The sequence below is a fragment of the Agrobacterium albertimagni AOL15 genome, from assembly GCF_000300855.1.
GTDB classification, from domain to species: Bacteria; Pseudomonadota; Alphaproteobacteria; order Rhizobiales; family Rhizobiaceae; genus Allorhizobium; species Allorhizobium albertimagni.
Genome location: NZ_ALJF01000010.1, coordinates 339,320 through 442,618, shown reverse-complemented (window position 1 = coordinate 442,618; position 103,299 = coordinate 339,320). Strand labels below are relative to the sequence as shown.

General features: G+C 62.4%; 106 protein-coding genes and 1 riboswitch. Of the genes, 45 read left to right on the top strand and 61 right to left on the bottom strand.

Features of this window, described 5'->3' with window-relative positions:
- Positions 1-2,740 (top strand): EAL domain-containing protein (locus tag QWE_RS13940; protein ID WP_006726787.1); only part of this gene is annotated, 2,740 nt, incomplete at its 5' end.
- 12 nt (positions 2,741-2,752) lie between these two features.
- Here the strand turns inward: QWE_RS13940 and QWE_RS13935 are convergent.
- Positions 2,753-3,388, bottom strand: a complete 636-nt coding sequence (locus QWE_RS13935) for a LysE family translocator (protein WP_006726786.1) — start codon at positions 3,386-3,388, stop codon at positions 2,753-2,755.
- Between the two features lie 178 nt (positions 3,389-3,566).
- On the opposite strand from QWE_RS13935, the gene QWE_RS13930 reads away from it, so the two are divergent.
- Together QWE_RS13930 and QWE_RS13925 are read left to right on the top strand one after the other, a co-directional pair.
- A complete protein-coding gene (locus QWE_RS13930; RefSeq protein WP_006726785.1) occupies positions 3,567-4,418 on the top strand; it encodes an AraC family transcriptional regulator in 852 nt (283 codons plus the stop codon).
- Positions 4,415-4,852, top strand: a complete 438-nt coding sequence (locus QWE_RS13925; protein ID WP_040300149.1) for a hypothetical protein — start codon at positions 4,415-4,417, stop codon at positions 4,850-4,852. Before QWE_RS13930 ends, QWE_RS13925 begins: the two co-directional genes overlap by 4 nt.
- A gap of 13 nt (positions 4,853-4,865) precedes the next feature.
- On the opposite strand, the gene QWE_RS13920 is transcribed toward QWE_RS13925, so the two are convergent.
- Positions 4,866-5,471 (bottom strand): YqgE/AlgH family protein, encoded by a 606-nt coding sequence (locus tag QWE_RS13920; RefSeq protein WP_006726783.1) that lies wholly within the window; start codon positions 5,469-5,471, stop codon positions 4,866-4,868.
- A 163-nt stretch (positions 5,472-5,634) separates the two neighbouring features.
- Between QWE_RS13920 and QWE_RS13915 the strand changes: the two genes are divergently transcribed.
- Both QWE_RS13915 and QWE_RS13910 read left to right on the top strand, forming a co-directional pair.
- Positions 5,635-6,507, top strand: coding sequence for a protein-disulfide reductase DsbD domain-containing protein (locus QWE_RS13915; protein WP_100220907.1), 873 nt, complete (start codon positions 5,635-5,637; stop codon positions 6,505-6,507).
- Between the two features lie 71 nt (positions 6,508-6,578).
- On the top strand, positions 6,579-7,070 hold the full coding sequence (locus QWE_RS13910) for a peroxiredoxin (RefSeq protein ID WP_006726781.1): 492 nt from the start codon (positions 6,579-6,581) through the stop codon (positions 7,068-7,070).
- A 67-nt stretch (positions 7,071-7,137) separates the two neighbouring features.
- Here QWE_RS13910 and QWE_RS13905 read toward each other — a convergent pair whose 3' ends face one another.
- From QWE_RS13905 to QWE_RS13885, 5 genes are all read right to left on the bottom strand, one after another.
- Positions 7,138-7,446 (bottom strand): Dabb family protein, encoded by a 309-nt coding sequence (locus QWE_RS13905; protein WP_006726780.1) that lies wholly within the window; start codon positions 7,444-7,446, stop codon positions 7,138-7,140.
- Positions 7,447-7,540: 94 nt separating this feature from the next.
- Positions 7,541-8,011, bottom strand: coding sequence for a ribonuclease HI (rnhA, locus tag QWE_RS13900; RefSeq protein WP_006726778.1), 471 nt, complete (start codon positions 8,009-8,011; stop codon positions 7,541-7,543).
- Positions 8,008-8,973, bottom strand: a complete 966-nt coding sequence (locus QWE_RS13895) for a homoserine kinase (protein WP_006726777.1) — start codon at positions 8,971-8,973, stop codon at positions 8,008-8,010. The genes rnhA and QWE_RS13895 overlap by 4 nt, the downstream gene beginning before the upstream one ends.
- A gap of 130 nt (positions 8,974-9,103) precedes the next feature.
- Positions 9,104-9,538: a type II toxin-antitoxin system HicB family antitoxin gene (locus QWE_RS13890; RefSeq protein WP_006726776.1), complete on the bottom strand. Its 435-nt coding sequence runs from the start codon at positions 9,536-9,538 to the stop codon at positions 9,104-9,106.
- 4 nt (positions 9,539-9,542) lie between these two features.
- Complete coding sequence (locus tag QWE_RS13885; protein ID WP_006726774.1) at positions 9,543-9,731, bottom strand: type II toxin-antitoxin system HicA family toxin; 189 nt, start codon at positions 9,729-9,731, stop codon at positions 9,543-9,545.
- 127 nt (positions 9,732-9,858) lie between these two features.
- Here QWE_RS13885 and QWE_RS13880 point away from each other — a divergent pair, with 127 nt between their 5' ends.
- Positions 9,859-11,559 (top strand): putative bifunctional diguanylate cyclase/phosphodiesterase, encoded by a 1,701-nt coding sequence (locus QWE_RS13880; protein WP_167539701.1) that lies wholly within the window; start codon positions 9,859-9,861, stop codon positions 11,557-11,559.
- A gap of 20 nt (positions 11,560-11,579) precedes the next feature.
- On the opposite strand, the gene QWE_RS13875 is transcribed toward QWE_RS13880, so the two are convergent.
- The 11 genes from QWE_RS13875 to coxB all read right to left on the bottom strand — a co-directional run bounded on the left by QWE_RS13875 (position 11,580) and on the right by coxB (position 20,038).
- The gene (locus QWE_RS13875) at positions 11,580-11,978 is read right to left on the bottom strand and encodes a DUF5333 family protein (protein WP_240532549.1); all 399 of its coding nucleotides are present in this window, start codon (positions 11,976-11,978) and stop codon (positions 11,580-11,582) included.
- Between the two features lie 44 nt (positions 11,979-12,022).
- Complete coding sequence (gene ispH, locus QWE_RS13870) at positions 12,023-13,021, bottom strand: 4-hydroxy-3-methylbut-2-enyl diphosphate reductase (protein WP_420804558.1); 999 nt, start codon at positions 13,019-13,021, stop codon at positions 12,023-12,025.
- A gap of 10 nt (positions 13,022-13,031) precedes the next feature.
- Complete coding sequence (locus tag QWE_RS13865) at positions 13,032-13,397, bottom strand: DUF1304 domain-containing protein (RefSeq protein WP_006726769.1); 366 nt, start codon at positions 13,395-13,397, stop codon at positions 13,032-13,034.
- Between the two features lie 72 nt (positions 13,398-13,469).
- Positions 13,470-14,213 (bottom strand): SURF1 family protein, encoded by a 744-nt coding sequence (locus tag QWE_RS13860; protein WP_052018195.1) that lies wholly within the window; start codon positions 14,211-14,213, stop codon positions 13,470-13,472.
- Between the two features lie 7 nt (positions 14,214-14,220).
- On the bottom strand, positions 14,221-14,604 hold the full coding sequence (locus QWE_RS13855; RefSeq protein WP_006726767.1) for a DUF983 domain-containing protein: 384 nt from the start codon (positions 14,602-14,604) through the stop codon (positions 14,221-14,223).
- 141 nt (positions 14,605-14,745) lie between these two features.
- The gene (locus QWE_RS13850; protein ID WP_006726766.1) at positions 14,746-15,621 is read right to left on the bottom strand and encodes a cytochrome c oxidase subunit 3; all 876 of its coding nucleotides are present in this window, start codon (positions 15,619-15,621) and stop codon (positions 14,746-14,748) included.
- Between the two features lie 55 nt (positions 15,622-15,676).
- A complete protein-coding gene (locus QWE_RS13845) occupies positions 15,677-16,285 on the bottom strand; it encodes a cytochrome c oxidase assembly protein (protein ID WP_006726765.1) in 609 nt (202 codons plus the stop codon).
- Between the two features lie 14 nt (positions 16,286-16,299).
- On the bottom strand, positions 16,300-16,434 hold the full coding sequence (locus QWE_RS25905; protein WP_006726764.1) for a hypothetical protein: 135 nt from the start codon (positions 16,432-16,434) through the stop codon (positions 16,300-16,302).
- Positions 16,434-17,390 (bottom strand): heme o synthase, encoded by a 957-nt coding sequence (locus QWE_RS13835; protein WP_006726763.1) that lies wholly within the window; start codon positions 17,388-17,390, stop codon positions 16,434-16,436. Before QWE_RS13835 ends, QWE_RS25905 begins: the two co-directional genes overlap by 1 nt.
- A 90-nt stretch (positions 17,391-17,480) precedes the next feature.
- Positions 17,481-19,139, bottom strand: coding sequence for a cytochrome c oxidase subunit I (gene ctaD / locus QWE_RS13830; protein ID WP_006726762.1), 1,659 nt, complete (start codon positions 19,137-19,139; stop codon positions 17,481-17,483).
- Between the two features lie 14 nt (positions 19,140-19,153).
- A complete protein-coding gene (gene coxB / locus QWE_RS13825) occupies positions 19,154-20,038 on the bottom strand; it encodes a cytochrome c oxidase subunit II (RefSeq protein WP_085942937.1) in 885 nt (294 codons plus the stop codon).
- 375 nt (positions 20,039-20,413) lie between these two features.
- Between coxB and QWE_RS13820 the strand changes: the two genes are divergently transcribed.
- From QWE_RS13820 to QWE_RS13810, 3 genes are all read left to right on the top strand, one after another.
- Positions 20,414-20,893, top strand: a complete 480-nt coding sequence (locus QWE_RS13820) for an invasion associated locus B family protein (RefSeq protein WP_371418469.1) — start codon at positions 20,414-20,416, stop codon at positions 20,891-20,893.
- Between the two features lie 110 nt (positions 20,894-21,003).
- Positions 21,004-22,419, top strand: a complete 1,416-nt coding sequence (gene tldD / locus QWE_RS13815; RefSeq protein ID WP_006726759.1) for a metalloprotease TldD — start codon at positions 21,004-21,006, stop codon at positions 22,417-22,419.
- The gene (locus QWE_RS13810; protein WP_006726758.1) at positions 22,416-22,877 is read left to right on the top strand and encodes a bleomycin resistance protein; all 462 of its coding nucleotides are present in this window, start codon (positions 22,416-22,418) and stop codon (positions 22,875-22,877) included. The genes tldD and QWE_RS13810 overlap by 4 nt, the downstream gene beginning before the upstream one ends.
- Position 22,878: 1 nt before the next feature.
- Here the strand turns inward: QWE_RS13810 and QWE_RS13805 are convergent, their stop codons facing one another.
- The 4 genes from QWE_RS13805 to soxR all read right to left on the bottom strand — a co-directional run bounded on the left by QWE_RS13805 (position 22,879) and on the right by soxR (position 25,625).
- Positions 22,879-23,292 (bottom strand): type II toxin-antitoxin system HicB family antitoxin, encoded by a 414-nt coding sequence (locus QWE_RS13805; RefSeq protein ID WP_006726757.1) that lies wholly within the window; start codon positions 23,290-23,292, stop codon positions 22,879-22,881.
- A 25-nt stretch (positions 23,293-23,317) separates the two neighbouring features.
- Positions 23,318-23,527, bottom strand: a complete 210-nt coding sequence (locus tag QWE_RS24745) for a type II toxin-antitoxin system HicA family toxin (protein ID WP_006726756.1) — start codon at positions 23,525-23,527, stop codon at positions 23,318-23,320.
- Positions 23,528-23,650: 123 nt separating this feature from the next.
- A complete protein-coding gene (locus QWE_RS13800; protein ID WP_006726755.1) occupies positions 23,651-24,967 on the bottom strand; it encodes a D-alanyl-D-alanine carboxypeptidase family protein in 1,317 nt (438 codons plus the stop codon).
- A 214-nt stretch (positions 24,968-25,181) separates the two neighbouring features.
- Positions 25,182-25,625, bottom strand: a complete 444-nt coding sequence (soxR, locus tag QWE_RS13795; RefSeq protein WP_006726754.1) for a redox-sensitive transcriptional activator SoxR — start codon at positions 25,623-25,625, stop codon at positions 25,182-25,184.
- A 79-nt stretch (positions 25,626-25,704) separates the two neighbouring features.
- Between soxR and QWE_RS13790 the strand changes: the two genes are divergently transcribed.
- Both QWE_RS13790 and QWE_RS13785 read left to right on the top strand, forming a co-directional pair.
- Positions 25,705-27,198, top strand: coding sequence for an MFS transporter (locus QWE_RS13790; protein ID WP_006726753.1), 1,494 nt, complete (start codon positions 25,705-25,707; stop codon positions 27,196-27,198).
- Between the two features lie 79 nt (positions 27,199-27,277).
- The gene (locus QWE_RS13785) at positions 27,278-28,324 is read left to right on the top strand and encodes a polysaccharide deacetylase family protein (RefSeq protein ID WP_040300145.1); all 1,047 of its coding nucleotides are present in this window, start codon (positions 27,278-27,280) and stop codon (positions 28,322-28,324) included.
- Between the two features lie 13 nt (positions 28,325-28,337).
- Here QWE_RS13785 and pdxH read toward each other — a convergent pair whose 3' ends face one another.
- Positions 28,338-28,958 (bottom strand): pyridoxamine 5'-phosphate oxidase, encoded by a 621-nt coding sequence (pdxH, locus tag QWE_RS13780; RefSeq protein ID WP_006726751.1) that lies wholly within the window; start codon positions 28,956-28,958, stop codon positions 28,338-28,340.
- A gap of 65 nt (positions 28,959-29,023) precedes the next feature.
- Here pdxH and QWE_RS13775 point away from each other — a divergent pair, with 65 nt between their 5' ends.
- Positions 29,024-29,479 carry an RT0821/Lpp0805 family surface protein gene (locus QWE_RS13775; RefSeq protein ID WP_040300245.1) on the top strand — a complete coding sequence of 152 codons (456 nt, stop codon included), beginning with the start codon at positions 29,024-29,026 and terminating at the stop codon, positions 29,477-29,479.
- Positions 29,480-29,703: 224 nt separating this feature from the next.
- Positions 29,704-30,975, top strand: coding sequence for a J domain-containing protein (locus tag QWE_RS13770; RefSeq protein ID WP_006726749.1), 1,272 nt, complete (start codon positions 29,704-29,706; stop codon positions 30,973-30,975).
- Positions 30,976-31,005: 30 nt separating this feature from the next.
- Here the strand turns inward: QWE_RS13770 and QWE_RS13765 are convergent, their stop codons facing one another.
- On the bottom strand, positions 31,006-31,791 hold the full coding sequence (locus QWE_RS13765; RefSeq protein ID WP_006726748.1) for a DUF2243 domain-containing protein: 786 nt from the start codon (positions 31,789-31,791) through the stop codon (positions 31,006-31,008).
- A 221-nt stretch (positions 31,792-32,012) separates the two neighbouring features.
- Between QWE_RS13765 and fabI the strand changes: the two genes are divergently transcribed.
- Positions 32,013-32,831, top strand: coding sequence for an enoyl-ACP reductase FabI (gene fabI / locus QWE_RS13760; RefSeq protein WP_006726747.1), 819 nt, complete (start codon positions 32,013-32,015; stop codon positions 32,829-32,831).
- A gap of 16 nt (positions 32,832-32,847) precedes the next feature.
- Entirely contained in the window at positions 32,848-33,438 is a 591-nt protein-coding gene (locus tag QWE_RS13755; protein ID WP_006726746.1) for a histidine phosphatase family protein, read from the top strand.
- 41 nt (positions 33,439-33,479) lie between these two features.
- Here the strand turns inward: QWE_RS13755 and QWE_RS13750 are convergent, their stop codons facing one another.
- On the bottom strand, positions 33,480-33,740 hold the full coding sequence (locus tag QWE_RS13750) for a DUF1344 domain-containing protein (RefSeq protein WP_006726745.1): 261 nt from the start codon (positions 33,738-33,740) through the stop codon (positions 33,480-33,482).
- Between the two features lie 290 nt (positions 33,741-34,030).
- Between QWE_RS13750 and QWE_RS13745 the strand changes: the two genes are divergently transcribed.
- The 3 genes from QWE_RS13745 to ribB all read left to right on the top strand — a co-directional run bounded on the left by QWE_RS13745 (position 34,031) and on the right by ribB (position 39,467).
- The gene (locus QWE_RS13745) at positions 34,031-37,084 is read left to right on the top strand and encodes a putative bifunctional diguanylate cyclase/phosphodiesterase (protein ID WP_006726744.1); all 3,054 of its coding nucleotides are present in this window, start codon (positions 34,031-34,033) and stop codon (positions 37,082-37,084) included.
- Between the two features lie 176 nt (positions 37,085-37,260).
- Positions 37,261-38,355 carry a chorismate synthase gene (gene aroC, locus QWE_RS13740; protein WP_006726743.1) on the top strand — a complete coding sequence of 365 codons (1,095 nt, stop codon included), beginning with the start codon at positions 37,261-37,263 and terminating at the stop codon, positions 38,353-38,355.
- Positions 38,356-38,366: 11 nt separating this feature from the next.
- Positions 38,367-39,467 carry a 3,4-dihydroxy-2-butanone-4-phosphate synthase gene (gene ribB, locus QWE_RS13735; protein WP_006726742.1) on the top strand — a complete coding sequence of 367 codons (1,101 nt, stop codon included), beginning with the start codon at positions 38,367-38,369 and terminating at the stop codon, positions 39,465-39,467.
- 453 nt (positions 39,468-39,920) lie between these two features.
- Here ribB and QWE_RS13730 read toward each other — a convergent pair whose 3' ends face one another.
- From QWE_RS13730 to QWE_RS13710, 5 genes are all read right to left on the bottom strand, one after another.
- Complete coding sequence (locus QWE_RS13730; protein WP_006726741.1) at positions 39,921-40,619, bottom strand: RES family NAD+ phosphorylase; 699 nt, start codon at positions 40,617-40,619, stop codon at positions 39,921-39,923.
- A 1-nt stretch (position 40,620) separates the two neighbouring features.
- Entirely contained in the window at positions 40,621-41,052 is a 432-nt protein-coding gene (locus QWE_RS13725; RefSeq protein WP_006726740.1) for an antitoxin Xre-like helix-turn-helix domain-containing protein, read from the bottom strand.
- 68 nt (positions 41,053-41,120) lie between these two features.
- Complete coding sequence (locus QWE_RS13720) at positions 41,121-42,986, bottom strand: autotransporter domain-containing protein (protein WP_167539699.1); 1,866 nt, start codon at positions 42,984-42,986, stop codon at positions 41,121-41,123.
- Positions 42,987-43,342: 356 nt separating this feature from the next.
- Positions 43,343-43,702: a GNAT family N-acetyltransferase gene (locus QWE_RS13715; protein ID WP_052018191.1), complete on the bottom strand. Its 360-nt coding sequence runs from the start codon at positions 43,700-43,702 to the stop codon at positions 43,343-43,345.
- Positions 43,703-43,793: 91 nt separating this feature from the next.
- A complete protein-coding gene (locus QWE_RS13710; RefSeq protein ID WP_006726737.1) occupies positions 43,794-44,981 on the bottom strand; it encodes a winged helix-turn-helix domain-containing protein in 1,188 nt (395 codons plus the stop codon).
- Positions 44,982-45,157: 176 nt separating this feature from the next.
- On the opposite strand from QWE_RS13710, the gene QWE_RS13705 reads away from it, so the two are divergent.
- The 6 genes from QWE_RS13705 to QWE_RS13685 all read left to right on the top strand — a co-directional run bounded on the left by QWE_RS13705 (position 45,158) and on the right by QWE_RS13685 (position 50,381).
- Positions 45,158-45,838 (top strand): energy-coupling factor ABC transporter ATP-binding protein, encoded by a 681-nt coding sequence (locus QWE_RS13705; protein WP_006726736.1) that lies wholly within the window; start codon positions 45,158-45,160, stop codon positions 45,836-45,838.
- Entirely contained in the window at positions 45,832-46,437 is a 606-nt protein-coding gene (locus QWE_RS13700; protein ID WP_006726735.1) for an energy-coupling factor transporter transmembrane component T family protein, read from the top strand. Before QWE_RS13705 ends, QWE_RS13700 begins: the two co-directional genes overlap by 7 nt.
- A 31-nt stretch (positions 46,438-46,468) precedes the next feature.
- Positions 46,469-47,032 carry a biotin transporter BioY gene (locus QWE_RS13695; RefSeq protein ID WP_006726734.1) on the top strand — a complete coding sequence of 188 codons (564 nt, stop codon included), beginning with the start codon at positions 46,469-46,471 and terminating at the stop codon, positions 47,030-47,032.
- A gap of 82 nt (positions 47,033-47,114) precedes the next feature.
- Positions 47,115-47,930 (top strand): DUF4424 family protein, encoded by an 816-nt coding sequence (locus QWE_RS13690; protein WP_006726733.1) that lies wholly within the window; start codon positions 47,115-47,117, stop codon positions 47,928-47,930.
- A complete protein-coding gene (locus tag QWE_RS25765; protein ID WP_240532544.1) occupies positions 47,828-48,139 on the top strand; it encodes a DUF4424 family protein in 312 nt (103 codons plus the stop codon). The genes QWE_RS13690 and QWE_RS25765 overlap by 103 nt, the downstream gene beginning before the upstream one ends.
- 226 nt (positions 48,140-48,365) lie before the next feature.
- The gene (locus QWE_RS13685) at positions 48,366-50,381 is read left to right on the top strand and encodes a HAMP domain-containing methyl-accepting chemotaxis protein (protein ID WP_040300241.1); all 2,016 of its coding nucleotides are present in this window, start codon (positions 48,366-48,368) and stop codon (positions 50,379-50,381) included.
- 94 nt (positions 50,382-50,475) lie between these two features.
- On the opposite strand, the gene QWE_RS13680 is transcribed toward QWE_RS13685, so the two are convergent.
- The 3 genes from QWE_RS13680 to QWE_RS13670 form a co-directional block, all read right to left on the bottom strand.
- Complete coding sequence (locus tag QWE_RS13680; RefSeq protein ID WP_006726730.1) at positions 50,476-50,733, bottom strand: DUF2188 domain-containing protein; 258 nt, start codon at positions 50,731-50,733, stop codon at positions 50,476-50,478.
- Positions 50,734-50,741: 8 nt separating this feature from the next.
- Complete coding sequence (locus tag QWE_RS13675) at positions 50,742-51,065, bottom strand: hypothetical protein (RefSeq protein ID WP_006726729.1); 324 nt, start codon at positions 51,063-51,065, stop codon at positions 50,742-50,744.
- A 154-nt stretch (positions 51,066-51,219) separates the two neighbouring features.
- The gene (locus QWE_RS13670) at positions 51,220-51,822 is read right to left on the bottom strand and encodes a superoxide dismutase (protein WP_006726728.1); all 603 of its coding nucleotides are present in this window, start codon (positions 51,820-51,822) and stop codon (positions 51,220-51,222) included.
- A gap of 194 nt (positions 51,823-52,016) precedes the next feature.
- On the opposite strand from QWE_RS13670, the gene QWE_RS13665 reads away from it, so the two are divergent.
- The gene (locus tag QWE_RS13665; RefSeq protein ID WP_040300239.1) at positions 52,017-52,346 is read left to right on the top strand and encodes a hypothetical protein; all 330 of its coding nucleotides are present in this window, start codon (positions 52,017-52,019) and stop codon (positions 52,344-52,346) included.
- Between the two features lie 3 nt (positions 52,347-52,349).
- On the opposite strand, the gene QWE_RS13660 is transcribed toward QWE_RS13665, so the two are convergent.
- The 8 genes from QWE_RS13660 to QWE_RS13625 all read right to left on the bottom strand — a co-directional run bounded on the left by QWE_RS13660 (position 52,350) and on the right by QWE_RS13625 (position 61,358).
- Positions 52,350-52,691 carry a YkgJ family cysteine cluster protein gene (locus QWE_RS13660; protein ID WP_006726726.1) on the bottom strand — a complete coding sequence of 114 codons (342 nt, stop codon included), beginning with the start codon at positions 52,689-52,691 and terminating at the stop codon, positions 52,350-52,352.
- Between the two features lie 4 nt (positions 52,692-52,695).
- Positions 52,696-53,880: an MFS transporter gene (locus QWE_RS13655; RefSeq protein ID WP_006726725.1), complete on the bottom strand. Its 1,185-nt coding sequence runs from the start codon at positions 53,878-53,880 to the stop codon at positions 52,696-52,698.
- Between the two features lie 312 nt (positions 53,881-54,192).
- Positions 54,193-56,112 carry a 1-deoxy-D-xylulose-5-phosphate synthase gene (dxs, locus tag QWE_RS13650; RefSeq protein WP_006726724.1) on the bottom strand — a complete coding sequence of 640 codons (1,920 nt, stop codon included), beginning with the start codon at positions 56,110-56,112 and terminating at the stop codon, positions 54,193-54,195.
- A gap of 89 nt (positions 56,113-56,201) precedes the next feature.
- Positions 56,202-57,128 (bottom strand): pirin family protein, encoded by a 927-nt coding sequence (locus tag QWE_RS13645; protein ID WP_006726723.1) that lies wholly within the window; start codon positions 57,126-57,128, stop codon positions 56,202-56,204.
- 91 nt (positions 57,129-57,219) lie between these two features.
- Positions 57,220-57,609 (bottom strand): DUF1850 domain-containing protein, encoded by a 390-nt coding sequence (locus tag QWE_RS13640; RefSeq protein WP_006726722.1) that lies wholly within the window; start codon positions 57,607-57,609, stop codon positions 57,220-57,222.
- Positions 57,606-59,723: a TRAP transporter permease gene (locus tag QWE_RS13635; protein ID WP_006726721.1), complete on the bottom strand. Its 2,118-nt coding sequence runs from the start codon at positions 59,721-59,723 to the stop codon at positions 57,606-57,608. Before QWE_RS13635 ends, QWE_RS13640 begins: the two co-directional genes overlap by 4 nt.
- A gap of 92 nt (positions 59,724-59,815) precedes the next feature.
- Positions 59,816-60,772 (bottom strand): TAXI family TRAP transporter solute-binding subunit, encoded by a 957-nt coding sequence (locus tag QWE_RS13630; RefSeq protein WP_006726720.1) that lies wholly within the window; start codon positions 60,770-60,772, stop codon positions 59,816-59,818.
- Positions 60,773-60,887: 115 nt separating this feature from the next.
- On the bottom strand, positions 60,888-61,358 hold the full coding sequence (locus QWE_RS13625) for an Lrp/AsnC family transcriptional regulator (RefSeq protein WP_006726719.1): 471 nt from the start codon (positions 61,356-61,358) through the stop codon (positions 60,888-60,890).
- Positions 61,359-61,539: 181 nt separating this feature from the next.
- Here QWE_RS13625 and QWE_RS13620 point away from each other — a divergent pair, with 181 nt between their 5' ends.
- The 7 genes from QWE_RS13620 (at position 61,540) to QWE_RS13590 (ending at position 68,055) form a co-directional block, all read left to right on the top strand.
- Complete coding sequence (locus QWE_RS13620; RefSeq protein WP_006726718.1) at positions 61,540-62,331, top strand: ABC transporter ATP-binding protein; 792 nt, start codon at positions 61,540-61,542, stop codon at positions 62,329-62,331.
- 41 nt (positions 62,332-62,372) lie between these two features.
- The gene (locus QWE_RS13615) at positions 62,373-63,143 is read left to right on the top strand and encodes a transporter substrate-binding domain-containing protein (RefSeq protein ID WP_006726717.1); all 771 of its coding nucleotides are present in this window, start codon (positions 62,373-62,375) and stop codon (positions 63,141-63,143) included.
- A 21-nt stretch (positions 63,144-63,164) separates the two neighbouring features.
- Positions 63,165-63,890 carry an ABC transporter permease gene (locus QWE_RS13610; protein ID WP_006726716.1) on the top strand — a complete coding sequence of 242 codons (726 nt, stop codon included), beginning with the start codon at positions 63,165-63,167 and terminating at the stop codon, positions 63,888-63,890.
- A 12-nt stretch (positions 63,891-63,902) separates the two neighbouring features.
- Positions 63,903-64,592 (top strand): ABC transporter permease, encoded by a 690-nt coding sequence (locus QWE_RS13605; RefSeq protein ID WP_006726715.1) that lies wholly within the window; start codon positions 63,903-63,905, stop codon positions 64,590-64,592.
- Positions 64,593-64,614: 22 nt separating this feature from the next.
- Positions 64,615-65,847 carry a trans-sulfuration enzyme family protein gene (locus QWE_RS13600; protein ID WP_006726714.1) on the top strand — a complete coding sequence of 411 codons (1,233 nt, stop codon included), beginning with the start codon at positions 64,615-64,617 and terminating at the stop codon, positions 65,845-65,847.
- A 23-nt stretch (positions 65,848-65,870) separates the two neighbouring features.
- Positions 65,871-66,782, top strand: a complete 912-nt coding sequence (locus QWE_RS13595) for a homocysteine S-methyltransferase family protein (protein WP_006726713.1) — start codon at positions 65,871-65,873, stop codon at positions 66,780-66,782.
- Positions 66,783-67,035: 253 nt separating this feature from the next.
- Complete coding sequence (locus QWE_RS13590) at positions 67,036-68,055, top strand: TerC family protein (protein ID WP_420804557.1); 1,020 nt, start codon at positions 67,036-67,038, stop codon at positions 68,053-68,055.
- 100 nt (positions 68,056-68,155) lie between these two features.
- Here QWE_RS13590 and QWE_RS13585 read toward each other — a convergent pair whose 3' ends face one another.
- Together QWE_RS13585 and QWE_RS13580 are read right to left on the bottom strand one after the other, a co-directional pair.
- On the bottom strand, positions 68,156-68,407 hold the full coding sequence (locus QWE_RS13585; protein WP_006726711.1) for an exodeoxyribonuclease VII small subunit: 252 nt from the start codon (positions 68,405-68,407) through the stop codon (positions 68,156-68,158).
- Positions 68,408-68,409: 2 nt separating this feature from the next.
- Positions 68,410-69,345: a histone deacetylase family protein gene (locus QWE_RS13580; RefSeq protein ID WP_006726710.1), complete on the bottom strand. Its 936-nt coding sequence runs from the start codon at positions 69,343-69,345 to the stop codon at positions 68,410-68,412.
- A gap of 179 nt (positions 69,346-69,524) precedes the next feature.
- Between QWE_RS13580 and QWE_RS13575 the strand changes: the two genes are divergently transcribed.
- From QWE_RS13575 to QWE_RS13560, 4 genes are all read left to right on the top strand, one after another.
- Positions 69,525-69,926 (top strand): acyl-CoA thioesterase, encoded by a 402-nt coding sequence (locus tag QWE_RS13575; protein ID WP_006726709.1) that lies wholly within the window; start codon positions 69,525-69,527, stop codon positions 69,924-69,926.
- Positions 69,927-70,240: 314 nt separating this feature from the next.
- Complete coding sequence (locus QWE_RS13570) at positions 70,241-71,077, top strand: TlyA family RNA methyltransferase (protein ID WP_006726708.1); 837 nt, start codon at positions 70,241-70,243, stop codon at positions 71,075-71,077.
- Entirely contained in the window at positions 71,074-72,330 is a 1,257-nt protein-coding gene (locus QWE_RS13565) for a class I SAM-dependent RNA methyltransferase (RefSeq protein WP_006726707.1), read from the top strand. The genes QWE_RS13570 and QWE_RS13565 overlap by 4 nt, the downstream gene beginning before the upstream one ends.
- 97 nt (positions 72,331-72,427) lie before the next feature.
- Positions 72,428-74,035, top strand: a complete 1,608-nt coding sequence (locus QWE_RS13560; RefSeq protein WP_006726706.1) for a peroxidase family protein — start codon at positions 72,428-72,430, stop codon at positions 74,033-74,035.
- Here the strand turns inward: QWE_RS13560 and QWE_RS13555 are convergent.
- The 4 genes from QWE_RS13555 to QWE_RS13540 all read right to left on the bottom strand — a co-directional run bounded on the left by QWE_RS13555 (position 74,029) and on the right by QWE_RS13540 (position 79,525).
- Positions 74,029-74,334, bottom strand: a complete 306-nt coding sequence (locus tag QWE_RS13555; RefSeq protein ID WP_006726705.1) for a hypothetical protein — start codon at positions 74,332-74,334, stop codon at positions 74,029-74,031. The two genes, QWE_RS13560 and QWE_RS13555, sit on opposite strands and share 7 nt — an antisense overlap.
- A 216-nt stretch (positions 74,335-74,550) precedes the next feature.
- Entirely contained in the window at positions 74,551-76,641 is a 2,091-nt protein-coding gene (gene mcpU, locus QWE_RS13550) for a methyl-accepting chemotaxis protein McpU (RefSeq protein WP_100220915.1), read from the bottom strand.
- 188 nt (positions 76,642-76,829) lie between these two features.
- Positions 76,830-77,591 carry a crotonase/enoyl-CoA hydratase family protein gene (locus QWE_RS13545; protein WP_006726703.1) on the bottom strand — a complete coding sequence of 254 codons (762 nt, stop codon included), beginning with the start codon at positions 77,589-77,591 and terminating at the stop codon, positions 76,830-76,832.
- A gap of 155 nt (positions 77,592-77,746) precedes the next feature.
- On the bottom strand, positions 77,747-79,525 hold the full coding sequence (locus QWE_RS13540; RefSeq protein ID WP_006726702.1) for an acyl-CoA dehydrogenase family protein: 1,779 nt from the start codon (positions 79,523-79,525) through the stop codon (positions 77,747-77,749).
- Between the two features lie 403 nt (positions 79,526-79,928).
- Here QWE_RS13540 and QWE_RS13535 point away from each other — a divergent pair, with 403 nt between their 5' ends.
- Positions 79,929-81,842 carry a PhoX family protein gene (locus tag QWE_RS13535; RefSeq protein WP_006726701.1) on the top strand — a complete coding sequence of 638 codons (1,914 nt, stop codon included), beginning with the start codon at positions 79,929-79,931 and terminating at the stop codon, positions 81,840-81,842.
- Between the two features lie 111 nt (positions 81,843-81,953).
- On the opposite strand, the gene minE is transcribed toward QWE_RS13535, so the two are convergent.
- From minE to QWE_RS13500, 7 genes are all read right to left on the bottom strand, one after another.
- Entirely contained in the window at positions 81,954-82,214 is a 261-nt protein-coding gene (gene minE / locus QWE_RS13530; RefSeq protein WP_006726700.1) for a cell division topological specificity factor MinE, read from the bottom strand.
- Positions 82,211-83,026 (bottom strand): septum site-determining protein MinD, encoded by an 816-nt coding sequence (minD, locus tag QWE_RS13525; RefSeq protein WP_006726699.1) that lies wholly within the window; start codon positions 83,024-83,026, stop codon positions 82,211-82,213. Before minD ends, minE begins: the two co-directional genes overlap by 4 nt.
- Before the next feature lie 29 nt (positions 83,027-83,055).
- Positions 83,056-83,826 (bottom strand): septum site-determining protein MinC, encoded by a 771-nt coding sequence (minC, locus tag QWE_RS13520; RefSeq protein ID WP_006726698.1) that lies wholly within the window; start codon positions 83,824-83,826, stop codon positions 83,056-83,058.
- Positions 83,827-84,013: 187 nt separating this feature from the next.
- A complete protein-coding gene (locus QWE_RS13515) occupies positions 84,014-84,496 on the bottom strand; it encodes a BA14K family protein (protein ID WP_006726697.1) in 483 nt (160 codons plus the stop codon).
- Between the two features lie 207 nt (positions 84,497-84,703).
- Positions 84,704-85,123: a BA14K family protein gene (locus QWE_RS13510; protein ID WP_006726696.1), complete on the bottom strand. Its 420-nt coding sequence runs from the start codon at positions 85,121-85,123 to the stop codon at positions 84,704-84,706.
- A gap of 226 nt (positions 85,124-85,349) precedes the next feature.
- The gene (locus QWE_RS13505) at positions 85,350-86,435 is read right to left on the bottom strand and encodes an FAD-binding oxidoreductase (protein WP_006726695.1); all 1,086 of its coding nucleotides are present in this window, start codon (positions 86,433-86,435) and stop codon (positions 85,350-85,352) included.
- A gap of 1 nt (position 86,436) precedes the next feature.
- Entirely contained in the window at positions 86,437-87,681 is a 1,245-nt protein-coding gene (locus tag QWE_RS13500; protein WP_006726694.1) for an aromatic ring-hydroxylating oxygenase subunit alpha, read from the bottom strand.
- Positions 87,682-87,784: 103 nt separating this feature from the next.
- A riboswitch (cobalamin riboswitch) is annotated at positions 87,785-87,987 on the bottom strand.
- Positions 87,988-88,290: 303 nt separating this feature from the next.
- Between QWE_RS13500 and QWE_RS13495 the strand changes: the two genes are divergently transcribed.
- The gene (locus QWE_RS13495) at positions 88,291-88,896 is read left to right on the top strand and encodes a DUF6656 family protein (protein ID WP_006726693.1); all 606 of its coding nucleotides are present in this window, start codon (positions 88,291-88,293) and stop codon (positions 88,894-88,896) included.
- Positions 88,897-88,912: 16 nt separating this feature from the next.
- Here the strand turns inward: QWE_RS13495 and QWE_RS13490 are convergent, their stop codons facing one another.
- Positions 88,913-89,992, bottom strand: coding sequence for a GGDEF domain-containing protein (locus tag QWE_RS13490; RefSeq protein WP_006726692.1), 1,080 nt, complete (start codon positions 89,990-89,992; stop codon positions 88,913-88,915).
- A gap of 216 nt (positions 89,993-90,208) precedes the next feature.
- On the opposite strand from QWE_RS13490, the gene QWE_RS13485 reads away from it, so the two are divergent.
- Genes QWE_RS13485 through QWE_RS13475 form a run of 3 tightly spaced genes read left to right on the top strand, consistent with a single transcriptional unit; the run spans position 90,209 to position 93,024 of the window.
- Positions 90,209-91,201 (top strand): L-threonylcarbamoyladenylate synthase, encoded by a 993-nt coding sequence (locus QWE_RS13485; RefSeq protein WP_006726691.1) that lies wholly within the window; start codon positions 90,209-90,211, stop codon positions 91,199-91,201.
- A 4-nt stretch (positions 91,202-91,205) separates the two neighbouring features.
- Positions 91,206-92,633 carry an FAD-binding oxidoreductase gene (locus QWE_RS13480; RefSeq protein WP_006726690.1) on the top strand — a complete coding sequence of 476 codons (1,428 nt, stop codon included), beginning with the start codon at positions 91,206-91,208 and terminating at the stop codon, positions 92,631-92,633.
- A gap of 4 nt (positions 92,634-92,637) precedes the next feature.
- On the top strand, positions 92,638-93,024 hold the full coding sequence (locus QWE_RS13475; protein ID WP_006726689.1) for a winged helix-turn-helix domain-containing protein: 387 nt from the start codon (positions 92,638-92,640) through the stop codon (positions 93,022-93,024).
- A 4-nt stretch (positions 93,025-93,028) separates the two neighbouring features.
- Here QWE_RS13475 and modC read toward each other — a convergent pair whose 3' ends face one another.
- The 4 genes from modC to QWE_RS13455 all read right to left on the bottom strand — a co-directional run bounded on the left by modC (position 93,029) and on the right by QWE_RS13455 (position 97,922).
- The gene (modC, locus tag QWE_RS13470) at positions 93,029-94,114 is read right to left on the bottom strand and encodes a molybdenum ABC transporter ATP-binding protein (protein ID WP_006726688.1); all 1,086 of its coding nucleotides are present in this window, start codon (positions 94,112-94,114) and stop codon (positions 93,029-93,031) included.
- Entirely contained in the window at positions 94,114-94,806 is a 693-nt protein-coding gene (gene modB, locus QWE_RS13465) for a molybdate ABC transporter permease subunit (protein WP_006726687.1), read from the bottom strand. Before modB ends, modC begins: the two co-directional genes overlap by 1 nt.
- Positions 94,807-94,845: 39 nt before the next feature.
- A complete protein-coding gene (gene modA / locus QWE_RS13460) occupies positions 94,846-95,643 on the bottom strand; it encodes a molybdate ABC transporter substrate-binding protein (protein ID WP_006726686.1) in 798 nt (265 codons plus the stop codon).
- 95 nt (positions 95,644-95,738) lie between these two features.
- The gene (locus QWE_RS13455) at positions 95,739-97,922 is read right to left on the bottom strand and encodes a DUF1217 domain-containing protein (RefSeq protein ID WP_006726685.1); all 2,184 of its coding nucleotides are present in this window, start codon (positions 97,920-97,922) and stop codon (positions 95,739-95,741) included.
- Between the two features lie 352 nt (positions 97,923-98,274).
- On the opposite strand from QWE_RS13455, the gene QWE_RS13450 reads away from it, so the two are divergent.
- Positions 98,275-98,841 carry a DUF6101 family protein gene (locus QWE_RS13450; protein ID WP_006726684.1) on the top strand — a complete coding sequence of 189 codons (567 nt, stop codon included), beginning with the start codon at positions 98,275-98,277 and terminating at the stop codon, positions 98,839-98,841.
- A 132-nt stretch (positions 98,842-98,973) separates the two neighbouring features.
- Here QWE_RS13450 and ubiA read toward each other — a convergent pair whose 3' ends face one another.
- Positions 98,974-99,927 carry a 4-hydroxybenzoate octaprenyltransferase gene (gene ubiA / locus QWE_RS13445; RefSeq protein ID WP_006726683.1) on the bottom strand — a complete coding sequence of 318 codons (954 nt, stop codon included), beginning with the start codon at positions 99,925-99,927 and terminating at the stop codon, positions 98,974-98,976.
- Positions 99,928-100,008: 81 nt separating this feature from the next.
- Complete coding sequence (locus QWE_RS13440; RefSeq protein WP_040300227.1) at positions 100,009-100,806, bottom strand: MipA/OmpV family protein; 798 nt, start codon at positions 100,804-100,806, stop codon at positions 100,009-100,011.
- 301 nt (positions 100,807-101,107) lie between these two features.
- Between QWE_RS13440 and QWE_RS13435 the strand changes: the two genes are divergently transcribed.
- The 3 genes from QWE_RS13435 (at position 101,108) to QWE_RS25900 (ending at position 103,225) form a co-directional block, all read left to right on the top strand.
- Entirely contained in the window at positions 101,108-101,992 is an 885-nt protein-coding gene (locus QWE_RS13435) for a branched-chain amino acid aminotransferase (protein ID WP_006726681.1), read from the top strand.
- 106 nt (positions 101,993-102,098) lie between these two features.
- Entirely contained in the window at positions 102,099-103,088 is a 990-nt protein-coding gene (locus QWE_RS13430) for an NAD(P)/FAD-dependent oxidoreductase (protein ID WP_240532543.1), read from the top strand.
- A gap of 14 nt (positions 103,089-103,102) precedes the next feature.
- Positions 103,103-103,225 carry a hypothetical protein gene (locus QWE_RS25900; RefSeq protein ID WP_276306994.1) on the top strand — a complete coding sequence of 41 codons (123 nt, stop codon included), beginning with the start codon at positions 103,103-103,105 and terminating at the stop codon, positions 103,223-103,225.
- The last annotated feature ends 74 nt before the right edge of the window (positions 103,226-103,299 follow it).

Here is a 103,299-nt window from a genome sequence, read left to right as displayed (position 1 = left end):
CACGAACCAGGGCGAGGCGTTCCAGGTGTCGACCGCAGCCGGTGCGGACGGCATTCGTCGGCGCATCGAGGTGCGTTCGAGCTCGCCGGAGCATCAGGGCGACTGGGCGGTCTTTGCGCTCGCCAATGTCTCGGAAGAACAGCTGGAGCGCGTCATCGTCGCACCGCATTTCCGCCTTTCCGGTTCCAGGATGTTCTGGCCGGATCTCGGTTCGCAGCGGATCATGGCGATCACGCCGTCGGAAGGCTTTGCGCTCGACCGCGTGCCGAGCCCCGATGCCGACGTCTTCCGCATCACGCTCAACCCGGGCACCGTGATCACCTTCGTCGCCGAACTTGCGACACCGGAATTGCCGCAGATCTATCTGTGGGAACCGGACGCCTACAAGGACACGGTCAACGCCTTCACCCTCTATCGCGGTATCGTGCTTGGCATTGCCGGCCTGCTGGCGGTCTTCCTCACCATCCTCTTCGTGGTCAAAGGCACCTCCATGCTACCGGCGGCTGCAGCGCTCGCCTGGGCGGTTCTCGCCTATATCTGCGTCGACTTCGGCTTCCTCGAGAAGCTGATCTCGCTCACCTCCTCCGACATCCGAATATGGCGTGCGGGGGCGGAAGTGGCGCTTGCCTCCTCGCTCGTCATCTTCCTCTTTACCTATCTCAATCTCAATCGCTGGCACGTGCATCTCGGCTATGCGACGCTCGCCTGGATGCTCGGGCTTATCGTGCTCTTCGGCGTGGCGATCTTCGACCCGTCGATTGCGGCCGGCATTGCGCGCGTTTCCTTCGCGCTGACGGGCGTCGTCGGTATCGGGCTGATCATCTATCTCGGCTTCAATCGATACGACCGCGCCGTGCTTCTGGTGCCGACCTGGGCCCTGATCCTGGTCTGGCTCTTCGCCGGCTGGCTGACCGTGACCGGCCAGCTCGACAATGACATCATCCAGCCGGCGCTCGGCGGTGGTCTGGTTCTCATCGTTCTCCTGATCGGCTTCACCGTCATGCAGCACGCCTTTGCCGGCGGCGCCTATCAGCAGGGCCTCTTCTCCGATCTCGAACGCCAGTCGCTGGCGCTCACCGGTTCCGGCGACACCGTCTGGGACTGGGACGTGGCGCGCGACCGCGTGGTGACGAGCCCTGACGTCTCGATACGACTTGGCCTCTCGCCCGGCACCATGCACGGCCCTGCCCGCAACTGGCTGCCGCGCCTGCATCCTGACGATCGCGACCGCTTCCGCGCGACGCTCGACGTGCTGCTCGAACACCGAAAGGGCCGCCTCAGCCACGAATTCCGAATTCGCGCCGAAGATGGGCATTTCCACTGGCTGAAGATCCGCGCCCGGCCGGTGCTCGGTTCGAACGGCGAGGTCATCCGCTGCGTCGGCACGATCATCGATGTCACCGAGCAGAAAAACTCGATCGACCGGCTGCTGGTTGATGCCATGCACGACAATCTGACGGGCCTGCCGAACCGTGAAGTCTTCCTCGATCGGCTCCAGGCGATCCTGTCGCTGGCTTCCACCTCCGACAGCGTGCGGCCGACTGTGCTTGCGATCGATATCGACCGTTACAAGCAGGTCAATGACGCGCTGGGGATCGCTGCCGGCGACAATATCCTGATTGCCATCACCCGCCGCCTGCGCCGGCTCCTGAAGCCTCAGGATACGCTGGCGCGGCTTTCCGGCGACGAATTCGGCCTCATCCTGGTGTCGGAAAAGGATCCGGCCAAGATCGCCGACTTTGCCGATGCCGTTTCCAAGGCGATCATGGTGCCACTCAACTTTGCCAATCGCGAGATCAGCCTGACGGCCTCGATCGGCCTTGTCTCCTGGGTCGATCAGCAGGAAAGTGCGGCAAGCCTGCTCGCCGATGCGGAGCTTGCCATGTACCGGGCGAAGCGCACCGGCGGCAACCGCGTCGAGCCCTTCCGCCCGGCTTTCCGCACCGTCAGCACCGACCGGCTCCAACTCGAAACGGATCTCCGCCGCGCCATCGAGCGCAAGGAGCTGTCGATGGCCTATCAGCCGATCGTCAAGCTCGCCAATGGCGAGATCGCCGGCTTCGAGGCGCTGATGCGCTGGGATCATCCAAAGCGCGGCAACATCTCGCCGACGGAATTCATTCCGATCGCGGAAATGTCCGACCTGATCGAGCCGCTCGGCATGTTTGCGCTGGAGCGCGCCTCCAGCGACCTGATGGAGTGGGAACGCCAGACCGGCGAGCTTCCGGTCTTCGTCTCGGTGAACCTCTCCTCGGCTCAGCTGATTTCGAGCGAGATCTATAACGACATCCGCGCCATGCTGGTGAAGACGCAGTGCGATCCGAAGCGGATCAAGCTGGAGCTGACCGAAAGCGTCGTGATGGAAAACCCGGAACAGGCGCGCCTGATGCTGGAAAAGCTGAAGGACACCGGCATCAGCCTGGCGCTCGACGATTTCGGCACCGGCTATTCGTCGCTCGCCTATCTCACCCGCTTCCCTTTCGACACGATCAAGCTCGACAAGGCGCTGGTCTGCGACCAGTCGGACAAGAAGTCCGTGCTCTTGCGCTCCGTCGTCTCGATGGCCCGCGGGCTCGACATGCAGGTCGTGGCCGAGGGCATCCAGACCGACCAGGATGCTGCCGACCTCGCCATGATGGGCTGCGACTACGGCCAGAGCTATCTGTTCGGCCCGCCGCTCGGCGCCGAGTCTGTGCTGAGGTTGTTGAAGGAACGGTTTCCGCTAATGAAGCGGGCGTGAGGCGCCGGGTCTTTATGTGCGCTGGAGGGCGACGTGAAGACCGAGACCGACCAGGATTGCGCCCCCTGCCCTTTGCAGATTGCGCTGTAGGGACGAGACCCGAGATAGGCGCGTGGTAATCGCGCCGGCTGCCAGCACGCAGACGATGTCAGCAACCGTGAACATGGCGTTGACGGCCGTGCCGAGGATCAGGAACTGCAGCCAGACTGGAAAGCCTGCCGTCGCATCGATGAACTGCGGCAGGAAGGCCAGGAAGAAGATCGCCGTCTTCGGATTGAGCACCTCGACCAGCATGCTTTCGAGGAAAGCACGGCCCGCTGATTTTGCGGGCGGCAGTGCGCCGCTCATGCCACCAGCCGCGCGGGCGGCACGGAACATGCGGACACCGAGATAGATCAGATAGGCAGCGCCTGCGAGCTTCACCGCGAGATAAAGCGTGGGAACCAGGTGGAAAAGGATGGACAAGCCTGCGGCGGCCGCCACCACATGCACATAACATCCAACATGAATGCCAAGCGTCGCCATCAGGCCCGCGCGGCGATCCGCAGCCAGCGTGCGGGCCGCGACGTAGAGCATGGCCGGCCCCGGGATGAAGGCGAAGACGGCCGTGGTGACGAAGAAAGCGAAGAGGATTTCGACGGCAGGCATGGGATGGGCCTCACTGTGATCCGGGCATGATGGCCAGACGCTCGGATCATTGACCTCTCAGGTGGAGAGATGCAAGCCTTGCAACCGGGGTCGTCTGCAGCATGGGCCAGTTCCGCAGGATTTGTTGGTCTGGATCGTGCAAGACTTCAGACAACCTCAAGCACACCAGAGAGTTCTCATGCATCGCCAGAAAGTTTATCACGACCGTCTCGATCGGGTCCTCGACTACATCTACACCCATCTGGACGGTGATCTCTCTTTCGACCGTCTGGCGGACGTCGCCTGCCTATCGCCCTACCACTGGAGCCGGATCTATTCGGCCATGCGCGGAGAGACGATTGTTGCAACGATCCGGCGGCTGAGGCTCCAGCGTGCGGCGGATCAACTCGCGAATTCCGATGCTGATATCCAGGCCATCACCCGGCGCGCCGGTTACAGCGCTGCCGACAGTTTCGGGCGGGCATTCAAGGAGACCTTCGGGACGAGCCCGACTGCTTACCGCGGGATGGGCTCGCATGCCGCGTTCAAGGCCGCGAACATGGCCAAAGACGGCAGTGGCTTTCCCGTGACGGTGGAAACCTTGCCGGAGCGGCGTTGCGCCGGGATCGATCACATCGGGTCCTACATGCAGATCGACCATGCCATGGGCAAGCTGTTTGCCGAACTTGTCCAGCGCCGTCTTCTCCCGGCGGAGCCAGCCATGATCGGCGTGTTTTTCGACGATCCCGATCTCGGGCCCGAGCACGCTATGCGTTCGCGTGCCTGCTTGCCGATACCCGATCCGGTTGCCATCGATGCGCCGCTGGTGGAGACCGTTCTGCGCGGCGGGTGCTATGCGAAGCTCAGCTACAAGGGCCCCTATGCCGACATGCGGGGTGCCTATCGCTGGCTGCTCGGCGTCTGGCTGCCCGCCTCCGGTTACGAGCCAGATGATGCTCCCATCTTCGAAGCCTATCTCAACGACCCGCGCAATACGCCGCAAGCGGAACTGCGTACCGACATTCACCTGCCTCTGAAAGCCGCACCATGACCGTGCCACCTGTGCCGGACGCCATTTACCGCGCACTCTCTCGCCACTCAGAAAACGGGCGGGAGCGTCTCCTGGACATCCGCCAAATGATCTTCACGATCGCGGCGGAGATCGGAGATGTCGGCTCACTGACGGAAACGCTTAAATGGGGCGAGCCCGCTTACTTGACCGAGGTCAGCCGAAGCGGAACCACCATTCGGCTGGGCGCCACCCGAGAGGCGCCCCATGAGAGTGCTCTGCTGTTCAACTGCAAGACAAGCCTCATCGGCATGTTTCGCACCGCATTTCCAGCAGATTTCAAATTCGAGGGAAACCGTGCGCTTGTGATCCCTGCCGACCGCGCAATGCCTCGCACGCCGTTGCTATTCTGCCTGACTGCAGCTCTGACCTATCACCAGCGGAAGAGCACAGGCTCTCGCCACCAGCGACACTAAAGGGGCCGGCCCATCAAGCGTGCCCGGCATCCATCGACAGCATCGCGGGATTGATGCCCATCAGCCCCAGGGCCCGGTCGTATTTGTTGTCGAGGCTACGGTCGAAGATCAGGCTTTCGGTGGCCGCGCAATGCAGCCAGCCGTTCTGGGCGATCTCCTCTTCCAGCTGCCCCGGGCCCCAGCCGGCATAGCCAAGCAGCATGGTGGCGTGGCGGGGACCGCGACCGTCCGAAATGGCGCGGACAATGTCGAGCGTGGCGGTGAGCGAGATGTCGTCGCTGACGGGGATCGAGCTGTCCGACAGATAGTCGTCGGAATGCAGCACGAAGCCGCGGTTCTGCTCGACCGGGCCGCCGCACTGGATGGGGAAATGGCGGGCGTGATCGGGCAGCATGATCGCATCGTTACGGTCGATCAGCTCCAGATGCAGAAGGAGATCGGCGAAGGTCACCGATTGCGAACGATTGATGATGAAGCCCATGGCGCCGGCATCGGAATGGGCGCAGATATAGACGACCGCACGGGCAAAATTGCCGTCGGGCATGCCCGGCATGGCAATCAGCAGCTGTCCATCCAGGAAGCCGCGTTCTCTCAGATCGGTTTTCGACGACAATGCCATGCCCGCCTCCTTGGTTCGCCTTGTCGGCAATCGGCTTCACGCGTGGTTCAGATGTGGTCTCCCATTCAAGATGGGCCAGAAGCGGGTTCCGATCAACCCAAAATGATGACCATGAAGCAAGCGTGACTGGCCAAGCCGACAACGATCTTCTAGAGCCGGAGACATGAGCCCCAGAATGAACTTCGCGATGTCTTGTTCCAATCTCTCAGTCATTTCCCGCGGCAGCCGCGCATGGATCGTTGCGGCGGCTATCGGCCTGCTCTCGCTCCTCCCCGCCACGCCGTCACTTGCGGCAAGCAGCAACTGGGCCCTGAACGAAGGCGGGCGTATGCGTCTGATCCTGCTTCCCCAGGAGGCAGACGGGACGAGACACGGCGCCCTGGTGATCGAGCCGAAGCCGGGCTGGATCACCTATTGGAAAGAGCCCGGCGATGTCGGCATTCCGCCCGCTATCACGCCGGCGCCGGGCGCCGCCTACACCGTGGAACGTGTCGGCTTTCCCGTGCCTAAGATTCTAACGAACGGCGACATGACCGATGTCGGCTATGACCATCCCGTGACCCTGCCGATCACCCTCAAGAACGCGCCCGATGACACCGGCGTGACGCTGAGTGCCTTTGTCGGGGTCTGCCAGAACATCTGCATTCCCTTCCAGGCCGATCTCAGCGTGCCGCCAGACACAGACGGCGTGGCCAATGCTGTCGAAACGGCGCTTGTCCGCGCTGCCCAGGCCCAGGTGCCGCCCGGCCCCTCGCCCGAGTTTCACGTCGTTGACCACCAACTCGGCGCAGACCACAGGGAACTCGTGGTCAGGCTCAAGATGCCTGCCGGCGCCGACAGTCCGCAGGCTTTTGTGAGCGGGCCGAGCGGCCATGTCTTCACCCATTCCGTCGCCTCCCGAGGCACAGGTGGCGAGACGGTTCTGACACTGCCGATCGGCAAGCTGCCGAAGAAATACAAGATCGCCGGCAAGCACTGGGGCATTCTCGTGGTCAGCGGCAACAGGGCCATGGAAACCACGCTTGCCTTTGATTGACCCATTCCTATATTCGCCTCGATTGCCATTCGGAGGGGTTCTGGATGGAGCAACCAAGCGAGGACGATTTCATGACCATTGCCATTGGCGACAAGCTGCCCCAGGCCACCTTCAAGGAAAAGACCGCCGACGGTCCGGTGGAGATCACCACGGAACAGCTGTTTGCGGGCAAGAAGGTCATCGTCTTCGCCGTACCAGGAGCCTTTACCCCTACCTGCACGCTGAACCACCTGCCGGGCTACCTGGAAAACCGTGATGCGCTGATGGCGCGCGGCGTCGACGACATCGCCGTCATCTCCGTCAATGACTGGCACGTGATGGGCGCCTGGGCGCAGCATTCGGGTGGCCAGGGCAAGATCCATTTCCTCGCCGACTGGGACGCCTCCTTCACCAAGGCGCTCGGCCTCGACATCGACCTGTCGGGCGGCGGGCTCGGCGTACGCTCGAAGCGCTATTCGATGCTGGTCGAGGACGGCGTTCTGAAGAGCCTCAATATCGAGGAGAACCCCGGCCAGGCGACGGTTTCCTCGGCTGCGACGATGATCGAGCAGCTCAGCGCCTGAGCTCTGATGATATTTTCCAAACGAGAAGAGGCCCGGGAAACCGGGCCTCTTCTCGTTTTCGTAAGCGTCAGTGCGCCAGATCGAAGACGAGTATGCCGGCCAGGCCGCCGTCGGTTGCGCCGACGATGCGTTCGCCGACTTCGACATGCTTCGGATGCTTCAGGTAATAGTCGCGGACCATCTCGTCCTCGAAGGTGACGATGAAGCCGTCATTGTAGCCGCTTGCCAGCCCTTCCGGCGAGACATTCGCCCCGGCCTTCACCTCCAGCATGCCCGGCACCACGTCCTTCAGATCGGCAATGGCCGCATAGATCGCCTGCTTCTCGGCCTCCTGGACGGCGGCCTTGAAGCGCAGGAACACGCAGTGCTGGATCATGGATGTCTCCCGTGATGGTGTTTTGACGGGAGCATAGGGGCAACGGGCGAAAGGGCAAGGGGATGAGGACGCGTCCTGCCCTTTTCCACTCAGCTCACTTCACCATCAGGGACTTGGGAAAGCCGCCCGATTTCTTGAAGGGCTCCATACCCTTGCGGGCCAGTTCATCGGCGCGTTCGTTTTCCGGGTGGCCGGCATGGCCCTTGACCCAGTGCCACTTGACCTTGTGGCGCTGGTTGGCGACGTCGAGCGCCTGCCAGAGTTCGCCGTTCTTCACCGGCTTCTTGTCGGCGGTCTTCCAGCCGTTCTTCTTCCAGCCGAAGATCCACTTGGAGATGCCGTCCATGACGTATTTGCTGTCGGTGTAAAGGTCGACTTCGCAGGCGTCTTTCAGCGCATTCAGTGCGGTGATCGTGGCCAGCAATTCCATCCGATTGTTGGTGGTGTCCGCCTCGCCGCCGGAAAGCTCCTTCTCGGTTTCGCCGTAGCGCAGCACCGCGCCCCAGCCCCCGGGGCCGGGATTTCCCGAGCAGGCGCCGTCTGTGTAGATCTCGACATGTTTCATGCAATCAGTCCGTATTCGGAGGCATTGGTGACCGCGCGGTGGAAGCGCAGCTTCTTCAGATATTCAAGCGGATCCTTCTTCACCACCAGGGCGCCGGCCGGCGTCGTCAGCCAGTCATAGAGGCGGGTCAGAAAGAAGCGCAAAGCAGAACCGCGGCAGAGGATCGGCAGGGCCTCGATCTCGGCGGCCGAGAGCGGGCGCACCGACTGGTAGCCCTCGATCATGGCCTTGCCCTTGGTGATGTTGTAGGCGCCGTCCTTTTCGAAGCACCAAGAATTCAGGCAGATCGAGAGGTCGTAGACCAGGAGGTCGTTGCAGGCGAAATAGAAATCGATCAGGCCCGACAGGGTGTCGCCGAGGAAGAAGACGTTATCCGGGAAGAGATCGGCATGGATGACGCCAGCGGGCAGGTCCTTCGGCCAATGGATGGAGAGGAAATCCAGCTCGGCGCCGATCTCGGCCTCCAGCCCCTCCTCCACTTCGTCGGCACGCGCCTCGGATTTCGCCCAGAGCACCTGCCAGCCTTCGAGCGACAGGGCATTTGGTCGCGTGAGTTCGAAGCCTTCGCCGGCGATATGCATCTTGGCAAGCGCAGCCCCCACCTCGCGGCAATGCTGCGCCTCGGGCTTTCTCAGCCACATGCCTTCGAGGAAGGATATGAGGGCGGCCGGACGGCCGGAGAGTTCTCCGAGCAGCTCGCCATCCTTGCGCGGCAATGGCAGCGGGCAGTTGAGACCGCGCTCGGAGAGATGATGCATCAGGCCGAGGAAGAACGGCAGGTCCGACTTTTCGACCCGCTTTTCGTAAAGCGTCAGGATCAACGGAAACTTCGAGGTGTGCAGCAGGAAGTTGGAGTTCTCCACGCCTTCGGCGATGCCCTTGTAGGAGAGCAGTTCGCCTGCCTCATACTGCGCCAGAAAGGCCTTGAGGTCGACTTCGTTGATATCGGTATAGACTGCCACAGCGTTGGTTCCGTGCCGCTTCGGGGATTGCCCCCGAGTCCTATAACGGGTGGGCTGCAGGTGCCAGCCCCGCAACGACATCGGGCACAGGAAATGGTGCTTGCAGGCGCGGCGGGCATGACTTCGATGGTCACGCAGAGAGCGCATAGCCCCTGATGTTGTTCGGATTGTCGTCGCTCATCATCTGACGCTCTGCCGCCCTGGCCAAGAAACCAGAGCGCGTCAGACCATGCGCCTCTGCATGGGCATCAATGGCACGCAGGAGGTCTTCGGCCAGAGTGATGTTGACGCGAACTGCCTTCTTCGCCGGGGTTCTCAGCGGGATGAGAACGGCCACGGCATCGCCATTTTCAGGATCAGACATGATCGCCTCGAGCGACGACGGCTCCGGAATGGCCTCACCATCCTCAATCATGCCTTCGACGTGGAATGCCAGAGCTTCCTCCGCCATGCGGCGTGCATCGTCCAGATCCGTACCCGCCGTGGCGACACCGGGAAAATCGGGAAAGGAGACGCCATAATCGCTGTCGGGATCCTTGTGGATCAGACCAATGAAATTCTGCATTAGCTCACCTCAGCTTCAATGAAGACTGCTTCTCAATATTTTTCAGGGTGCCGATTGGCAGATCTCTCTTCGGATGGGGAACAGTGACTCGGCCGGGCTTCTTGTCATGCTTGAATTGGACATGACTTCCCTTGGTGGACACTTCGTACCACCCGTCAGCTTTCAACGCGGCGATGACTGCTGAACTCCTCATGCCAAGAAATATACACACTCGATGCGCACTTTTCAAGGCGTCCGCCCTGTGCCGATTTTGCATCAGCACTTTACGAACTGCTAATGTCGATCCGATAGCATTTCTGAAACAACGCGGGACTGTTGCAATGAATCTCCCCACAACTGCTCGCATGGCACACGACTTTGCGGCGGCCATGAACCTCGCGCTCATCGTGGTCGACAGCCAAGGCGACATCCGCTTCGCCAATGCCGCCTTCTGCGCCATGTTCGGCTATGAAGCCGAGCAGGTTCATGGCCGGCAGATCACCATGATCATTCCCGAGCGCATGCGTGGCGCCCATACGGCGGGCATGGCCAATGCCGCGGCGGGCGCCAAGCCAGGGCTTGCGGGAAAGCCGGTGGAAGTGTCAGCGCTGAAGAGCGACGGAACGGAATTTCCGATCGAGATCACGCTCTCCATGTGGACGTCAGAGGACGGTTTCTGGGCCGGGGCAACCATTCGTGACATCTCCGAACGGCGCGAGCGTGATGCGCGGTTGATGCGCCTGGCCTCGCACGACACCTTGACCGGGCTGCACAACCGGCATGAATTCATGAGCGTTCTGGCTGAAAAGCTATCCTCGGGTGCGGCCTGCACGCTCCTGATGATGGATCTGGATGGCTTCAAGGACGTCAACGATACGCATGGCCATCTTGTCGGCGATAGCCTCCTGCAAGCGGTGGGTGTGCGGCTACCCTATCTGCTTGGCGAGAACGCGGTGATCGGACGCCTCGGCGGCGACGAGTTTGCGGTGCTCCTCCCTGACAGTGGTGATCCGCTCTTTGCACAAAGCGAGGCGGCGCGGATCCTCGAAGCATTCCGCAAGCCTTTCAGCCTCGGAGGTCTGGAGCTGGAACTGGGCGCGAGCATCGGGATTGCGCTTTCGCCCTCCCATGGCGGCGAAGCGGAAGAACTGCTGGCCTCGGCCGATTTCGCCCTCTACCGCGCCAAGGCGGCCGGTGGCCGAGCCTATCGCTTCTTCGAGACATCCATGCGCAACGAAAGCCAGGCCAAACGCGACATGCGCGACCGGCTGCGTCGCGCGCTGCAGAATGATGAACTCGAGATGTTCTACCAGCCGCAGGTCGACCTTGCGACACGCAGCGTGGTGGGCTTCGAAGCGCTGATCCGCTGGAACCATCCCGAGCTCGGCGTGCTTTTGCCGGGTGCCTTCCTGCCGTCTCTGGAGCAAAGCTCGCTTGCCTGCGACATCGGCTGGTGGACCATTGAAGAGGCGTGCCGGATGGCTGCGCTCGTCAATCGACCGGACGGCCGATACCGGATCGCCGTCAATCTCTTTCCGCAACAGTTCCGGTCGCCGCATCTGTGCGACCGCGTCGGAGAGGCGCTGGAACACCATCAGGTGGCGCCCGAGTGGCTGGAACTGGAGATCACCGAACAGGTCGCGCTGAACGATGCGGATGCAAGCGTGCAGGCCCTGAAGGCAATCCGCGACCTCGGCGTGTGTGTCGCCTTCGATGATTTCGGGACCGGATTTGCGTCCTTGAGTTCGCTGCAACGCTATCCGCTGACCACCCTCAAAATCGATCGCGGCTTCATCCGCGATATTCGCACGCGACCTTCGGATGCCGCGATCACCAAGGCGCTTGTCGCGATGAGCCGGGAGATGGGATTGCGCACGGTGGCCGAGGGCATAGAGGTCATTGCGCAAGAGAGCGTCTTGCGCGAGATCGGTTGCCAGGAAGGCCAAGGTTATCTCTATGGCCGCCCGATGCGTCTCATGGATGCCCTGGCATGCGTCGACCGGACCGGGGGCGCGAAGAAGATCCCGTCGACGGGGCGCTAACGCGAAACGCCTCGGTCGCCCTATTTGCTCCGGAGCTGCAGCAGTCGGCCGGTTCTGGTCTTGGCTGCAATCTGCTTCTTGCCGAAGGCGCAATAGGCACTCTTATCAGCGCGGTACAGGCCGTTCTGCTTCTCGAACCGATCGATAGCGTCCGCCAACCGGCCCTTGTCGATGCTGTCGGCGGATAGCCGCGCCTGTGAGCGGGCCAGTTGAGGGCGCGACCTGAGTTCAGCCATCAGGCCATCGAAGTTCATGGCGAGCTCCGGGCATTTCCGCTGCAGGAGGCGCGCCTTGCCGACCTCAAGCGTGTAGTCAAAGAAAGCTTCTTCGATGGCTGGACTGGCTGCAGGTTTCGGCGCTTCGGACGAAGTGGAACAAGCGGTGAGAGACAGAAGGCAAACGAGGCCAGACGAAACCATCTTTTTCAAAATCGATATCCTCAAATTTCAGGCTGCTGAGGCGGTCATCCATTGACCCAGGCCATATCCTCTCGGGTCAGTTCAACATCGCGCAATTCGCGGTTGACCAGGAAGTGTTCGTTTTCTTCCGCCGTGATCGCCAGCTCGACTTTGGCATCGAAGCGCTGGCGGAAGGCGTCGATGATTTCGTCGACGATGACTTCCGGGGCGGACGCGCCGGCGGAAATGCCGAGCGTTCCGATCTCGCCGATCTCGGACCAGTCGATCTCGGAGGCCCGCTGAACGAGCATCGAGCGGGTGGCCCCTGCCCTCAAGGCGACTTCGACGAGGCGCTTAGAATTCGACGAATTGGGTGCGCCGACGACGATGAAGAGGTCGCAGCCGGGAGCAGCCGCCTTCACCGCTTCCTGGCGGTTGGTGGTGGCGTAGCAGATACTGTCGGCCGAGGGCGCAGTCAGGTTCGGGAAGCGTTGCATCAGGCGGGCGATGACGCCGGCGGTGTCGTCCACGGAGAGCGTGGTCTGGGTGACGTAGCCGAGATTGTCCGGATCTGCCGGCTGGTAGGCATCGGCTTCTTCGACCGTCTCTACAAGGGAGACTGTACCTTCCGGAAGCTGGCCCATGGTGCCGATGACTTCGGGATGGCCGGCATGGCCGATCAGGATCACGTGGCGGCCGAGGCGCTGGTGACGCATGGCCTGCTTGTGGACCTTGGAGACCAGCGGACAGGTGGCATCGAGATAGAAGAGGTTGCGGCTTGCCGCGTCTTCCGGGACGGATTTTGGCACGCCATGGGCGGAGAAGACCACGGGCTGCTGGCGGTGCTCGGCAGGGATCTCGTCGAGTTCCTCGACAAAGATCGCCCCCTTGGCCTCGAGCCCTTCCACGACATAACGGTTGTGGACGATCTCGTGGCGGACATAGACCGGCGCCCCATAACGCTTAAGGGCGAGCACGACGATCTGGATCGCGCGATCGACGCCAGCGCAGAAGCCGCGCGGGCCGCAAAGCCTGATCGTCAGAGGGGGGCGGTTCATGTGCATGTTCATCGGGTCAGCCGGCAATCAGGACAGCAATAATGGCGATGGCTGCGGGAAGCGCCTGGATGACGAAAATCTTCCGCGAGGCCGTTGCACCCCCATATAGGCCGGCGACCAGCACACAGCCAAGGAAAAACAACTGAATTTGAAAACCAAGGGCAGTATCGGGATGCAGCAGCCCCCAGATCAGGCCGGCCGCAAGGAAGCCGTTGTAGAGGCCCTGATTGGCGGCCATGACCTTGGTCGCTTCGGCCTGTTCCGGTTTCATGCCGAAGGCGCGGCGACCGGTCGGTGTCGTCCAGAGAAACATCTCGAGGATCAGAATATAGATGTGTTCAAGCGCGACGAGCGCGACCAGTGTCGAAGCGAGATAGGACATGCATGTACCCCTTGGCGGCGATCGATCGGGACCGCACGGCCTTGCGTGTTTAGCCGAAAAGCTCTCTTCGGACTATCGGGTTTTGCGCCTGAACAGACCTGCGACCGCGACAGCCACGAGGGCAACTGCCAGGCCGTACCAGGTGATGACATATTGCATGTGGTTGTTGGGCAGGTCGATCTGCGTCACGCCACCTTTGGGCAGACCACCGGCGACCGGGGTCGAATCGGCATCGAGGAAGAAGGGCAGAACACGATCTGCCGGCAGGTCCACGGAGGCCGCCATGCGGCTCAGATCCTTCCAGTAGAAGATGTTCGCCGCTTCATCATTGTCTGGCACCAGCGAGGAGGGTTTTTCCGTCAGCTCTTCCCGGGCGAGGCCGGTGACCGTCTGAAGCCCTTCGATCTGCCCCTCACCGCGGCTGGCGGGATCCTTGCGGTCGTAAGGAACGAATCCGCGGTTGACCAGGAGATAGCGGCCATCCTCCAGTTGAAGCGGTGTGTAGACGTAGAAGCCCGACTGTCCGCCGAAGGTCGCCAGGAAATGGCGCTCCTTGTCATGCAGATATCGGCCAGCGACCGTGGCGTGGCGATAGTCGATCGCCTCGCCCTCGGCCATCAGGCGCTCCAAAGCCGCGACATCCAGGGGAGCGGCATTGCTGCGTTCCTGGATGTCGGCGAGCAGGCTTTCCTTCCAGTGCAGCCTGTTGACCTGCCAGGTGCCGAGCGAAAGCAGGATGACGAGCGCTACCGGCACCAGAACCAGTGCGGCCCAGAACCGCCAGGTGCGGCGCCCCTGTTGGTCTGCCTCGTTCAGCCGGGAATCAGCCACGGTCGATCACCCCTTGCGAGGCGTTGTGCTTGTATTGCAGGGCGATCAGCAGCGCCTTCAGGAAGCGCATGAGCCAAAGCGTCAGCGCCACGCCAAGCGGGGCAAAGACAAGGATGTGTAGCCACATGGAGGGCTGATAGGTCAGTTCCACCCAGACCGCGAACCCGACCACCAGGAGATCGGCCAGCAGGATGACGAAGATCGCCGGACCATCACCGGCATCGATCCAGGAGAGATCGAGGCCGCAGGAATTGCAGCGGGCCTTCGGCTTGGTGAAGCCGTCGAAGAGCTTGCCATTGCCGCAGCGGGGGCAGGATGCCGTCAGCGCCGCCTTGACCGGATCCACCGGCGGAAATTTCGCGTTGTCTTCGGTCATCAGCGCTCTCCTTGATACTGTCTCATGTCCCCGGCCAACCCTTAGAGCATGCAGTCGTTCCCGACGAGTGCCGGATCGTCGCACGGGCCGAAAACACGAAGGGCGGCTTTCGCCGCCCTTCTGGAACTTTCGTCACCCGGATCAGTGGGCGAGCGGCGCACCCCAGTCGCCCCAGATGTAGATGGCGAAGAAGAGGAACAACCAGACGACGTCGACGAAGTGCCAGTACCAGGCAGCGGCTTCGAAGCCGAAATGCTGCTGCGGGGTGAAGTGGCCAGCGAGCGCACGGAACAGGCAGACAATCAGGAAGATCGTGCCAACCAGAACGTGGAAGCCGTGGAAGCCGGTCGCCATGAAGAAGGTTGCGCCATAGATCGAGTTTTTGAAGTCGAAGGGCGAGACGGCGTATTCATAGGCCTGAACGAAGGAGAACAGGACGCCGAGCAGCACGGTCAAGAGCAGGCCGTAGACGAGGCCCTTCCGATCGTTGTGCAGCATGGCATGGTGCGCCCAGGTCACGCAGGTGCCCGAGAGCAGCAGGATGACGGTGTTGTAGAGCGGCAGGTGCCAGGGATCGACGACCTCAATGCCGACAGGCGGCCACTGACCACCGGTGAACTCGACGCGGCTGGCCTGGATCGCTTCGTTGGCGAAGAGGCTGGCATCGAAGAAGGCCCAGAACCAGGCGACGAAGAACATCACTTCGGAAGCGATGAACATGATCATGCCGTAGCGCAGGTGCAGCGACACGACGCGGGTGTGATGGCCTTCGTGGGCTTCCTTGATGGTGTCTGCCCACCAGGCGAACATGGTGAAAAGCACGATCGCGAGGCCGATATAGAACAGCCACGGATTGGCCCAATCCACGCCGAAGAGGTTCAGCGAACCGCCGTTGAGGTAGCGCATGTAGCCGACGCCACCGAAGGTGAGGACGAAGGCGCCGATCGAGGCCAGGAGCGGCCAGGGGCTCGGATCGATGATGTGGTAGTCGTGGTTCTTCTGGTGCGCTTCGGCCATTTCAGCAATCCCCGAATGTCAATTTCATTACGAGTTCCGGCGAACCGGAGCCCTCTCACAGTTTCGGCTGTTCCTCGCCCTCACCGACCGACAATGCGGCCACCGGCTCCTGATCATCGCGCGGATAGAAGGTGTAGGACAGGGTAATCGTTCCGATGCCCTTTGTCTCCTCCGCCTCGACGATGGCGGGGTCGACAAAGAAGACGACCGGCATTTCCAGTGTTTCGCCCGGCTGCAACGTGGTCTTCGTGAAGCAGAAGCACTGGACCTTGTTGAAGTAGGCGCCGGCTTCGCCGGGCGTCACGTTGAAGATCGCCTCGCCGGTGACCGGATGGGGCGAATTGTTCGTCGCGGTATAGGTGATCTGCACGGTTTCGCCGATCTTCGGCGTCACCTTCTTGTCGACCGCCTTGAAATCCCAGTTGAGGCCGGGAGAGGCATTGGCGTCGAAGGTGACGTTGATCGTGCGGTCGAGCACGACATCCGACATCTGTTCGACGCGCTGTGTCGTGCCGCCATAGCCGGTGACCTGGCAGAAGAGCTGGTAGAGCGGAACGGCAGCATAGGCCATGCCGATCATGCCACCGACGAACACGACGCAAGCGGTCGCCACGCCGAGATTGCGACGCTCCGAAGCTTTCTTGTCATCGTAGGATACAGTCACGGTGTGAAGCCTCTTTAACCCACGTTACCGATCTTGATGATGGTCACCACGTAGAAGATGACCACCAGAGCTGCGAGCACCACGCCGAGCGCGATGTTGCGGCCGCGGCGAGATTTCTTCTGCTTGTCGTTCAGTTCGACGGTGTCCATCAGGCGGCACCTCCAAGGCTTGCCGCAAAGGGCGCGACGTAAAGGTCGATCATCAGAGCCGAGAAGATCGCGAAGAGATAGAAGATCGAATAGGCGAACAGCTTCTTGGCCGGCACCATCTTCTCGTCGCCGTCGGCCATGCGCCAGACGGCGATGGAACAGTGCACGAAGATGGCGCCGAGAAGGGCTGCCACAATGCCGTAGCCGATCGACGACAGGCCTGTGAAGCTCGGTAGGACGCCGGTCACGGCCGTCAGGACCGCATAGACGGCGATCTGGCGCTTGGTCGAGGGGATGCCTGCAACGTTCGGCATCATGGGAACGCCGACTGCGCCGTAGTCCTTCATCTTGAACAGCGCGAGCGCCCAGAAATGCGCCGGCGTCCAGAGGAAGATGATCATGAACAGGATGAAGCTGTCGAGCGATACGCCGCCGGTGACGCAGGCCCAGCCGACCATGGGCGGAAAGGCCCCGGCCGCACCGCCGATGACGATGTTCTGCGGGGTCGAGCGCTTGAGCCACATCGTATAGACGACGGCGTAGAAGAAGATGGTGAAGGCGAGCAGGAAGGCTGCGAACCAGTTGACGGCAAGGCCAAGCACGCCGACCGAAAAGACCGAGAGAACGAGGCCAAAGGCGAGCGCCTCTTCTGGCGTGACGCGACCGGCCGGAACCGGGCGGCTTGCCGTGCGGCTCATGATGGCGTCGATGTCGGCATCGTACCACATGTTGAGCGCGCCGGATGCGCCGGCGCCGACGGCGATGCAGAGGATCGCAATGAAACCGATGACCGGATTGATGGAGCCGGGGGCGAGCACGAGGCCGGCCAGTGCCGTGAAGACGACGAGCGACATGACCCGCGGCTTCAGGAGCGCGAAGAAATCGCGCGGGCCGGCTTCGGACAGGCGGACCTCGCCTTCGATGCCGAATACGTCGCGATTGTCGATGACCGTCATGCTTTCGAATTCCGTCTTTCGTTTGGTTTTGCGGGCGCCGCGATCCTGAGGACCGCGGCGCCCGATATCCGTGCGCAGGTTACGCGCTGCTTACTTGATCTTCGGCAGCTGTTCCCACTGGTGGTATGGCGGCGGCGAAGACAGCTGCCATTCCAGCGTGGTTGCACCTTCACCCCAGGGGTTGTCGCCAGCGACGCGCTTCTTGGCGAAGGCTTCGAAGACGCCGTAGAGGAAGACGAGAACCGCAAAGGCCGAGATGTAGGAGCCGATCGACGAGACATAGTTCCAGCCGGCATAGGCATCCGGATAGTCGATGTAACGGCGCGGCATGCCGGCAAGGCCGAGGAAGTGCTGCGGGAAGAACACGAGGTTCACGCCGACGAACATGACCCAGAAGTGCAGCTTGCCGACGAACTCGTTGTACATGTAGCCGGTGATCTTCGGGAACCAGTAGTACCAGCCAGCGAAGATCGCGAAGACGGCGCCGAGCGACAGAACGTAGTGGAAGTGGGCCACGACGTAATAGGTGTCATGCAGCGAGCGGTCGAGGCCGGCATTGGCGAGCTGGACGCCCGTAACACCACCGACGGTGAAGAGGAAGATGAAGCCGATCGCCCAGACCATCGGGGTCTTGAAGGTCAGCGAGCCGCCCCACATCGTCGCGATCCAGGAGAAGATCTTGATGCCGGTCGGCACCGCGATGACCATGGTTGCGAAGAGGAAGTAACGCTGGGCGGCGAGCGAGAGGCCGACCGTGTACATGTGGTGAGCCCACACTACGAAGCCGACGGCGCCGATGCCGACCATGGCGTAGGCCATGCCGAGGTAGCCGAAAACAGGCTTCTTCGAGAAGGTCGAGATGATGTGGCTGACGATGCCGAAACCGGGCAGGATCAGGATGTAGACTTCCGGGTGACCGAAGAACCAGAACAGGTGCTGGTAGAGAACCGGGTCACCACCGCCTTCGGGCGAGAAGAAGGTCGTGCCGAAGTTGCGGTCGGTCAGAAGCATGGTGATGCCGCCAGCGAGAACAGGCAAGGACAGCAGCAGAAGGAAGGCAGTGACCAGAACGGCCCAGGCGAAGAGCGGCATCTTGTGCAGCGTCATGCCCGGAGCGCGCATGTTCAGGATCGTGGTGATGAAGTTGATCGCACCGAGGATCGAGGACGCACCGGAGACGTGGAGCGCGAAGATCGCAAGGTCAACCGCCGGACCGGGCTGACCCGAGGTCGCGAGCGGCGGATAGAGCGTCCAGCCACCACCGACGCCGTAGGCGCCTGCCGGACCTTCGACGAACATCGAAAGTACGAGCAGCAGGAAGGCCGGGACGATCAGCCAGAAGGAGATGTTGTTGAGGCGCGGGAAAGCCATGTCCGGAGCACCGATCATGATCGGGATCATCCAGTTGGCGAAGCCGCCGATCAGCGCAGGCATGACCATGAAGAAGATCATGATCAGCGCGTGCGCCGTCGTGAAGACGTTATACATGTGCTTGCCGCCATCGATGGCAGCGTCACCTTCGAAGCCGTAGACCATCTGGGCCAGGCCGTGGAAGATCTGGATGCCAGGCTCCTGAAGCTCCATGCGCATGGCAACCGACATGGCGGCACCGATGATACCCGCAACGATCGCGAAGATCAGGTAGAGGGTACCGATGTCCTTGTGGTTGGTCGACAGGAACCAGCGGGCGAAGAAGCCCGGCTTATGGTCATGATGTGCGTGTTCGTCGTGGGCAACAGAGCCAGCCATTGACCTCACTCCTCTCAGTTCGTGGTGTTTTCGGCAGTCTGGACGGCGGCATCGCCGTCGACAGCAGCCATGAGAGCGCGGTTGGCGCCCGACAGATCCGAGGTCGCAGCCTCAAGCCAAGTCGCGTATTGCTCGTCGGTGACGACGCGGATGGCGATCGGCATGTAGGCGTGGTCCTTGCCACACAGCTCCGAACACTGGCCGTAGTAGAGACCTTCACGGTCGGCGCGGAACCAGGTTTCGTTCAGGCGGCCGGGGATCGCGTCGATCTTGATGCCGAAGGCCGGCATTGCGAAAGCGTGGATAACGTCGGTCGGGGCGGCCGTGACCAGCAGGCGAACGGTCTTGCCGACGGGAACGACGACTTCGTTATCAACAGCCAGAAGGCGCGGATAACGGGCGACATCTTCCTTGCCGATGGCAGCACGGTCGGTTTCCTTCAGCATGTAGCTATCGAAGGATACGGCCTGCTCGCCCTCGTATTCGTAGGACCAGAGCCACTGCGTTGCGGTCGCCTTGATCGTGACATCAGGATTTTCCGGCATCTTCAGCTGATAGGTCAGCAGGTTGAAGGACGGAATGGCAATCGCGAATAGGATGAGAACCGGAGCCACCGTCCAAACGATCTCGATCGCCGTGTTGTGGCTCGTCTTCGACGGCACCGGATTGGCAGCCGCGCGGAACTTCACGACCACGAGGATCAGGAGAATCAGAACGAAGATGGTGATCGGAACGATGAACCACAGTGTGTACTGCTCGAACCAGCTGTTGAACTCCATGATGGAGGTGGCTGGTTCCTGCATACCCATCTGCCAGGGCTTCGGCTGATCGGCGAAGCCTACAGAAGCGAAAAGCAGACAGGCCAAAGCGGCCAAGGCTGCATAGGTTCTCTTCATCACGGTTTGGTCTCCCACAAGCGCTTGATCCACATCAAACCATAGCGCAAAAATCATGCTAGTGTCGCCGTTTCAAATCACAGATTGGCCGCAATCGCAATACGCCCGCGCGAAAGGCGGTGCGGCATTTTTGCGCTTCATCAAATAGATGCGCCTGCATTCACAAGCTTTCGCCAGATGGGGCCAAAAAGGCCGTCCGATTGCACTTCGATCCCGGTGCTGCAGTCCCAATTATGCCGTAGTCGACCTTAAAACAGGCGTCGGGGCTTCCATTTGCGGACCCTCGCGACAAGAATGTCGACAATGATTCGTTTTCCAGAGGTTTTCATGGGTCTGCCTAGACTTGCCTGGTCGAGCCTGACCGCGAGCGCCGTGCTGATGGCCGCACTCGCCACCCCGGCGCTGAGCCAGCAACCGCAACAACAGCCGGGCTCGATCCGTTCCAACCATGGTGCCTGGTCTGTCATCTGCGACAAGCCGGCCGGCGCCTCGGAAGAGCAATGTGCGCTGATGCAGAACGTGATTGCGGAAGACCGGCCGGAAGTCGGCCTCTCCGTCGTCGTCCTGAAGACCGCCGATCGCAAGGCCCGCATCCTGCGCATTCTTGCACCGCTCGGCGTCCTCCTGAAGGACGGCATGGAGCTCTTTGTCGACGGCAACAATATCGGTCGCGCCTATTTCACCCGCTGCTTCTCGGAAGGCTGCTATGTCGAAGTCGAGATCGACGAAGAGCTGATGAAGATCCTGCGCGCCGGCAAGGCCGCCGTCTTTGCCCTGCGCGAATCGGCAGACCAGGACCGCGTCGGCATTCCGATCGAGCTTGCAGGTTTCGGCGAAGGCTATGACACGCTGCCGTAAGGCGCAGTCGCCGGATCGTGATGACATTCTCTAGAGGGGCAAGTCCGGCGGGCTTGCCCCTCTTTCGTTGCGCGCCTACATGCTGGATGCCAGCGCCCAAGGAGACATGCATGACCCAGGACCTTCTCTCCCTTTTCGATTGCGACGAGGCGACCCTCACACGGCGCGTCGCCGATGCTCTGAAGGGCGCTGACGACGGCGAGCTTTTCGTCGAACACGCCCAGGCGGAATCGCTGACCTTTGACAATGGGCGCCTGAAGGGTGGCTCGTTCAACACCGACCAGGGCTTCGGCCTGCGCGCCGTCGCCGACGAAGCGGTCGGCTATGCCCATTCCGGCGAGCTGTCACTGGCCGCGCTGTCTAGAGCGGCAGATGCAGTCGGTGCCGTGACCCATGGTTATTCGGGCTCTTACGCGACAGCACCGCAGCGGACCAATGCCAAACTCTATGGCGACGGCAATCCGATCGGCTCCCCGACCTTCGAGGAGAAGGTTAAGCTGCTGTCGGAGATCGATGCCTATCTGCGCGACAAGGACCCCAAGGTCCGGCAGGTGACGGCAACCGTCGGCGCCAGCTGGCAGGTGGTCGAGATCCTGCGCGCCGACGGCCACCGGGTGCGTGACATCAGACCGATGACCCGCATCAGCATTTCCATTGTCACCGGCCAGGGTGACCGCCAGGAAAGCGGCTCCTTCGGTGTGGGCGGGCGCATGGGTTTCAACGAATTCCTGACCGAGGAGAGCTGGCGTCGCGGTGCCGACGATGCCCTGCGCCAGGCGCTGGTCAATCTCGAAGCCCAGGAAGCGCCGGCCGGCACCATGGACATCGTGCTTGGCAATGGCTGGCCGGGCGTCATGCTGCACGAGGCCGTCGGGCACGGCCTGGAAGGTGACTTCAACCGCAAGAAGACATCGGCGTTTGCCGGGCTGATGGGTGAGATGGTGGCAGCTCCCGGTGTGACCGTCGTTGACGACGGCACCATCAACGACCGGCGCGGCTCGATCACCGTCGACGACGAGGGCACGCCGTCCGCCTACAATGTGCTGATCGAGAACGGCAAACTCGTCGGCTACATGCAGGACCGGCAGAACGCCCGGCTGATGGGCATGAAGGCGACCGGCAACGGTCGCCGCCAGGGTTATGCGCACCAGCCCATGCCGCGCATGACCAATACCTACATGCTGTCGGGTGACAAGACACCGGACGAGATCATCGCCTCGGTGAAAAAGGGCATCTATGCCGTCTCCTTCGGCGGCGGCCAGGTCGACATCACCTCGGGCAAGTTCGTCTTCGGCTGCACCGAGGCCTATCTGATCGAAAACGGCAAGATCGGAGCACCGGTCAAAGGCGCCATGCTGATTGGCAACGGTCCCGATGCTATGAAACGTATCTCGATGATCGGCAACGACACCAAGCTCGACACCGGCATCGGCAATTGCGGCAAGGCCGGCCAGTGGGTGCCGGTCGGCGTTGGTCAGCCGCATCTGCGGATGGACCAGATTACGGTGGGCGGGACCAAGGCTTGAGGGAGAACGCGCTCGTCCCCGAACTCGCAGTCATTGACTGGCGGACGAGCCGCACTTTCTACCGCGACCTGATCGGATTTGAGATTGCCTATGAGCGGCCCGAGGAAGGCTTCAGTTTTCTGACCCTCGGAGACGCGCAGCTGATGATCGACCAGATCGGAATCGGTCGGACCTTCAAAGTTGAGGGCGCTCCTGTCGAACGGCCCTTCGGCCGCGGCCTGAACATGCAGATCCGTGTCGCTGATGTCTCGGTCATACTTGATCGCCTCGCTGCGGCAAGCGTGGCGCTGTACCTGCCGCTCGAGGAGAAATGGTATCGCCGCGACGACCATGAGGTCGGCAACCGGCAATTCGTCGTAGCCGATCCGGATGGGTATCTCTTGAGGCTGTTCGAAGATCTCGGGGAGCGGCGGGGGCCTATTAAGACATTCGATGGTGCCGGACAGCTACCAGGCTAGCTCACTCGGCCTTCAGGAGGTCACGAATTCGCTGGCGCGCAGCATCGGCCAAAAATCCCGAGCGCGACTGATTGGCGTGTTCTGCCGCGCGGTCTATGGCCTCGATCAGCGTCTCGTCCATGGAGATGTTGATCCGAATGGATTTCCGGGGCAATTCGTAGCGCGCCAGAAACAGTACGCCGTCACTTAATGCCTCCCTCGTTTCAGGATCCGCGAGCAGCTCCCTGAGACTCCTGCGCACAGGCAGCACTTCCCCATCTTCCAGCATACCGCCGACGTGGAAGGTCAAGACCTCATCCGCCTTTCGGATGGCCTCTTCCTCACTATCAGCACCGGTGATGCACCCTGGAAAATCAGGAAATGAGATGCCGAAGGCGCCGTTTTCTTCATGCAGAACAGCGTGAGCGAAAGGCATTCTCACTCCCTCCTCATAACTGGCGTTACCAGTCCCATCCAGCCTGCTTGAATATGGAGCGCAAGGTGCCCGTCGGGACCTCGCGGACGCCCATGTCCAAGGTAACCTTACCCGGCCTATCCGGATGAGCGTATTGCACATGATCACCCGGCCCCTTTCGCTTGATGGACCAGCCATCTGCACGGAGCTTCCGATCTACCTCTCGCGGCGTCAGCGGCGCATGTCTCGAGCCCATATCTCACCTTGTGTATTTATACACAACTCGGCGCGCGATCAAGTATCGCTGCGTGCTCGGCGATGTTATGGCAAGCCTGAGACTACGAAAGCTCTAGCATTCTAGGGTTTAAGAGATAGGCCCTCACCCACGCGCCGGCATCAGCACGCAGTCGTAGCGCTGGCGGACCAGCTTGTCGCAGGCCGTGCGGGCCTCTTGCTTGGTGACGAAACCGGTGAAGCGGGCGCGGTAGAAGGTGACGCCGTTGCGGGTGACCATTTCGGTATAGGTGTCGAGATCCTGGAGCGGGCCGCCGACTTTCTGGCGGGCCTGGGAGAGCAAGTCCATGGCAGCCTGGGCGGATGTCGCAGCGGCGATCTGGATCTGCCATCTGCGCTCGACCGATGCAGCAGGCGTGCTTGCGGTCTGCTGCGGGTCGACGGCGGCAAAGCGGCTTGCCGGGGTCGCGACGAGGTCTGCGGTTGCGGTCCCAGATGACGGCGCGTAAGCCGAGGCGGTACCCGGTGTCGCAACGTTTGTTGCGCCGGCCAGCCCCTGCACTGCGGCCAGCGCCGACTGGCGGGAAACCGGTACCGGCACGGCGTCGCCGAGGCGGGCGAGATCCATCTGCGCACCGGTCGAGCGGGAGACGAGAAGCTGACGGCCGCTCGTTGCCTTCTTGATGTTGGCGTCGATCAGGCGTTCCATGATCTTGTCGCGGCTGGCGGCGGTTCGGCCACCCAAGACGACGCCGACGACGCGGCGGCCGTCATGCTCGACGGCGCTGACGAGATTGAAACCCGAGGCATTGGTATAGCCGGTCTTGATGCCGTCCATGCCCTTGTAGCGATACATCAGATTGTTGTGGCCGGTGATCGTCTTGCCGCGGAACTTGAAGCTCTTGGTGGCGAAGAGTTCATACTCCTTCGGGAAGTCGCGCATCAGCGCAACGCCGAGGGTCGACATGTCGCGGGCGGTGGTGAACTGCTGCGCATGCGGCAGGCCGGAGGCATTGAAGAACGTGGTGTTCATCATGCCGAGCGAGCGGGCCTTGCGCGTCATCAGGGCCGCAAAGCCCTCCTCGCTGCCGCCGATCTTCTCACCCACCGCTGCGGCTGCGTCATTGGCCGACCGGACGATCAAGGCGAGCACGGCTTCACGGACGGTGATGCTGTCGCCTGCCTTGACGAAAAGCTTGGTCGGCGGGCGGGAGGCGGCGTGTTTCGAAAAGGGAACGGGGCTATCCCAGCTGAGCTTGCCGGCCTTGATCGCATCGAAAACCATGTAGACGGACATCATCTTGGTCAGCGATGCCGGATGATTGAGCACATCGGCATTTTCGGAGGCGAGGACTTCGCCGGTGCGGGCATCGAGAAGAAGTTGGGCACTCCCTGCCTGGGCTGTCGTCGAGAGGGTAAGGATCGCCACGCAAAACGAGAACGCGATCAGCAACTTGCTCATGAAAACTCCAATGCCGCCCGGATTTCAATGATGACTGCGACTGGTCCGATTCGATCGATCCGCCGTCTTGGGCTTGAGCCCCTATGGCAAGAATGGGGCGACAATCAGCCGATCGGAATCAAATGCAACCGTCATTCCCCATAACGTCGCTCAATCATGGTGAATGGAGAGTTAATCCACAGGGCGAAAGCTCGCAGCGGCGCTCACGAAACCGTCAGCGGGAAAGTGTGACCGCGCCTGTGCCCTCCTCTGCCAGTCTGTCCGCTGGATTGACGAGCTGACAGCGCTGAAGAGACAGGCAGCCGCAGCCGATGCAGCCGTCGAGATCATGGCGAAGACGCTGGAGAATACGGATCCGTGTGTCGAGCTTTTCGGCCCAGATGCTGGCAATCTGTCGCCAGTCTTCCGGTGTCGGCGTGCGTTTCTGCGGAAGGTCTGCCAAGGCGTCGGCAACATCCGAGAGCGGCAATCCCACCTCTTGCGCGGCACGAATGAGCGCAAGGCGCCGCAAGACATCGCGTCCGTAGCGGCGCTGGTTTCCGCCTGTCCTGTCGGCGACGATCAAACCTTTGCGTTCGTAGAAATGGATGGCAGAAACGGCGATCCCTGTGCGACGGGCGACGTCTCCGACGGTCAGATGCATTTTCTTTTCGGACATGGCTTTACCTCAACCTTGGTTGAGGTTGTAGCATCCCGGCAAATCGCGTCCAATTCCATTTCACAGAGAGAGTATTCCCATGACAGACCGCGTGACCGGCAGCCCGGAAAGCCCTTCCCTGCCGGCGTTTGCTGATGGCCCTGATAACGTCGAGCGCCCTTCAGGCGAGACCGGCGGCTGGCTCGATCTGGTGTCACGCGATCACCTGACCACCACGTTGATGCTGAGCATGGGCGTTGCCCTCTTCGCCTTCAACGGCTTCTTTGTCTCGACCGTGCTGCCAAGCGCGATCGCCGAGATCGGCGGCGGTCAATTCATAGCCTGGTCGGTGTCCCTCTACCTCATCGGCTCGATTGTGGCCGGTGTGACCGCTGCCCGGCTGAAGCAAAGGTTCGGGGCTCGCCGCGTTCTGGTGGTCGCCACGCTGGTCTTTCTTGCGGGGACAGTGACTGCCGCCATAGCGTCCTCCATGGAGCAGGTCCTGCTGGGACGGATTGGACAGGGTCTCGGAGAAGGCGTCGTCGCGGCGATCTGCTATGCCCTCATCCCGGCTCTCTACCCCTCCCGCCTGGTTCCCAAGGTCTTTGGTGTCGAGGCGCTCGTCTGGACCCTGGCTTCCTTCGGTGGACCGTTTGCCGCGGGCTGGCTGGCAGAGAGCTTTTCCTGGCGCATGGCATTCCTGATCAACCTGCCTTTTGGCCTCGTCTTCCTTCTGCTGGCACTCTTGACGGCGCGAGCACGCGAAGAGGTTGCCGATGCGCATGGGCTCGCGCTTTCGCCACTGTTGCTTCTGTCGATCGGCCTGTTGATGATCCTCTCCTCGGGCGTCATGGCGGAGGCCTGGCTGTCGGCTGTGCTCGTCGTCTCGGGTCTGATCCTGTTGGCCTTCAGCGTCAAACGCGATCGAGCCTCGCCCGTCAGCCTGATGTCTCACAATGCCTTCCGCCTGTCCTCTACGGTCGGTACCGGTCTCTGGCTGGTCCTGCTGATGCCCGTGGCCCAGGCAACGAGCAGCGTTTACTTTGTCTTCGGCCTGCAACGCGGCTTCGGCTTTGGGCCGCTGGCGGCGGGCGGGCTCGGCGCCATCATGGCCATGAGCTGGAGCCTGGTTGCGGTCCTGGTCGCCCATGTGGGCACCGCAAGAGCAAGGCGGCGGGCCATCGAAGCAGGCCCAGTCCTGCAATGCGCCGGCATGATGCTGGTGGCACTCGGATTTTACCAGGGATCGCTCACCCTGCTCGTGGTCGGCCAGATCATCGTCGGCGCAGCCTTCGGCTCGAGCTGGGCCTTCTTGAGCCAGATGTTGATGGAAGCGAGTGCAGTCACCGAGCGCGACAAGACCTCAGGCCTGATCCCAACGCTGCAATCTGCCGGCTTTGCGATTGGCGCTGCGCTTGCGGGCCTGACCGGCAATAGTTTCGGATTGGGCAACCTCTCTATCCATGACGGGGCGAATGGCGCTTTTTCCACGACCTTCCTCATCCCTGTGCTCTGGACAATCCCCGCCATCCTCCTGGCGCGCCGTGCAACCAGATTGGCAGCAGAACTACCGAAGTATTCTCAACAACATTGAGAGATACCGTTGAACCTCGCTTAAGGAGTCTGGGGCTAGCCTTGGCGGCATTGTGACAAAGTTGTTTTCAGGCAGGACTATGGCAGGACGGATAAAGCAGCAGATGAGGCGCGCGGCGATTGCAGGGGGACTGGAGGCGTCCTTTCTGTTGTCGCGGCTCGGGCTGGCGGGTGGCCTTCGGGGCCGAGGGGTGATCTTCACCCTGCATCATGTCCGGCCGGCCGATGCCAGACCGTTCCAGCCGAACCGGCATCTCGACATCACGCCCGACTTTCTCGATGCAGCGATCCAGACGCTGATCCGGCGCGGCTATCGTTTCATCCGACTGGACGAGGTGCCGGCCGCGCTTGCCGAACCCGAGGGCGGACAGCCCTTTGCCGTCTTTACCCTCGACGACGGGTTTCGCGACAACCGCGACCATGCCCTGCCGGTCTTCGAGCGTCATGGGGTGCCTTTCACCATCTTCGTCTGCAAGGGCCTTTCGGAGCGCAGCCACACGATGTGGTGGGATACGCTCGCGGCCCTGATCTCGGCGCGGCACAGAGTGGCGCTCTGCCTGCCGGCCGGACGGATCGACATCGACTGCGGTTCGATGCGCGCGAAATGCACGGCCTTCGACGCCGTCGCGCGCCTGCTGATGGCAGGTGACGAGGCGAAGGGAGTGGCGCAACTCGATGCGGCGGCGAATGCTGCGGGCATCAACCCGCATGCACTGGTCGCGGAAACGGTCATGGATCGGGAAGAGCTGGCCGCCCTGGCCAGCCACCCGCTGGTCTCCTACGGAGCGCATACCGTGAGCCATCGCGGCCTCGCCGATCTCAACGACGAGGCCTTGCTGAAAGAGTATAACGAGAGCGCCGAGTATGTCGCCGGCATTACCGGCACGCGGCCCGTCACCTTCGCCTATCCTTACGGCGATGCCCGCAGCGCCACGGTTCGGACGGCTGGCTATGCCGACTGGGCGGGGTTCAAGCTCTCGGTGACGACACGACCGGGCACGTTGACGCCGGCCTCGATGGCGAGCCCGCAGCTTCTGCCGCGGATCTCGCTGAACGGGCTCTATCAGAAGCCGCGCTATGTCGAGGCGCTGGCCTCGGGGCTGCCGTCGAAACTCGTCGGCGGCTGAGCCCCTCCCCTGATCAGGGATACATCCGGACCTTGGACCAGCCGTCGCCGTCCGCGTCGCGGCGGAACTCGATGCGGTCGTGCAAGCGGAACTTGCGATCGTGCCAGAACTCGATCGAGCGCGGGATGATGCGGAAGCCCGACCAGTGCGGCGGACGGGGCACGTTTCCGAGCGCGTATTTGGCGGTGTATTCGGCGACCGCCTTTTCCAGCGCGAAGCGGCCTTCGAGCGGCCGGGACTGCTTCGAAGCCCAGGCTCCGATCCGGCTGCCGAGCGGCCGGGACTGGTAATATTCGTCGGCCTCTTCGTCGGAAACCACCTCGACCTCGCCCCTCAGGCGGATCTGGCGGCGCAGCGATTTCCAATGAAAACACATTGCCGCCTTCTTCTGGCCGAGAATTTCCTGTCCCTTCTGGCTCTCGAAATTCGTGTAGAAAACGAAACCCCTGACATCGAAACCCTTGAGCAGCACCATACGGACATTTGGCAGGCCATCCGCATCGACGGTGGCGAGCGCTACGGCATTGGGATCGTTGATCTCCGAGGCCTCGGCATCCTTCAGCCAGGTCGCGAACAGCGCAAAGGGTTCGCTCTCTTCGGTGAAGTCACCACTTGTTAACCCGATATCTGACATATTGTGTAAAATGCTCCCGATATGCATATTGGCCGTCGATGACGAAGCACTGGATCGCAGGCCCCTTGGCAGACATAGCAAAATCGGTCGAGCGGACAAAGGGTTGGTGCATGCGTAGAAGCTCTATCTTGCTCGTCATCTCTGCGACACTTCCGCTCAGCGGTTGCTTCGGTAGCAGCATGGACCTGTTCGGCTCCGATACGGTTGACAGCTCTATCTCCACGTCAACCGTCGTCAAGAGTGGCAATCCCACCAGCCGTTCCGACGAGCTCACCGTGCAGAGTGCGGTCTCGTCAGCAGATCTCAGCAAGACAGAAGGCAAGCCCCTTCCCTGGGCGAATGCAACGACAGGCAGTGCCGGTGTCGTGACCGCGATCCAGGAAGAGAAGGGCAATGGCGTCATCTGCCGCAACTTCTCGACGACCCGCCATTCCTATGAAGGCATCGCCTATTTCTCCGGCAAGACATGCACGTCCGGCACCGGAAACTGGCAGCTGATGAATTTCGACCGCCAATCGTAAACGGCGGATCGATTTAGGTCGCATTCGAAAGACTTGCTTAAGCAAACCGGAAGAATGAGGTCGCCCTGCCGGCCGACAGCTAACACTCGATTAGCATATGGCATGCGACGGTTCCCGAGACTGTAGCGCCCGGGTCTGCATGAATTCCGCAGGACGGCATAAAAGTTTCGCGGACGGGGCCCCATGAACGGACCTTTTCCGCCTGAGGTGTGTTGGTGTCCTCGATGCGTGATTTTTATTCGATCCTTGGCGTGAAGCGCGATGCCGGCTCTGACGAGATCAAGGCAGCATGGCGCACGAAGGCGAAATCCGTGCATCCCGACCAGAATCGTGACGATCCGCACGCCCACAACCGTTTCGCCGAGATTGGCCGCGCCTATGAAGTGCTCAAGGATCCGGCCAAGCGAAGCCGGTACGATCAACAGCGCATGAAGGTCGAAGCTCTGGAACGCGAACAGACTATCATGCAGCAACGCCAGGCTGCGCGCGAGGCGGCGGAAAAAGCCAAGCAGGCCAAGATAAATGCCGAGCGCGTGCTTGAGGAACTGGCGCGCGCCGAGGCGGAGAAAGCCAAGGCGGATGCGACCCAGGCAGCCCAAGCCGCCAAGGCGAAGGCCGCAAAGGAACAGGCTGCCGAGGCGAAGACCAAAGCCCAGGCCGAATCCGGTGAAAAGGATGCAGCCGCAGAAACGGCTACTGCGGCCGGCACCGACAAGACTTCGACAGCCGGTGCAAGCGCTGGCCCTAAATCGGGTCCAAGTGCCACCGTCGGCGGCACGGCTTCAGGCCCGGAAGAAACCGCTTCACGCATTTTCGGCGATAGCCCGGAAGCGGCCGCAGCTGCTGAAAGCCTGCGCCGCGAGCAGGAGGCCGCAGAGCTTCAAGAGGGCATCCCCCTGAAGCCGGCCGCATCGCCCCTGCTGGCGCCGATCGAGCTCTTCAGTTCGCTGGTGCGTCGCCTGCGGGGCGCACCGCCACCGCTGCCGGAAAAGGCACCCGATATCTTTGCGGATGCCGTGGTCGCGATTGCCGACCTGCTCGAACAGAAATCCGTGTCGATCACCCTGAACGACGGACGCGAAGTGCGCGTACCGCTCAACGGTGTAACCGAGGGCCATGTCGTGCGCCTCAAGGGTCAGGGGCTGAAGTTCCAGGGCCTGCTGCGCGGCGATGTCGCCGTGACGATCAAGGTGCTGCGCGCCGATCGCTTCGCGGTCGACCAGTTCGATATCCGCACCGTGTTGCCGATCACACTCGAAAATGCCGTGCTGGGCTGCGAGACCGAGGTCGAAGGACCTGACGGGACCATGGTGCCCGTCACCGTTCCCGCCTGGTCGAACTCCGATCAGGTCATCCGAATCGATGACCTCGGCCTTCCCAACGCCGAAGGCGGTCGTGGCGCGCTTGTCGTCGAGCTGCGCGTCATGCTCTGGGAAAAGCCGGACGAGAAGGTCACCGACCTGATGCGGCTGATGCGCGAGGGGCTCTATATCTAAGCCCTTGCCTTCCTGAACATACTCATTGGATCATGAGGCTCTGACGTAGTCGAGGCAGCCGGCGGACAGGCCCGCCCCGCTGACGACCAACGCACCATGAGCATAGAGGCTGGCGGCGGACGCGCCGTCAGGCAGAGCGATCGCCCAGAGGGTGCCGGTTGCATCACTTCCCGCGAAAACCCCATCCACCGCTTCGATCGCCGCCATGACTTCGGCCTCCGCCATTCCGGACCGGAAGAGGACAACTACCGGCCCCTCTGCCGCTGGTGGGAAAGCCTGCATCGTGCCGGCAGCGATGGTAATCGCGGCCAGAACGAGAGGCGCAGAGCGGAAGCCGCTTCCCCTGCCCCCGCGCTTGATCCAGATGCCGAGCAGGATGGGTCCGAGCCCGAAGAGACAAAGCCAGAGAATGTCCCAGAAGAGCGGCGCCTCGCTGTCCATCCGTATCCGGTGGATGCCGAGAAGCCAGTGGGACAGAACAGCGTCGACGACGTGCCAGCTGCCGAAACCGATCATTGCCCAGGCCAGCCCGAGGCCGCCGGTACCGTCTTCTGCAATCCTGGTGCGACCACGCCAGAGCCAGACGAGCCCGAGAGCGGCAACGCCATACATGGCGAGATGGAACATTCCATCCGTCATGATCAGAAATCGGAGATCAGCTGCTGCCTTAGGCAGGCCACTTAAGAGATGGTGCCATTGCAGGATCTGGTGCAAGAGGATGCCGTCGAAGAACCCTCCCAATGCAAAACCGAGGGCGGCTGATCCCATGACCGCGTAGCCCGTCTTGCGCCTTGCCGTGAATATCTCGTCCATCATCGTGCCCTCCGCATTGACGAGCCCAACAGCAAGAGCGACGGAGGGTTCCCAAATCCGAGACCAGGAAGAGGCAGCGCGGTGCTTCCTCCCTGATTTATGAGGGATTTTTGAAGTACACAGGCAATGTCACCCGTTCGCACTGTCGATGATCTGGTTCAATCTTGAACCCCGGATCGGGCTATGCCATAGGCTCCCCAACGAAAGTCTCAAAGGATCCCGATATGGTTCAAGGTTCCGGCCTTATGGCAGGCAAGCGCGGCGTCATCATGGGTGTCGCCAACAATCGCTCCATCGCCTGGGGTATCGCCAAGGCCTGCCGCGACCAGGGCGCCGAGATTGCGCTGACCTGGCAGGGCGATGCCTTGAAGAAGCGCGTCGAGCCGCTCGCCCAGGAACTGGATGCCTTCCTCGCCGGCGACTGCGATGTCACCAATCTCGAGAGCATCGACGCCGTCTTCAACAATATCGAAGCCAAGTGGGGCAAGATCGACTTCGTCGTGCATGCCATCGCCTTTTCCGACAAGGACGAGCTGACGGGTCGTTACATCGAGACGACACGCGACAACTTCGCCCGGACCATGGACATCTCGGTCTATTCGTTCACCGCTGTTGCGGCGCGCGCCGAGAAGATCATGAACGATGGCGGCTCGCTTCTGACGCTCACCTATTACGGTGCCGAGAAGGTCATGCCGCATTACAACGTCATGGGTGTAGCGAAGGCCGCACTCGAGGCGTCCGTGCGTTATCTCGCCGTCGACATGGGCGGCCGCGGCATCCGCGTCAATGCCATTTCTGCCGGCCCGATCAAGACACTGGCCGCCTCGGGCATCGGCGACTTCCGCTACATCCTCAAGTGGAACGAGTATCATTCGCCGCTGAAGCGCAACGTCACGACCGACGAGGTCGGCAAGTCGGGCATGTATCTCTTGTCCGACCTCTCCACCGGCGTTTCCGGCGAAGTGCATCATGTCGACTGCGGTTATCACACTGTTGGCATGAAGTCGGTGGATGCGCCCGACATCGTTCTCGGCAAAGACTGAATTCGGAGACTGCGCCGTGCTCATCTACATGATCCGTCACGGCCAGACCGACTGGAATGCCGAAGGCCGGATGCAAGGCCAGAAGGATATCGGCCTCAACGACACCGGCCGCCAGCAGGCCAGCGAAAACGGGCGGAAGCTCGCCCAGATCCTCGGCGACCACGCCGGGGATTTCGATTTTGTCAGCTCTCCGCTCGGACGCACGCGCGACACGATGGAGCGGGTACGCACCGCCATGGGCCTTCCGCCTGGCGACTATCGGCTCGACGATCGGTTGAAGGAGCTTTCCTTCGGCGATTGGGAGGGGTCCACGCTGCCGGAACTGGCACAACGCGCGCCAGAGCGGGTCGAAGAACGGGCGCGCCAGAAGTGGGGCTTTATCCCGCCTGGCGACGATGCCGAAAGCTACGAGATTCTCTCCTGGCGGATCGGCGCCTGGCTGACCTCCGTCGAGCGGCAGACCGTCTGCGTCAGCCATGGCGGCGTCATCCGCAGCTGCTTCCGGCTGATCGGCAATGTCAGTGAGGACGAGGCCTGCGAGATGAACATTCCGCAGGACCGGATCCTGAAGATCGATCGCGACCGGAAACTGATCGGCTGGATCTGAGATCCCGAACGGGCCGCCCTATCAGAGCAACCCCACGCTTTCTACTGGAGAACTTCCAGATCATCGACGACGCGCTTGCCGTCCACCTCGGTGTAGAAGACGATGACCTTCTGGCCCGGCTCCAGCCCCTCGAAGTTGAATTCCGAGGGAACGGCATAGGTCTTGCCGTCATCGAGAACGAGGCTCATGCCGTCGATGTTCACATCACGAATGGTGGCTTCCACATCGGCGCTGCCGGCATAGACGCTGACAGGCGACAGAAAGCTTGCGGTGGCAAGAAGCACTGATATCACGACACGCATGCGAACCACCCTCGACCAAATCACTGCTGAAAACGACTGCAAACTAGCCTCCTGAATGTGGCGGAATTCGCCCCTGACAATGTCATTTCGGGGGATTGTGGACCCGAAGGGCAACCGGGATCAAGCGCGTTCGCCGCTGTCCCCCGACAAACTATGGGCTCATCCGGTTACCCAAGGCCGGTCGCGCGCCGATAAACCGCGAAACGATGAAAAAACCCGCCCCTGCCGAAATCCTAAATTAACCGCAGACCCATAGGCTTAGCGCAATTGGGGTCAAGGGAAGCTTACACTTGCGCAAGTTGACGATGGACGCGCGTGCCGACAGGCGACTGAGCAACGGCATGCTCTGGCTGATCGGTGCTGCAGTGCTGAGCGTGCTCATCGTGTCCGCCGGGCTGATGATCGACCGCCAGACTGCGCTGACCGAGAAGGGCCGCATCGAGCACGGCATACTGGATCGCGTCCTGCGCGTGCAGTCGGACATCAAGACCCATCTGGATCACGACATCAATCTTGCCCTGTCCCTGGCGGACGACATCGCCGACGACGGCATGTTGTCTCCGATGGAGTTTAATCGGACTGTAAACCGCCTGATCGTCGACAACCCGCAGTTCGACAGCATTCGCCTCGCCCCTCTCGACGATCCCGCACGAATGGCTTTCACGCCGAAGGTCACCAGGGATTCGCGCACCATCAGCATCGATATTCCGGTGCCGCCCGTCTCGTGGCAGTCGAGCGCGGCGTGGATCGCCCTCGTCGTCGAGATCGATGCGGACCGCTTCTTCGATCACCATGGACTGCTGACGGAAGTGGATCTGCCGGACCACGAGGGTCACGACCACACCAAGGTCGCCGTCGTCATGCCATCCGCCGATGGAACCGATGAAGTTTTCGGTGACGAGACGATTTTCGATGACAACCCGGTCACCGCCACGTCTGCCGACGAGCATCTGAGCTACACTCTGTATGGCGTGCCCGCAGAGGGCTGGAATGCTGCCATGAACAGGCTCTTGCCGAGCCGCCTCCTGGTACTCGCCGGCGTTGTCGCGATGACCAGCTCCGTGCTGCTTGCCCTCTTCCTGCTGCGCGAGCGCAACACAAATATCAAACGCCTGAGAGCGCGCGAACAGCGGCTGCTCGAACTGTCGCAGCGTTTTCAACTCGCGCTGGAGACGTCCAATATCGGCATCTGGGAGATCGACGCCTCGACCCATGCGCTGATCTGGGACAGCCGCAGTGCCGGCCTGCATGGCCTGCCCAACAGCCTGACCGACGAGGAAGACCGGTTGGCGGACTGGTTCGCATCGCTGCATGCCGATGATATCGGCCGTGCCGAACAGCTCTATTTCGACGCCGTCGTTGCCGCGACCGCCGATCAATGGGACATCAGCTACCGCGTTCCGCTGTCCGACGACAGTTTCCGCTATCTGCGCTCGGTGGGTGCCCGCACCAGTGATGGCAGCATCACCGGCATCGTCTGCGATGTGACGACCGATACGCTGCTCACCCAGTCGCTGAGCCGCGCGAAGGAAAACAGCGACATCAAGAATGCCGAGCTGGAGCTTGCCCTCGAAGAACTTTCAAGCCGCGAGCACCAGCTGGCGGAAGCCTCGCAGCGCCTGGATCTGGCGCTCGGCTCCTACAATTGCGGCACCTGGGAAGGCGATCCCGTGACACGGAGCGCCATCTGGGACGAACGCATGCACCAGCTCTACGGCGTACCGTTCAGCGACAAGCCGGTGCTCGAACATGTCTGGCTGTCGCGCCTTCATCCGGACGACCGGGGCGAGATCCAGCTGGCCACAAAGCGGGCGGTTACGCTCGACCAGATCATCAACACGACCCAGAGAGTGGTGTTGCAAAATGGCGAAATTCGCTACATCCGCTCGGTCGGCCAGCCGCATATCGGGCGCGACGGCAAGAAGAAGCTGATCGGCATCGCCTTTGATGTCACGGCCGACGCCCTGCTTGCCGAACAGCTGCGCAATGCGAAAGCGGAAGCCGACATGCGCAACATCGAGCTGGAGCTCGCCAAGAACCGCATCGAGTTCAACGCCCTGCACGATCCGCTGACCTCGCTCGCCAATCGCCGCAAGCTCGATCTCGAGCTCGACACACTGGTGCGCAACGGCGACCGCCAATCGTCGAAATTCGCGATCCTGCATCTCGACCTCGACCGCTTCAAGGAAATCAACGACACGCTCGGCCATGCGGCGGGTGACGCAATGCTGGTGCATGCATCGCGCATCCTGATGAAACACGTTCCGCGCGGCGATCTCGTCGCTCGTATCGGCGGCGATGAATTCGTGGTCCTGGCACGGCGGCAGACTTCGCTCGACGAACTGGCGACGCTCGCCAACAAGATCATCGACGAAATGCGCCAGCCACTCGACTTCGAAGGGTTTGATTGCCGCTGTGGCGTCTCCATCGGCATCGCACAATCCCACGGGGCAGCGCCCGACCCGCGCAAGGTGCTGATCAACGCCGACATCGCGCTCTATCAGGCCAAGGAAAAGGGCCGGAACTGCTATGAGTTCTTCACCCCGGACCTGCAGGCCAACATCGTTGCCAAGAAACGCATGGCCGACGACATGCTGGCCGGTCTCGACCGCGACGAATTCATCGTCTGGTATCAGCCGCAGTTCGAGGCTTCCAGCATGCAGCTCTGCGGCGCGGAAGCCCTGATCCGCTGGCGCCATCCGGACCGCGGCATCCTCGCCTCCGGCAACTTCCTGAAGGTCGCAGAAGACCTGAACGTGATGGCACGCATCGACGAACTCGTGCTGCAGACCGCGCTCAAGGACCAGATGCGCTGGACGGCCCTTGGCATGGCTGTGCCACGCATATCGGTCAACGTCTCCTCCAAGCGCCTACATGACGACAACCTGATCGACCAGCTTAAAGGGCTTTCGATCACGCCCGGTTCGATCTGTTTCGAACTGGTGGAGTCGATCTTCCTTGACGATAGCGACACGCTCGCCTCGGACAATATCGAGAGGATCAAGGCGCTCGGGATCGACATCGAAATCGACGATTTCGGCACCGGCCATACCTCAATCGTCTCGCTCCTGAAGCTGAAGCCGAAGCGGCTGAAGATCGACCGCCAGCTAGTCATGCCGGTGACGGTCCAGCCGCAGGAACGAAGCCTCGTGCGCAACATCGTCGAGATCGCCCGCTCGCTCGGCATCGAGACGGTGGCCGAGGGCGTCGAAACGCAGGAACATGCCGGCATTCTGCGGCAGCTCGGCTGCGACTACCTGCAGGGCTACGCCTTCGCCAAGCCCCTCTCGTTCGAGGATTTCACCCGCTTCGTCGATCGCCTGCCACAGCGCAAGGCCTCTTAGGCACGCGTCGCCGTGGATCATGCCGCCCGCGGTGACACTGTGTCGTCGCAAATCGGCGGCTCGCGGCGCAAAAGCGCTTCACAGAAATTGTCAATTTGCTCTATGAGTGACGCCATCCAAGGCAAGGGCCCGCCGGAAGACGTTCCGGCGGATGAGAATGGAACGGTAGAACTGGCATGTCGCACAATACCTTCGGTCATCTCTTCCGCGTCACCACCTGGGGCGAAAGCCACGGGCCGGCGCTTGGCGCGGTCGTCGACGGCTGCCCTCCGGGTGTCCGCTTCGCCCATGAAGATCTGCAGGTCTTCATGGATAAGCGCAAGCCCGGCCAGTCGCGCTTCGTCACCCAGCGGCGCGAAGACGATATCGTCAAGGTGCTCTCCGGCGTCATGCCGCAGGAAGACGGCACGATGATCACCACAGGCACGCCGGTGTCGCTGTTCATCGAGAACACCGACCAGCGCTCGAAGGACTATGGCGATATTGCCAAGCGCTATCGCCCCGGCCATGCCGACTACACCTATGACCTGAAATACGGGATCCGCGATTATCGCGGTGGTGGCCGGTCGTCCGCCCGCGAGACGGCCGCCCGTGTGGCCGCCGGTGCGCTGGCCCGCCTTGCCATGCCCGGCGTCACCATTCGCGGCGCCCTGGTCCAGATCGGCACCCACAAGGTCAACCGCGACAACTGGGATTGGGCTGAGGTCGATCAGAACCCCTTCTTCTGCCCGGATGCCGCGATGGTTCCCGTCTTTGAGGACTATCTCGACGGCATCCGCAAGGCGGGTTCCTCGGTCGGTGCCGTGATCGAAGTGATCGCCGAGGGCGTTCCGGCCGGCATCGGCGCACCCGTCTATGGGAAGCTCGATCAGGAGATTGCAGCCGGCCTGATGTCGATCAACGCGGTGAAGGGCGTGGAAGTCGGCAACGGCTTCCAGGCGGCCGAGATCACCGGCGAAGAAAATGCCGACGAGATGCGGATCGGGGCTGACGGCAAGCCGGTCTTCCTGTCGAACCATGCCGGCGGCGTGCTCGGCGGCATTTCGACCGGCGAGCCGATCGTTGCGCGCTTCGCCATCAAGCCGACCTCGTCGATCCTGACTGAGAAGCGCTCGATCGATGCCGATGGGAACGAAGTGGATGTCCGCACAAAGGGCCGCCACGACCCTTGCGTCGGCATCCGCGCCGTGCCTGTCGGCGAGGCGATGCTCGCCTGCACCATTCTAGACCATATCCTGAGAGACCGCGGCCAGAACGGCCGGACCAGATAAGGACTTGCCCCATGAGCTATGATCAGAAGCGCGTCGTCGAGGCGATCCGCGCCTTCGAAGCCGGCGAAATCGTGGTCGTGACCGATGATGACGGTCGCGAGAACGAAGGGGATCTCATCGTTGCGGCGGTGCATTGCACGGCCGAGAAGATGGCCTTCATCGTGCGCCATACTTCGGGCATCGTCTGTGCCCCCATGCCGAAGGAAGAGGCGAAGCGCCTGAACCTCTCGGCCATGGTGGCGGAAAACGATAGCGCGCATACCACCGCCTTCACCGTTTCGGTCGACTTCAAGCATGGCACGACCACCGGCATTTCCGCCGACGACCGGACGCTCACCGTGCGCAACCTCGCCAACCCGAATGTCGGCCCTGCCGATTTCGTCCGCCCAGGGCATATCTTCCCGCTGGTCGCCCGCGAAGGCGGGGTTCTCATGCGCTCCGGCCATACGGAAGCCGCCGTCGATCTCTGCAAGCTTGCGGGCCTGCCGCCGATCGGCGTCATCTGCGAACTCGTCAATGACGACGGCACCGTGACTCGCGGCCAGCAGGTTGCCGACTTCGCCGTCAGACACGGCCTGAAGCAGGTGTCGGTCGCCGATCTCATCGCCTATCGCCAGCGCAAGGAGACGCTGATCCAACTTGTCTCCCAGTTCGATCTGCAGACCCCTTACGGCCCCGCCAAAGCCTTCGCCTATTCTCTCCCCTGGGACCCAATGCAGCATCTGGCCGTCGTCTTCGGCGACATCCGGGACGGCGAGGACATTCCGGTTCGCCTGCATCTGGAGCATGTCGGCCAGGACGTCTTCGGCACCAACCGGCAGATCGACGGCATCATGAAGCGGATCGCCGACAAGGGTCGCGGCGTGATCGTCTATCTGCGCGAGGGCTCCGTCGGCGTCGGCGTCTCCACCACCGCGCGTGGCGGCAAGCATGACCGCGAAGATCATTCGGAGGCCCAGGCGCGCGAGAGCGAGTGGCTGGAAATCGGTCTCGGCGCGCAGATCCTCAAGGATCTCGGCGTCACCTCGATCCGGCTCTTCTCGTCGCGCGAGCGCCACTATGTCGGCCTCGAGGGGTTTGGCATCAAGATTTCTGCGACAGAGATCGTGTGAAGGCTTGGTGGGTCTTTCTTGATCCATTGATGTGATGTGGCGGTTCACCGCCGCCTGATCACCCCACCCCGGACCTTCGGACAGACCCTCCCCCCTCAAGGGGAGGGTGGAGAGTGACCGCTAGCACTCGCACCAAGGCAACCGTTGGCCGCCCACCTCCCCTTTGAGGGCAGGGCTATCGCATATGGATAACTGCGGCGGTTACGGGCTCCCTCTTCTCCGCAGCGGGGAGAAGTGCCGAGCGTGTGCGAGGCGATGAGGGGGCTGCCCGGCACAGCTTTAGCGCTTCGCGCTCCCCTCATCCGGCGCTTCGCGCCACCTTCTCCCCGCTGGGGAGAAGCGGGACCCGCCTGGTGCGCTGCTCAAAAAACATATGCGATTCCCCTCCCCCTTGAGGGGGGAGGTCGACGCGCAGCGTCGGGTGGGGGTGCCCCCCCATTGCCGCCCAAAAACTCACGACCCGATCGGCCCTTCCACCACTGGCTCCGGCTTCCCACTCCATGTGAGCCGCCAGACGTCCCCCTGGCGTACCGACTGGACGGCAGCGGGACGCAGGATGGCGAAGCAGGTTCCGCGGTCATGGCGGACCGACGGGTAGACGATGCCGTTCAGGCCTGCGCGCCTGGCTTCGATTGCCAGGCGGTTGCCCTCGGGGTAGCCGAGCGTCTTGTCCGGCGAGAGCGACGGATGATGGGGCATCGCCCTCAGGTCGAGAAATTCTCCCGCTGTGCTGCAAAGCATTTCCGCATAATCGGCGACCGCTTCAAAGACGCCCGTCCGCGACAGGAATTGCGTCATGTGAAAGGCGATTTCCGCGAGGCAGGTTTCGACGCCGAGTGCTGCATACCAGGCGCCGCGCGTCTCGCCGTTGAAGCGATTGGGTTCGCGCGGCTTGGCATAGGCGAAGCTCGCATTGATGAAATGAGCATGCGGCACGTCGTAGACGAGCTCGTTGGCAGCCAGCCCGGAAATGCCCGTCGACTGGGCCTGGATGCGGGTCGACGTGGCCGCCTCGATTTCGGCGAGTTCGGCAAGTTCATCGGCCGTATCGGCGAGCGGCGCAAGCACGGCCTGCCGCAAGCGTGCAGTGGAGACGAGACGCACCGTCTTCGGATAGGCAAGCGTGCTCACCGGAACGCCGGCGACCTCCAAGTCAGAGCCCCCCGCGCACGGCGTCAAGATAACGGCGAACCTCGAGCATATGGGGGATGCCGCCTTCGATCATGGCAGCGACGGGCGTTCGGCGATCAAAGAGCGGCCCGGTGTTTTCCAGCATCGGCCAACGATCGGCCATGGCATCGACGAACAGCAGATGCAGGGCCTTGTAGATGCCCGTGAGCGCCGAGATCCGGGTCATCTGATCCTGGCTCAGGGTTTTCGTCACGCTCTCGGGTTTCAACCGCTCCCAGGTGCTGAGCGAGACACCGAGCAGCGCCGCCGCCTGCTGGCTGGTCAGGTCCCAATGAACAACCAGACGGCGAAAGGCTTTGAGAGCCGTCGCCGAGAGACGTTTCCGATCAGCTTCGATCGAGAAGCCCTGCGGCGGAGAAGCAGTCGCGGCAGAGGTCTGGGCGGGAAGCAGCACGTTAGATCACTCCTTCAAATGACAATAATAATATAAGTCATTTGAAGGATAATGCAACGGTGGGCGTTTCAGAAGACGATCCGCGTGCTAGCACTCAGCCAGTAACTTCCCTCGCCCTGGCTCGAGGCATTCAACATCAACTGCCCCTCTAGCGGTCCTGATTTCGTCTGGACGCCGATCGCGCCGCGCAACCAGGTCTGCTCGATCGGCGCGCCCGCGAGATCGAAGCCGGAAAAGCCGAGAATTTGGCCACGCGTGTTCGGGGCCTGGTCTTCGAAGCGGTGGGCGATTTCGCCGCGACCGACGAGGCTGACGGCAGAGGTGAGATCGTGGCGGGCATCAGTACCGAACCGCAGCGTGTTGGACGCACCTTTTGTCTCGTCGAAGCGGGCGGGGAAGCTTCCGCCTGTCTCGGCATAGCCATCGGTCTTCGTTGCCAGATGCGTGAAGCTCGCATAGGGCGTGAAAGCAACGCTCTGCACTTCGAAGGAATCCAGCCAGTCGAGCCGGGCGCGGAAGCCGAGCGTCCGGGTGTCCGCCTCGCCCTCGGAAATATCGGTGCCGGTGCCGTTGAGGTAGGCGCGGCGCATCGATAGGTCGCCAATGCTGGCAAAGCCGGTGAGCGTCGCATAGACCGATGGCGCCAAGGCCAGACTGGCCTCCGGCAGAACATAGCTCCCCTGAACCCGGCTGAAGCCACCGAGATCGAGATCGCCCTTGGAATAGGATGTGCCGAGCGCGAGGCGGAGCGTGACATCGTCGGTCGGGGCATAGGCGAAACCGATCTCGCCGGTCGCTGTCGGGCCTGTGCCGAAGTCGTTTCTGACGGCACCGATGTCCCCCGTGGCCCAGATCGAGCGCTGGCCGGCCGACAGACGGTGGAAGAGAGGCGAGGAGTTGGCGCCGTTCATTGCGAGATCGGCAACCTGCTGCGGCACCAGGATATGGCGCGGCAAGCCGTTGAAGCTTTGCATGTAATCCTCGACCGCGATGATGCCGGCAGAGTGACCGGGGACCGTTGGATCGGAGGAATCGGATGGGTCTGTCGCTGCGCCGCGGGCGATGTAGGTCTTGCTGTTGCGGAGCATTCCGACAATGACCGTGCCGTCGGCCGAGACCGCATTGGCAACGCTCGTGACATCTTCGGAGAGGGTAACACCACTCTGGCGCAACCAGTCGTCCACGGTGATCATGCCGTTGGCTTCCGTCCAGCGGAACCCGGAAGAAGAGCCACCCAGGCGACCCGTCCGTCCGACCACGATATTGCCGTCATCGCTGACCGCAATGGCTTCGGAATTGAAGCGGCCCAGCCGGCCGAGATCGACCATGCCGCTCGCAGCTGTCCAGCGGAAGGCGCTGACCCCGCCTGCCCTCACCGCCTCTCCGACGATGACTGAGCCATCGCTGTTGACGGCGTTGGCAGTCGATTGGTCGCCACCCGGCAGATATCCCAGCGTGACCGGGGCATCATTCTCTATCCAGTATGCCGCTTCACTTCTGAAGCTGGGATCCAGGAGCCCGCCGACGATGACACGTCCATCACGGCTGATCCGTTTGGCGACCGCGTCTCGTCCATTCGAAGTCCCGAGCTCCACCATGATGCCGCTAAGCGTGACAGGATCATAGGTCCAGCGGAAGGCGCGGTTGCCGTTGGTCGAGGTGCCCCAGCCCGCGACGACGTTTCCATCGCCGCTCACACCCGCGGCGCGGGAAAACGCGCCGCCCGGCAAAAAGCCGAGCAAATCCTGCGTACCTGCGGTGACGGACGTTCTGTAGGCTTGCGTCGGGCTTCCCCCGAAGAGGGTGCCGACATAGACCGACCCGTCGGCGCTCACATCCGTGACCAGCATCGAGGTCCAGCCGAAGGGTGCCGCGACAGCACTTGTCAGTCCCGAGGCGGATGTCCAGCGGAAGCCACTGGTGACGGCGGCCATGGGATCACCCATGGGGTCAGGCGTTGAGATTGTACCAACCACGACGCTGCCGTCCGCGCTTACCGCGGTTGCATTGGTGGTGGATCCGGGGACATCAGCGATCTGTTACCAGCCGAAGTCCGCGGCAATCGCATACGGGGAAAGGGCGGAGACGGCAAGGAGGGCAAACAGATGCGTCGCAATCGTGGCGGGGGACAAGAAGCGCATGAAATCCATCTTTCGCAAAGAACTTTTCCGCGGCACGGTGGCGGCCCTGCGCGGTGGTTATGCGAAAGAACTGTGTGAGTTGCGACCAATTCACAACTCCAAAGGTTGCATGCAATATCTTGACACTCATGCCATGCAGCGCGGTATGGTCAGGTCACCCGCCGCGCCATACCGACCGAGCGCGGTGCCGTCTCGTCGAAGCCGAACTGGCCGTAGAGTCGGTTGGCGGGCACGTCGGCGATCAGGCTGACATAGGCGGTCTTGGGCAGCGTGGCGATGAAGTCGGAGAGCGCCGCCATGATCCCTTTCGCGAGCCCCCTGCCCTGATGCGCGGGCAAGATGGCGATGTCGGTCACCTGGAAGAAACTGCCGCCATCGCCGATGATGCGGCCCATACCGACAGTCTCATTGCCCAGCATCAGGCTGACGCCGAAGATCGAGTTCGGCAGGCCCTTTTCAGCGGCTTCGCGCGCAAACGGCGTGAGGCCCGATTCCAGGCGAAGACGCATATAGTCGTCGATGGCGGGCACGCGGGGTTCTATGCGGTAGGCGCTGTTGTCGGTCACGTCGGATCTTTCTGTCTGTGGTGATTGTGTTTGTTCAGCCGAGCCAGCCGGGCTGCAAGCGCACGGCCTCCATGCCGGCAAAGCGGGCGACACGCTGGAGTTCGGCTTCCAGCTTGTCGAGGCGGCCGGCCGTTGGCTTCACACCCGGCTCCAGCCACAAGCGGCGAATGTTGAGAACGCCCTCTTTGCGCTCCGCCTTCATGTCGATGCGGCCGATCAGGCGATCGCCTTCGAGCAGCGGAAAGACGTAGTAGCCGTATTGCCGCTTCGGCTCGGGCACAAAGACCTCGATGCGGTAGAAGAAACCGAATAGGCGTTCCGTGCGGTTTCGGTCGCGGATCAGCGGATCGAAGGGCGAGAGCACGCGGATGCGGGCCGGCGGTTCGGGGGTGTCGAGGAGCGATGCCACGTTGTCGGCGAAGGCGAAGGAGGCGCGCGGCTTGCCGTCAATGGTTTCGAGCGCAAGTTCCTGCAGTTCGTCGCGGTGGGCGATGACCCAGGCCTTAGCCTCGTCGGGAGTGACGATATCGAAGAAGGCGGCGATTTCACCCGAGGTGGCAAAGCCGAGCCGGGTGAGTGCTGCCCGGCAGGCCCAGTCGACGAAGGCGTCGTGCTCGACTTCCGCCGCGTGATGTTCGGCGGGGATGACCCGTTCCGAAAGGTCATAGACTTTTTGGAAGCCTTCGCGGCGGGCGATCGAGAGCTTGCCGGTGTGCCAGAGGAATTCGAGCGCCGTCTTCGAGGGGTGCCAGTTCCACCAGCCGCCGGACTTGTGGTCCTCGGCTTTCACATCGCGGGCCATGACCGGACCATGGTCGCGGATGCGAGCATAGGTTTCTTCGAAGGCCTGGTCGAAGCCCTCCCCCTGCCATTTCGCCCAGTTTTGCCGGATACGCTCTTCGCGGCGGACGAAGCGGTGCTTCCAGTAGGGAAAGAAGGCTGAAGGGATGACCGAGGCATCATGGGTCCAGTGCTCGAAAAGCGAGCGGTCTTTTTCGAGGAGATGCTGCAGATCCTTTGGCCGGTAGGTCTGGTTGCGCGAAAAGAGGATCTGGTGATGGGCGCGCTCGACCCACTGAATGCTGTCGACCTGGACGAAGCCGAGATCGTGGATCAGGTCGTAAAGCCCCTGACGCCCCAGCGCCCTGCTCGGCGAGCGCGACAGGCCCTGCCGTTCCAGGAAGATTTTTCGCGCGAGCGTGTTGGGGACGGGAATCGACATGGCTTGAGGCTAGGACATGTTCGCGGTTTGTTCAATGCGTAGAACTTGTAGGGATCCACGATCTGCCACCTGGGCCGGATGAGGATCCAAGTAGCGCATCGATTGCTTCACAGCAGAGGCTGGAAGCCCGGGCTCCAGCGGTCTATAGGAACGGATCTTTCAGGAGACCCCTCACCTTGCACATCCGTTTCGACCAGGCAGACTTGCGCTTCGGCGACCGTGTGGCCCTTCAACCGCTGACGCTGTCGCTCGTCGAGCCGCGCATCGGCGTGATCGGGCTTAATGGTTCGGGCAAGACGAGTTTTGCGCGGCTGATCGCGGGGCTCGCCAAGCCGTCATCCGGCACGGTAACGCTGGACGGGCTGGATACGGTTGCCGACGAGAAGGCGGCGCGGGCGAGGACGGGGTTTATCTTCCAGAACCCGGGCCATCAGATCATTTTGCCTGTTATCCGCGAGGATATCGCGCTCGGGCCAAAGGCGCGGGGGCTGACTGCTCAGGAGGTCGATCGGCTGGTGGATGAGGTCCTTGCCCGGTTCGGGATCAGCGATCTCGCGGCGAGACGTCCCCACGAGCTATCCGGCGGGGAGCTGCAGCTTGCAGCGCTGGCGGCCGTCTGCATCAACCGTCCTGACGTGGTGATCTTCGACGAACCGACCAATCAGCTCGATCTTAGGAACCGGGCTCGGGTGAAGGCGGCGATAGAGGGGCTGGCCGAACAGGCCGTGGTCATCAGCCATGACCTTGATCTGGTTGCGGATTTTTCCCGCGTGCTGGTCTTTCACGAGGGGGCGCTCGTCTTCGACGGAAAGGCCCGTGAAGCGATCGCCCACTACCGGGAGATTGCCGAATGCTGACGAGCCTGCATGTTGAGGGGCAAAGCCTCCTGCATCGCATCCCGGTCAAGCCGAAGCTTATTGGGCTGATGGCTTTCGGGCTGGGCCTGTATTGGGTCGATCATCCGCTGGTGCTGACTATGGCCCTGATCGCCACCGGCTCTCTCTATCTGTCGACCGGGGTCGGCGTGCCGGAAGGATTTCGGCGGCTGAAGCCGGTGCTCTTCACGATCGCCTTCCTCGCGGTGGTCAATCTGCTGCTTCTGTCGCCTCACGAGGCTCTCGTGATCACACTGAGGCTCGTTGCCATCCTGTTTCTTGCGGCTGCCGTCACGGCCTCCACCAGCATTGCCGATTTCATGGCAGCCGTCACCGATCTTGCCCGACCACTCGAGCGGCTGGGGTTAATAAAGGCGGCCGATCTCGGGCTAGCGCTGGGGCTCGTGCTCCGTTTCGTGCCGGAAATCGCGGCGCGCTATGAAGCGCTGAAGGAAGCCCATGCGGCGCGCGGCATTCCGGTGAAGCTCTCGCGCATGCTCGGTCCCCTCATCATTTCGACGTTGAAGGATGCCGATCGGATCGCCGAGGCGATTGACGCCCGGGGAATTCGGGGTCAGTAAAATTCCTGAAAGATTACAGGGGACCCGTTCCATGACCACCAGAGACATCGTGCTCGCCGCCCTCTTCACCGCGATCATCATCGTGCTCGGCTTCATTCCGCCGGTGCCGATCCCGTTGCTGCCGGTACCGATCACGGCGCAGTCCATGGGCGTCATGCTCGCCGGCTGCATCATCGGGGCGAAACGCGGTGCCGCCGCCTATGCGCTGCTGGTCGTGCTCGTCGCCGTCGGCCTTCCCGTCCTGTCGGGCGGTCGTGGCGGCCTCAACGTGCTGATGGGGCCGACCGGCGGCTATATCTTCGGCTGGATCATGGGCGCCTTCGTCACCGGTTTCCTTGCGGAGAAGCTCGTGCGCGAAGGCCAGTCGGCTGCCAAGCAAATGGCCGGTTTCTTTGTCGCCAGCGTCGTCGGCGGCATTGGCGTCGTCTATCTCTGCGGCATGCCGTGGCTGTCGCTCGTGGCCGGCACGCCCTTCGACAAGGTCGTCCTCGGCTCGCTCGCCTTCATCCCGGGCGACCTCGTCAAGGCGGCGATTGCCACGCTTGCGGCACGCGCCGTGCTCGTCGGCTATCCGCTGCTGGCGGCCCGCGCATAACACCCAGAAAGCGTCGTTCAAGAATCGAAATGCCACCGCTAAGGTGGCATTTTCCGTTTTGGGTTCTGGGGGATTTCGAACCGTGACGACCGTGCCGAAACTGATGCTGGCCTGCGCTCTGCAGGCATTCGCCACCACCACAGTCCTGGCAAATGATTCCATGGCCACACTCGAGGCCGGGGGCCTGGTCTTCACGCGCAGCGAAGAGATCACCATGGCGCGGGAAGATCTCTACATCTCGCCGGAGAAGGTGGAGGTGAAATACCTCTACCGCAATACCAGCGACAAGCCTGTCAGCACGATCGTCGCCTTCCCCATGCCGAAGATCGGCGGCCCCATCGAGATCATGTCGGCGGTGCCGGACGAGCAGAGCGACAACTTCATGGATTTCTCCGTCGTCCAGGACGGCGAGGAGATCGAGCCGAACCTGCAACAGCGCGTGCTCGTCCGCGGCATCGACTTCACCGCCGATGTCGAAGAGCAGGAGATCCCGCTGCAGCCCCTCCTTAAAGAGACGACGGAAGCGCTGAAGGCGCTGGAGCCCGACGTGATCAAGGATTGGCTGGCCAAGGGACTGATCGTCGACATCAACCACGGCACTGGTGGTGAGGCTGCTCCGGAATATGCGCCCGTCTGGGAACTCGAATCCATCTATTGGTGGGAGACGACCTTCCCGGCCGGCGCAGACGTAGAAGTCGAGCATCGCTATCGCCCGAGTGTCGGCGGCAGTGCCGGCCTTGTCTTCATGTGGGACGGGAAACCATCGGATGCCTATGCCGAATACCAGCAGCGCTATTGCATCGACGACGCATTCCTCAATGCGGCGATCAAGCTGGAGAAGAAGCAAAACCCGGATGCGGGATCTACTATTTCGAGCAGTGGCTGTCCTACATTCTGACCACCGGCAACAACTGGTATGGTCCGATCGGCGATTTTCGTCTCACCGTCGACAAGCTCAACCCGGAATCCATTGTCAGTTTCTGCGGGCAAGGCGTGAAGAAGACCGGCCCGACGACATTCGAGATGCGCGCCAAGGATTTCTATCCCGAACGCGACCTCAACATCCTTCTCGTCGTGTCGAACAAGGTGGCGATGCAGGCTCCGTGATGGTGGCAAATGCCACCAAATTGGCCGCCTGCGGCAATTCGGACATGTCTTGGTAACGGCTTGTAAAATCGTTTCCGACAGGATTGCCAGCGATCGGTCGCTTCCGGTGTCCCCCTGAGCGCTCCATGACGGAGACGCAAACACCTGAACGGATCATGTCACCGCTGCATCTGGACGCCGGCCTTCCGGCTGTCCCGCCGTTTTCGCGCGCCCGAAAGTCATGATCATGTTCCTCAAAAACCTTTCGCTCAGCAAAAAGCTGATCCTCACCTTTTGCACCATCATGGCCGGATGTTTCCTGGCCTCCGTCGTCGTCTTCGTGCAGGCCTATACGGCCAAGTCCGCGCTGGTCGACCAGGACCGCGCCCAACGCATCGTCAACCTCGTCGATGCCGCAAAGACCGCCATGGCCGAGCAGGCGGCAAACGAGCGCGGTTACCTTCTGTTCGGCAGCGAAAGCACGCTTGCAGCCGTAACCACCGAGCGCCAGGCGCTCGACGCTGCCATCACAGAGGCGAAAACGTTGGCTGCAAGCGACAATGCACTCGTCGCCCGGCTTGATGCGATGCGGGCCGCCGCAGAGACCTATGCAAAGCAGATTGCCGATCCGCAGATCGCCGCTCGCAAGGCAGGCCAGACATCGATCGAAGAGATCGCAACCATCGGCAAGTCGGATGCCGCGGGTGCGCTTGACACCTTCCGTGCTGCTGCCGCCGATATCAAGAGCCTGCTGGCAGCGGAGACAGCTGCCACTCGCGCCCGTCTCGACGCGGCGCATTTCGCCCTCGAACTGGCATTGACCCTCGGTGCAGCCGTCGCCGGCGTCTTTGCGGTCGGCCTGATCTGGCTGCTCGCCCGCTCGATCGTCACGCCGATCACCGGCATGACCAATGCCATGGCCCGTCTGGCTGCCGGCGACCACGCCGTCGAAGTGCCGGCCGTCGACCGTGGTGACGAAGTTGGCCGCATGGCGAAAGCCGTGCTGGTGTTCAAGGATGCGGCAATCGAAAGCGCGCGTATGTCCGACGAGCGCCGTACGATGCGCGAACAGGCCGAGGCCGACCGTCAGAAGGCCGAAGCGGAAAAGGCCCGCGAAGCCGAGGAAGTGCGCTTCGCCATGACCGAACTCGCCAAGGGCCTCTCGGCACTCTCGGAAGGGGATGTGGTGTTCCGGCTTGAAAAGCCCTTTGCCTCCCATCTCGACAGTCTGCGTGGCAACTTCAACGAGTCTCTCGAGAAGCTGCATGCGGCGCTGAGAACCGTGGGCGCAAATGCCCATGCAATCCATGCCGGTGCAGCCGAAATTCGCGCCTCTGCAGACGATCTTGCGCGGCGCACCGAACAGCAGGCAGCTTCCGTCGAAGAAACGGCCGCCGCCGTCGAACAGGTGACCAAGACCGTGCGCGACACGGCCAAACGCGCCGAAGATGTGGGCCAGCTCGTGGACAGCACGCGTTCCGGTGCCGAGCGCTCCGGTGAAGTCGTCCGGAACGCCGTTCAGGCGATGACGGAGATCGAGCAGTCGTCACAGTCGATCTCCAGCATCATCGGCGTGATCGAAGACATTGCCTTCCAGACCAACCTTCTGGCCCTCAATGCCGGCGTCGAGGCGGCCCGCGCCGGCGAGGCCGGCAAGGGTTTCGCCGTCGTTGCCCAGGAAGTCCGGGAACTCGCGCAACGCTCGGCCAATGCCGCCAAGGAGATCAAGTCGCTGATTTCACGTTCGACCGCGCAGGTCGGCAATGGCGTGGCGCTGGTCGGCGAGACCGGCACGGAGCTCGACAAGATCGTCAGCGCCGTTCAGGAGATCAGCCACCATGTCGGCGCGATCGTGGTTGCGGCGCGCGAACAGTCGACCGGCCTGCAGGAGATCAATCTCGCTGTCACCGCGATGGATCAGGGCACGCAGCAGAATGCCGCCATGGTCGAAGAGCAAACGGCTGCTTCCCATACGCTGGCAGCGGAAGCGGATTCGCTCAACACGCTGCTCGCCCAGTTCCGTCTTGGCCAGGGCGCATCCGCCGCCGTGCCTCAGCGGACGCAGCAACGTGCCACTGCGCCCGCGCATGCGACGCCTGCGCCAGTTGCTCGATCTGTGCCGCGCCAGCCGGCTGCTGCCTCTGCCGCCCACAGCCCTGCCCCGTCGCCGGCGCGTGCGCTTGCCGGTAAACTCGGCCGCGCCTTCGGCATGGGCTCTGCGGCGCCCGCAGAACCGGCGAAGCAGGACTGGACGGAATTCTGACCGGGCTGCTCCCCGAGCAATCTTCAGCAGAATCAAGAAAGCCCGTGGCTTGCGCCACGGGCTTTCCCTTTTGCCTGGACTCAAAACAGTCAGGCTACCGGTCGTCCTCGACATCGTCGACGACGTCCGTCATGGGGCGGTCCGCACCGTCCGCATGTTCGTGATGCCACTCGCCCTCGGCGTCCTGCCAGCTGATTTCGGCGTCGCCGTCGGAGAGTTGCTGGGCGCCGGCGGCCTGGCGGGCCGCAGCAAGCGCCTGTTCGTGTGTCGGATAAGGTTCCGAATAGACGTCGCCCAGGCGGTAGGCATAGCCTTCGTCATGGGCCACGACGTGATAGGTGACCTTCACCATGGCAGGCCTCAATTCCAATGCCAGCGGTCGCGCTTTGCCGGCGTCGAGGTGGCGACGAGATAGCCGATGACGCCGCCAATGATGCCAAGCGTGATGAGGGCCGTGGACGCTGCAGCCGGATGGCGACGAGCGACCCCAGCTACGGTGTCGGCACCGTCACGGGCATAGTCGGCCACGGTGCCTGCCGTGCGGGCCGCCTCATGCCAAGCTTCCGACGCGCGGTGGCGGACATCGTAGCCGGCGCGACCGGCCTGACGGCCGATGACTTCCTTCAACTCGGTCATCTGTTCGCGCAGCTCGCGCAGTTCTGCCTGCAGGTTGGACGTCGCCATGGATCGGCTCCTTTTCTTGTTTCGGGATCTTGCCCAAGAAACGTGAGCGGGGCGGGATGGTTCCAATGCAGCGCACAAAGGGAACGAAACTCGCTGCAAACGAAAACGCCCGGCGCAAGGCACCGGGCGTTTGAAAGCGGATGTATGGCAGCCCTTACTTGGTCGCGGCTTCGTACATTTCCAGGACATAGTCCCAGTTGATCAGGCTGTCGACGAAGGCTTCGAGGTACTTCGGACGGGCGTTGCGGTAGTCGATGTAGTAGGAGTGTTCCCAGACATCGACGCCGAGGATCGGCGACGCGCCATGGATCAGCGGGCTTTCGCCGTTCGGGGTCTTGGAGATTTCGAGCTTGCCGTCCTTGACGGAGAGCCACGCCCAACCGGAGCCGAACTGGGTGGTGCCAGCTGCGACGAAATCGGCCTTGAACTTGTCATAGCCGCCGAGATCGCTGTCGATGGCAGCCTGAAGCTTGCCCGGAAGCTTGTTGCCGCCGCCGTCCTTCTTCATCCAGTTCCAGAAGTGGATGTGGTTGTAATGCTGGCCGGCATTGTTGAAGAGGCCGGCATTCTTGCCGTAGGACTGCTTGACGATCTCTTCCAGAGACAGACCCTCGAGGCCGGAATCCTTCAGGAGGTTGTTGCCGTTGGTCACATAGGCCTGATGGTGCTTGTCGTGGTGAAACTCAAGCGTTTCAGCCGACATGAACGGTGCCAGCGAGTCGTAGGCATACGGGAGGGCGGGCAATTCGAAGGCCATGGTGAGATCTCCTTTTGGCAAATGGATTGCGTTTTGGCAGGTGACGGGAACATAGGTGCGGAACAACGCGCAGGCAACCTTTGCCCTTCCAAAATACGGCCCACAAGGGAAAGAAATCTCTTCCGTTTTTGGACTTGCGCGACGGCCCGTTCCAGCCGAGGTTTGAAGCCTCACTGCATCCAACCGAGGTTCCCATGCTCCGTTCCCGCAAGCTTTTGACGGCGACCGCAATCGTCTTCGGTCCTCTCGCCTCATCGGCATTCGCCGCGTCGAGCGATGCCTGGGACGAATTTGCCAAGGATGTCGCCGCCAAATGCGCCGTGCTCGCCGAAGGGCGGATTGAGCAGCCAAAGGTCGTCGTCGATCCCTTCGGCACCGAGAGCTATGGCGTGGCGATCCTGACGGGCAAGGCTGTTGGGGCCGATGCTGTCGTCAGTTCGATCTGCGTTTATGACAAGAAGAGCCAGAAGGCCGAGATCGGCGGCGAACTGCCTGCCGACCAGGTGACGGTCACTGTCCCCTAAGCCTCAAGCCTCGTAGATCTCAGGCTCCGGGAGGCCATCGATCGGGAAACCGAATTCGGCCCGCGCGATCTTGCATTCCTCGTCGCCGGGCATGCAGGTACGGCAGACATGCGGACGCACGAGATAGACGGCGCAGCCGACATGTTTGCCGACTTCGCCGGTGAGTGCCGCACAGCGACCATTCTCGAACTTCATGCCACTCTCGTCCTTTGCGATCATTGCTTCGGGAATGGCGGCCAGTTCCTCATCGCTTTCCATGGAGAAGCGTGGCCAATCGGCGGAATAGGCGCAGCAGGCACCGCAGGATTGACAATCGAAGATCTCGGGCGGGGATGTTTCAAGCATAGCTTCAGCGCTTTGCTGCGCGCAAGCGCACGAGATTGAAGGCGAAAAAGCCGGTAAAGACGAGCATCAGCAGGCCGACGAAGACCGGACCGGCATCGACCGAGATCAGATCCATTGTCAGCCCCGTGCTGCCGGAGCCGGCTGCGCTACCGATCGCATAAGCCAGCGCAAAGACGGCGGCACCCGAGACCAGCAGACCGCCACGGAAGCGCTCGCCGAGCAGGGTCAGCGCGGCCGTGTAGAGCGAGAAGCTTGCGGCACCTAGGATCGAGATGGTGATCAGCAGGGCAGCCTCAGACGTCATCAAGGGCAGAGCCAGGAAGGCGACAGCAGCAATCAACGAGCCAGAGACGGCAATGACCGGTCGCGACAGGCGATCCAGCAGCCAGCCGACAAAGGGCTGGGCAAGCGCCGTGGGCAGGGCCACCATGGTAACGACGAAGGCCGCAAAATTCTGGCTGTAGCCACGCTCGACGAAATAGAGTGGGATCATCGAGATCGCCGCGATGTCCGAGAAGCCGAAGGCGACGACCATCAGCGTCAGGACCGGCGCCATCCTGACGAAAGTGAGGAGGCCGCCGGCTTCGGAGGCTTCCGGCTTGGTCTTGGCGTAACGACCGAGCATAACGGAGGCGAAGGCGACGAGTGCCACGTAGGCTGCCGTCAGGGCGAAGGCGAAGCCGTCCTCGATGCCGACGAGCGGGATGGCCAGCGGACCTGCGGCAAAGCCTGCACACATGCCGGCGCTATAGGCACCGGAGACCCGGCCGCGCAGGCGGTCCGGGCAGGCGGTATTCAGCCAGGCCTCAGAGACCGTGTAGATGATGCTGGTGCAGAAGCCGAGCAGGAAGCGGGCGACGAACCAGATCCAGAGCTCATCAAAGGCCGAGAAAGTGGCGAGGCAGACAGAGACGCCGCAGAGCGAGGCAACGATCAACCGGTCGCCACGTATCCGCTGCGTCAACCTGCCGATCAGAAGCGTCGACGAGGCGAGGCCCAGCGCAAAGACCGAGGCGTTCAAGCCCGCCATGCTGGAAGAGACGCCGCGGCTTTCGAGGATCAGCGAGATCAGCGGATAGGTGAGCCCCTGCCCCACGGCAAAAGCGGTGACACCGAGGATGACGACCGCGATCGCCGCCCAATCGGGCGCGATGTCGGCTGCGATATCCGTGGTGTGTGCCGTGTGCATGGCGCCTCCGAGGCGTGCTTCAGCGCCCGTCGATTAAAGGCCCGGTCTAGCGGGGCGTTTGGGGGAAGTCCAGAGAGGGAGGCGAGAGCGTCACTGCTATCATGCCTGCAACAATACCCCCCTCTGTCACTGCGTGACATCTCCCCCACAAGGGGCGAGAGCGGAGCGTCGCATATGCTGCTGCATTAGTCGCCCTCAGATGCGGGCTATAGGTTGGGGAGTGAGCCGGTCTCCCCCCATGTGGGGGAGATGCCCGGCAGGGCAGAGGGGGGCTTGTCTGAGACAGGTTGGGGTCGCATCAAACCCTTAGGCTCACCCCGCCGCAATCACACCCGGCACGTCCTGCCCAAGTGCTGCAAACACTGTCTTCAGGATGCCGGAGGCATCGAGCCCGGCTCGGGCATACATCACTTCGGGCTTCGCCTGGTCCATCCAGACGTCGGGCAGCACGAGCGAGCGAACCTTCAGGCCGTTATCGAGCAGGCCCTCGTTGACGAGGAAATGCATGACATGGCTGCCGAAGCCGCCGACGGCGCCTTCTTCGACCGTCACGACCACCTGGTGGTGGCGGGCAAGCTGGCGGATCAGGTCGTGGTCGAGGGGCTTGGCGAAACGGGCGTCCGCAACAGTGGTCGAGAGCCCAGCGGCGTCGAGGTCTTCGGCGGCCAGCAGACAGTCAGCCAGGCGCGTGCCGAAGGAGAGGAGCGCTACCTTGGAGCCCTGCTTGACGATGCGACCGCGGCCGATCTCAAGGATCTCGCCACGCTCCGGCATGGGAACGCCGACACCTTCGCCGCGCGGATAGCGGAAGGAGATCGGGCCCTCGTCATAGGCTGCAGCCGTGCGGACCATATGCTTCAGCTCTGCCTCGTCGGCTGCGGCCATGACGACGAAGCCCGGCAGTGCCGCAAGGAACCCGGTGTCGAAGGAGCCGGCATGGGTCGGGCCGTCGGCGCCGACGAAGCCGGCGCGGTCGATGGGGAAGCGGACCGGCAGCCCCTGGATGCCGACATCGTGCACGACCTGGTCGTAGCCGCGCTGCAGGAAGGTGGAATAGAGGGCGCAGAAGGGCTTGAAGCCCTCGGCGGCGAGGCCGGCTGCAAAGGTCACGGCATGCTGTTCAGCGATACCGACATCGAAGGTGCGCTCGGGGAAGAGCGTCTGCAGCTTGTCGAGGCCGGTGCCGTTCGGCATGGCGGCGGTGATGCCGACGATCTTCTCGTCGTGACGGGCTTCCTCGACCAGCGCGTCGGCAAAGACGGCGGTATAGGCCGGGGCATTCGGCTTGGCCTTGGCCTGGGTGCCGGTGATGACGTCGAACTTGTTGACGCCGTGATACTTGTCGGCCGCGGCTTCCGCAGGCGCGTAGCCTTTGCCCTTCTGGGTCACGACATGGATCAGCACGGGGCCCTTGGCATTGTCACGGACATTGCGCAACACGGGCAGCAGGTGTTCGAAGGAGTGACCGTCGATCGGGCCGATATGGTAGAAGCCGAGCTCCTCGAACATGGTGCCGCCGGTCACATAACCACGGGCATGCTCGACGGCGCGGGTGATGGCGCGGTCGACGGTCTTGCCGAGATAGGCGGTGAGCTTTTTGCCGAGCTCGCGGAAGCCCATATAGCTGCGGCCGGAGGCGAGGCGCGCAAGATAGGCGCTCATCGCACCCGTCGGCGGAGCGATCGACATGTCGTTGTCGTTGAGGATGACGATCAGGCGCGCATCGAGGGCGCCGGCATTGTTCAGCGCCTCATAGGCCATGCCGGCAGACATCGCGCCGTCGCCGATGACGGCGATCACCTTGCGGTCGGTCTTCGACAGCTCGGCGGCAACCGCCATGCCGAGACCGGCGGAGATCGAGGTCGAGGAATGGGCGGCACCGAAGGGATCGTATTCGCTCTCGGCGCGCTTGGTGAAACCGGAGAGGCCGTCTTCCTGGCGCAGCGTGCGGATGCGGTCACGGCGACCGGTCAGGATCTTGTGTGGATAGCATTGGTGCCCGACATCGAAGATCAGCCGATCATCAGGCGTATCGAACACCTTGTGGATGGCGATCGTCAGCTCGACCACGCCGAGGCCGGCGCCCAGATGCCCTCCCGTTTTCGACACCGCGTCGATCATCTCGTCGCGGACCTCGCGCGCCAGCTGCGGCAGGTCGCGATCCTCGATGGCCTTCAAGTCTTTGGGAAACTCGACCTTGTCCAGGAGCGGGGTATCGGGCAGAGATGTCACGGGCTGATGCCTCTTCAGTCTGTTTGGATGCGCGATACCATCCCCCGACGATCAGGGCAATTCCACGTCATCAAGCGCTTATATAGCGGTCAACGGCCCTCCGGCAAAGGCACGAACTCGTCTTCGTCGCCGGGAACGATGTCAAAACGGCCGGTTCTCCACTCTTCCTTGGCCTGTTCTATGCGTTCCTTGGACGACGAAACAAAGTTCCACCAGATATGTTTCTTCGTTTCGATGGCCGCGCCACCGAAGAGCATGACGTGACAGCCTGTCGCGCCGCCGATCAGCGTGATCTCGTCGCCGGGGCGGAAGACCAGCAACTGGTCCTGGGCAAAGCGGTCGCCGGCGATCTCGATCTCGCCAGAGAGAATGTAGAGCGCGCGCTCTTCCTGGCCGGCGTCGAAGGGGAAGCGGGCACCGGGCTCGAGAGCGAGGTCGACATAAAGCGTCTCGGAGAACGTCGTGACCGGCGAACGCAATCCGCCCATGCTGCCGATGACGACGCGACCGGAAGCGCCGCGATCATTGAAGGTCGGCAGCTCGCCCTTCGCCGTATGGGCGAAGGCCGGGTCGATCTCCTCCAGATGATCCGGAAGCGCGATCCACGTCTGCAGCCCCGACATCGAAAGTGGATGACCACGCAAGTTTTCCGGCGTGCGCTCGGAATGGACGATGCCAGAACCGGCGGTCATCAGATTGATGTCGCCCGGAGCGATCACCAGCTCTGTGCCGAGGCTGTCGCGATGCTTGATCTCGCCGTCGAAGAGGTAGGTGACGGTGGAAAGCCCGATATGCGGATGCGGACGCACATCCATGGCCTCCCCCGCCTTGAGGACGGCAGGCCCCATGCGGTCGAAGAAGATGAAGGGCCCAACGAGACGGCGGCGTACGGAGGGCAGTGCACGCCGCACGGCAAAACCGCCGATGTCGCTGGAGCGCGGAATGATCAGATGCTCGATCGCGTCGCAGGCGAAGGCATCACCAGGGACCGGGTCATTTCCGGGAAAGAAGGACATGGGGAACCTCTTCGTTCGAATGTCACAAGACTAGCAGGTCTCCACGGCGAGACTAGGACAGATCGACGGGGCTGTCGGTGACGCAGTGTCTTTACCGGGAGGGCTCGACGGCTCCGCTGTCCTGTTCGCAAGCGGAGAGAACAGCCTCCCTGCCTGGCGCATCGCCGAGCGCCTGGCAGCCGCCGGCGTGACACAGCGTCCAGCCACTAGATGTCGCGCCGGACGAGGCGAGCCGCAGTTCGGACACGGGGGCAAGCGCTGGTTTCCAGCGCCACCAGCCATCCTGAAGCACCGCCCCCTCGCCCGGCTCCATGCCGGCGCCGGATCCCTTGACGCTCGCTCGGCGCAGTTCAAGCCCGGCACCCGTCACCGCCCATTCCTCCCGCCACTCGACCTTCTCGACCGAATGCTCCCAGGAGAGCGAGAACGTCATGGTCGGGATGGTCAGAACGGTTGCGGCAAGGGCGATGCAGAGGCTCATGGCGCCTCTGTCTTGGGTGGCGCCGTGGGGATGGGCCCGGTGGCCTTGCCGGGGAACTTCCAGGCCATGAGGGCAAAGATGAGGACGAGCGCGCCACCGATCTCGTCGGTGATCGGCAGCGCCGCGACGAGGAAGAAGGCGGCGGCGGCGGCCACAAGGCGATGCAAGATCGGCAGCGGCCGGTTGAGATAGCCGATCACGGCGACACCCCAGAGACCGATCGACAGGCCGGCCTTGATGACGATGTAGAGGACAGCAAGCGGATAGCCGATGGCCTCGGCGAGCGGACCTCCGTCCTGCAGCATCAGGGCGGGCGTGTAGACCGCCATGAAGGGAATGACGAAGCCGGCGGCCGCCACTTTCACCGCCTCGAAGGAGATGCGCAGGCCCGATTCCCGGGCGATCGGGGCTGCCGCGAAACAGGCGAGTGCGACCGGCGGCGTCAGGTCGGCGAGAATGCCGAAGTAGAAGACGAACATGTGGCTCACGATCAGCGGCACGCCGAGTTCGAGCAATGCGGGGCCGGCGATCGACGAGGTGATGATGTAGTTGGGAATGGTTGGTATGCCCATGCCGAGCAGGATGCAGGTGAGCATGGTGAGGACCAGCGACAGGAAGAGGCTGTGCTGGCCGACCGCGACGACGAACTGGCCGAAGGTGTTGGCGGCACCGGTCAGCGTCATGGTGCCGACGATGATGCCGACCACCGCACAGGCAACGCCGACCGGCAGCGCCGTCTTCGCACCATCGGCGAGGCTGTCGACGCTGAGCTTCAGAGCTTGCCGGCCACCCTTGACCAGGAAATTCCAGGCGATCAGCACCAGGATGGCGATCAGGACTGCGCGGAAGCCATACTGGAAGAAGGAGGCGCCGGCGAGGCCGATGCCGATCCAGAAGATGGTGCGGATCGCGGTATTCGACATGCCGATGGCGATCGAGCTGCCGAGGATGAGCAGCATGGTGAGCGCGAGGCCAGCGGTGCCGGCGAAGAGTGGCGTGTAGCCGGAAAAGAGGAGCCAGACGAGGGCTGCGAGCGGCAGCAGCAGATACCAGTGGCTCCGGATGGCGGCCATGGGCGACGGCAGGTCCTTCGGGTCGAGGCCGCTCAGGCCACGCTTGCCGGCTTCGAGATGCACCATCCAGAAGACCGAGGCGAAATAGAGGATGGCCGGGATCAGGGCTGCCTTGACGATCTCGGCATATTCGACGCCCAGCGTTTCGGCCATGATGAAGGCGACGGCGCCCATGACCGGCGGCATGATCTGGCCGCCCATCGACGAGGTCGCCTCGACGCCGCCGGCGAAGGCGGGGCGGTAGCCAAAGCGCTTCATCAGGGGAATCGTGAACTGGCCTGTCGTCACGACATTGGCGACGCCGGAGCCTGAGATCGTGCCCATCAGGCCTGAGGATATGACCGAGACCTTGGCCGGGCCGCCGCGCTTGTGGCCGACGAGACCGAGGGAGACATCGGTGAAGAGCTTGATCATGCCTGCCCGCTCCAGAAAGGAGCCGAACAGGATAAAGAGGAAGATATAGGACGACGACACATAGGTGGGCACGCCGTAGATGCCCTCGGTGCCATAGGCCATGTGGTCAATGACTTGAGCAAAGTCATAGCCGCGGTGATTGAGCGGCGACGGCAGGTATTCTCCGAAGAAGCAATAGCCGAGGAAGAGGCCCGAGATGATCGGCAGCGCCGGCCCCATGATCACCCAGGAGCCGATGAAGACGGTGGCAATGGCAACGACCCCAAAATAGAGGTCCATGGTGACGAGATCGCCGGCGCGCAGGATCAGCGGCTCGTATTCGACATACTGATAGACAGCGACCGCCACGCCGGCTGTCGCGAGCGCCCAGGCGCCTGCGGTGTAGAGCGCCCCCTTGCGCAGATTGGCGGCGACCAGCGGAAAGCCAAGAAGCAACAGGAAGGCGACGTGTGTCGAGCGGACCAGCTGGCTCGGCAGGTCGATCAGATGGGCTGCGGTCGCGATCTGAAAGAGCGAGAAGGCAACGGCGATGCCATAGAGCAGCTTGCCCTCGGCGGTTGCCGGAAAGTGCTGCTCATGGGTGTTCGGTTCATGCGACAGGGTGTTTTCCGCAGTCGTGGCGCTCATGGGTATCCGTCCGAAGGGTAAGCCAAGGGGCAAAGGACCGGACGGCATGGCGGCCGCCCGGTCCTTCCAGAGGTTTCAGAAGCCCGCGGGGCTCACAGCATGCCCTTTTCCTTGTAGTAGCGCTCGGCGCCCGGATGCAGCGGGATCGGCATGCCCTTGGTGGCATCTTCCAGCTTGATGTCCTTGGCGGCATTGTGCGCGGCCTGCATCTCCGGCAGGTTCTCAAAGAGTTGCTTGGTCATCTCGTAGGCAAGATCGTCCGACACCTCGGAATGAGTCACGAGGAAGTTCACAACCGCAACCGTCGGCACATCCTCCGTCTGGCCCTCATAGGTGCCGGCCGGAATGGTCGCGGCGATGTAGGGCGCACCGAGTGCGGTTGCGACTTCTGCCGGAACGGCAACGAGAGAGACCGGCAGCGAGGTGGACAAGTCCTTCAGCGAGGCAACCCCGAGGCCGGCGGACTGGAGCGTCGCGTCGAGCTGGCGATTCTTGATAAGTTCAACAGACTCCGCAAAGGGCAGATATTCGGTCTTGCCGAGATCTTCATAGCTCATGCTCGCCGCTTCGAGGATGGCACGGGCATTGAGTTCCGTGCCGGACTTCGGGGCGCCGACGGACAGGCTCTTGCCCTTGAGGTCGGCAAGCGAGGTCACGCCAGAATCCTTCGTCGCGACGATCTGAATGAAGTTCGGATAGATGGCGGCAATGCCGCGCAGCTTGTCGAGCGGCGCCTTGAAGCCGGCATCGGCATCGCCTTCCGCCGCGAGCTTGACGCTATCGCCGAGCGAGAAGCCGATCTCGCCCTTGCCTTGCTGCAACAGATTGAGGTTTTCGACCGAGGCCTTGGTCGCCTGCACCTGGGTGCGGACATCCGGGATCTTGTCGCCGTAGATCTTCGACAAGGCGACGCCCAGCGGATAGTAGACGCCCGAGGTGCCACCAGTCAGCACGTTGACGAACTGCTCGGCGCGTGCGCCGGATGTACCAAATGCGACAGATGCGGCCAGAGCTGCAGCAGCCAAAGTGCTAAGTCTCGAAAAATGCATGATTGTCCTCCCAAACAATGTAAGCAATTGCGACATCATGGGGAGGCGAGAGAGGGGCGTCAACCTCGTATTTGACGAAGTTCAGGGATATGCCGGCGCAGACGGAAATCTCCGCTCATTCCCCGACCGGAATATGCAGGCCGACCTTGACGTCGCGCAGCACGACATTGGTGTGCATGCGGCGGATCTGCGGGTTTTCCGCCATCAATTGCGCGCTGATATCATCATAATGCTCGACGTCGCGGGCGGTGATGATGGCGACGAGATCGACCTGGCCGGTGACGTAATAGACCTGCTGGACGTGCTCCTGCTTGTCGGCCCAGGCTCTGAAGCGGGCAAGCGCATCGTAATTGTCACGTTCGATTTCCATGCCGGTGATGAAGGTCATCGGGAAGCTCGTCGCCTTGCGGTTCACCACGGCGATCTCGGCGTTGATGATGCCTTCGTCGCGGAGACGGCGAAGCCTGCGCTGCACCGCGGATGGCGACAGCCCCACCTTGTCGGCGATGGCTTCCGCCTTCAGCTGGCAATCCCGCTGCACCACTTCGAGAATGCTGCGGTCGAATTGATCGAGCTTTTCCGGCATGGTTCCCCCTCCTTGCGCGCCCCGTTTTCGCCCCCTTAGCCGACTTCAAAGGCTTGCGCCATCTTTCCGCACCATCCGACGCTCTCGTGCAGGATTTTCCCACATTGTCGCTGAAATGCGCTCGAAATCCGCAGCTTCGGCCTCCTATGGTCTCGCAATTGTCAAACTCCCTGGGATCAAGATGACAGGAACCGCCCCGGCCGCGCTCGACGTGCACGACATCCACAAGAGTTTCGCCGGCATCGAGGTTTTGAAGGGCATCTCTGCCACGGCCCAGCGCGGGGACGTGATCTCGATCATCGGCTCGTCCGGCTCCGGCAAGAGCACCTTCCTGCGCTGCATCAACCTGCTCGAAGCGCCCGACCGCGGCCGCATCGTCGTGGGCGGTGAAGAGCTCAAGTTGCGCCCGTCCCGCAAGGGCAGCCTCGAAGCCGCCGACAGCAAGCAGCTGGAACGGCTGCGCACCGGGCTTGGCATGGTGTTCCAAAGCTTCAATCTCTGGGCTCATCGCACGGTTCTGGAAAACGTCATCGAGGCGCCCGTTCACGTTCTGAAAATGCCGCGCCGCGAGGCGGTCGAAAAGGCGGAAGCGCTGCTTTCCAAGGTCGGGCTCTACGACAAGCGCGATGCCTATCCCGCCTTTCTTTCCGGCGGCCAGCAGCAGCGCGCGGCGATTGCGCGCGCGCTTTGCGTCGATCCGGCCGTCATGCTGTTCGACGAGCCGACCTCGGCGCTCGATCCGGAGCTTGTCGGCGAGGTGCTGAAGGTCATCCGCGATCTGGCCGAAGAGGGCCGCACCATGCTGCTCGTCACCCATGAGATGAGCTTTGCCCGCGAGGTCTCCAGCCATGTGATGTTCCTCGACAAGGGGCGTGTCGAGGAAGAGGGACCGCCGGACCAGGTCTTCGGCGATCCGAAAAGCGCCCGTTGCCGTGAATTCACCCGCAGCCTTGGTGGGCGCGGGACTGCTTGAACACAAATCCAGAACCATCAAACCAATCGGGGAAAACGACGATGAAAATGATCTCCCTTCTGCTCGCCGGTGCAGCCTTTGCGGCAACCGCGGTCACCGCCCAGGCCGAAGTCCGCTTCGGCATCATGAACGAGGCCTATCCGCCCTTCTTCGCCAAGGATGCTTCGGGCACTTGGAAGGGCTGGGAAATCGATCTGATGAACGCCGTCTGCGAAGAAATGAAGGAGACCTGCTCGGTTGTCGACGTTTCCTGGGACGGGCTGATCCCGGCGCTGCAGACGAAGAAGTTCGACGTCATCTGGTCGTCGATGTCGATCACCGAGGAGCGGCTGAAGACCATCGACTTTACCGACAAATACTACAACACGCCGAGCAAGCTGATCGGCCCGAAGGATGCAACCCCGGGTGCGACGCCTGAGGCCGTCGAGGGCAAGACGATCGGCATCCAGGTCTCGACCGTGCAGTCGGCCTATTATGCCAAGCACTTCGCCGACAAGGCCGAGGAGCAGACCTACGCTACCCTCGACGAGGCTTTCCAGGATCTCTCCGCCGGCCGCATCGACTATGTCCTCGGCGACGCCATCCCGCTCGCCGACTTCCTCAAGACCGATTTCGGCAAGGATTGCTGCGCCGACATGGGCGATGTGGCGGCTGATCCGTCCGTTCTCGGCACCGGCATCGGCGGCGGGCTGCGCAAGGAAGACACAGAGCTGAAGGCCAAGCTGAATGCGGCGATCGCCGCGGTGCGTGCCTCGGGCAAGTATGACGAGATCACGAAGGCCTACTTCACCTTCGACGTCTACGGCCAGTAATCGGCAGGGATCGCAGACGAGATGGCGACGGGATCGATGACGGCATGGCAATTGCTGGCGCTTCAGCCTCCGGGTTGGGGCGGCGCGCTGTTGACAGGTGCTGCGACCACCGTCGCCATCTCGGCCTGCGCATATGCGATCGGCCTCGTCATCGGTCTCTTAGGGGCGCTCGGCAAGCTTTCCGGCAACCGACCGGTCGGGCTGATCCTCAAGGGCTATACCTCTGTCATCCGGGCGGTGCCCGAGCTGATCCTGATCGTCGGGCTCTATTATGCCGGGACCGACGGCCTGAACCGGCTGCTGATGGCCTTCGGCTTGCCGCCGGTCGAGGTCAATGGGTTCATTGCCGCCGTCGCCGTGCTCGGCTTCGTGCAGGGCGCTTACATGACCGAGGTGCTGCGCGGCGCGATCCTGGCGATCCCGACAGGTCAGCTCGAGGCGGCGCGGGCCTTCGGCATGTCGCCGCTTCTGCGCTTTCGCCGGGTGACGCTGCCGGCACTGCTTCCAAACGCCCTGCCCGGCATGGCCAATCTCTGGATGTCGGTCACCAAGGACAGCGCGCTCGTTGCCGTGGTCGGCTATCAGGAACTGGCACTGACCACGCGTCTCGCGGGTGCCAATACCAAGCAGTATTTCCTGTTTTTCCTCGCAGCGGCCGTTCTCTATCTGGTCATCACCCTTCTCTCCAACCTCGTCTTCCATGGCATCGAGCGCCGCGTGCGCCGGGGCCAGAAGCCGGCGCATTGAGGGAGACGTTAGATGAATTTCGAATGGATCGCGAAATATTGGCCGCTGCTGATCGACGGCGCCGTGCAGACCGTGGCCCTCCTGGTGATTTCGGTGAGCATCGGCTTCGTGCTGGCCGTTGGCCTTGCCTTTGCACGGGTGAGCGGCGGGCCTGTCATCCGCAATCTCTCGCTTGGTTATTCGACGGTTTTTCGCGGGACGCCACTGCTGATCCAGCTCTGGCTCCTTTATTACGGCGTGGGCTCGCTACTACCGTTGGTGCCGGGACTTCGCCAGAGCTTCCTCTGGCCGATCCTGCGCGAAGGCTTCTTCTTCGCAGCCGTCTCCTTCACGCTCAACTTTGCCGCCTATCAGTCGGAAGTGCTGCGCGGTGCGCTCTTGTCCGTGCCGAAGGGCGAACTCGAAGCCGGACGCTCGCTCGGGATGAGCCAGTGGCAGCTCACACGGCGTATCTGGTTGCCCCGCGCGATCCGCACGGCACTGCCGACGATTGCCGGCGAAATCGTGCTGCAGCTGAAAGCCACGCCGCTGGCCTTTACCGTGACGGTCATGGATCTCTACGCGGCCGCCTTCAAGGTTCGCCAGGACACGCTCCTCGTCTACGAGCCGCTGCTCGTCGTCACCCTCTTTTATGTCGCGCTCACTGCGCTCATCACCCGTGCCTTCGGCATTGTCGAGGCCCAGGTGCCGATCCGCCGCTGAGGCGGCCCGAAAGGGAAATGCCATGACGAAAACCTTCGTGACCCATCCCCTGCCCGCGTCTGCCGGGCCTGAAACCCGGGCACTCGATGTCGGCCTGTTGATCGATCCGGCGACCGGGGCGATTGCGCCCAATGTCTCGATGTCCGTCAACAATGCCCTGATGCCGGGCGATGGTGCCTTCTCCGCCGATGGCGTCGCTGATCTCGCCGATCTGCCCTATCTCTATGCCCGCTGGACGAACCCGACCGTGCGGCAGCTGGAACAGCGGCTGGCAGCCCTCGAACGCGCCGAGGAGGCGCTGGCAACAGCCACCGGCATGGCGGCGATTGCCGGCACGCTCTTCACCTTCCTCAAGGCCGGCGACCATCTCGTCGTCTCGGATGTCTGCTACGCGGGCGCCGTGGAACTCACGCAGCGGGTGCTGCCGGATTTCGGCATCGAGGTAACGCCGGTGAATATGGCGCGGCTTGATCTCGTCGAGGCAGCGATGCGGCCGAACACGCGGCTTGTTCATTGCGAGAGCCCCGTCAATCCGATCCTGCGCATTGTCGATCTCGAGGCGCTGGCGGCCATTGCCCATAATCATGGCGCGCTGATCTCGGTCGATTCCACCTTTGCCACACCGGTTGCCACACGGCCGCTGTCGCTCGGCGTCGATCTCGTCATCCATTCGCTGACCAAGTTCATCAATGGCCATGGCGACGTGCTGGGCGGGGCCGTGATCGGACGCAAGGAACTGATTGCCCGTATCAGGGGCCGCGCCGGCGTCTATCTCGGAGCGTCGCTTGCGGCCCAGTCGGCCTGGCTGATCATGCGTGGCATAGACACGCTTTATCCGCGCCTGCGTATGGCATCCGAGAGCGCCCTTGCGGTCGCAACCTTCCTGGAAGGGCATCCAGAGGTCGAGCGTGTGATCTATCCGGGTCTGAGCTCCCACCCGCAGCATGATCTCGCCAAGCGCCAGATGGATGTGTTCGGCGGCATGATTGCGTTTCGCACGCGCAACCCGAAAGCCGCCGCAGAGCGGCTCGCGACACGTCTACGTGTTGTCCACTATGCCTTTTCGCTCGGTCACCAGCGCAGCCTCGTGGTGTTGCTCGATACCGAGGAGATGATGACCTCCACCTTCTGCCTGACCGGCGAAGCCCTGACCGATTACCACGCCTATGCCGGCGACGGGCTCTTCCGCCTGTCGATCGGCCTCGAGACCACAGGCGATATCATCGCCGATCTCGATCAGGCGCTTACCCCTTGACCGTATCTGACGGAGACCTTTCCATGGCTGACACACTGATCCTCGACGGCGGCATGAGCCGCGAACTCCTGCGTCTCGGCGCGGAACTGAAGCAGCCAGAATGGTCGGCGCTGGCGCTGATGAACAGCCCCGATATCGTACGCCAGGTGCATGCGGAATTCATTGCCGCCGGCGCCGATGTCGTCACCACCAATTCCTATGCGCTGGTGCCCTTCCATATCGGCGAAGAGCGGTTCCAGGCGGAAGGTCCGGCGCTGATCGCGCTCTCCGGCAGACTGGCACGCGAGGCTGCAGATTCTGCGGGCCGCAAGGTGGTGGTCGCCGGCTCGCTGCCGCCGATCTTCGGCTCCTATGAGCCGGAAAATTTCGACCCGTCAACTGTGCAGGATTATCTGAAGGTGCTGGTCGAGAACCTTAGCCCCCATGTCGATGTCTGGCTCGGCGAAACGCTCAGCCTGATTGCCGAGGGCGAGGCCGTGCGCAAGGCGATCCAGGCACAGCCGAAGCCCTTCTGGATCTCGTTTACGCTGGCCGACGATGCCGCCCAGATTGCCGGTGGCGAACCGAAGCTGCGCTCGGGCGAGACCGTGCGCGCGGCGGCCGAATGGGCTGCCGGTTCGGGTGCTCAAGCGCTGCTCTTCAACTGCGCCAAGCCCGAGGTGATGAAGAAGGCCGTCGAAACGGCAGCGGCCGTGTTTGCAGAAAAGGGTGTGACGCTGAAGATCGGCGTTTATGCCAATGCCTTCGAGACGGACACCGACGACAAGGCCGCGAATGAAGGGCTGCACGACACACGCCAGGACCTCACCGGCGACGCCTACTCCCGCTTCGCCTGCGACTGGGCCGAGGCAGGCGCCACGATGATCGGCGGCTGCTGCGGGATCGGGGCGGAGCATATCCATCGGGTGGCTGGGGCGCTCAGAGCGAGGAGCTGATCGCTTCCAGCACTCTCGCTGACCAGCGAGCATGCCCAATTATGGCATTCCTGTGTTTTTATCTCGTCACGGGGCTTGAACTCCCCGTGTCAGCCCCCCATCTCCGCTCCCGCGGACCGGGCCCCTCTGACGACGGATTATCCTCGTGATGTCGGACCGCATCGAGCACGCTCGATGCCATGCCCGGACCGGACCTCTCTAAAGCTGAGACCGTGCGCGCGTTGCATCGAGCCGGATCAATGCAACAGAGGTCATACAATTGGAACTCCTGCTCATTCTGTTTCTCGGCAAGCCACTCTGGATGTGGTTGCTGTTCATCCTGCTGGTCGTGGCACTTCTTGCCTTTGACCTTGGCGTTCTCAACAAGGACGACCATGAAATCGGCATCGCCGAGAGCCTGAAGCTTTCGGCCATGTACATCACGCTGGGCCTCGCCTTCTCCGGCTTCATCTACTGGCAGATGGATACGACCGCGACCGCCCAGTATCTGACCGCCTTCGTTGTCGAAAAGACGCTGGCGATGGACAATATCTTCGTCATCGCGCTGATATTCAGCTTCTTCGCCATCCCGCGCGAGTACCAGCACCGGGTGCTGTTCTGGGGTATCCTCGGGGTCATCGTGCTGCGCGGCATCATGATCGGGCTCGGTGCCACGATCGTCGACCAGTATCACTGGGTGCTCTACTTCTTCGCCGGCTTCCTGATCCTGACGGGCGTCAAGATGCTCTTCGTCGCCGAGAAGGAGCACAAGATCGAGGACAATGCCCTGATCCGCTTCCTCAAGCGGCGGATGAACGTGACGGAAGAGATAAATGGCCACGCCTTCGTGGTAAAGAAGCCGGATCCGGTGACGGGCGAGATCCGCCGTTTTGCGACCCCTCTCCTGCTGGCGCTGGTGACGATCGAGATCGCCGACCTCGTCTTTGCGGTCGACTCGGTGCCAGCTGTCTTCACCATCACCACCGATCCGTACATCGTCTATACCTCAAACATCTTCGCGATCCTGGGTCTGCGAGCCCTCTATTTCGCGCTGGATGCCATCCTGCACCGCTTCGCTTATCTCAAGTACGCTCTGTCGGTGCTGCTGATGTTCATCGGCTCGAAGATCTTCATCGCCTGGGGCATGGGCTGGGAGAAGTTCCCGCCGGAGTGGTCGCTCGGCATCACCTTCCTCATCCTCGGCGTGGGCGTTGGCTATTCGCTTTGGAAGACCGGGAGCGGTGCGCAGCAGGCAGAGACCAAGGCTGTCGAAGCGCGGAACCCGGCCGAGTAAACCCGGCATCTGGACATCGAAAACGACAAATGGCCCCTCGCGGGGCCATTTGTATTTGATGGAACGCGTTAAAAACCAAGCGGCAATGCCGCTGAGCCGATCAGGCGCCGTCGAGCGGCTCGACGCCGGTCGGCTTGCCGGCGCGGTCGAGGCGGATCTTTTCGATGCGGTTTTCGGCAGCGGACAAGAGCTGCTCGCAATGCTTCTTCAGGAGTTCGCCGCGCTCGTAGATGGCGATGGATTCGTCGAGCGCCACGTCTCCGCGTTCGAGGCGGGCAACGATGCTTTCGAGCTCGGCCACGGCCTTTTCGAAGGAATAGCCGGTGAGATCGGCGGTTACGGCGTCGGACATACTCAACCCTTCATCAGTCTCAAGATGTGCAGGCCGGCCGATTCGGCCAGACCTTCGAGATCATAGCCGCCTTCGAGCAGGCTGACGACCCGGTTATGGGCGAAACGGTCGGCGACTTCCAGGAGCCTTCCCGTCGCCCAGTCGAAATCCTCGCCGACGAGATTGATCTGGGCCAGCGGATCGCGGTGATGGGCGTCGAAGCCGGCGGAGATCAGGATGAAGTCAGGCGAAAAATCGTGGAGTGCCGGCAGGACGCGGCTCTTGAAGGCCTCGCGGAAATGGTCCGAGCCGACATTCGGCGAGAGCGGCGCATTGACGATGTTACGATGCTGGCCCGTCTCGTCCTTGGCACCACTGTAGGGATAGAGCGGCATCTGGTGGGTTGAGCAGAAGAGCACCGACGGGTCGTCCCAGAAGATGTCCTGGGTGCCGTTGCCGTGGTGCACGTCCCAGTCGACGATCGCGACGCGCTCGACGCCATAGGTCTTCTGCACATGGCGGGCGGCGATGGCGACCGTGTTGAACAGGCAGAAGCCCATGGCTTTCGATTTTTCCGCATGGTGGCCGGGCGGACGGCCGGCGACGAAGGCATTGTCGGCCTTGCCGGTCATCACGTCGTCGACGGCTGATATCGCGCCGCCGATCGCGGTCAGCGCGACCTGCAGGCTCTTCTGCGAGGCGTAGGTGTCGGCCTCCAGCTGGTTGATGCGATCGTCCTCCTCCGGGATCTCGCGCATGACGGCGAAGAGATGCTCCTCGGGATGGGCGAGTGTGACCATATCCTCGTTGGCCTGTGTCGCCTCGATCCGCTCCAGCCGGGCGAAGTTCGGATGTTCCAGCGCGATGTTGAGCGAGCGCAGCCGATCGGCCCGTTCGGGGTGGCCTTCCGGTGTGTTGTGTTCAAGGAAAATCGGGTTCTCGTAGAGACGGGTGGCCATGGGCATCCTTCCGGGGTTGTGCAGAAGATAATGCGACGGCCCGCCATCTTCCACCACAGATCCGGGTTTTACCCAGCCCTTGCAGGGCAGCGTGCGGGTGTCTGCCGCGCTCGGTGCTTGTGAAGCCCGTCCCTATGCCGTTAGATGCCGCTAACACAGGAACGCATCGGGAGATCTGCATGGACGAGACGGAACGGGTGGAGGTGAGCGCACTGGCTGTCGCCTATCGCGACATCGGTCCGACCGGTGAGATGCGCGCGGCCGCCTATGTCATCCATGCCGAAGAGGCGGTGCGCCATTTCTGGCGCTATCGCCCACCACTCGAAGACGAGCCGCATTACAGCCCAACGAAGTTCGAGGTCCGCCTGCATCAGCCGCTCAGAGCGGAGGATGAGGTGCGCATGACCGTGCAGGTCGACAAGATCGGCGGCAAATCCGTCGGTTTCGAAGTCGCGATGGAAAAGGACGGACAGACCATCGCCGAGGTCGACATCACCTGGACGGCCAGGCAGCCGGAGACCGGCGAACCCGTCGCGCTTCCCGAAGACATTCGCGACTGGCTGTATCGCTACGTGCCCTGACGCCCTTGGGCACCCCATCGAAAGCCCCAAAACAAATGAAGCCCCCCGGGCCCGAAACCGGGGGGCTTCTATTCCTGCCGGCCAGAAGGAGGAGGAGGGCCTGCAGTCTTGTGTCGGAGCACGCTGCTTGGGAGGGAGGATCGCATCGCGCCGGCCAGTGAACATTAGAATCAATTGCTTAACGCATCGCTAATAAAACCTTGAATGGATCATCGGGCGAAAATCGCAACTCCCTGCCGGCGCCGCCGGTGCGGCAGGAGAGAATCGCGCGAAAAAGACTTGCGCGGCGGCGCATCTCACCGCATTGACGGGGCATGAAGAAGCTCCCAGAACCCCAGCGCCTCGACCAGCTCCTGGTCGCCCTCGGCCTTTTCGCCAGCCGCTCCCGCTCCCGTGACGCCATCCAGCGTGGCACGGTGAAGGTGGACGGCAAGGTGGTGTCGAAACCCAGCCTTGTCTTTGCCGCCACGCACCAGTTCGATATCGACGATCCGGCACAGGATTACGTGTCGCGCGCGGCGCTCAAACTCGAGGCTGCGCTCGACCATTTCAACCTCTCGCCCGAGGGCTGTCACTGCCTGGATGTCGGCGCCTCTACCGGTGGTTTCACCGAGGTGCTGTTGAAGCGCGGTGCCGCCCATGTGACGGCGATCGATGTCGGGCATGACCAGCTGCATCCGCGACTGGCCAACGATTCGCGCGTGACCAATCTGGAGGGATTGAATGCGCGCTATCTGGAGCCTGAAGACTACAATGACGAGCCCTTCGACTTTCTCGTCTCCGACGTCTCCTTCATCTCATTGAAGCTGGCGCTTGCCCCTGCCCTCGAACAGGCAGAACCGGGCGCGCATTGCCTGCTCCTGGTCAAGCCGCAATTCGAGGCGGGCCGTGAAGCGATCAGCAAGGCGGGCCTTCTGAAGGAACCGGAAACAGCGCCGCTGGTGGCCGCCGAACTGGAGCGCTGGTTGGCGGAAGACATGGGGTGGACGAGCCTCGGCCTCATCCCCTCCCCCATCGCCGGAGGCGATGGCAACGAGGAATTCCTGCTCGCCGGCGTGAAGCCGCTCGGTGCTGATGACGGCGAGGATGACGACGACAGCGAGGACAAGGACCTCGAGGACAACCTCGACATCGAAGGAGACGAGGCATGAGCGCGGAAAGCGTCACGATCTCGAGCCTCGGCGCCAAGGGCGATGGGGTCGCGCATGGCGCAGATGGTCCGGTGTTTGTGCCCTTCTCTCTGCCTGGCGAGACCGTCTCGATCGCAAAGGTGAAGAACGAGGGCACGATCATGTCGATCACAAGCCCTTCGCCCGATCGCGTTCAGCCCCCTTGCAAGCATTTCGGTCCCGATGGCGTCGGGGGTGTGTGCGGCGGCTGTTCGCTGCAGCATATGGCAAAACCCGCCTACAATGCCTTCAAGCGGCAGATTCTGATCGACGCCCTGAAGTCGAAGGGGATCGAGGCTCCCGTAGGCGAGATCTTCGAGGCACATCCGCATCAGCGCCGCCGCCTCGTCTTCACCGCCCGTCGGCGTGAACAGGGCCTCGTCATGGGCTTCATGCAGGCGGAAACGCATCACGTCGTGCCGGTCGAGGAATGTCCCATCGCGTCGGACGGGCTCATTTCCCGCCTGGACGCCATCAAGATCATCGCGAACGCCTGTGGCGCCGAGCATTTCCGCGTCACCGTGACCGAGACGACGACCGGCCTCGACATCTCGCTCGACGGTCTGCGTGGCGGGCTCGGCGACCAGGAACGGCGGGCGGTCACCAATGCCGTCCTCAGGCTCAAGAACATCGCCCGCGTCTCGGCCAATGGCGAGATCATCATCGAGCCGCACAAGCCGCTGCTCGATTTCGCCGGTGCTCGCGTCGTGCTGCCGCCCGGTGGCTTCACCCAAGCGACGCATGAGGCAGAAGAGCATATGGCGGCGCTTGCCATTGCCCATATCGGCAAGGCGAAGAAAGTCGTCGACCTGTTTTCCGGGGTCGGCACCTTTGCGCTGCGGATTGCCCGCGGATCCTCCGTGCTCGCCGTTGAGTCTGACGAGAAGGCGGTGAAGTCGCTCGACTTCGCCGCGCGCAACACGCAAGGGCTGAAGCCGGTGACCGTCGAGAGGCGCGACCTCTTCCGCCGGCCGCTGATGACATCCGAGTTCAAGACCTTCGACGCCGTCGTCTTCGATCCGCCGCGCGCGGGTGCCGAGGCCCAGTGTGCGGAACTGGCGAAAAGTCAGGTGAAGAAGGTGGTCGCGATCAGCTGCAACCCGCTGACGCTCGCACGCGACCTCTCGATCCTGATCGCTGGCGGCTACCGGGTCGACGAGGTGACGCCGATCGACCAGTTCCTCTGGTCGCCGCATGTCGAGGCGGTTGCAACGCTCAGCAAGAATAAGACTTAAATGCACCTTTTGGTTGCATGTGATTTGTTGCGCCACTCCCGATAATCATCTCTGATCACGTCATCCAGAAAATGACGTGATCAGAGGGGGAATGACGATGTCTGAAGTCGCAGCCCATGGACATGGCGTTCGTGGCATGAGCCGTGAATCCCTGCAGGCCCTGGCCGGCAATGCCGATCCCGGGAAGTTCGGCAAAATGTTTCCGCGGCTTCCGCCGCTGCATGCCGAGGATGATGCGCTTTTCGATCTTGCGAAGGCCATGCGCGACGAGAAGGGACCTGAAGGCGATCATCCGAAACTGCCGGCCGGCTATACCTATCTTGGTCAGTTCGTCGACCACGACATCACACTCGACACAACACCGCTCGACAAGCAACGCGCCGATCCGCTGGCGACGCAGAACTTTCGCACGCCGGCGCTGGACCTCGATTCCCTCTATGGTGACGGGCCGGGCCTGCACCCTTATCTCTATGCCAAGGAGGGTGTCCGGAAACTGCCGGGGCCAAAATTTCTGATCGGCAAGGCGCAGATTTCCGACGCACTTCCCCGACCGAAAGAGGAGCCACCCAGGAAGATCCCGGAGCTCGACAATGACCTGCCGCGCAATGCCCATGGCCGCGCCCTGATTTTCGACGAGCGCAACGATGAAAACCTGCTGGTGGCACAGTTCCACTTGCTGATGCTGAAGTTCCACAACGCGGTGGTGGATCATCTCAAGAAGACGACGACCGGCCTCAAAGATCCGGAGCTATTTGCGGAAGCACGGCGGATCGTCACATGGCACTATCAATGGATCGTGCTGTTCGATTTCGTCGAACGCCTGACGGAGCCTGGCCTGATCCGCAAGATCAAGCATGAGGGACGGCGCTTCTATCGTTTCCGCAGCCGGCCCTATATGCCGGCCGAATTTGCGGCCGCCGCCTATCGGCTGGGGCATTCCATGGTCCGGGAGACCTACAGCCACAACGCCGTTTTTCGTCCCGGCGGCCTTGCCGACGGCACACTCGAACTCATGTTCAACTTCACGGGCAAATCCGGTCTGATCGTGGGCGACCTCGCGCCTAAGCCCCCTCCACCATCGCCGCTTGGACCGCATCGCACGCTGCCGTCCAACTGGGCGATCGACTGGCGCCGCTTTTTCGATCTCGAAACCCCTCGCGAAGAAAACTTCACGCTCAATCATGCCCGCCGGCTTGACCCGCTGATCGTGCCGGCCCTGCATACACTTCCCGATCATCCCGAGGACATGACCACAGTGGCTGCACGGGAATTCGTGCTGCCCTTCCGCAACCTCAGGCGCGGATCTCAGATCGGACTGCCATCCGGTCAGGATGTCGCCCGCGCCATGGGCTTCGAGCCGCTCAGCGACACGCAGCTCTCCCAGGGTAGAGACGGCGACGCTGCCGCAAAGCACGGCTTTCACAAGGCGACACCGCTTTGGTACTACATCCTGAAGGAAGCCGAGCAGTTGCATGACGGGCTGAGGCTCGGACCGGTCGGCTCGACAATCGTCGCCGAGACCTTTCTCGGGCTGGTCCACGGAGACGACAACTCGTTTCTCGGACGGAGAACCAACTGGACGCCGCACCTACCGTCCAAGACGCTTGGGCATTTCACCATGGCGGACCTGATCACCTTCGTCGGCGACATCAATCCGGTCGGCGACGGCGTTGGGATAGTGCCGAAGGAGAAGCCCGCTCAATAGGTCAGAAGGGTGCCGGAACCCGTCACATTCGCGCAACGGCAGCGACCACCGACGCGGCCGGGATTGGCCGGGCAGGACACCTGCCCGCCACCGCCGATGCTGCCGGACTGGTCGATGACGCAGATATAGCGCTGCGGGCGGGCCGGCCGGTTCTGGCGCGGAGTATTCTGGCTCTCGCTAATCGCGCCGTCGGTATCATTGACCAGCACGAGAGGGAGCGAAGAGCTTGCTGCCGTTTCGGCTGAAGCCGGCGCGGCGATGAAAAGCAGGCTGAGTGCGACACAAAACAAACGCAACATGAGAACCTCGGCAACACAGGTAACAGCTGACAGCTGACGGCTGGATTTCGCAGATGACGACCTTCGGGCCGTCACGGACAAGATCCGAACGGTCGAGGACCAACATGGTTGCAGAGATTAGAGCCAAACACTGAACACAGGCTGAACCCTCGCAACCAGCAACGAAAAACGGCGCCGCAGGGGCGCCGTTCATTCTGTAGACTACGGGTCGCCCGATCAGGCGGCGCGACGCTGACCGGACGATGTGCTTGCCGAGCGCTCGTCGATGCGGAACTGGTTGAGCAGAGCCGTGAGCGCTGCTGCTTCCTGGGCGAGACCATGGCTTGCCGCCGTCTGTTCCTCGACCATGGCGGCGTTCTGCTGCGTGCCCTGGTCCATGGTGTTGACGGCGGTGTTAATTTCCTGCAGGCCAGTCGACTGCTCGCGTGAGGCCGTCACGATGGCGTTGACGTGGCCATTGATCTCCTGAACCTCGCGGACGATGACGTCGAGCGCCTTGCCGGTCTCGTTGACGAGCTCGACGCCGTGCTTGACCTGATTGCCTGACGCGCTGATCAGGGTCTTGATCTCCTTGGCGGCATTCGCGGAACGCTGGGCGAGTTCACGGACTTCCTGGGCAACGACAGCGAAACCCTTGCCGGCTTCACCGGCGCGCGCGGCTTCGACACCGGCATTCAGCGCCAAGAGGTTGGTCTGGAAGGCGATCTCGTCGATGACACCGATGATGTTGGAGATCTCGCCGGAGGACTTCTCGATGCCCTGCATGGCATCGACGGCCTTTTCGACGATCTCGCCGGACTTTTCCGCACCGGCACGGGCGCGGGTCACCAGCTGGCCGACCTCTTCGGCACGGCGGGCACTGTCCTTAACCGTGGTGGTGATCTCTTCGAGCGCTGCTGCCGTCTCTTCGACCGAGGCTGCCTGCTGCTCGGTGCGGCGGGCGAGATTGTCGGCGGAGTGGCGGATTTCAGACGCACCGCCATCGATGGCGCGAGCGTTGCGACCCACGGCGGCGAGCGCATCATGCAGCTTCTCGACGGAGGCGTTGAAGTCGACGCGCAGGCGGTCGAGGTCGCCGGCAAACGGCGTTTCGATGCGCGAGACCAGGTCGCCATTGGCGAGACGGCCGAGACCGTCGGCGAGGGAGTGGACCGCAAAGGATACCTGTTCGGCTTCACGGGCCTTGGTGGCTTCGCGCTCGCGGCGTTCCTGTTCGGTCATGGTGCGGGTTTCATCCGCTTCACGCGCCAAACGGCCACGCTCGATGATGTTGTCGCGGAAGACGGCGACGGCTGCGGCCATCTGGCCGATTTCGTCCGTGCGTGCCGTGCCTGGAATTTCAGCCGAGACGTCGCCGCTGGCGAGTTTGCCCATGACACCGGTCATATCGACAACCGGACGAACCACGAGGCGCGACAGGAGCATGGCCAGGATACCGATCATGGCGACGACGCCGACCAGGGTTGCAACGGCAGCGGCCGTGCGGAATTCGCCGATCGCGGCGAAGGCAAGATCGCGGTCGATCTGGACGCCGAGATACCAGTCATCACGCGGCAGACCCTTGATGGGCAGGAAGGAAACCAGCACGTTTGCCTCGGCAAAGGCTGTTTCGGTGATGCCGGAGCCAATGGCCGGCGTGTTTGCCGGGAAGGCGTCCTTCAGCGTCTTGGTGACGAGGTTGCCGTCACGATGGACGAGGATCGTGCCGTCCTGCTTGACGAGGAAGGCCGAACCCTTGCCGCCCATGTCGACCGAGTTGACCATGTCGACGAGCGATGTCAGCGAGAAGTCGGAGGCAGCAACGCCATAGAGCTTGCCGTCCTTCTTGACGGGAATAGCGGCGCTGATGATCAGGTTGCCGGTCGACGCGTCGGCGTAAGGGTCCGTCAGCACCATCTTGTCGGCCTTGACGGCATCCTGGTACCACGGGCGCTTGCGCGGGTCGTAACCTTCCGGAAGCGGCTGGACGGGGACACTGGTGAAGACGCCCTGCTCGTCGCCGACATAGGTCGACATGAATTCGCGGATCAGTACGGGGTTGTCGAAGGCGGCGCTGATGGCGGCGGCATCGGGTGCCTTGGCCGCGGCGTTGCCGGCGAGTTCGGTCAGCATCACACGCGCACCCAGCCAGTTGGCAATGCTCTGAGACGCCTGGAGGCCGGAGCTGTCAATCTCGCTCTTGACCGCGGCACTCGTCGCATTGCGCTGAAGGCTGTCGATATAGAAAGAGAAACCGGTAAAGGCGGCCACGACCACGAGGGAGGCGACCACCAGGATCTTCGTCATCAGATTGGAACTGGTCTTCACGATACGGTCCTGCAAAAACTCTCCGCGCAACTTCGGCGCGAGGACGTCATGGGGCATTGTGTGATCACGACACCATCATGGTGGGGAGGCGGTAAGTCTGCCGCCTCACGATCATTAGCCCGCAGGATTTAATGGGCACTTAAGCGCAACACGAAAAATAAGTAGGCCTCACATACGGGCCTATCGTTTTATCCGCGTCCTTTCATGAAGGCTTCAAAGGCGGCGCGCGCCTCGGCGCTTTTCAGCTGCGCGACGAAGTGCACGAGCTCTTCTTGCATGCGGGAGCGTACCTCATCGGCGCTGCCCTTGACCAGCGCCCGGGCAATCTTCATCGCGGCCGGCGGCTTGGAGGCGAGCGAGGAGGCGATCTTCAGGGTCTCCGTCTCGACCTCTCCGGGCGATACGACCTTCCAGATCAGACCGGCCTCGCGGGCCTGTTCAGCCGAGAAAGCTTCGCTGGCAGCGAGCATGGCAAACGCGCGCTGATGGCCCATGATGCGTGGGGCGATCAGGCTGGAGGCTGCTTCCGGCACCAGCGCCAGATCGACGAAGGGTGTCTTGAACAGGCTGCGGTCGGAGGCGACCGTCAGATCGCAATGCATGTGCAGGGTGGTGCCGATGCCGATCGCCAGACCATCGACGCCGGAGACCAGCGGCTTGGTGACTTCGGTCAGAGCCTTGAGCAAGCCGAAGGCTGCGGGTTCGCCGACGGCGCCAGCCATGGCGAAGCCGAGGAAATCGGCCATGTCATTGCCGGCGGAGAAGCAGCCTTCGGTGCCGAGGAAGACGATGGCGCGGATGGTGTCGTCATTCTCGCCTTCGAGAAGGCCAGCGGTCAGCTTCTGGTACATGGCTTGCGTGATGGCATTCTTCTTGTCCGGGCGATTGAAGCGCAGGACGAGGACGCCGGGATGGGCTTCCGGGCGGGTGATCTCAATGTGGTCGGTCATCTCGGCTTCCTCGGGTGGTCCCCACCCTCCCCTTGAGGGGGAGGGTCGGAGCGCAGCTCCGGGGTGGGGTGATCAACGACATATGCTGGTCTTGGCGGAGTCACCCCCACCCGCCGCCTGGCGGCGACCTCCCCCCTGAAGGGGGAGGTGGGAGCTTATGCAAACAGCGCGCGTGCCGCTTCCAGGCTCGCTGCACCATTGACGACGCGGTCCTTCAAGGCTGCGGTTTCGGCGATGAGGTTTTCGGCGGCGAAGCGGCAGAGCGCCAGTCGGTTGTCGCGGCCGTGGTCCTCATCGGCAAGGGCGCCCTTGGCGAGATAGACGCCGGTCAGGACGAGGCCAAGGAGGCGCTGGTAGGGTGTGGCACCCGCGAGTGCTGCGGAGGCATTGCCGGCGGCCATCTGCGAAAGCAGCCATTCGGTGGCGTCTTCGAGGTCGACCAGGCTTGCGTCGAGACGATCAGCGGTCTCGCCGAAGCCGGCGAGACGGGAGCCGCGCACCGCATTCACGATCTGCTTCAGTTCGGTGATGTAGCCACGGACATGATTGCCGTTGGAAAGCGGCAGCTTGCGAGTCACGAGGTCGGCGGCCTGGATGCCGTTGGTGCCTTCGTAGATCGGGGCAATGCGGCTGTCGCGCCAGAAGCGGGCGGCCCCGGTTTCCTCGATGAAGCCCATGCCGCCATGGGTCTGGATGCCCAGCGAGGCGACATCGACGCCGGCATCGGTTGCAAAGGACTTGGCGATCGGGGTCAGCAGGGCTGCGCGCTCGGCCCAATGGCGAGCTTCATCGCCGTCTGCGTGGTGGCTCATGTCGGTGGCGTGGGCGCAGACATAGCAGATGGCACGCGAGCCTTGCGTCAGCGCCTTCATGGTCACCAGCATGCGGGCGACATCCGGATGCTCGATGATCGGCGACATGCCGGAACCGGTCCAGCCCGGAGCCTTCCCTTGCGTGCGTTCCTTGGCATACTGCACGGCCTTCTGGGTTGCGGCTTCGCAGATGGCGACACCCTGCATGCCGACCGCGAGGCGGGCATTGTTCATCATGGTGAACATGCAGGCGAGGCCCTTGTTCTCCTCGCCGATCAGATAGCCGATCGCGCCGGCCTCATCGCCAAACTTGCCGTCGCCATAGATCATGGTGCAGGTCGGCGAGCCATGGATGCCGACCTTGTGCTCCAGCGAATGGCAATGAAGGTCGTTTCGGGCGCCGATCGAGCCGTCGTCGTTGACGAGATACTTCGGCACGAGGAAGAGCGAGATGCCGCGGGTGCCGGCAGGGGCATCGGGAAGACGCGCGAGAACCAGATGAATGATGTTCTCGGTGATCTCGTGTTCGCCCCAGGTGATGTAGATCTTCTGGCCGAAGATGCGGTAGGTGCCGTCATCGCGGCGCTCGGCGCGCGACTTCATGACGCCGAGGTCAGAGCCGGCATGCGGCTCGGTCAGGTTCATGGTGCCGGTCCATTCGCCGGAGACCATCTTGGGCAGATATTTAGCCTTAAGGTCCTCAGAGCCGTGGGCGGTTACGGCATCGACGGCGCCCATGGTCAGCGTCGGTCCGAGCGCAAAGCCCATGGAGCCGGAATTCCACATTTCGAGCGCTGCGACATTGAGCATATGGGGAAGCCCCTGCCCGCCGAAATCTTCGGACGCGGTCAGCGAATTCCAGCCGCCTTCGGCCCAGGCGCGGTAGAGAGTGTCCCAGCCATCGGGCACCACGACCTTGCCGTCGACCATGCGCGCACCCTGCCTGTCGCCGATTTCGGCGAGCGGGGCGACTTCGTCACTGGCGAAACGGCCGGCTTCGGAGAGGATGGCATCAACGAGGTCGTCGCTCAACTCGCCCAGCTTGCCGTCTTCGATGGCCTTTGTCAGGCCAGCGACGTGCTTCAGGGTGAACGCAATCTCTTCTACGGGCGCCTTGTACATGACGTGCTCCTCCATCTGGCGTATGCTTCATGCCACGCCCAGACTCCCACCCAGGAGGCGCGGCTCATTCTCATTTCTGGCTAATTGATTTTTACGTAAACGTCAAATCTTTTGCATGCGACCGACAGTCTCGTTGCGTAGGAAATACGCTCGCTCGACATAGCGCAGACAATGCGCTGAACTCCATGACGCAGGGAAAGAGCGACGCCGCGCCGTATCGGCACATCGCTTGTTTCCGGCAAAGACAAGAGGACACAAGCAGTTAGAAACAGGCCCGTTGGGCGCCCTGCGGAGTCCCTAAATCAGAGTTTTCAAAAGTGCTGCACCGCCCAATTTTGGTCACATGCCTGTTACTCGCGCTGACTAGTCGAGAGGTGGACTTCAACCACAAGGAGGCTCTGCCATGACCGAGACCAACACCAACCATCTCTCCTGGGACGAGTGGGACGAGCTGCACAATCCGCCGCCGGCCGTGACCGATTTCGACCGCGTCGTCGAACGCGCCATCTCTCGCCGTGGTTTCCTCGGCGGCATTCTTGCCATGGGCTCGGCCGCCGCTGCCATGGGCACGCTGGGCAATCTGATGTCCTCCACCTCGGCAGTTGCCCAGGACGCCGCCTCGCGCTTCCCGTTCAAGCCGATCGCGATTGCCACCGACGCCACAGTGCATGTGCCGGAAGGCTATAGCTGGAAGCCGCTCGTCAAGTGGGGCCAGCCGCTGTTCTCAGGCGTTGCTGATATCGATCCGGCCAATGGCGTATCGCTCGAAGCCTCCGACAAGGTCTTCGGTGAAAACACCGACGGCATGGAACTCTTCGCGATCGGCAACCATCAGGTGATCGCCGTCAACCATGAATATGTGAACAACGAGACCAACCTGCCCAACAATGAAAAGGGCATGCCCAAGGGCCTCGACGACGTGAAGATCCTGCAGCATCTGCAGGGCGTGACCGTCATGGAAGTGACCGAAGGTGCGGATGGCTTCGAAGTCGTTCTCGACAGCCCGTTCAACCGCCGCATTCATCACAACACGCCGATGAAGCTTTCCGGCCCTGCCGCCGGCTCCGAGCTGGTCAAGACGGCTGCCGATCCCAATGGTGTCGACTGTCTCGGGACCTTCAACAACTGCGGCTCCGGCAAGACGCCGTGGGGCACCTACCTGACCTGCGAAGAAAACTTCAACGGCTATTTCGGCACCACGGCCGCCGACCACAAGATGCCCGACGACTACAAGCGTTACGGCATCGCCGCCGAGACCCGTTACGGCTACGAGAAGTTCGACGAGCGTTTCGACGTTGCGAAGAACCCGAACGAGCCGCGCCGCGCCGGTTACGTCGTCGAGATCGATCCGTCGGACGCCTCCTCGACGCCGATCAAGCGCACAGCGCTCGGCCGCTTCAAGCATGAAAACGCCGCCGTGGTCATCGCCCGCGACGGTCGCGTGGTCGTCTATATGGGCGACGACGAGCGTGGCGAGTTCCTCTACAAGTATGTCTCCAACGGCATCTACGTTCCCGGCGGCGACACCTCGAAGCTGCTCGACGAAGGCACGCTTTACGTGGCCAAGTTCTCCGACGAAGGTACCGGCGAATGGCTGGCGCTGACGGAAGAAACGACCGGCATGAAGATGGACGAAATCTGCGTCTTCACCCGTCAGGCAGCCTCCAAGGTCGGTGCGACCACCATGGACCGTCCGGAATGGGTTGCGATCAATCCGGTTGCCATCGAAGCCTATTGCGCCCTCACCAACAACGCGAACCGCGCCGTTCTCAAGGATGGCAAGATGCGGACGAATGCCGGTGGCGACGTGATGGACATCAGCGCCGTCAATCCACGTGAAGGCAACGAATACGGCCAGATCGTTCGCTGGTATCCGGAAAACGAAGACCATGCCGACGGCAAGTTCAAGTGGGACCTGTTCGTCATGGCCGGCAATCCCGATGTGCACAAGGACGGCCTTTATGCCGGCTCTTCGAACATCAATTCCGGCAACATGTTCAACTCGCCTGACGGCATGATGTTCGATAGCACCGGCCTGCTCTGGATCCAGACGGATGGTGAAGATTCGAACGAGGGCGACTTTGTCGGCCAGGGCAACAACCAGATGCTGGCCGGCGATCCGGCAACCGGTCGCATCGAGCGCTTCCTCACCGGCCCCAAGGGCTCGGAAGTCACCGGCATGACCTGGTCTGCCGACAAGCGCACCATGTTCGTCGGCATCCAGCATCCCGACGCGCCGTTCCCGGATGGCGAAGGCGCGCTGCCGCGCTCGACCATCGTTGCCGTCAAGCGTGACGACAACGCCCTGGTGGGCTGAGGATCAAGCTGCGGCAGGGCGGATCGACCGCCCCGCCCTCGACCCAAACGAAGAAGGCCGCCGACCGGGGATACCGGCGGCGGCCTTTCTCATGTGTGGAGACCTGGTCGATCAGGCGGCGAGGCGCTGGGCGTTGCGCGGGATCTCGACGTCGATCTCGAGGATCGAAACGTCTTCGTCGCGGTCCATCTTGATCTGCACCTTGTCGCGGTCGAATTCGACATGCTTGGCGATCACGGCGAGGATTTCCTCGCGCAGAATGGCCACCAGATCGCTTTCGAGCGAGGCGCGTTCGTGGGCGAGCAGAACCTGCAGGCGTTCCCGCGCCATCGGGGCGGACCGCTGTTTGCGGAACAGAGAGAAAATGCTCATGCGGCCCTCCGCGCGAAAATCTTGTCGAGGAAGCCACGCTTCTCGCCAGGAATGGTGATCGGAACGGTCTCGCCGGCCAAACGGCGGGCGGCGTCGAAGTAAGCCAGTGCCGGCGCGCTGCGGGCGTCGGCCAGCGTCACCGGAGCGCCGATGTTGGAGGCGCGCAGGACGTCCATGCTTTCCGGAATGATGCCGAGCAGCGGGATCGACAGGATCTCGAGCACGTCATCAACCTTCAGCATGTCGCCACGCTGGGCGCGATTGGCGTCGTAGCGGGTGAGCAGGAGGAATTTCTCCATGCGCTCGCCACGCTCGGCCTTCAGCGTCTTGGAATCCAGCAGGCCGATGATGCGGTCCGAGTCACGTACCGAGGAGACTTCCGGATTGGTGACGACGACGGCCATATCGGCGTGGCGCATGGCAAGCGTTGCGCCGCGCTCGATGCCGGCCGGGCTGTCGCAGATGATCCAGTCGAAATACTTCTTCAGCTCGTTGATGACCTGCTCGACGCCTTCGGCGGTCAGGTTGTCCTTGTCGCGGGTCTGCGAGGCTGGAAGCAGGAAGAGCGTTTCCAGCCGCTTGTCGCGAATTAGCGCCTGCGGCAGCTTGGCATCGCCCTGGATCACATTGACGAGATCGTAGACGACGCGGCGCTCGGCGCCCATCACCAGATCGAGATTGCGAAGGCCCACGTCGAAATCGACGACGACGACCTTTTCATTGCGCTGTGCCAGCGCTGCACCGAGAGCGGCCGTCGAGGTCGTCTTGCCGACCCCGCCCTTGCCGGATGTCACGACTATCACCTTGCCCATGTGGTTCTCCTGTCTATCCCCGCTCAAGTTCACGTCATTCTCTCTGTCATGATTGCATCCCCCTCCAGCCAAAGCTGGACAGGATGCCCCTTCAATTCTGGATCCATATCGTCGGTCATCGCGTAGACGCCGTCGATTGCAACCAGCTCGGATTCGAACTTACGACAGAAGATCCTTGCGTCGGCATTGCCAACGCATCCGGCGAGCGCTCTGCCGCGCAGCGCACCGTAGATATGGACGGAGCCTCCGGCGATCACTTCGGCACCGGATTGAACCGAACCGATGACCGTGACATCGCCCTGGGTGTAGATCACCGACTGACCGGAGCGGATGGTTTCGCGCACGATCATCGACGGGGCCGAGACTGGGCTCTGCTGCACCACGACCTGAGGGGCTGCCTGCCCTGCATGCTCGCGTGCGGCCTCTTCCGTGCCGGTGGCCTTCTCCGATTCGCCCGCCTCGTTGCGTGGCACCTCGTAGTCGGCGGCCGGCTTGCCGCCCTTCAGCTGTGGCGGCATGCCGGGCTCGACCAGCGAGGGCCGGCCGCCTTCGATGCCCATGATCGAGACGTTGCGCGCCGCGAGTTCGGCGATCAGTGCCTTCAGTTGCGGACGGTCGATCTCGATGTCGGACACGTCGAGCACAACGGGGCGACCGAGGAAGAACCCGGCCGAACGGGCCGCGAGATCATCGAGCCGGACGAGCCAGTCGTCGAATGGCGGATCCGGCGTCAGGACGACGGCCAGGAAGGATCTGCCCTTGATGCGGATGGAGCGAGGTTCGGTTAGCACTTTGGTCATCTATGTAAACAAATCGTTGACGAAAGAAGTACGGCCGATTTGGTTAACAAATGGTTAACGCGGCGAATTTGCCGTTAGGAAACAGACGGATCGGAACATGAAAAAGCCGCCCGCGGCGAGCACCGGGGCGGCTTGATGTTAACCCTTTCCGGCTCCTTGTGGGAGCCGGATCAGTGGGCCTTGTCGATCAATAATAGGGCGACAGGCACTGCTGACGGGGGCCGTTATACGGCTGGAAGGTGTTGGAGCGGCTATCGTAGGAGCGATAGCGGGCATTGCACCAGTCGTAGTGGCGCGGGTTGAGACCGGCTGCGCGTGGCGCGACGGGGGCCGGACGCGGCTGGGCAATCGCGCCGCCGATGATCGCACCGGCCGCAAAAGCTGCGAGCGGATACCAGTAACCGTTATGGTAACGGTAGCCGGCGCGGCGCTCACGATAGCCACGATGGCCATTGTAGTAGCGGGCGCGCTCGTAGCGATCGATGCGACGGTCGACACGGCGGTCATAACGACGATCGTAGCGATCTCGGTACTGAACATTGGTGGCATCTGTCGTGGACGCGATCGGCGCGACCGGGCGGATGACCTGGGCCTGGGCCGGGATCATGCCTGTAATTGCCATGATGGACGCGAGTGCTGCCACGGCGGTCGTCTTCAATGCAGTCTTCATGATGCTTCTCCCTGCATGTTTATCAGGGTCGACCGAAACGGACGGTTACGCCCGGTCCTCGACCTTGAGACATAAGTTAGTGAGGCGAGCCTGAACTCAGGATTAACACCGTGTTCATGCTTCGCGTTCCGCGCGCAACCGTCCAGCGACCGTTCTCGCGCACAAGTGCCCGTCAACGGAGGGAAAGGCCAATTGTTCCCGAACGGCTCAGTAATAGGGCGACAGGCAGGTCCGACGCGGCCCGTGATACGGCTGGAAGCTGTTGCTGCGCCAGTGGTAGGAGCGGTAGCGTTCGGCGCACCAGCTGTAGTGCTTCGGGTTGATGCCCGCACTATATTGCACGACGTGGCGGCGCGGCACCGGCCTGTCGACGATCACACCCGCCCGCATAGAGCGCGGCGAGATCCAGAGACCATTGTGATAGACATAGCCCGGCCGATGCAGCCGGTGCCGATGGCCACGATAGACGTGATGGCGCGAGTAGACCGTCACGCGCTCGTAGTGACGATAGCTCGAATGGCGTTCGTAGATGCGGACTTCGATGCCGCCGGCGCGGACGTCGGTCCCGGATGCCATGAACCCGGCCATAGCCAGGCAGGCGGCGGCGAAAGCAGAAACAAGCTTCATGCGTGATCCCCCTTGACCCGGAGACACCCGTCGACCACCCGGCCTTCATGGCCGAGGCCAGATCCGATCGCATTCGGCGATCGCAAGCCTCCATCAGAGGATGCTAAACCGCAAGGACCTTCGCTGCAAGGGATGAAGGGTGGCGAGATCCCGCAGAAACGAGGGAGGGCGAGCCCCCATCCGGACCCGCCCTCGCTTCACGGTCAATTGATGTCTTGGCCGATGCCTAGGCTTCGATTTCGATATCGCCCTTCGGCCGCGAACAGCAGGCGAGAATGTAGCCCTCGTCGATCTCGTCATCGAGGATGCCGCCATTGTGGTCCATCTCGACTTCGCCCGAGAGTTTCATGACCTTGCAGGTGCCGCAAAGGCCAGATTCGCAGGCAGCGCCGATGCGGACACCGGCGGCGCGGGCCGCCTGTAGAACCGTATGGCCTGGGGCGCAGAGGCCGTCCTTGCCCGACATGGCGAAGGTGACCTTGGTGGCTTGCTCGCCATCGACATGGTCGGCGACCACCACCAGAGGCTCCGCCTTTACCGGCTGGAAGGCCTCCTCGTGGTATTGCTTCATGTCGAAGCCTGCCCCTTCGAGCGCCTCGCGCACGGTCGCCATGAAGGGGGCCGGGCCGCAGCAGAAGACGGTACGCTCGAGGAAATCAGGGGCGAGCAGCGCGATCTTTGCCTTGTCGATACGACCTTTCAGCCCGGACCAGAGCTGGCCACGGCCCAGCTGCTCGATGATGAAACCGAGCTGGAAATTCGGCATGTCGCGCGCCTTGGCCTCCAGCTCCCAGCGGAAGATGATGTCGTCGGGCGAGCGGGCACAGTTGAGGAAGGTGATGTCGCTGTCGGGCGCCCGGTCGCTCAGATCCCGGGTCATCGACATCATCGGCGTGATGCCGGAGCCGGCCGAGATGAAGAGATACTTCTTGCCCGGATACTTGGCATAGGAGAAGTCGCCGAGCGGGCCGAAGGCCTTGAGCGCCATGCCGGGCTTCAGGTTGTCGAACATCCAGCGGGTGCCGATGCTCTCCTTCTGCGCCTTGACCGTCACGGCCACCGTATAGGGACGCGAGGGGCTGGAGGAGAGCGTGTAGGTGCGCATGACTGGCTCGGGGCCAACGGGGATCTCCAGCGTGACGAACTGGCCGGGTAGATAACGGAACCACAGGCCCGGCTTATTCGGCTTGAAGGTGAAGGTCATCACGTCGGCAGCTTCCGGCGTGACGGCGACGCATTCCAGGAGATGCTCCCGGTCGGACCAGGGGCGCATCTCGTCGACATGGCGATACTGGGTGACGGCGATGTTCATCTCACGCCACCACGGACAGCCGAGCCTTGTCGCCCTGCAGGCGGCTCGTCATGAAGTTGGAATACCATTCGACGAACTGCATGACGCCACCTTCGTGATCGACGGAATAGGGACCGGGCTCATAGGCCGGCGAGCGGATACCAAAGGCGTTCTCTTCAACGATCGAGCGGTCCTGGTCGTTGGTCATGTTCCAGACATGGGTCAGCTCTTCCAAGTCGTAATCGACGCCTTCGACCGCATCCTTGTTGACCAGCCAGGTGGTGGTGACCGCGGTCTCTTCGGCCGACAGCGGCAGGACGCGGAAGGAGATCGCGTGGTCGCCGAGGATGTGGTTCCAGGTCGTCGGATAGTGGAAAAGCAGCATGGTGCCGATATGGCTGATCGGAACGTCAGCGGAGAGCGGCTTCTTCACGGCGCGCTTGCCGGACATGGTGTAGCTTTCGGCATCCTCTATCAGAGGCATGCGGGCCGTGCGGAACTGCCCCGACGGGTCCATGTTGAACGTGGACGGCAGGCCTGCGGCTTCGCAGCGCGCCCAGTGCTCGGAAATGAACGGGTCATCGCCTGCGCCTTGCACGCCGGTTGCGGTCGGCGCTTCCGGATAGGTACGGCAGAGCTCCGGATGGTTGCCGGCGCAGTGGTAGCATTCCCGGTTGTTTTCCCAGACGAGTTTCCAGTTGCCCTTCTCGATGATCGTGTTCTTGTGGGCGACCTTGGCTTCCCAGAGGCGATGCGGGCGGAGATAAGGCTCGATGGAGGCGCGGACGGGCGCGAAATCGGCGGGCTCATTGGCGAGACAGACGAAGATGTAACCGCCGACGCTTTCGCAATGAACGGTCTTCAGGCCGAATTCCGCCTTGTCGAAAGTCTCCCCCATCTGGCGCGCGAAGACGAGCGAACCGTCGAGGTCATAGGTCCAGTTGTGATAGGGGCAGACGAGCTTGGCCGCAGCGCCCTTGTCCTTGGTGCAGACGCGGTGGCCGCGATGACGACAGGTGTTGTGGAAGGCGCGGATGACCTGATCCTTGCCGCGCACGATGACGACGGGATAGTCGCCGATCTGGGCGGTAAAGTAGTTGCCGGCGCGCGGGATCTCGCAGTCATGGCCGATGAACAGCCAGTCGCGATACCAGATCATCTCCATGTCGAGCTTGAAATAGTCCTGGTCGATGTAAAATGGTTGTTCAAGGGAGAAACCCTCGCGGCGGTTCTTCAGCTGGCGCAGCACGTTGGCCTGCAGGTCCATGTCGTCCTCGTGTTTCAAAAATTCGGGGGAGAAGAGAGCACAGCCTGCCGTCGCCTTAAGAAGGCGGTGTGCATGGCTATCTCCGGTCGCCCTCCGCAACCTCAAATGTCCGTCTGCCGAGGCTGGTTTCCGGGCTCAGGAGTGGTCCATTTGCGGACCGCGTCGGCGCCTTCCCAGGGTTGCCCCCAGTGGCCTTGTGCCAAAACGCATTCTCCACCACCGTTGCGGGGGCAGCGCCGGATTTTGACCGGCTTCCCGATTTCCCACCCTCCCTAGCAGGGCAGCACCTCGAGCTTGCCTGCATCTAATCACAGGGCGCGGGGCTGCGCTGCATTGCGGAACGACACGGCCCAAATCGTTTGCGACATCGCCCAGATGGCGATCAAGGGCAGAGATTTCAGGAATTTCCCATTGTTTTCCGAAGGGTGTGGCGGCGGCATCTTCCCGGCCGCTGAAATCATGGCGCAAACGGGCGATTTACGGCCATTCCCCGGAATTGCACTGCGGCAAGCCTCGCGAAATCTCGCTGATGCAGAATACCATCAAATCATGATTAACCATGCTGCGCTAAGCTCCAGCAGTCAGTCCGGGTACCGTCAGAGCGTCAAGATGCAGAAACTCAGATACTACGCGGCTCCGAAAGCGGAAACGAAGCCGCCGTCGCCATCCAAGGCCGTCCATACCGAATTCCTCCGAACCGGACGGATTTCGCGCAGCCGCGAGGATTGGCTGCCGGACGAACGCCGGTATCTGACCTACGAGGAAGTGGCTGCGCGTACCGGGCGGCGGCTCGAGCGGGCCGCCGAGACGACGCATGAGCGGATCAACGGCTTCCATCGCTCGATCAAGTTTCCCAAGGTCATTTTTCACCGCACGCTGAACAACAGCCCGCATCTCGGCTACTGTCACGTGACGGCGGCGCGCACGAATTTCGCGCAGTATGCCGACGTGAAATGGGCCTTCTACATCGCCAATTTCTTTGCCGAACTCGGTGGCGAAGAGGTGTTCTTCGAGCAGATCAAGCAGAATTACGGACGTATGTATTTCGCCGTGGCGATCAAGCCTGAAGCAGAGGCCAAGGCGATGACCATCGACCGTTCGTTCCGCAACAACGGGCTGCTGTTCCAGACCGTGGATCCGAAAGAGGCGCTGCGCAACGTGCTGATGCTCGGCGCGAGAGACGCCGAGCTCAGGAAGATCATCGCAAAGCTTTGAGAGTGGACTTCGGCGCTCAGGCGCCGAAACCGCCCACCGGCTTCTTCTTGTAGAGCAACCAGTCCTTCGAGACATAATCGCTTGCGCCGTAGATCGTCACGGTGTCGCCGCCGGCTGCCTTGGAGGTGGCGAGCGCCTTTTCGGCGAAGTTGGTGAAGTCGAAGGCATTCGGGGCCTGCTCGGAATAGCAGATGCCGAAGGACATGGTCAGCTGGCCGACACGCGGGCCGCTGGACGAGCCGACGAAATTGGTGGCCTTCAGCTTGGCGCGAACGAGATCGACGACGCGGCTTATCTCTTCCTGGTCCGATGTGTAGAGCAGCAGACCAAAGCGGCCGGCATCGAAGCGGCAGGCGAGATCGCCACCACCGGAGACGGCTTCGAGAACCTTGGCGACCTGCATCAGGAAACGCTCGGCGACGGCCGGGCCCATCTGCTCCTGGATGCGGACATAGTCGTCGATCTCGCCGATCGCGACGCCGCAGAGCACCGGCATTTCCGGATTCACATAGATCTTGGCCACAGCCTTGTTGAAAGCGCGGCGGGAGGCAAGACGAGTGACCGGATCGACGAACTTCGCGGCTTCGGCCTCTTCGGCCTCGCGCTGGAGGTCGGCAAGCGATGCCGTCTTGTCGACCACGGCGCGCACGACATTGCTGTTCTGGTGGGCGCGCTTTTCGGTCGCGGCCTTCAGCATCTTGATCGACTGGCCGAGCGGCGTGCCTTCTAGGTCGGCTTCAGTCAGGATGGTCTTGGAGGCATGGCCGATGACGCGGCCGTAATCGGTGAGCGAAATCTTCTCTTCGTTCAGCAGGCTGATGAAATTGCTCATCTCGGCGCGAACCTGGCCGTTCTGGCGGCTCAGCAGCCCGTCTTCATGGTGATGCGGCAGATATTTACGGCCGAGTTCGTCGAGGGCTTCCTGGGTCTTCACCTTGCCGAGCGCGATGAACTCGCGCACCAGTTCGGGATTGCTGCCTGAATAGGCCTCGTAGACCAGCTCGTAATTGCGCGGCAGACCGTCGATGCCCATCTGATGCATGGCGGTCGCGACACGAAGCGCAATGCTGGCGGCCGGATTCTTGACTTGCTGCATCTGTCCATTTCCCGAGTGAGGCTTTCCGTCTCTTATCTGGACCATAGGCGAACAATTCTTTCTTTCAGTTACGTCGGTAGTTAAAATTCGAACGATTTCGCCTCCCCCTTTAAAAATTAGGGTGGAAACTGCCCCTGGCTGCGCTGAAAAAGAGGTTTGCCGCCTTGTTCCGCACGCGATAAGGACGATCGCAGGCAGACTGGAAGGCTCTCGAAAATGGCGCGGATCATCCCGATCGCTCACGACACGGAAAAGGCGGAGGCAATTTCGGCAGCGACCGAGGTGCTTCTGCGGCATCTTCCCGTGGCGATCCCCACTGAGACCGTCTACGGGCTTGCAGCCGACGCGACCCATCCGACCGCCATCACTTCCATCTACGAGACCAAGGGGCGGCCGCGCTTCAATCCGCTGATCTGCCACATGGCGGATCTCGCCATGGCGGAACGCTATGCCGTGTTCGACCCGATCTCGCGCAAGCTGGCCGAGGCCTTCTGGCCGGGGCCTTTGACCCTCGTTCTGCCGCTCAAGGAAAACTCCGGCATTCATCCGCTTGCGACCGCCGGGCTCGACACGGTCGGCATACGCGTCCCCGTCGGGTTTACGGCAGAGCTTATCCGCAGTCTCGGCCGACCGCTTGCGGCTCCGAGCGCCAATTCCTCCGGGCGGATCAGCCCGACGACAGCGCAGCATGTGGACGCCGATCTCGGCCAGAAGATCGAGGTGATCGTCGATGGCGGCCCCTGCCCTGTCGGCGTGGAATCGACGATCGTGAAGGTGGAAGACGGCGAGATCCGGTTGCTCCGACCGGGCGGCATTGCGGTCGAGGCGATCGAGTCCGTCACCGGCAAGCCGGTCGTTCGTCCCAAGGCTTCGGGAACGGCGGCGATCGAGGCGCCGGGCATGCTCGCTTCACATTACGCCCCAAATGCCGCCGTGCGACTGAAGGCGACAGAGGTGTCTGCTGGGGAAGCCTTGATTGCCTTTGGTCCCGACGACATATCGGGCGCGGCGGCCGCGCATGCACTTTTCAACCTGAGCCCGACGGCAGACCTTACCGAGGCGGCCAGCAATCTCTTCGACTACCTGAAGCGCGCGGATGCGAGCGGGGCTACGGGTATTGCCGTCATGCAAATCCCCGACGAGGGTTTGGGCGAGGCGATCAATGACCGGCTGATGCGGGCGGCTGCACCGCGTGGCACGGAGGGATGACAAGATGAATGTGACCATGAGCCTTGCGGATCGTCTGCGCGCCTTCGTCGATATTGTCGGCGAGGCCAATGCGCTGACCGCGACCGCTGATATCAAACCCTATCTGACGGAGAACCGAGGCCTCTATCACGGCGCCTCGCCGCTGGTGCTGAAGCCGGGCTCGACGGCCGAGGTCTCTGCGATCCTCAAGCTCGCCTCCGAGACGGGCACGTCGATCGTGCCGGTCAGCGGCCGCACGGGCCTTGTCGGCGGACAGGTACCGCGCGAGGACGGGCAGGACGTTCTCCTCTCCCTCGAACGGATGAACAGGATCCGGGAAGTCGATCCGGTTGCCGACGTGATCGTCGCTGATGGCGGCGCCATACTTGCCGACGTTCAAAAGGCGGCCGAGGCGCATGACCGGCTGTTCCCGCTGTCGCTCGGCTCGGAAGGCTCCTGCCGGATCGGCGGCAATCTCGCGACCAATGCCGGAGGCACCGCCGTGCTTGCCTATGGCAATATGCGTCAGCTCTGCCTCGGGCTCGAAGTCGTGCTGCCGACGGGCGAGATCTGGGACGGATTGCGGCGGCTGAAGAAGGACAATAGCGGATACGACCTGCGCGACCTCTTCATCGGTGCGGAGGGCACGCTTGGCGTGATCACAGGCGCAGTGCTGAAAATGGTGCCGCGTCCGCGCGGGAGACAGGTGGCCTATGTCGGGCTCGCCTCGCCGGAAGCCGCCCTTCAGCTGTTCGAAAAAGCCTCGCAGCGCTGTGGCTCGGCACTGACGGGCTTCGAGCTGATGCCGAGGATCGGCATCGAATTCACGACAAAGCATATTGCCGGCGTGCGCGACCCGCTCACCTCGATCCATCCCTGGTATGCGCTTGTCGACATCTCGACATCGGATTCGGCCGAGACGGCTGAAACGATGATGCAGGAGCTGCTGGCCGAGGCCTTCGAGGCAGGTCTCGTGTCGGATGCGGCGATCGCCAGTTCACTCGCCCAGCAGAATGCCTTCTGGCATCTGCGCGAAAGCATGTCCGAGGCCCAGCGGCCGGAGGGCGGATCGATCAAGCATGACGTATCCGTGCCTGTCTCGCGCATTCCGGCCTTCCTCGCGGAAGCGGATGCCGCCGTGCATGCGCTGATGCCGGATGCCCGGATCTGCGCTTTCGGCCACCTCGGCGATGGCAATATCCATTACAACATCAGCCAGCCCGTCGGCGCCGACAAGGCCGCCTTCATCGCCCGCTGGCGTGAGGTGAATGCCGTGGTGCATGCGGTCGTGCACAGGCACACAGGGTCTATCTCGGCGGAGCATGGCGTCGGTCAGCTGAAGCGTGACGAATTGGCTGCGAGCCGACCGGCGATCGAGACCGAGCTGATGCGGCGCATCAAGCAGGCCTTCGACCCCGCCGGTATCATGAACCCCGGCAAGGTGATCGGCTGAGCCCATGACCGGCTCCCCTCGCCTCTCGCTTCGGATTGATCTTTCCAATGGTGCGCGGCTGGGGCCGGGCAAGGCCCAGTTGCTGGCGCTGATCGAGGAGCACGGCTCGATCCGTGCGGCGGGGGCGGCAATGGGCATGTCCTATCGGCGCGCCTGGCTGCTAGCAGACGAGATCAACCGGATGTTCCAGGAGCCGTCGATCTTCACCCGCCACGGCGGCAAGAGTGGCGGCGGCGCGGGGCTCACACCGTTCGGCGAGACTTTGCTCGGCGCATGCCGACGCATGGATGCAGAGAGCCGCAAGGCGCTTTCGACTGATCTCGCCTGGCTTGAAAGCATGCAGGCGGCGGAATTTTTCGCCGGCGGTCGCAAGGGCGACGACGACGGCTGAAGCTTCAGCCTCGCCCCTGACGAAACAGAGCTTCCGATGCAATCGAGACCGTCTTGAACAGCAGATGCACACGCATTCCGGGCGCGAGCGCGAGCTGCTGACACGAGCGCCGGGTGACCTCGGCGATCAGGGGCTGGCCGTGGCAATCGACGGTCAGTGTCACGCTGCCTCCGTCACGCTCGGCAAGATCGACGATGTGACCCGAGAGCCGATTGAGCGCCGAAAGCCCGTCGCCCGCCTCCGTCGCGACGACGATGTCGGAAACGGGCACAAAGACGCGCACCCGTGTTCCTGCCGCCAGAGAACTGCGCCGCAACAGGATCGGGCCGGCGAGCGACAGCGCCTCTGTCAGTCCGTCATCCTCGTGGTGCCCCGTGATCTCGGCTTCGATGAAATTACCTGCCGGAAGGTCGCCGGAGGCCTGTGCCACCGTCGCCAGCGCCTCATCGGGGCGCCCGACGGCAATTGCCCTGCCGGCGTCGAAGGTGACGACGGCCGTCGCCAATCGTGCCACCTCCTCGACGGAGTGGCTGACATAAAGGATCGGCACGCCGAATTCGTCGCGGATGCGCTCGATATAGGGCAGGATCTGCGCCTTCAGGGCGTTGTCGAGGGCGGAAAGCGGCTCGTCCATCAGAAGCAGCTTCGGGCTTGCCATCAGGGCACGGCCAAGTGCCACACGCTGCTTTTCGCCGCCGGAGAGATGGGATGGGCGTCGGTCGAGCAGATCGGAGATGCCAAGGAGCGACGTGATGCGGGTCAGATCCTCGCGGCGTTCGGCGCGCGGTAGGAGGCGTTCTCCGTAGCGCAGGTTCTGCAGAACAGTCTGGTGCGGAAAGAGGCGGCCCTCCTGAAAGACGTAACCGATGCGCCGGCGATGCGGCGGCAGGAAGGTCGAGGCGTCGCTCCATGTTTTGCCGTTGAAGCTGACATGGCCGGCCTCAGGACGGATCAGGCCAGCGACGATGTTGATCAGCGTCGTCTTGCCGGAGCCGGAAGCGCCGAACAGTGCCGTCAGGCCCTCGCCCAGCACGAGATCGGCCTCGAGCGTGAAATCACCCTGACGATGGCGGATCGACAGCTCCAGCATCAGGCGGCTCCCACCCTGGCGGCGATGCGGCGCGATAGAAACTCGGAGGCGATGAGGGCACCGAGCGACAGCACGATCGAGATCACGGTGAGGCGCATGGCTGCGAGGTCACCGCCGGGCACCTGGGTATAGGTATAGATCGCCGATGCCAGCGTCTGGGTCTCACCGGGAATATTGGAGACGAAGGTGATCGTGGCACCGAATTCGCCCATCGCCTTGGCGAAGGCGAGGATAACGCCGGCGGCGATGCCGGGCAGAATGAGCGGCAGGGTGACCGTGAAGAAGACGTAAGGCGGCGGGGCGCCGAGCGTCGCGGCAGCCGCCTCCAGCTTGCGATCGACGGCATCGAGCGACAGGCGAATGGAGCGCACGAGCAGCGGAAAGCCCATGACGGCCGCGGCAAGGGCCGCTCCCGTCCAGCGGAAGGAGAAGACGAGGCCGAAGGTTTCTTCCAGGAACGCGCCGACGGCGCCTCTCCGGCCAAAGGTTATCAGCAGCAGGTAACCCGTGACGACAGGCGGCAGGATGAGCGGCAGGTGCACGAGGCCGTTGAGAAGCGACTTGCCCCAGAACTCCTTGCGCGACAGCAGCCAGGCAACGACCAGACCCAGCGGCAGCGAGAAGGTGACGGCAACGGCCGCGACCTTCAGGCTCAAGAGCATCGCGGTCCATTCTTCGGCCGTCAGGGTCAAATGTGGTATCCCGGATGCTTGGTCATGGCGGTTCTGGCTTCAGTTGGTCTTGGCGAGCACGGTGAAGCCGGCGGCGGTGAAGATGGCATGGGCGTCTGTGCCCTGCAAGTAAGCGAGGAAGTCGGTGGCGTGCAGGTTTTCGCTCTCGGTCGTGAGCGCCGCCGGGTAGACAATGGCGGGATGGCTCGCCTCGGGGAAGCGGTCGAGAATCTTCACACTTGGGTCGACCCTGGCATCCGTCTCGTAGACGATGCCGAGTGGTACTTCGCCGCGGGAAACGAGCAGCAGGGCAGCGCGGACATTCTCCGCCTGGGCGACCTTGTCCCTGACGCTCTCCCACACGCCGAGGCTCTCCAGCGCCGCTTTGCCATAGGAGCCGGCGGGCACGGCATCGACATTGGCCATGGCCAGACGCTCATTGCCGAGAAGGCTTGCGAGCGGGAAGCCAGGGGCGATGGTCGTGGTCACGCTCGAGCCCATCGGCGCAACAAGTACGATCCGGTTGCCGAGCAGGTTGATCCGGGTATCCGCCTTGATCTGGCCCGCCTTTTCCAGGTGGTCCATCCATTTGAGGTCGGCGGAGATGAAAAGGTCTGCAGGCGCGCCCTGCTCGATCTGCCGCGCCAGGGCCGAACTGCCGGCCAGGGACAGCCGGACCTCCGTTCCGCCCGCTTGCTTCCAGGCGGCGGCAATCTGTTCGATGCTCTCCTTCAGACTGGCAGCTGCGAAGACGGTAACGGGCTCCTCGGCGCGGGCCGCCGTCAAGGGCAGGCTTGCTGCAGCCACGGCGACCAGGGCGGTGACCGCGACCACTGCCGTCTTCAGAACCCGGACCACGGGGAACTCCTTTTCGATATATCTCTTGGGATATATCGATAGTCAAAAACAAACCCGCCGACAAGAGGCCGGCGGGTCGCCTTGAAACCGCGTGATCAGGCCTTCAGCTGCGCCAGACTGAACAGCAGATCGGCCGAGATGGTGCCGCCTCCGCCCGCCAGAATCGTGGCCGCAGAAGAGGCTCCGACATTGTTTTGCGTATCGTACATGGCCGTGTAGCGTTGCAGGAAGCGCTCAAGCTTGGCCGGATCCTGGAGATCGGCGAGTTTGAGGTTTTCGTTGATGATACGTGCCTGCTGGTCGACATCCATGTTGGAGAATTCGTCGGAGAAGCCGAAGGTCGTCCGGAAGACCGCCATGAGCGCATCGTCCGCGATGAGGCCATAGGCATCGGTGATGTTGGGCGCGGCGCGTTGGAAGTAGAGCGCCAGGCGCACCGCCTCGTTGCTCTCCCCTTCGGCCTCTTCCAGCGTCTGCCGGAGATACTTATTGACCGTTTCCATCGTCTCGCCGCGCTGCTGGATCGTGCCCATCGTCTCGCGGGTGAGATTGCCATTGGCATCAAAGTTGAAGGAAGCGACGAGTTCGGCCCAGCGGCTGTCCGGCTGCTGATTGACGAAGCTCTTGCGGTCGGAGAGATCCGAACCGAAAGCCTGCTTGAGGAAGTCGTCGGTGACGTCCTTGGGATCGAGCCCAAAGGCGCCTATGACGACGTCGAGCACTTCACGATCGGCCAGCAGTTCCTTGACGGTACCGATCGACTGGATGCGCTCCTGGTAGACCTCGGCCTTCTTGGTCGCAGCTTCGCGTGCGGCCGTCTTTTCGTTGGCGCTGAGGAAGCGGACTTCGTTGATGACGAACTGCTTGGCGATCATCGTCGCCGTCAGCGTGTTGTGCGGCGCGAGCGGCACGCCGGCATTGCCTTCACTGTCGAAGTTGAAGAGCTTCGACATTTCGATCAGGCGCGTGTCCTTGGACTTGTTGGCAAAGCTGTTCGGATCGGTGAAATCGCTGGTGAGCGCGCGCTTCAGGTCGCGGGTCGAGAACTCGTTGGCCTCGAAGCCGAAGGTGCGCTGCAGGACGAGACGCATGGTCGTGTCGGCCAAAAGCTTGTCGACATTCTGAACATCGGCGATCCTCGTCTTGAAGAGATCGATGAGCGCTTCCTTACGCTCTTCGTCCGCATCGTCGTAGAAGGTTGCAAAGCCGGAATGTGTGGAAGCGAGCTGGGTCGTCCCCTGCGCGGTCATGCCTGATTCCACCGTGCCATCGCTGGCGAAGTTGAACTTGCCGGCAATCGCCACCCAGGCATCGCCACCGTTCGTGGCGGCATAGCTGTCCGGATCGGAGGTGTCGCTCGTCACGATCTGCTTGAAGGTCGAGGCGGTCATCGAACCCAGCTCGAACGCCGTCCGGACATAGTTGAACAGGCGTGTATCGGCGGTCAGCTCATCGACCGAGGTCAAGGTCGAGATCTTCGATTCGTAATAGGCGCGCTCACGCTGGCGGTAGTAGTCGGTGACATAGATCTGCTCTTCGTTGACATAGAGCGAGACAGTCGCCTCCTTCTGGGCGGCGGTCTGGGCGGTGGCGCCCGACAGCGAACCGTCGGCATTGAAGCTGAAAGCTTGGGCGAGCTTGAGGAAGCTCGCTGCATTTGCTGCACCATTGGCGACCAATTGGTTGACATAGCTGTCCGGATCGGAGGTGTCGCTGGTCAGGACCTTGGTCAGATGATCCTTGGTGTAATAGGTGCCGTCGATGCCATAGGCATCAAGCGCAAACGTCATCAGGCGGCTGTTGTTGACGAGACCGCTGACATTGGTGACCTTGTCGATCATCGACTCGTAATAGAAGGCCTCCGCCTCCAGCGTGTCGCTCTGGGCGGCAAGCGAGGCTTCGTATTTCTCCAGCAGTCTTGCCTGCTGGGAATCCGTCTGCAGATCGGTCTTTTCCGCCGAGAACTGGAAAGAGGCGGCGAAGTTGCGGTAGCGCTCGTCCGTCAGCTGGTTGGCAAAGCTCTTTTCATCCGACAGATCGCTTTCCAGCACCTTCTTCATGAAAGCCTTGGCATAGGTCATCTCTTCGAGACCATGGGCTTTCATCGCATAGGAATAGAGCTGGTAGTCGTCGAGGAATCCCTCGAGCGTCGTGACCTTACCGATGTTCTGCTTGAAGTACTCAGTCTGGCGCGCGACGAGTGGATCAGAGGCGGTGCGGTTGAGGCTCCCCTTGATGTCACGGTTGACGAGATTGTAGCTCAGATAGGTCGAGACCATCAGGATTCCTTGCAGAACGTGGCGCGCGCGAATCACAGTATGGCGCAAATTCCTTGCCTCAAGCTTTATGAATTCATGAAGAAGCCTCAGGTTGTTTCTGCGCTCCGATCGCGGTGATCAGACGCGTCAGGCCGTATCCGTTTCGTCGCGGAACAGATCGAGGAGGACTTTCACCTTTTCGAAACCGTGAGCGGTACGACAAAACTAACCATTTGACCGCGCAAGGTTTTCTTTACCGCGTCTTTTAAGCTGTCTCCAACAGCGGCTGGCTATCTTGCCCCCACAGAGGACGAAAAGTCCCGAACAGACGAGCACATGACGCGCTCTCGGGTAAAACAAGGGTAGCATGAAGATGACGAACACGGTTTTGAAGCCAGCATGGGCCGGCGCCACTCTGCGTCTGGATCCCTCGCGGTTCCCCCAGCAGGTGACTTACGCATTGCGGGGAGCTCTGGGCGACGTCACGATCACAATAGACGAGCGCGGTGCCGTTCTGCGCAAGGTCCTTCCCGGTAGCGGCCTGCCGCTTTCCTTCGCTCTTCCCACTCGCGCCTTCAAGGGCGTTGCCGCCCGCGCCATCGACCATGGCGACGGGGAAGTCACCGTGACGCTCGAACTGCATCACGAAGACCCGGATCTGTGCATTCCGCTCCTGGTCGCGCATGATCTCTGCGACATCGCTGCCGACTGGCGCGGCTGGGCCGATGCCTTCCGCATCCCGATGCTGATGGTCGAGGCTGACGGCGTTGCCCGCCCGCTCGAAGACCACCTCGGCGATGTGCGCACCAAGGAGACGCAGCCGCGTCGCCGCCACTCCTATTTCGCCGAGCGTCGCCCGCGCTTCCTGGTGCGCCGCACGACCGGCAAGCTGGGCGTAACCATGAAGATTTCCGGAAAGGAAATCATCGCACGCAACTGATTGCGTCCCAAGACTGAACAGCCAGAGGCCCGGAAGGAAACTTCCGGGCCTCTGGCTTTTGAGGGATATCGGCTGCCCGCGTCTCGAAATGAAACGAGAGCGGCGCTTTGATTAGCGCCGCCTGAACAAAGCTCAGGCGAAGGGAATGGCGGCGACGAGGCCCAAGAAAATAATGAGGCCGACGCGGTTGTTCGACTTGAAGAGCGCGAGGCACTGGGCGCCGTCATCAATATCGAGCACCTTGATCTGCCAAGCGAAGAGCGCAGCTGCAATCAAGAGGCCGATGACGGCGGGGAAAGCCGCACCGGCCGCGATAAAGGCAGAGAGCAGCAGGAGAAGCGTCAGGCCATAAAGCCCGCTCAGCCAGATCTTGGTGTCACGATCGAAGAGACGCGCCGTCGAGCGCACGCCGACCAGCGCATCGTCCTCTCGGTCCTGATGGGCGTAGATCGTGTCGTAACCGATCGTCCAGGCGACCGCGCCGACATAAACGAGAATGGAGGCCAGCGAGAGATTGCCGTGCAGGCCGGCCCAGCCCATGAGGCCGCCCCAGGAGAAGGCGAGCCCGAGGAAGAATTGCGGCCAGTCGGTGAAGCGCTTGGCGAAGGGATAGATCGCAACGACGGCGAGCGAGAGTATGCCGAGCACGATCGAGAAGCTGTTGAAGCACAAGAGCACGGCAAGCCCGACCAGCGACTGCACCACCATGAAGATCTTGGCATTGCGGCGCGAGATGCGGCCCGACGGCAACGGGCGGGACCGGGTACGCGCGACCATGTTGTCGATCTCGTGGTCGACGAGATCGTTATAGGTGCAGCCCGCACCGCGCATGGCAACCGAGCCGACGAAGAACAGGAAGAGATGGAAGACGAAGAGGCCGAGGTTCAGGCGCCCCTCGGCCGCAAGCGCATTGGCGGCGAGAGCCGAGGACCAGAAGCAGGGCCACATCAGGAGCTGCCATCCGATCGGGCGATCCCAGCGGGCGAGCTGGGCATGCGGCCAGAGCCATCGCGGCAAGATGCGATAGACGAAGTTGTCGGAGGGCGCGTCGATGACGCGATCGATGTTCGGCTCAGTGGTGCTCATGGTCCAACTGATAGAGCATGGGCGGGTTCAAGAAAACCGCCCGCTCCCATCGATGCGGCAAAATTGGCTGCGGCCTTTTCGTCAGTCGAAGCTGACGCCGAACTTGTAGCTGGCGGAGACACCGAACATCAGCTGGTTCTTGGAGCCACGCTCCTGCACCAGGCTCGAATCGGCAGCCGGACCGGCGAGCCGCTTGTATTCAGTGAAGGCGCTCATGGCGATCTTGTCGGTGGCGTTCCAGGTGATCGCCCCGCCCGCGCCATAAGAGGTGACGCCACCTCCGGGATTGTACTGGCCAAGCCCCGACGCGGCAGATTCGGCAGCGTCCACGCCGTAATAGGCGTTGGTGTAACCGCTGGTGGCGAAGGTCATGCGCGGACCGGCCGAGACCCTGAGATCCGGCGCGATATCTGTAAAGGCATCGACGGCGATATCGGCGACGAGGCCATCATGGGCGCGGATGCCTTGGCGGACTTCGGCGCGGCCACGCATCCAGTCGGTGACATAGACATCGGCGAAGCCGCCGAGCTCACCACCCCACTTGACCTCGGAGAGACCCCGCAACGCATCGTCAGTGCCCGCGTCGCGCGAGGGCACGAATTTGCCAACGACACCGGCGCGCAGAACGTCGGTGTTGTAGATCGCGAAGGACGGATTGTCATTGCGCGACGAGAAACGCGGCGCACCGCCACGGCCGACCGAAATGATCGGCTGGAAAAAGAGCTTGCGGTTCTTGGAGCCTTCGAAGGTCGGCGCGGAAATGCCTGCGCCGCCGAGGGTGACATACCAGTTTCCGGAGAAGAGACCATCGGCAAAGGCAGGCGAAGACGAAACCGCAACCGATGCGGCAAGCAGGGCTTTGATACGCAGCCTGTTCATGAAGACCCCCAAGAAAACGCAGTACACAAGACCGAAGATCGCGATCTCAACTTCGTTCAATATTTCAGGAATCCGTTACAGGATCTTTAACCACGTCGGCGTGCACGGATCGCTTGCCTGTCACGACCATCAGGCGCACTGATCGATCCATCACCCAAGCTTCTGGATTCATGTGGAAATCCTTTTCGATCGACGGTTTTGACGTGGATGTTTGCCAAATCGTGTCCTGAGGGCGTGTTTCGCCTTGACCTTGGGGCCTGAGGCGACTTTGCTGCGAAGCAACGAGAACAGGAGACCCGCCATGGCCGTCGATACATCCGCCCGCACCCCCACCTTCACCTATGTCGACGGCGAATGGTTTGCCGGCAACCCGCCGCTGATCGGGCCGGTCTCGCATGCGATGTGGCTGGGTTCGACGGTGTTCGATGGCGCACGCTGGTTCGACGGCATCGCGCCGGATCTCGACCTGCATTGCCAGCGCGTCAATCGCTCGGCCGCCAATATGGGCATGAAGGCGGTGATGCCGGCCGAGGAGATCGAGCGCCTCGCCTGGGAAGGCGTCGCGAAGTTCGATGGCAAGACGGCGATCTATATCAAACCGATGTATTGGGCCGAACACGGCCAGATGGGCTCGGTTGTCGCCGCCGATCCGGAATCGACACGGTTTGCGCTCTGCCTGTTCGAGGCGCCGATGCACACGGCCAAGCCCTCGTCCCTGACGGTGTCGCCCTTCCGGCGTCCGACGCCGGAATGCGCGATGACCGATGCCAAGACCGGCAGCCTCTATCCGAATTCCGGCCGCATGATCATTGATGCCCGCAATCGCGGCTTCGACAATGCGCTGGTGCGCGACATGAACGGCAATGTGGTCGAGACCGCGTCGTCCAACGTCTTCATGGTGAAGGACGGCGTCGTTTATACGCCTGCCGCCAATCGCACCTTCCTCGCCGGCATCACCCGCGCTCGCGTCATGGGTCTTCTGCGCCAGGCAGGCTTCGAGGTGCGCGAGGTGACGCTCTCGGTCGAGGACTTCATGAATGCCGACGAGATCTTCCAGACCGGGAATTATTCCAAGGTCGTGCCGGTGACCCGCCTCGACGACGCGCAGTTCCAGGAAGGGCCCGTAACACGCAAGGCGCTCGAGCTTTACATGGACTGGGCGCGGGGCAAGTCCTCGCACGAGTGATCGGTGACTTCGTCGCAGGGAACTGATCCTCCCTGCGGCGTTGCGACACCTTGGGAAATATTGCATACCTTCATACATATGAATTTTTATATTATGGAGATGGATCATGGCCCGCATCACCGTTCTCGGCTCCGGCTTCGGAGCGCTGACCACCATTCGTGAGCTGCGCCGCAACGGCGTCGAGGACGAGATTGTGGTCATCTCTCCGAGAGACGAGCTGCATTATCTGCCAAGTTCGATCTGGCTGCCGGCGGGGCTGCGCCAGGGCAAAGCGCTGAAGGTACCGCTGGCTCATTTCTTCCGCGAGCACCGGGTCGATCACGTCATGGCCTCCGTGACCGGCCTTGCCGAGGGCGGCAGGCTTATCATCACGGATCGCGGCGACTACGGAACCGACCATCTGGTCATCGCGACCGGCGGACGCTTCATCCGCAAGCTGCCCGGCATCGAACATGCGCTGGTGCCCTGCGAGGGGATTGCCGTTGGCGAGGAGATCGCGCGCCGGCTGGACGCGATGGATGGCGGCACGATCGCGATCGGCTTTGCCAGCAACCCGCAGGAACAGGGGGCCGTACGCGGCGGCCCGATGTTCGAATTCCTGTTCATCATCGACAGCCTTCTGCGGCGCCAGGGGCGGCGCGAGCGCTTCAAACTGGTCTTCTTCAACCCGTCCGAACGGCCCGGCCAGCGCCTCGGCGACGAGGCGGTCGATGGCCTTCTCAAGGAAATGGCACGCCGCAACATCCGCACGCATCTCGGCCACAAGATGGTACGCTTCGAGGCCGACCGAGTGGTGACGGAAGGCGGCGAGATTGCAGCCGACTTGATCCTCTTCATGCCCGGACTCACCGGTCCGGCCTGGCTGTCCGAGACTGATCTCCCGCTCTCGCCAGGCGGCATGATCGCTGCCGACGAGACCTGCCGGGTGCGCGACCGGGAGAGTGTCTGGTGGTCGGCGACAGCGGCAGCATTCCCGGGCCGGACTGGCTGCCGAAACAGGCGCATCAGGCCGATCTGCAGGCGAAGACTGCGGCGAAGAACATCGCGGATGTTCTCAAAGGCAGACCCGGCCGCGCCGCCTTCAAGCCGGAACTGATCTGCATCGTCGACATGCTCGATAGCGCCATGCTGGTCTATCGCAGCAAAACGCGCAGCTTCGTCGGGCCGAGACTGAAAGTCTTCCACTGGCTGAAGCGCTATTTCGAAGGGCATTACCTGCGCGCCTATCGCTGAGCGACCATGCGCTCGCCTTGATCCCCGGCAGCGGCCTCTCTATGTCTCGGGAAGCATCACGTATTCCCGAGATC

What these genes read in the sequence shown, in the direction of transcription:
- QWE_RS13935 (WP_006726786.1), bottom strand. Translation starts at nt 3,388, where the DNA reads ATGCCTGCCGTCGAAATCCTCTTCGCTTTCTTCGTCACCACGGCCGTC.
- QWE_RS13930 (WP_006726785.1), top strand. Translation starts at nt 3,567, where the DNA reads ATGCATCGCCAGAAAGTTTATCACGACCGTCTCGATCGGGTCCTCGAC.
- QWE_RS13925 (WP_040300149.1), top strand. Translation starts at nt 4,415, where the DNA reads ATGACCGTGCCACCTGTGCCGGACGCCATTTACCGCGCACTCTCTCGC.
- QWE_RS13920 (WP_006726783.1), bottom strand. Translation starts at nt 5,471, where the DNA reads ATGGCATTGTCGTCGAAAACCGATCTGAGAGAACGCGGCTTCCTGGAT.
- QWE_RS13915 (WP_100220907.1), top strand. Translation starts at nt 5,635, where the DNA reads ATGAGCCCCAGAATGAACTTCGCGATGTCTTGTTCCAATCTCTCAGTC.
- QWE_RS13910 (WP_006726781.1), top strand. Translation starts at nt 6,579, where the DNA reads ATGACCATTGCCATTGGCGACAAGCTGCCCCAGGCCACCTTCAAGGAA.
- QWE_RS13905 (WP_006726780.1), bottom strand. Translation starts at nt 7,446, where the DNA reads ATGATCCAGCACTGCGTGTTCCTGCGCTTCAAGGCCGCCGTCCAGGAG.
- rnhA (WP_006726778.1), bottom strand. Translation starts at nt 8,011, where the DNA reads ATGAAACATGTCGAGATCTACACAGACGGCGCCTGCTCGGGAAATCCC.
- QWE_RS13890 (WP_006726776.1), bottom strand. Translation starts at nt 9,538, where the DNA reads ATGCAGAATTTCATTGGTCTGATCCACAAGGATCCCGACAGCGATTAT.
- QWE_RS13885 (WP_006726774.1), bottom strand. Translation starts at nt 9,731, where the DNA reads ATGAGGAGTTCAGCAGTCATCGCCGCGTTGAAAGCTGACGGGTGGTAC.
- QWE_RS13880 (WP_167539701.1), top strand. Translation starts at nt 9,859, where the DNA reads ATGAATCTCCCCACAACTGCTCGCATGGCACACGACTTTGCGGCGGCC.
- QWE_RS13875 (WP_240532549.1), bottom strand. Translation starts at nt 11,978, where the DNA reads ATGGTTTCGTCTGGCCTCGTTTGCCTTCTGTCTCTCACCGCTTGTTCC.
- ispH (WP_420804558.1), bottom strand. Translation starts at nt 13,021, where the DNA reads ATGCACATGAACCGCCCCCCTCTGACGATCAGGCTTTGCGGCCCGCGC.
- QWE_RS13865 (WP_006726769.1), bottom strand. Translation starts at nt 13,397, where the DNA reads ATGTCCTATCTCGCTTCGACACTGGTCGCGCTCGTCGCGCTTGAACAC.
- QWE_RS13855 (WP_006726767.1), bottom strand. Translation starts at nt 14,604, where the DNA reads ATGACCGAAGACAACGCGAAATTTCCGCCGGTGGATCCGGTCAAGGCG.
- QWE_RS13850 (WP_006726766.1), bottom strand. Translation starts at nt 15,621, where the DNA reads ATGGCCGAAGCGCACCAGAAGAACCACGACTACCACATCATCGATCCG.
- QWE_RS25905 (WP_006726764.1), bottom strand. Translation starts at nt 16,434, where the DNA reads ATGGACACCGTCGAACTGAACGACAAGCAGAAGAAATCTCGCCGCGGC.
- QWE_RS13835 (WP_006726763.1), bottom strand. Translation starts at nt 17,390, where the DNA reads ATGACGGTCATCGACAATCGCGACGTATTCGGCATCGAAGGCGAGGTC.
- ctaD (WP_006726762.1), bottom strand. Translation starts at nt 19,139, where the DNA reads ATGGCTGGCTCTGTTGCCCACGACGAACACGCACATCATGACCATAAG.
- QWE_RS13820 (WP_371418469.1), top strand. Translation starts at nt 20,414, where the DNA reads ATGGCCGCACTCGCCACCCCGGCGCTGAGCCAGCAACCGCAACAACAG.
- tldD (WP_006726759.1), top strand. Translation starts at nt 21,004, where the DNA reads ATGACCCAGGACCTTCTCTCCCTTTTCGATTGCGACGAGGCGACCCTC.
- QWE_RS13805 (WP_006726757.1), bottom strand. Translation starts at nt 23,292, where the DNA reads ATGCCTTTCGCTCACGCTGTTCTGCATGAAGAAAACGGCGCCTTCGGC.
- QWE_RS24745 (WP_006726756.1), bottom strand. Translation starts at nt 23,527, where the DNA reads ATGGGCTCGAGACATGCGCCGCTGACGCCGCGAGAGGTAGATCGGAAG.
- QWE_RS13800 (WP_006726755.1), bottom strand. Translation starts at nt 24,967, where the DNA reads ATGAGCAAGTTGCTGATCGCGTTCTCGTTTTGCGTGGCGATCCTTACC.
- soxR (WP_006726754.1), bottom strand. Translation starts at nt 25,625, where the DNA reads ATGTCCGAAAAGAAAATGCATCTGACCGTCGGAGACGTCGCCCGTCGC.
- QWE_RS13790 (WP_006726753.1), top strand. Translation starts at nt 25,705, where the DNA reads ATGACAGACCGCGTGACCGGCAGCCCGGAAAGCCCTTCCCTGCCGGCG.
- QWE_RS13785 (WP_040300145.1), top strand. Translation starts at nt 27,278, where the DNA reads ATGGCAGGACGGATAAAGCAGCAGATGAGGCGCGCGGCGATTGCAGGG.
- pdxH (WP_006726751.1), bottom strand. Translation starts at nt 28,958, where the DNA reads ATGTCAGATATCGGGTTAACAAGTGGTGACTTCACCGAAGAGAGCGAA.
- QWE_RS13770 (WP_006726749.1), top strand. Translation starts at nt 29,704, where the DNA reads ATGCGTGATTTTTATTCGATCCTTGGCGTGAAGCGCGATGCCGGCTCT.
- QWE_RS13765 (WP_006726748.1), bottom strand. Translation starts at nt 31,791, where the DNA reads ATGATGGACGAGATATTCACGGCAAGGCGCAAGACGGGCTACGCGGTC.
- fabI (WP_006726747.1), top strand. Translation starts at nt 32,013, where the DNA reads ATGGTTCAAGGTTCCGGCCTTATGGCAGGCAAGCGCGGCGTCATCATG.
- QWE_RS13750 (WP_006726745.1), bottom strand. Translation starts at nt 33,740, where the DNA reads ATGCGTGTCGTGATATCAGTGCTTCTTGCCACCGCAAGCTTTCTGTCG.
- aroC (WP_006726743.1), top strand. Translation starts at nt 37,261, where the DNA reads ATGTCGCACAATACCTTCGGTCATCTCTTCCGCGTCACCACCTGGGGC.
- ribB (WP_006726742.1), top strand. Translation starts at nt 38,367, where the DNA reads ATGAGCTATGATCAGAAGCGCGTCGTCGAGGCGATCCGCGCCTTCGAA.
- QWE_RS13720 (WP_167539699.1), bottom strand. Translation starts at nt 42,986, where the DNA reads ATGGCCGCCGTCACCAGTGGCTTCCGCTGGACATCCGCCTCGGGACTG.
- QWE_RS13715 (WP_052018191.1), bottom strand. Translation starts at nt 43,702, where the DNA reads ATGCGTCTTCGCCTGGAATCGGGCCTCACGCCGTTTGCGCGCGAAGCC.
- QWE_RS13710 (WP_006726737.1), bottom strand. Translation starts at nt 44,981, where the DNA reads ATGTCGATTCCCGTCCCCAACACGCTCGCGCGAAAAATCTTCCTGGAA.
- QWE_RS13700 (WP_006726735.1), top strand. Translation starts at nt 45,832, where the DNA reads ATGCTGACGAGCCTGCATGTTGAGGGGCAAAGCCTCCTGCATCGCATC.
- QWE_RS13695 (WP_006726734.1), top strand. Translation starts at nt 46,469, where the DNA reads ATGACCACCAGAGACATCGTGCTCGCCGCCCTCTTCACCGCGATCATC.
- QWE_RS13685 (WP_040300241.1), top strand. Translation starts at nt 48,366, where the DNA reads ATGTTCCTCAAAAACCTTTCGCTCAGCAAAAAGCTGATCCTCACCTTT.
- QWE_RS13680 (WP_006726730.1), bottom strand. Translation starts at nt 50,733, where the DNA reads ATGGTGAAGGTCACCTATCACGTCGTGGCCCATGACGAAGGCTATGCC.
- QWE_RS13675 (WP_006726729.1), bottom strand. Translation starts at nt 51,065, where the DNA reads ATGGCGACGTCCAACCTGCAGGCAGAACTGCGCGAGCTGCGCGAACAG.
- QWE_RS13670 (WP_006726728.1), bottom strand. Translation starts at nt 51,822, where the DNA reads ATGGCCTTCGAATTGCCCGCCCTCCCGTATGCCTACGACTCGCTGGCA.
- QWE_RS13665 (WP_040300239.1), top strand. Translation starts at nt 52,017, where the DNA reads ATGCTCCGTTCCCGCAAGCTTTTGACGGCGACCGCAATCGTCTTCGGT.
- QWE_RS13660 (WP_006726726.1), bottom strand. Translation starts at nt 52,691, where the DNA reads ATGCTTGAAACATCCCCGCCCGAGATCTTCGATTGTCAATCCTGCGGT.
- QWE_RS13655 (WP_006726725.1), bottom strand. Translation starts at nt 53,880, where the DNA reads ATGCACACGGCACACACCACGGATATCGCAGCCGACATCGCGCCCGAT.
- QWE_RS13645 (WP_006726723.1), bottom strand. Translation starts at nt 57,128, where the DNA reads ATGTCCTTCTTTCCCGGAAATGACCCGGTCCCTGGTGATGCCTTCGCC.
- QWE_RS13640 (WP_006726722.1), bottom strand. Translation starts at nt 57,609, where the DNA reads ATGAGCCTCTGCATCGCCCTTGCCGCAACCGTTCTGACCATCCCGACC.
- QWE_RS13635 (WP_006726721.1), bottom strand. Translation starts at nt 59,723, where the DNA reads ATGAGCGCCACGACTGCGGAAAACACCCTGTCGCATGAACCGAACACC.
- QWE_RS13630 (WP_006726720.1), bottom strand. Translation starts at nt 60,772, where the DNA reads ATGCATTTTTCGAGACTTAGCACTTTGGCTGCTGCAGCTCTGGCCGCA.
- QWE_RS13625 (WP_006726719.1), bottom strand. Translation starts at nt 61,358, where the DNA reads ATGCCGGAAAAGCTCGATCAATTCGACCGCAGCATTCTCGAAGTGGTG.
- QWE_RS13620 (WP_006726718.1), top strand. Translation starts at nt 61,540, where the DNA reads ATGACAGGAACCGCCCCGGCCGCGCTCGACGTGCACGACATCCACAAG.
- QWE_RS13615 (WP_006726717.1), top strand. Translation starts at nt 62,373, where the DNA reads ATGAAAATGATCTCCCTTCTGCTCGCCGGTGCAGCCTTTGCGGCAACC.
- QWE_RS13610 (WP_006726716.1), top strand. Translation starts at nt 63,165, where the DNA reads ATGGCGACGGGATCGATGACGGCATGGCAATTGCTGGCGCTTCAGCCT.
- QWE_RS13605 (WP_006726715.1), top strand. Translation starts at nt 63,903, where the DNA reads ATGAATTTCGAATGGATCGCGAAATATTGGCCGCTGCTGATCGACGGC.
- QWE_RS13600 (WP_006726714.1), top strand. Translation starts at nt 64,615, where the DNA reads ATGACGAAAACCTTCGTGACCCATCCCCTGCCCGCGTCTGCCGGGCCT.
- QWE_RS13595 (WP_006726713.1), top strand. Translation starts at nt 65,871, where the DNA reads ATGGCTGACACACTGATCCTCGACGGCGGCATGAGCCGCGAACTCCTG.
- QWE_RS13585 (WP_006726711.1), bottom strand. Translation starts at nt 68,407, where the DNA reads ATGTCCGACGCCGTAACCGCCGATCTCACCGGCTATTCCTTCGAAAAG.
- QWE_RS13580 (WP_006726710.1), bottom strand. Translation starts at nt 69,345, where the DNA reads ATGGCCACCCGTCTCTACGAGAACCCGATTTTCCTTGAACACAACACA.
- QWE_RS13575 (WP_006726709.1), top strand. Translation starts at nt 69,525, where the DNA reads ATGGACGAGACGGAACGGGTGGAGGTGAGCGCACTGGCTGTCGCCTAT.
- QWE_RS13570 (WP_006726708.1), top strand. Translation starts at nt 70,241, where the DNA reads ATGAAGAAGCTCCCAGAACCCCAGCGCCTCGACCAGCTCCTGGTCGCC.
- QWE_RS13565 (WP_006726707.1), top strand. Translation starts at nt 71,074, where the DNA reads ATGAGCGCGGAAAGCGTCACGATCTCGAGCCTCGGCGCCAAGGGCGAT.
- QWE_RS13560 (WP_006726706.1), top strand. Translation starts at nt 72,428, where the DNA reads ATGTCTGAAGTCGCAGCCCATGGACATGGCGTTCGTGGCATGAGCCGT.
- QWE_RS13555 (WP_006726705.1), bottom strand. Translation starts at nt 74,334, where the DNA reads ATGTTGCGTTTGTTTTGTGTCGCACTCAGCCTGCTTTTCATCGCCGCG.
- QWE_RS13545 (WP_006726703.1), bottom strand. Translation starts at nt 77,591, where the DNA reads ATGACCGACCACATTGAGATCACCCGCCCGGAAGCCCATCCCGGCGTC.
- QWE_RS13540 (WP_006726702.1), bottom strand. Translation starts at nt 79,525, where the DNA reads ATGTACAAGGCGCCCGTAGAAGAGATTGCGTTCACCCTGAAGCACGTC.
- QWE_RS13535 (WP_006726701.1), top strand. Translation starts at nt 79,929, where the DNA reads ATGACCGAGACCAACACCAACCATCTCTCCTGGGACGAGTGGGACGAG.
- minE (WP_006726700.1), bottom strand. Translation starts at nt 82,214, where the DNA reads ATGAGCATTTTCTCTCTGTTCCGCAAACAGCGGTCCGCCCCGATGGCG.
- minD (WP_006726699.1), bottom strand. Translation starts at nt 83,026, where the DNA reads ATGGGCAAGGTGATAGTCGTGACATCCGGCAAGGGCGGGGTCGGCAAG.
- minC (WP_006726698.1), bottom strand. Translation starts at nt 83,826, where the DNA reads ATGACCAAAGTGCTAACCGAACCTCGCTCCATCCGCATCAAGGGCAGA.
- QWE_RS13515 (WP_006726697.1), bottom strand. Translation starts at nt 84,496, where the DNA reads ATGAAGACTGCATTGAAGACGACCGCCGTGGCAGCACTCGCGTCCATC.
- QWE_RS13510 (WP_006726696.1), bottom strand. Translation starts at nt 85,123, where the DNA reads ATGAAGCTTGTTTCTGCTTTCGCCGCCGCCTGCCTGGCTATGGCCGGG.
- QWE_RS13505 (WP_006726695.1), bottom strand. Translation starts at nt 86,435, where the DNA reads ATGAACATCGCCGTCACCCAGTATCGCCATGTCGACGAGATGCGCCCC.
- QWE_RS13500 (WP_006726694.1), bottom strand. Translation starts at nt 87,681, where the DNA reads ATGGACCTGCAGGCCAACGTGCTGCGCCAGCTGAAGAACCGCCGCGAG.
- QWE_RS13495 (WP_006726693.1), top strand. Translation starts at nt 88,291, where the DNA reads ATGCAGAAACTCAGATACTACGCGGCTCCGAAAGCGGAAACGAAGCCG.
- QWE_RS13490 (WP_006726692.1), bottom strand. Translation starts at nt 89,992, where the DNA reads ATGCAGCAAGTCAAGAATCCGGCCGCCAGCATTGCGCTTCGTGTCGCG.
- QWE_RS13485 (WP_006726691.1), top strand. Translation starts at nt 90,209, where the DNA reads ATGGCGCGGATCATCCCGATCGCTCACGACACGGAAAAGGCGGAGGCA.
- QWE_RS13480 (WP_006726690.1), top strand. Translation starts at nt 91,206, where the DNA reads ATGAATGTGACCATGAGCCTTGCGGATCGTCTGCGCGCCTTCGTCGAT.
- QWE_RS13475 (WP_006726689.1), top strand. Translation starts at nt 92,638, where the DNA reads ATGACCGGCTCCCCTCGCCTCTCGCTTCGGATTGATCTTTCCAATGGT.
- modC (WP_006726688.1), bottom strand. Translation starts at nt 94,114, where the DNA reads ATGCTGGAGCTGTCGATCCGCCATCGTCAGGGTGATTTCACGCTCGAG.
- QWE_RS13455 (WP_006726685.1), bottom strand. Translation starts at nt 97,922, where the DNA reads ATGGTCTCGACCTATCTGAGCTACAATCTCGTCAACCGTGACATCAAG.
- QWE_RS13450 (WP_006726684.1), top strand. Translation starts at nt 98,275, where the DNA reads ATGACGAACACGGTTTTGAAGCCAGCATGGGCCGGCGCCACTCTGCGT.
- ubiA (WP_006726683.1), bottom strand. Translation starts at nt 99,927, where the DNA reads ATGAGCACCACTGAGCCGAACATCGATCGCGTCATCGACGCGCCCTCC.
- QWE_RS13440 (WP_040300227.1), bottom strand. Translation starts at nt 100,806, where the DNA reads ATGAACAGGCTGCGTATCAAAGCCCTGCTTGCCGCATCGGTTGCGGTT.
- QWE_RS13435 (WP_006726681.1), top strand. Translation starts at nt 101,108, where the DNA reads ATGGCCGTCGATACATCCGCCCGCACCCCCACCTTCACCTATGTCGAC.
- QWE_RS13430 (WP_240532543.1), top strand. Translation starts at nt 102,099, where the DNA reads ATGGCCCGCATCACCGTTCTCGGCTCCGGCTTCGGAGCGCTGACCACC.
- QWE_RS25900 (WP_276306994.1), top strand. Translation starts at nt 103,103, where the DNA reads ATGCTCGATAGCGCCATGCTGGTCTATCGCAGCAAAACGCGCAGCTTC.